Source organism: Ruegeria sp. AL1 (genome assembly GCF_056540905.1).
Genome location: NZ_JBQFXP010000006.1, coordinates 1 through 115,343 on the forward strand (window position 1 = coordinate 1; position 115,343 = coordinate 115,343).

Annotated in this window: 105 protein-coding genes, 1 tRNA gene and 2 pseudogenes (1 of these 108 running past the window's edge); 56 read left to right on the forward strand and 52 right to left on the reverse strand. The window is 57.2% G+C overall.

Features of this window, described 5'->3' with window-relative positions; all coding sequences use genetic code 11:
* A pseudogene (locus ACRZ9X_RS10785) lies at positions 1-264 on the forward strand (transposase); the annotation flags it as partial.
* Positions 265-445: 181 nt separating this feature from the next.
* Positions 446-1,831 (forward strand): aminotransferase, encoded by a 1,386-nt coding sequence (locus tag ACRZ9X_RS10790; protein WP_480518640.1) that lies wholly within the window; start codon positions 446-448, stop codon positions 1,829-1,831.
* Positions 1,832-1,863: 32 nt separating this feature from the next.
* On the opposite strand, the gene ACRZ9X_RS10795 is transcribed toward ACRZ9X_RS10790, so the two are convergent.
* A complete protein-coding gene (locus ACRZ9X_RS10795; RefSeq protein ID WP_480518642.1) occupies positions 1,864-2,007 on the reverse strand; it encodes a hypothetical protein in 144 nt (47 codons plus the stop codon).
* 59 nt (positions 2,008-2,066) lie between these two features.
* On the reverse strand, positions 2,067-2,339 hold the full coding sequence (locus tag ACRZ9X_RS10800; RefSeq protein ID WP_480518644.1) for a MarR family winged helix-turn-helix transcriptional regulator: 273 nt from the start codon (positions 2,337-2,339) through the stop codon (positions 2,067-2,069).
* Between the two features lie 569 nt (positions 2,340-2,908).
* On the opposite strand from ACRZ9X_RS10800, the gene ACRZ9X_RS10805 reads away from it, so the two are divergent.
* The 4 genes from ACRZ9X_RS10805 to ACRZ9X_RS10820 all read left to right on the forward strand — a co-directional run bounded on the left by ACRZ9X_RS10805 (position 2,909) and on the right by ACRZ9X_RS10820 (position 6,136).
* Complete coding sequence (locus ACRZ9X_RS10805) at positions 2,909-3,796, forward strand: helix-turn-helix domain-containing protein (RefSeq protein ID WP_480518646.1); 888 nt, start codon at positions 2,909-2,911, stop codon at positions 3,794-3,796.
* Positions 3,797-3,909: 113 nt separating this feature from the next.
* Positions 3,910-4,863, forward strand: coding sequence for an alpha/beta hydrolase (locus ACRZ9X_RS10810; protein WP_480518648.1), 954 nt, complete (start codon positions 3,910-3,912; stop codon positions 4,861-4,863).
* 60 nt (positions 4,864-4,923) lie between these two features.
* A complete protein-coding gene (locus ACRZ9X_RS10815) occupies positions 4,924-5,424 on the forward strand; it encodes a nuclear transport factor 2 family protein (protein ID WP_480518650.1) in 501 nt (166 codons plus the stop codon).
* A gap of 19 nt (positions 5,425-5,443) precedes the next feature.
* Entirely contained in the window at positions 5,444-6,136 is a 693-nt protein-coding gene (locus ACRZ9X_RS10820; protein WP_480518652.1) for an SDR family oxidoreductase, read from the forward strand.
* 2 nt (positions 6,137-6,138) lie between these two features.
* On the opposite strand, the gene ACRZ9X_RS10825 is transcribed toward ACRZ9X_RS10820, so the two are convergent.
* Both ACRZ9X_RS10825 and ACRZ9X_RS10830 read right to left on the reverse strand, forming a co-directional pair.
* Positions 6,139-6,708 (reverse strand): LysR substrate-binding domain-containing protein, encoded by a 570-nt coding sequence (locus ACRZ9X_RS10825; RefSeq protein WP_480519094.1) that lies wholly within the window; start codon positions 6,706-6,708, stop codon positions 6,139-6,141.
* On the reverse strand, positions 6,612-6,863 hold the full coding sequence (locus ACRZ9X_RS10830; protein WP_480519096.1) for a LysR family transcriptional regulator: 252 nt from the start codon (positions 6,861-6,863) through the stop codon (positions 6,612-6,614). The genes ACRZ9X_RS10825 and ACRZ9X_RS10830 overlap by 97 nt, the downstream gene beginning before the upstream one ends.
* Here ACRZ9X_RS10830 and ACRZ9X_RS10835 point away from each other — a divergent pair.
* Together ACRZ9X_RS10835 and ACRZ9X_RS10840 are read left to right on the forward strand one after the other, a co-directional pair.
* On the forward strand, positions 6,744-7,076 hold the full coding sequence (locus tag ACRZ9X_RS10835; protein ID WP_480518654.1) for a hypothetical protein: 333 nt from the start codon (positions 6,744-6,746) through the stop codon (positions 7,074-7,076). The two genes, ACRZ9X_RS10830 and ACRZ9X_RS10835, sit on opposite strands and share 120 nt — an antisense overlap.
* Positions 7,077-7,106: 30 nt before the next feature.
* On the forward strand, positions 7,107-7,418 hold the full coding sequence (locus tag ACRZ9X_RS10840; RefSeq protein WP_480518656.1) for an alcohol dehydrogenase catalytic domain-containing protein: 312 nt from the start codon (positions 7,107-7,109) through the stop codon (positions 7,416-7,418).
* A gap of 299 nt (positions 7,419-7,717) precedes the next feature.
* Here the strand turns inward: ACRZ9X_RS10840 and ACRZ9X_RS10845 are convergent, their stop codons facing one another.
* A complete protein-coding gene (locus ACRZ9X_RS10845) occupies positions 7,718-8,710 on the reverse strand; it encodes a porin (RefSeq protein ID WP_480518658.1) in 993 nt (330 codons plus the stop codon).
* Between the two features lie 400 nt (positions 8,711-9,110).
* Between ACRZ9X_RS10845 and ACRZ9X_RS10850 the strand changes: the two genes are divergently transcribed.
* On the forward strand, positions 9,111-9,827 hold the full coding sequence (locus ACRZ9X_RS10850) for a type 1 glutamine amidotransferase (RefSeq protein WP_480518660.1): 717 nt from the start codon (positions 9,111-9,113) through the stop codon (positions 9,825-9,827).
* A 33-nt stretch (positions 9,828-9,860) separates the two neighbouring features.
* Complete coding sequence (locus ACRZ9X_RS10855; protein ID WP_480518662.1) at positions 9,861-10,094, forward strand: hypothetical protein; 234 nt, start codon at positions 9,861-9,863, stop codon at positions 10,092-10,094.
* Between the two features lie 226 nt (positions 10,095-10,320).
* On the opposite strand, the gene ACRZ9X_RS10860 is transcribed toward ACRZ9X_RS10855, so the two are convergent.
* From ACRZ9X_RS10860 to ACRZ9X_RS10885, 6 genes are all read right to left on the reverse strand, one after another.
* On the reverse strand, positions 10,321-11,265 hold the full coding sequence (locus tag ACRZ9X_RS10860; RefSeq protein ID WP_480518664.1) for a LysR family transcriptional regulator: 945 nt from the start codon (positions 11,263-11,265) through the stop codon (positions 10,321-10,323).
* Between the two features lie 70 nt (positions 11,266-11,335).
* Positions 11,336-13,042 (reverse strand): dipeptide ABC transporter ATP-binding protein, encoded by a 1,707-nt coding sequence (locus ACRZ9X_RS10865; protein ID WP_480518665.1) that lies wholly within the window; start codon positions 13,040-13,042, stop codon positions 11,336-11,338.
* Between the two features lie 3 nt (positions 13,043-13,045).
* Positions 13,046-13,981, reverse strand: a complete 936-nt coding sequence (locus ACRZ9X_RS10870) for an ABC transporter permease (protein ID WP_480518667.1) — start codon at positions 13,979-13,981, stop codon at positions 13,046-13,048.
* 11 nt (positions 13,982-13,992) lie between these two features.
* Complete coding sequence (locus ACRZ9X_RS10875) at positions 13,993-14,958, reverse strand: ABC transporter permease (RefSeq protein WP_480518669.1); 966 nt, start codon at positions 14,956-14,958, stop codon at positions 13,993-13,995.
* A 59-nt stretch (positions 14,959-15,017) separates the two neighbouring features.
* Positions 15,018-16,610 carry an ABC transporter substrate-binding protein gene (locus tag ACRZ9X_RS10880; protein WP_480518671.1) on the reverse strand — a complete coding sequence of 531 codons (1,593 nt, stop codon included), beginning with the start codon at positions 16,608-16,610 and terminating at the stop codon, positions 15,018-15,020.
* Positions 16,611-16,630: 20 nt separating this feature from the next.
* Positions 16,631-17,446: an N-formylglutamate amidohydrolase gene (locus ACRZ9X_RS10885; protein WP_480518673.1), complete on the reverse strand. Its 816-nt coding sequence runs from the start codon at positions 17,444-17,446 to the stop codon at positions 16,631-16,633.
* Between the two features lie 759 nt (positions 17,447-18,205).
* Here ACRZ9X_RS10885 and ACRZ9X_RS10890 point away from each other — a divergent pair.
* Positions 18,206-18,352 carry a hypothetical protein gene (locus tag ACRZ9X_RS10890; RefSeq protein ID WP_480518675.1) on the forward strand — a complete coding sequence of 49 codons (147 nt, stop codon included), beginning with the start codon at positions 18,206-18,208 and terminating at the stop codon, positions 18,350-18,352.
* Between the two features lie 189 nt (positions 18,353-18,541).
* Here the strand turns inward: ACRZ9X_RS10890 and ACRZ9X_RS10895 are convergent, their stop codons facing one another.
* Both ACRZ9X_RS10895 and ACRZ9X_RS10900 read right to left on the reverse strand, forming a co-directional pair.
* On the reverse strand, positions 18,542-19,189 hold the full coding sequence (locus ACRZ9X_RS10895; protein ID WP_480518677.1) for an RraA family protein: 648 nt from the start codon (positions 19,187-19,189) through the stop codon (positions 18,542-18,544).
* Positions 19,190-19,192: 3 nt separating this feature from the next.
* A complete protein-coding gene (locus ACRZ9X_RS10900; protein ID WP_480518679.1) occupies positions 19,193-20,425 on the reverse strand; it encodes an aminotransferase-like domain-containing protein in 1,233 nt (410 codons plus the stop codon).
* Between the two features lie 132 nt (positions 20,426-20,557).
* Here ACRZ9X_RS10900 and ACRZ9X_RS10905 point away from each other — a divergent pair, with 132 nt between their 5' ends.
* Positions 20,558-21,016 carry an Lrp/AsnC family transcriptional regulator gene (locus ACRZ9X_RS10905; protein WP_480518681.1) on the forward strand — a complete coding sequence of 153 codons (459 nt, stop codon included), beginning with the start codon at positions 20,558-20,560 and terminating at the stop codon, positions 21,014-21,016.
* Positions 21,017-21,101: 85 nt separating this feature from the next.
* On the opposite strand, the gene araD is transcribed toward ACRZ9X_RS10905, so the two are convergent.
* Complete coding sequence (gene araD / locus ACRZ9X_RS10910; protein ID WP_480518683.1) at positions 21,102-22,841, reverse strand: L-arabinonate dehydratase; 1,740 nt, start codon at positions 22,839-22,841, stop codon at positions 21,102-21,104.
* A 486-nt stretch (positions 22,842-23,327) separates the two neighbouring features.
* Between araD and ACRZ9X_RS10915 the strand changes: the two genes are divergently transcribed.
* Positions 23,328-24,137: an HpcH/HpaI aldolase family protein gene (locus ACRZ9X_RS10915; protein ID WP_480518685.1), complete on the forward strand. Its 810-nt coding sequence runs from the start codon at positions 23,328-23,330 to the stop codon at positions 24,135-24,137.
* A 151-nt stretch (positions 24,138-24,288) separates the two neighbouring features.
* Complete coding sequence (locus ACRZ9X_RS10920; RefSeq protein ID WP_480519098.1) at positions 24,289-24,495, forward strand: DDE-type integrase/transposase/recombinase; 207 nt, start codon at positions 24,289-24,291, stop codon at positions 24,493-24,495.
* Between the two features lie 133 nt (positions 24,496-24,628).
* On the opposite strand, the gene ACRZ9X_RS10925 is transcribed toward ACRZ9X_RS10920, so the two are convergent.
* Positions 24,629-26,029: a DUF3179 domain-containing (seleno)protein gene (locus ACRZ9X_RS10925; RefSeq protein ID WP_480518686.1), complete on the reverse strand. Its 1,401-nt coding sequence runs from the start codon at positions 26,027-26,029 to the stop codon at positions 24,629-24,631.
* A 349-nt stretch (positions 26,030-26,378) separates the two neighbouring features.
* Positions 26,379-27,629, reverse strand: a complete 1,251-nt coding sequence (locus tag ACRZ9X_RS10930) for a GntR family transcriptional regulator (RefSeq protein ID WP_480518688.1) — start codon at positions 27,627-27,629, stop codon at positions 26,379-26,381.
* Between ACRZ9X_RS10930 and ACRZ9X_RS10935 the strand changes: the two genes are divergently transcribed.
* The 4 genes from ACRZ9X_RS10935 to ACRZ9X_RS10950 are packed head-to-tail and all read left to right on the forward strand — an operon-like array spanning position 27,516 to position 29,759.
* Complete coding sequence (locus tag ACRZ9X_RS10935; protein ID WP_480518690.1) at positions 27,516-28,100, forward strand: ABC transporter permease; 585 nt, start codon at positions 27,516-27,518, stop codon at positions 28,098-28,100. The genes ACRZ9X_RS10930 and ACRZ9X_RS10935 overlap by 114 nt on opposite strands.
* Positions 28,101-28,129: 29 nt before the next feature.
* On the forward strand, positions 28,130-28,765 hold the full coding sequence (locus tag ACRZ9X_RS10940) for a shikimate dehydrogenase family protein (protein WP_480518692.1): 636 nt from the start codon (positions 28,130-28,132) through the stop codon (positions 28,763-28,765).
* Positions 28,729-28,944: a hypothetical protein gene (locus ACRZ9X_RS10945; RefSeq protein ID WP_480518694.1), complete on the forward strand. Its 216-nt coding sequence runs from the start codon at positions 28,729-28,731 to the stop codon at positions 28,942-28,944. Before ACRZ9X_RS10940 ends, ACRZ9X_RS10945 begins: the two co-directional genes overlap by 37 nt.
* Positions 28,945-28,988: 44 nt before the next feature.
* Positions 28,989-29,759 (forward strand): SDR family NAD(P)-dependent oxidoreductase, encoded by a 771-nt coding sequence (locus tag ACRZ9X_RS10950; protein WP_480518696.1) that lies wholly within the window; start codon positions 28,989-28,991, stop codon positions 29,757-29,759.
* A gap of 33 nt (positions 29,760-29,792) precedes the next feature.
* Here the strand turns inward: ACRZ9X_RS10950 and ACRZ9X_RS10955 are convergent, their stop codons facing one another.
* From ACRZ9X_RS10955 to ACRZ9X_RS10995, 9 genes are all read right to left on the reverse strand, one after another.
* Positions 29,793-30,281, reverse strand: coding sequence for a glycine cleavage T C-terminal barrel domain-containing protein (locus ACRZ9X_RS10955; protein ID WP_480518698.1), 489 nt, complete (start codon positions 30,279-30,281; stop codon positions 29,793-29,795).
* Positions 30,282-30,310: 29 nt separating this feature from the next.
* On the reverse strand, positions 30,311-30,646 hold the full coding sequence (locus ACRZ9X_RS10960; RefSeq protein ID WP_480518700.1) for a hypothetical protein: 336 nt from the start codon (positions 30,644-30,646) through the stop codon (positions 30,311-30,313).
* Positions 30,624-30,752 (reverse strand): hypothetical protein, encoded by a 129-nt coding sequence (locus ACRZ9X_RS10965; protein ID WP_480518702.1) that lies wholly within the window; start codon positions 30,750-30,752, stop codon positions 30,624-30,626. Before ACRZ9X_RS10965 ends, ACRZ9X_RS10960 begins: the two co-directional genes overlap by 23 nt.
* Before the next feature lie 59 nt (positions 30,753-30,811).
* Positions 30,812-30,949 (reverse strand): hypothetical protein, encoded by a 138-nt coding sequence (locus tag ACRZ9X_RS10970; protein ID WP_480518704.1) that lies wholly within the window; start codon positions 30,947-30,949, stop codon positions 30,812-30,814.
* A gap of 471 nt (positions 30,950-31,420) precedes the next feature.
* Positions 31,421-33,034: an N-acyl-D-amino-acid deacylase family protein gene (locus ACRZ9X_RS10975; protein WP_480518706.1), complete on the reverse strand. Its 1,614-nt coding sequence runs from the start codon at positions 33,032-33,034 to the stop codon at positions 31,421-31,423.
* 10 nt (positions 33,035-33,044) lie between these two features.
* The gene (locus ACRZ9X_RS10980; protein ID WP_480518708.1) at positions 33,045-34,334 is read right to left on the reverse strand and encodes a TRAP transporter large permease; all 1,290 of its coding nucleotides are present in this window, start codon (positions 34,332-34,334) and stop codon (positions 33,045-33,047) included.
* Entirely contained in the window at positions 34,331-34,870 is a 540-nt protein-coding gene (locus ACRZ9X_RS10985; RefSeq protein ID WP_480518710.1) for a TRAP transporter small permease, read from the reverse strand. Before ACRZ9X_RS10985 ends, ACRZ9X_RS10980 begins: the two co-directional genes overlap by 4 nt.
* A 58-nt stretch (positions 34,871-34,928) precedes the next feature.
* On the reverse strand, positions 34,929-35,927 hold the full coding sequence (locus ACRZ9X_RS10990) for a TRAP transporter substrate-binding protein (protein ID WP_480518712.1): 999 nt from the start codon (positions 35,925-35,927) through the stop codon (positions 34,929-34,931).
* A 240-nt stretch (positions 35,928-36,167) separates the two neighbouring features.
* Positions 36,168-37,109 (reverse strand): LysR substrate-binding domain-containing protein, encoded by a 942-nt coding sequence (locus ACRZ9X_RS10995; RefSeq protein WP_480518714.1) that lies wholly within the window; start codon positions 37,107-37,109, stop codon positions 36,168-36,170.
* A gap of 97 nt (positions 37,110-37,206) precedes the next feature.
* Here ACRZ9X_RS10995 and ACRZ9X_RS11000 point away from each other — a divergent pair, with 97 nt between their 5' ends.
* Together ACRZ9X_RS11000 and ACRZ9X_RS11005 are read left to right on the forward strand one after the other, a co-directional pair.
* The gene (locus tag ACRZ9X_RS11000; RefSeq protein ID WP_480518715.1) at positions 37,207-38,835 is read left to right on the forward strand and encodes an amidohydrolase; all 1,629 of its coding nucleotides are present in this window, start codon (positions 37,207-37,209) and stop codon (positions 38,833-38,835) included.
* Positions 38,832-39,713 carry a CobW family GTP-binding protein gene (locus ACRZ9X_RS11005; protein WP_480518717.1) on the forward strand — a complete coding sequence of 294 codons (882 nt, stop codon included), beginning with the start codon at positions 38,832-38,834 and terminating at the stop codon, positions 39,711-39,713. Before ACRZ9X_RS11000 ends, ACRZ9X_RS11005 begins: the two co-directional genes overlap by 4 nt.
* Before the next feature lie 101 nt (positions 39,714-39,814).
* Here ACRZ9X_RS11005 and ACRZ9X_RS11010 read toward each other — a convergent pair.
* Positions 39,815-40,186, reverse strand: a pseudogene (locus ACRZ9X_RS11010) (MlrC C-terminal domain-containing protein); the annotation flags it as partial.
* 187 nt (positions 40,187-40,373) lie between these two features.
* Between ACRZ9X_RS11010 and ACRZ9X_RS11015 the strand changes: the two are divergent.
* From ACRZ9X_RS11015 to ACRZ9X_RS11030, 4 genes are all read left to right on the forward strand, one after another.
* The gene (locus ACRZ9X_RS11015; protein WP_480519100.1) at positions 40,374-40,709 is read left to right on the forward strand and encodes an RraA family protein; all 336 of its coding nucleotides are present in this window, start codon (positions 40,374-40,376) and stop codon (positions 40,707-40,709) included.
* 126 nt (positions 40,710-40,835) lie between these two features.
* Positions 40,836-41,045, forward strand: a complete 210-nt coding sequence (locus ACRZ9X_RS11020) for a hypothetical protein (protein WP_480518719.1) — start codon at positions 40,836-40,838, stop codon at positions 41,043-41,045.
* A gap of 262 nt (positions 41,046-41,307) precedes the next feature.
* The gene (locus ACRZ9X_RS11025; protein ID WP_480518721.1) at positions 41,308-41,727 is read left to right on the forward strand and encodes a M20/M25/M40 family metallo-hydrolase; all 420 of its coding nucleotides are present in this window, start codon (positions 41,308-41,310) and stop codon (positions 41,725-41,727) included.
* Positions 41,728-41,891: 164 nt separating this feature from the next.
* Positions 41,892-42,113, forward strand: a complete 222-nt coding sequence (locus tag ACRZ9X_RS11030) for a hypothetical protein (RefSeq protein ID WP_480518723.1) — start codon at positions 41,892-41,894, stop codon at positions 42,111-42,113.
* 255 nt (positions 42,114-42,368) lie between these two features.
* Here ACRZ9X_RS11030 and ACRZ9X_RS11035 read toward each other — a convergent pair whose 3' ends face one another.
* The 7 genes from ACRZ9X_RS11035 to ACRZ9X_RS11065 all read right to left on the reverse strand — a co-directional run bounded on the left by ACRZ9X_RS11035 (position 42,369) and on the right by ACRZ9X_RS11065 (position 50,338).
* On the reverse strand, positions 42,369-43,358 hold the full coding sequence (locus ACRZ9X_RS11035; RefSeq protein ID WP_480518725.1) for a C45 family autoproteolytic acyltransferase/hydolase: 990 nt from the start codon (positions 43,356-43,358) through the stop codon (positions 42,369-42,371).
* Positions 43,359-43,366: 8 nt separating this feature from the next.
* Complete coding sequence (locus ACRZ9X_RS11040; RefSeq protein ID WP_480518726.1) at positions 43,367-44,815, reverse strand: biotin carboxylase; 1,449 nt, start codon at positions 44,813-44,815, stop codon at positions 43,367-43,369.
* A 17-nt stretch (positions 44,816-44,832) separates the two neighbouring features.
* Positions 44,833-47,565, reverse strand: a complete 2,733-nt coding sequence (locus tag ACRZ9X_RS11045; RefSeq protein ID WP_480518728.1) for an aminotransferase class I/II-fold pyridoxal phosphate-dependent enzyme — start codon at positions 47,563-47,565, stop codon at positions 44,833-44,835.
* Positions 47,566-47,607: 42 nt separating this feature from the next.
* A complete protein-coding gene (locus tag ACRZ9X_RS11050) occupies positions 47,608-48,576 on the reverse strand; it encodes a carbon-nitrogen hydrolase family protein (protein ID WP_480518730.1) in 969 nt (322 codons plus the stop codon).
* A gap of 114 nt (positions 48,577-48,690) precedes the next feature.
* The gene (locus ACRZ9X_RS11055) at positions 48,691-49,041 is read right to left on the reverse strand and encodes a hypothetical protein (protein ID WP_480518732.1); all 351 of its coding nucleotides are present in this window, start codon (positions 49,039-49,041) and stop codon (positions 48,691-48,693) included.
* Positions 49,042-49,111: 70 nt separating this feature from the next.
* Entirely contained in the window at positions 49,112-49,633 is a 522-nt protein-coding gene (locus tag ACRZ9X_RS11060) for a VOC family protein (protein WP_480518734.1), read from the reverse strand.
* A 138-nt stretch (positions 49,634-49,771) separates the two neighbouring features.
* On the reverse strand, positions 49,772-50,338 hold the full coding sequence (locus ACRZ9X_RS11065; protein ID WP_480518736.1) for a cupin domain-containing protein: 567 nt from the start codon (positions 50,336-50,338) through the stop codon (positions 49,772-49,774).
* Positions 50,339-50,487: 149 nt separating this feature from the next.
* On the opposite strand from ACRZ9X_RS11065, the gene ACRZ9X_RS11070 reads away from it, so the two are divergent.
* From ACRZ9X_RS11070 to ACRZ9X_RS11080, 3 genes are all read left to right on the forward strand, one after another.
* Positions 50,488-51,765: a 4-aminobutyrate--2-oxoglutarate transaminase gene (locus ACRZ9X_RS11070; RefSeq protein WP_480518738.1), complete on the forward strand. Its 1,278-nt coding sequence runs from the start codon at positions 50,488-50,490 to the stop codon at positions 51,763-51,765.
* 2 nt (positions 51,766-51,767) lie between these two features.
* The gene (locus tag ACRZ9X_RS11075; protein WP_480518740.1) at positions 51,768-53,243 is read left to right on the forward strand and encodes an NAD-dependent succinate-semialdehyde dehydrogenase; all 1,476 of its coding nucleotides are present in this window, start codon (positions 51,768-51,770) and stop codon (positions 53,241-53,243) included.
* Positions 53,244-53,734: 491 nt separating this feature from the next.
* Positions 53,735-54,097: a hypothetical protein gene (locus ACRZ9X_RS11080; protein WP_480518742.1), complete on the forward strand. Its 363-nt coding sequence runs from the start codon at positions 53,735-53,737 to the stop codon at positions 54,095-54,097.
* A 380-nt stretch (positions 54,098-54,477) separates the two neighbouring features.
* Here the strand turns inward: ACRZ9X_RS11080 and ACRZ9X_RS11085 are convergent.
* Positions 54,478-54,562 (reverse strand) — tRNA-Leu (locus tag ACRZ9X_RS11085).
* A 320-nt stretch (positions 54,563-54,882) separates the two neighbouring features.
* On the opposite strand from ACRZ9X_RS11085, the gene ACRZ9X_RS11090 reads away from it, so the two are divergent.
* The 12 genes from ACRZ9X_RS11090 (at position 54,883) to ACRZ9X_RS11145 (ending at position 70,824) form a co-directional block, all read left to right on the forward strand.
* Positions 54,883-55,311, forward strand: a complete 429-nt coding sequence (locus tag ACRZ9X_RS11090; protein WP_480518744.1) for a hypothetical protein — start codon at positions 54,883-54,885, stop codon at positions 55,309-55,311.
* Between the two features lie 3 nt (positions 55,312-55,314).
* On the forward strand, positions 55,315-57,327 hold the full coding sequence (locus ACRZ9X_RS11095) for a dynamin family protein (protein ID WP_480518746.1): 2,013 nt from the start codon (positions 55,315-55,317) through the stop codon (positions 57,325-57,327).
* 8 nt (positions 57,328-57,335) lie between these two features.
* Positions 57,336-58,997 (forward strand): dynamin family protein, encoded by a 1,662-nt coding sequence (locus ACRZ9X_RS11100; RefSeq protein WP_480518748.1) that lies wholly within the window; start codon positions 57,336-57,338, stop codon positions 58,995-58,997.
* A gap of 39 nt (positions 58,998-59,036) precedes the next feature.
* Entirely contained in the window at positions 59,037-59,438 is a 402-nt protein-coding gene (locus ACRZ9X_RS11105; protein WP_480518749.1) for a hypothetical protein, read from the forward strand.
* Positions 59,439-59,461: 23 nt separating this feature from the next.
* Positions 59,462-60,298: a hypothetical protein gene (locus ACRZ9X_RS11110; protein ID WP_480518751.1), complete on the forward strand. Its 837-nt coding sequence runs from the start codon at positions 59,462-59,464 to the stop codon at positions 60,296-60,298.
* 70 nt (positions 60,299-60,368) lie between these two features.
* On the forward strand, positions 60,369-62,411 hold the full coding sequence (locus ACRZ9X_RS11115) for a dynamin family protein (protein ID WP_480518753.1): 2,043 nt from the start codon (positions 60,369-60,371) through the stop codon (positions 62,409-62,411).
* Positions 62,408-63,694: a dynamin family protein gene (locus tag ACRZ9X_RS11120; RefSeq protein ID WP_480518755.1), complete on the forward strand. Its 1,287-nt coding sequence runs from the start codon at positions 62,408-62,410 to the stop codon at positions 63,692-63,694. Before ACRZ9X_RS11115 ends, ACRZ9X_RS11120 begins: the two co-directional genes overlap by 4 nt.
* Before the next feature lie 324 nt (positions 63,695-64,018).
* Positions 64,019-66,310 (forward strand): serine/threonine-protein kinase, encoded by a 2,292-nt coding sequence (locus ACRZ9X_RS11125; RefSeq protein WP_480518757.1) that lies wholly within the window; start codon positions 64,019-64,021, stop codon positions 66,308-66,310.
* A gap of 206 nt (positions 66,311-66,516) precedes the next feature.
* Positions 66,517-67,608 carry an FHA domain-containing protein gene (locus ACRZ9X_RS11130; protein ID WP_480518759.1) on the forward strand — a complete coding sequence of 364 codons (1,092 nt, stop codon included), beginning with the start codon at positions 66,517-66,519 and terminating at the stop codon, positions 67,606-67,608.
* Positions 67,608-68,387 (forward strand): PP2C family protein-serine/threonine phosphatase, encoded by a 780-nt coding sequence (locus ACRZ9X_RS11135; protein ID WP_480518761.1) that lies wholly within the window; start codon positions 67,608-67,610, stop codon positions 68,385-68,387. Before ACRZ9X_RS11130 ends, ACRZ9X_RS11135 begins: the two co-directional genes overlap by 1 nt.
* A gap of 22 nt (positions 68,388-68,409) precedes the next feature.
* Complete coding sequence (locus ACRZ9X_RS11140; RefSeq protein WP_480518763.1) at positions 68,410-69,672, forward strand: peptidoglycan-binding protein LysM; 1,263 nt, start codon at positions 68,410-68,412, stop codon at positions 69,670-69,672.
* Between the two features lie 45 nt (positions 69,673-69,717).
* Positions 69,718-70,824 (forward strand): peptidoglycan-binding protein LysM, encoded by a 1,107-nt coding sequence (locus ACRZ9X_RS11145; protein WP_480518765.1) that lies wholly within the window; start codon positions 69,718-69,720, stop codon positions 70,822-70,824.
* A 373-nt stretch (positions 70,825-71,197) separates the two neighbouring features.
* Here ACRZ9X_RS11145 and ACRZ9X_RS11150 read toward each other — a convergent pair whose 3' ends face one another.
* Both ACRZ9X_RS11150 and ACRZ9X_RS11155 read right to left on the reverse strand, forming a co-directional pair.
* On the reverse strand, positions 71,198-73,411 hold the full coding sequence (locus tag ACRZ9X_RS11150; RefSeq protein ID WP_480518767.1) for an NADP-dependent isocitrate dehydrogenase: 2,214 nt from the start codon (positions 73,409-73,411) through the stop codon (positions 71,198-71,200).
* A gap of 189 nt (positions 73,412-73,600) precedes the next feature.
* The gene (locus ACRZ9X_RS11155) at positions 73,601-74,725 is read right to left on the reverse strand and encodes a tetratricopeptide repeat protein (protein ID WP_480518769.1); all 1,125 of its coding nucleotides are present in this window, start codon (positions 74,723-74,725) and stop codon (positions 73,601-73,603) included.
* A 249-nt stretch (positions 74,726-74,974) separates the two neighbouring features.
* Between ACRZ9X_RS11155 and ACRZ9X_RS11160 the strand changes: the two genes are divergently transcribed.
* From ACRZ9X_RS11160 to ACRZ9X_RS11170, 3 genes are all read left to right on the forward strand, one after another.
* Complete coding sequence (locus tag ACRZ9X_RS11160) at positions 74,975-77,281, forward strand: Tex family protein (RefSeq protein ID WP_480518771.1); 2,307 nt, start codon at positions 74,975-74,977, stop codon at positions 77,279-77,281.
* A 448-nt stretch (positions 77,282-77,729) separates the two neighbouring features.
* Positions 77,730-79,130 carry a selenium-binding protein SBP56-related protein gene (locus ACRZ9X_RS11165; protein WP_480518773.1) on the forward strand — a complete coding sequence of 467 codons (1,401 nt, stop codon included), beginning with the start codon at positions 77,730-77,732 and terminating at the stop codon, positions 79,128-79,130.
* 5 nt (positions 79,131-79,135) lie between these two features.
* Positions 79,136-79,813, forward strand: a complete 678-nt coding sequence (locus tag ACRZ9X_RS11170) for a hypothetical protein (protein ID WP_480518775.1) — start codon at positions 79,136-79,138, stop codon at positions 79,811-79,813.
* A gap of 73 nt (positions 79,814-79,886) precedes the next feature.
* On the opposite strand, the gene ACRZ9X_RS11175 is transcribed toward ACRZ9X_RS11170, so the two are convergent.
* Together ACRZ9X_RS11175 and ACRZ9X_RS11180 are read right to left on the reverse strand one after the other, a co-directional pair.
* Positions 79,887-80,621, reverse strand: coding sequence for a response regulator transcription factor (locus ACRZ9X_RS11175; protein ID WP_480518777.1), 735 nt, complete (start codon positions 80,619-80,621; stop codon positions 79,887-79,889).
* Positions 80,618-81,808 (reverse strand): GAF domain-containing sensor histidine kinase, encoded by a 1,191-nt coding sequence (locus ACRZ9X_RS11180; protein WP_480518779.1) that lies wholly within the window; start codon positions 81,806-81,808, stop codon positions 80,618-80,620. Before ACRZ9X_RS11180 ends, ACRZ9X_RS11175 begins: the two co-directional genes overlap by 4 nt.
* A gap of 220 nt (positions 81,809-82,028) precedes the next feature.
* On the opposite strand from ACRZ9X_RS11180, the gene ACRZ9X_RS11185 reads away from it, so the two are divergent.
* The 5 genes from ACRZ9X_RS11185 to ACRZ9X_RS11205 are packed head-to-tail and all read left to right on the forward strand — an operon-like array spanning position 82,029 to position 87,309.
* Entirely contained in the window at positions 82,029-83,042 is a 1,014-nt protein-coding gene (locus ACRZ9X_RS11185) for a substrate-binding domain-containing protein (RefSeq protein ID WP_480518781.1), read from the forward strand.
* 4 nt (positions 83,043-83,046) lie between these two features.
* Entirely contained in the window at positions 83,047-84,519 is a 1,473-nt protein-coding gene (locus ACRZ9X_RS11190) for an ATP-binding cassette domain-containing protein (protein ID WP_480518783.1), read from the forward strand.
* Positions 84,516-85,442 (forward strand): ABC transporter permease, encoded by a 927-nt coding sequence (locus ACRZ9X_RS11195; RefSeq protein WP_480518785.1) that lies wholly within the window; start codon positions 84,516-84,518, stop codon positions 85,440-85,442. The genes ACRZ9X_RS11190 and ACRZ9X_RS11195 overlap by 4 nt, the downstream gene beginning before the upstream one ends.
* Positions 85,439-86,416, forward strand: a complete 978-nt coding sequence (locus tag ACRZ9X_RS11200; RefSeq protein WP_480518787.1) for an ABC transporter permease — start codon at positions 85,439-85,441, stop codon at positions 86,414-86,416. The genes ACRZ9X_RS11195 and ACRZ9X_RS11200 overlap by 4 nt, the downstream gene beginning before the upstream one ends.
* Complete coding sequence (locus tag ACRZ9X_RS11205) at positions 86,413-87,309, forward strand: SMP-30/gluconolactonase/LRE family protein (protein ID WP_480518789.1); 897 nt, start codon at positions 86,413-86,415, stop codon at positions 87,307-87,309. The genes ACRZ9X_RS11200 and ACRZ9X_RS11205 overlap by 4 nt, the downstream gene beginning before the upstream one ends.
* Before the next feature lie 10 nt (positions 87,310-87,319).
* Here ACRZ9X_RS11205 and ACRZ9X_RS11210 read toward each other — a convergent pair whose 3' ends face one another.
* Both ACRZ9X_RS11210 and mgrA read right to left on the reverse strand, forming a co-directional pair.
* A complete protein-coding gene (locus ACRZ9X_RS11210; RefSeq protein WP_480518791.1) occupies positions 87,320-88,222 on the reverse strand; it encodes an NAD(P)-dependent oxidoreductase in 903 nt (300 codons plus the stop codon).
* A gap of 27 nt (positions 88,223-88,249) precedes the next feature.
* Positions 88,250-89,287, reverse strand: a complete 1,038-nt coding sequence (mgrA, locus tag ACRZ9X_RS11215; protein ID WP_480518793.1) for an L-glyceraldehyde 3-phosphate reductase — start codon at positions 89,285-89,287, stop codon at positions 88,250-88,252.
* A gap of 169 nt (positions 89,288-89,456) precedes the next feature.
* Between mgrA and ACRZ9X_RS11220 the strand changes: the two genes are divergently transcribed.
* Positions 89,457-90,338, forward strand: coding sequence for a GntR family transcriptional regulator (locus ACRZ9X_RS11220; RefSeq protein WP_480518795.1), 882 nt, complete (start codon positions 89,457-89,459; stop codon positions 90,336-90,338).
* On the opposite strand, the gene ACRZ9X_RS11225 is transcribed toward ACRZ9X_RS11220, so the two are convergent.
* The 11 genes from ACRZ9X_RS11225 to ACRZ9X_RS11275 form a co-directional block, all read right to left on the reverse strand.
* The gene (locus ACRZ9X_RS11225; RefSeq protein ID WP_480518797.1) at positions 90,339-91,460 is read right to left on the reverse strand and encodes an alpha-hydroxy acid oxidase; all 1,122 of its coding nucleotides are present in this window, start codon (positions 91,458-91,460) and stop codon (positions 90,339-90,341) included. It lies immediately after the preceding gene.
* Complete coding sequence (comE, locus tag ACRZ9X_RS11230; protein ID WP_480518799.1) at positions 91,460-92,014, reverse strand: sulfopyruvate decarboxylase subunit beta; 555 nt, start codon at positions 92,012-92,014, stop codon at positions 91,460-91,462. The genes ACRZ9X_RS11225 and comE overlap by 1 nt, the downstream gene beginning before the upstream one ends.
* The gene (locus tag ACRZ9X_RS11235) at positions 92,011-92,517 is read right to left on the reverse strand and encodes a sulfopyruvate decarboxylase subunit alpha (RefSeq protein ID WP_480518801.1); all 507 of its coding nucleotides are present in this window, start codon (positions 92,515-92,517) and stop codon (positions 92,011-92,013) included. The genes comE and ACRZ9X_RS11235 overlap by 4 nt, the downstream gene beginning before the upstream one ends.
* 48 nt (positions 92,518-92,565) lie before the next feature.
* On the reverse strand, positions 92,566-92,976 hold the full coding sequence (locus ACRZ9X_RS11240) for a universal stress protein (RefSeq protein ID WP_480518803.1): 411 nt from the start codon (positions 92,974-92,976) through the stop codon (positions 92,566-92,568).
* 23 nt (positions 92,977-92,999) lie between these two features.
* Positions 93,000-93,980: a zinc-dependent alcohol dehydrogenase gene (locus ACRZ9X_RS11245; protein WP_480518805.1), complete on the reverse strand. Its 981-nt coding sequence runs from the start codon at positions 93,978-93,980 to the stop codon at positions 93,000-93,002.
* On the reverse strand, positions 93,977-94,738 hold the full coding sequence (locus tag ACRZ9X_RS11250) for an SDR family NAD(P)-dependent oxidoreductase (RefSeq protein ID WP_480518807.1): 762 nt from the start codon (positions 94,736-94,738) through the stop codon (positions 93,977-93,979). Before ACRZ9X_RS11250 ends, ACRZ9X_RS11245 begins: the two co-directional genes overlap by 4 nt.
* A complete protein-coding gene (gene hisD / locus ACRZ9X_RS11255) occupies positions 94,731-96,038 on the reverse strand; it encodes a histidinol dehydrogenase (protein WP_480518809.1) in 1,308 nt (435 codons plus the stop codon). Before hisD ends, ACRZ9X_RS11250 begins: the two co-directional genes overlap by 8 nt.
* A 12-nt stretch (positions 96,039-96,050) precedes the next feature.
* Positions 96,051-97,379 carry a TRAP transporter large permease gene (locus ACRZ9X_RS11260; RefSeq protein WP_480518810.1) on the reverse strand — a complete coding sequence of 443 codons (1,329 nt, stop codon included), beginning with the start codon at positions 97,377-97,379 and terminating at the stop codon, positions 96,051-96,053.
* An 11-nt stretch (positions 97,380-97,390) separates the two neighbouring features.
* Entirely contained in the window at positions 97,391-97,903 is a 513-nt protein-coding gene (locus ACRZ9X_RS11265; protein ID WP_480518811.1) for a TRAP transporter small permease, read from the reverse strand.
* A gap of 112 nt (positions 97,904-98,015) precedes the next feature.
* The gene (locus tag ACRZ9X_RS11270; protein ID WP_480518813.1) at positions 98,016-99,161 is read right to left on the reverse strand and encodes a TRAP transporter substrate-binding protein; all 1,146 of its coding nucleotides are present in this window, start codon (positions 99,159-99,161) and stop codon (positions 98,016-98,018) included.
* 22 nt (positions 99,162-99,183) lie between these two features.
* Positions 99,184-99,369: a hypothetical protein gene (locus tag ACRZ9X_RS11275; protein ID WP_480518815.1), complete on the reverse strand. Its 186-nt coding sequence runs from the start codon at positions 99,367-99,369 to the stop codon at positions 99,184-99,186.
* Between the two features lie 135 nt (positions 99,370-99,504).
* Here ACRZ9X_RS11275 and ACRZ9X_RS11280 point away from each other — a divergent pair, with 135 nt between their 5' ends.
* The 4 genes from ACRZ9X_RS11280 (at position 99,505) to ACRZ9X_RS11295 (ending at position 106,303) form a co-directional block, all read left to right on the forward strand.
* On the forward strand, positions 99,505-100,539 hold the full coding sequence (locus ACRZ9X_RS11280) for a LacI family DNA-binding transcriptional regulator (RefSeq protein ID WP_480518817.1): 1,035 nt from the start codon (positions 99,505-99,507) through the stop codon (positions 100,537-100,539).
* Positions 100,540-100,572: 33 nt separating this feature from the next.
* A complete protein-coding gene (locus ACRZ9X_RS11285; protein WP_480518819.1) occupies positions 100,573-103,008 on the forward strand; it encodes a GcvT family protein in 2,436 nt (811 codons plus the stop codon).
* A 248-nt stretch (positions 103,009-103,256) separates the two neighbouring features.
* Positions 103,257-104,996, forward strand: coding sequence for a type I secretion system permease/ATPase (locus ACRZ9X_RS11290; RefSeq protein WP_480518821.1), 1,740 nt, complete (start codon positions 103,257-103,259; stop codon positions 104,994-104,996).
* Positions 104,996-106,303, forward strand: a complete 1,308-nt coding sequence (locus ACRZ9X_RS11295) for an HlyD family type I secretion periplasmic adaptor subunit (RefSeq protein ID WP_480518823.1) — start codon at positions 104,996-104,998, stop codon at positions 106,301-106,303. Before ACRZ9X_RS11290 ends, ACRZ9X_RS11295 begins: the two co-directional genes overlap by 1 nt.
* Before the next feature lie 12 nt (positions 106,304-106,315).
* On the opposite strand, the gene ACRZ9X_RS11300 is transcribed toward ACRZ9X_RS11295, so the two are convergent.
* Positions 106,316-108,361: a M10 family metallopeptidase C-terminal domain-containing protein gene (locus ACRZ9X_RS11300; RefSeq protein ID WP_480518825.1), complete on the reverse strand. Its 2,046-nt coding sequence runs from the start codon at positions 108,359-108,361 to the stop codon at positions 106,316-106,318.
* A 220-nt stretch (positions 108,362-108,581) separates the two neighbouring features.
* Between ACRZ9X_RS11300 and ACRZ9X_RS11305 the strand changes: the two genes are divergently transcribed.
* The 4 genes from ACRZ9X_RS11305 to ACRZ9X_RS11320 all read left to right on the forward strand — a co-directional run.
* Positions 108,582-112,418, forward strand: coding sequence for an Ig-like domain-containing protein (locus ACRZ9X_RS11305; protein ID WP_480518827.1), 3,837 nt, complete (start codon positions 108,582-108,584; stop codon positions 112,416-112,418).
* Between the two features lie 63 nt (positions 112,419-112,481).
* A complete protein-coding gene (locus ACRZ9X_RS11310) occupies positions 112,482-113,297 on the forward strand; it encodes a SapC family protein (RefSeq protein ID WP_480518829.1) in 816 nt (271 codons plus the stop codon).
* A 166-nt stretch (positions 113,298-113,463) separates the two neighbouring features.
* Positions 113,464-114,627, forward strand: coding sequence for a TolC family protein (locus ACRZ9X_RS11315; RefSeq protein ID WP_480518831.1), 1,164 nt, complete (start codon positions 113,464-113,466; stop codon positions 114,625-114,627).
* A protein-coding gene (locus tag ACRZ9X_RS11320) for a type I secretion system permease/ATPase (protein ID WP_480518832.1) crosses the window boundary here: on the forward strand, positions 114,624-115,343 show its 5' portion. The gene runs 1,413 nt beyond the window's last position; 720 of the gene's 2,133 nt are visible here — the first part of the coding sequence; the start codon lies at positions 114,624-114,626; its stop codon lies off the right edge, out of view. Before ACRZ9X_RS11315 ends, ACRZ9X_RS11320 begins: the two co-directional genes overlap by 4 nt.

The following is a 115,343-nucleotide window of genomic DNA, read 5'->3' on the forward strand; positions in this document are numbered from 1 at the left end:
TATTCCGCAGATGAGAAGATCAGGATCGTGCTGGACGGCCTAAAAGGCGAGGACAGCATTGCAGAGCTGTGCCGTCGTGAGGGCATCGCGCAGAGCCTGTATGACAGCTGGCCCAGGGAATTTCTGGAAGCCGGCAAGACACGTCTGGCAGGCGACACGGCTCGCGCGGCAACGTCCACCGAAGTGAAGGATCTGAGACGGGAAGCCCGTGATCTGAAGGAGGTGGTTGCCGAACAGGCCTTGGAATTGCGCCTGCTCAAAAAAAGCATGATCGCGCGTTCACGCCTTACACGCCTCAGGCTGTGATCAGGCAACGGTGCTGGGGGTACCAAGCAATTCGGTCTGGGCCGCGAGGGCGCGCGTCTGGGCATGGAAGAGTTCGCCGAAATCAAATACGTCTGCCGTGACTGGGCGTGATTCCACGAGGGATGAGAAAGGAAACCAAATGCTGAAGAACGACCAACTCGACCAGTGGGATCGCGAGAACTTTTTCCACCCGTCCACCCATCTGGCCTGGCACGCCCGCGGTGAAAGCCCGAACCGCGTGATTAAGACCGCGAGCGGAGTTTTTATCGAAGACCGCGACGGCAACAAATTGCTCGACGCATTCGCGGGCCTCTATTGCGTGAACGTCGGATATGGCCGTCAGGAGATTGCCGAGGCCATTGCTGAGCAAGCCAGGGAACTGGCCTATTATCACGCCTACGTGGGTCACGGCACCGAAGCCTCGATCACCCTGTCAAAAATGATCCTGGATCGCGCTCCGGCGAACATGTCCAAAGTTTATTTTGGCCTTGGCGGCTCGGACGCGAACGAAACCAACGTCAAGCTGATCTGGTATTACAACAATATCCTGGGCCGCCCCGAGAAGAAGAAGATCATCTCGCGCTGGCGCGGCTATCACGGGTCGGGTCTGGTGACTGGTTCGCTGACAGGGTTGGAACTGTTCCATAAGAAATTCGACCTGCCGGTCGAACAGGTGATCCATACCGAGGCGCCCTACTACTACCGCCGTGACAATCTGGATCAGACCGAAGATCAGTTTGTCGCCCATTGCGCCGCCGAACTGGACGCGCTGATCGAACGTGAAAGTGCCGACACTATCGCGGCGTTCATCGGTGAACCGGTGCTGGGCACCGGCGGCATCGTGCCTCCTCCAGCCGGTTACTGGGAAGCCATTCAGGCCGTGCTGAAAAAGCACGACATCTTGCTGGTGGCCGATGAGGTCGTCACAGGCTTTGGGCGGCTCGGCACCATGTTCGGCAGCGCGCATTACGGGATCGAACCCGACATCATCACCATCGCCAAGGGGCTGACCTCGGCCTATGCGCCGCTGTCTGGCTCGATAGTGTCGGATAAAGTCTGGAAGGTGCTGGAACAAGGCACGGACGACAACGGCCCGATTGGCCATGGCTGGACATATTCGGCACATCCCATTGGGGCCGCGGCAGGCGTCGCCAACCTGAGACTGATCGACGAACTGAATCTGGTCTCAAACGCCGGTGAAGTAGGAACCTATCTGAACCAGACCATGGCCGAAGCGCTAGCCGACCACGCCCATGTTGGCGACGTGCGTGGCGAGGGAATGCTTTGCGCGGTCGAGTTCGTGAAAGACAAGGACAGCCGCATCTTCTTTGACGCAGCCGACAAAATCGGCCCGCAGGTGTCGGCCAAGCTGTTGGAGCAAAGCAAGATTATCGCCCGCGCCATGCCGCAAGGCGACATCCTGGGGTTTGCGCCCCCCTTCTGCCTGACCCGTGAAGAGGCAGATCAGGTGGTTTTCGGCACCGTTCAGGCTGTCAAAGACGTTCTAGGACAAAGCCTCAGGTAAGTCTAAAAACCGGGCCGGTCATTTCGGCCCTTTTAATACTCCGGCCTGTTCGAATCGCCGGTTGTCAGGATTGCGTCGGCCTGAAAATCTTCGACGTCCAGCATCGTTGCAACTCTTTCGAGCGCGGCAACAAGCATCGCCTGCTCCCAGTCCTCCATCTGCTTGAATCGCTGCACATAAAGCCGTTGCAGCGGATCTGGGGCGTCCTTAATGGTTTGCCGCCCTCGACCCGTGATCAGGATGTTGGTCTGCCGTCGGTCAGGGATTTCTCGCGCACGACCATGCCACCCGAGACCAGCTTGTCCACAAGTACGGTGACAGTGGACTGGCTGATATGCATGCGCATTGAAATTGCCTTGGCCGTTGTTCGCCCGGCCTCGCCAATCACCTGCAATACACGAAGCTGGACCGCGGTCAGCCCGGCGGACTGCGCCAGTTCCCGGCCGGACATCTTGGTGGCGCGCAGGATTCGGCGCAGGGCGTCAAGGCTGTCGTCGGCACGATCCATGTATCTACTCCGCATTCGAATGGAGGGGGATCGTCAAAATTGCATAGATTTCTCAAGCGTTAATGGAAATCCATATGGTTCGGTTTTGCAAACCAAAAAATCATTAGAATAGATGTACTAAAAACGTTTCAGAAAAATTGAGCTTTGTCTTTTCAAGTTTCAGCTTTCCTATATTGCTTAGCTAATCAAAGGTTGTTGATGGAGCAGTACATGCAGCAATCTTTGGAGGTGTTCGAACAACCTTTTTTCGGTTTTGCGTCCCCCTTTGCCGGAAGACAGGGCACGCCGCGCAGGACATGTTGAAACTGGCGATGCCGGGGTTTGCTTAACACCTCTATTTTGGTCCGATCCTCAAGAGTTTTTGCGCCGCGTATTCCGCCGCTTGAGATTTGCAACCGGTTCTGGACGACCATTTGGCTGCCACTCTAGGTATTTTTATGTATTTCCCGCGCGAGTATAAATCTATGATGCCCTTGAGGTTATTCATCGACCACATCAAACGCCAGCACCCTGTTTGACCTTGCACGCGCAGACTTCACATATCGAGTATTGCAAGTCGGAGCCACTCATTGCCCCTAAGATACGCCGATATCTACCCGTCAGAACCGCTGCTGAACAGCGATGCGATGCCGCGCCCCTCGGCGGCGGGACTGATGTCGGTGCGGTATTTTCGGGCCGAACCTGACCGGATGCCAGAAGAGGTGTTTTCTGAACACCACGTCCTGCTGAACCTCCAGGAAAAAGGACATCGCGTGCAAAACTGGCGGGACGGCACGCTGCGGGATTTCACCTTTTGCAAAGATGAGGTCATCGTGACTCCAGCAGGCATGCGGTCGGGGTGGCGTTGGTACGGACAGTCCGACGTGATTGTGATCACCCTGCATCCGGACAAAGTCCGGCACTTTGCACAGTCCGAACTTGGCATGCTGCTGGCGCCGGAACAGTTTCACGACCAGCCGCAGTTTTCTGATCCTGACCTGTGTGCTGCAGGCGTCATCCTGCGTGATGCGCTGGCAACGGACGACATGTCCTCAGCCGTCATGTTTGAAGCCATGAGCCGGGTGTTTCTGGTCAAACTGCTACAGAAATACGGCAAACGCCGCGCGGAAGAGGTTGAACTGTCTGCGCGCTTTACCTCTCAGCACTATCAACGGGTGCTGGCCTATGTGCAGGACCGTTTGGATCAAACGATCACCGTCGATCAACTGGCGTCCGAGGCGGGCATGAGCCCTTCGCATTTTGCGCGGGTTTTCAAGGAAACGCTGGGCTCGACCCCTATGCAATATGTCATGGCTTATCGGGTCGAGCAGGCTGTGAAAATGATGGAGAACCCCGCACGCCCTTTGGGTGATATCGCTTTGGCCTGTGGGTTCTCGGACCAGGCGCATTTTACGCGCAGTTTCAAACAGGTGGTAGGGCAGACCCCGCGCGCATTTCGTGCCGCGCATGCTGTCTGAAGCAGAATCTTTCAAAAACGCGGCAGTCCGGTCCAAGTATCCGCACCGCTGACAGCGTATCTCAGGTGTCATCGGGCTTGTGCCCTTCCATACAGATTTTGGGAGATACCGCTATGAACACCCCCGCTCTGACCACCGCCGCTGCGCTGATGGCTTCCACAGCCGCAGTTGCGCAGGTTGAAACCCGCTTCGTCACCTTTGAAAACGAAGGCGCCACCCTGTCCGGCACGCTGTACCTGCCGGAAGAACGCGGAGCTGAACCGCTTCCGACCGTTGTCGTCACCGGGGCCTGGACCTCGGTTCAGGAACAGATGCCCGCAAACTATGCCCGAGAAATGGCCGAGCGCGGCTTCGCCGCCTTCACCTTTGATTTCCGCGGCTGGGGCAAATCAGGCGATCTGCCGAACAACGTGCGCTTTGTCGAAAGCCCCGAGGCCAAGACTTCGGACATCAAAGCGGCGATCAATTTCGTCGCGACCCTGCCCGAGGTGGACGCAGATCACATCAACGGTCTGGGGATCTGCGCCTCGGCCGGGTATATGGTCGATGCTGTGTCTGGCAATCCGCTGGTTCAGCGGCTGGGTCTGGTTGCACCATGGTTGCAGAACGCCGAGATTGTCGAGGCGGTTTATGGCGGCGCAGACGGCGTTGCCGGACTGATCGAGGTGTCCCACGCAGCCGAGGCCGCTGGTGGTCAGATCATTCCGGCCGCAGGCCCCGAGGGTGCCGAGGGCGTACTGATGCCCATCGGCGGATACTATTATGAGGCCGACCGAGGCGGTATCCCGGAATATGACGACAAGTGGAACAATGCGGGCTGGGAAGGCTGGCTGACCTATCACCCCGCCGACAATCCGCAGCGTTTGGATAAGCCACTGGCCATTGTGCACTCGGAAAGCGCGGCGATCCCACAGGGCGTACAGACCTTCCTTGCCGGTTTTGTAGGAGAGGCGACAGCGCAATGGGTGGAGGATGTCACGCAGTTCGACTTCTACGACAACCCCGAGGATGTCACCCGCGCGGCTGATACCGTCGCTGACCACTTCCGCGCCGGTTCCATCAACTAAGCCTTTTCTGGACGCCGAGTAACTGTTCGGCGTCCACTCTCATCTATCAGGAGCATCCTCATGCATAGAAAACTCACATCAACCCTTGCGGCTGTCTCAATGATCGGAACCGCAGCGTTTGCCGAGCAGCAGGCAAATATCTCGACCGCCATCACCGACATCGCGGCAGGCGCTGACCGCCACGACTGGACCCGCGTGCGCGGCGCGTTTTCCGATACTGTCACGACGGATTATACCAGCCTCTGGGGCGGCGACCCGGTCACGCAACCCGCCGATGAGCTTGTGGCGGGGTGGTCCGCTTTCTTGCCCGGTTTCGACGCGACGCACCATATGGTGACCAATCACACGATCACCTCGTTGTCCGATACATCCGCCACGGCACAGGCCGATTTCACAGCGACCCATCGTCTTGATGACGGCTTGTGGGTGCTGGGTGGCCGCTATGACTATGAGCTTGAGAAATCAGACAACCGCTGGGTTGTCACGTCGATGACCATGACGGCACTCTGGGAATCCGGTGACCGTGGGCTTGTGGCTTTGGCTGGGCAACGCGCTGCCTAGGCAAATTGAGGGAAGAACCATGACCCGTCAGCGCATCGCACTCGTGACCGGAGCCAATCGCGGTATCGGCAAAGAAGTTTCCCGCCAATTGGCTCAGGACCACGGGATGAAGGTTCTGATGGGTGCGCGCGATCTGGCAAAAGGGCAGGCTGCTGCGAATGAGATCGGCAATGGAGCGCAAGCCGTGCGTTTGGATGTCTCCGATCCTAGCTCAGTCGCTGTGGCGTTCGGGCAGATTGAACTAGCCTTTGGTCGCCTTGATGTTCTGGTGAACAATGCGGGCGTGGACTATGACACCGACCAACAGGTCCACCTCGCCGATATTAACCGGCTGCGCCGGGCGTTTGATACGAACCTTTTTGGTCCTTGGGAGACCACAATCGCGGCGGTGCCGCTGTTGCAACGAGGCAAGGATGCCCGGATCGTCAACGTGTCGTCCGGCGCAGGGTCGCTGACCGGCATGTCCGCCGGTACGCCGGGCTATGGCGTTTCCAAAGCAGCTTTGAACGCGTTGACCATCAAGACCGCTGCCGCGCTGAAACCTGACGGCATTCTTGTCAACGCCGTATGCCCCGGCTGGGTGGCCACGGATATGGGTGGCGGGGGACGTCCGGTTGCCGAGGGCGCCAAAGGCGTTGTCTGGGCAGCGACCTTGCCTCAGAGCGGTCCGACCGGAGGATTCTTTCGAGATGGCGTCGCAATTGACTGGTAAGTTTAGCCGGGTGTCATGAAATCGATCAGCTTCCTAACCCGCGCGGGCAAAAGGCGGCGACTGGGATAGTCAACGAACATATCCCGCGTCAATGGTGCGGCGTCCGTGACCTGCAGCCGCTGCAAGTCACTGTCTACCATATCCAATGGCAACATCGCGACACCCAGGTTGCGACGGGCGGCCTGAGCAATGACATCAAGGTCCGTTAAACTGTGCGCTATGTGTTTCGGGTGCAGCATTTCTCCGCTCTCTGGCACCCACGGCTGACCAGCTGCCAGGGCAGGCAAAGCAAGAAAGTCTGGTCTAGATATCGGCCTGTCCAACGCACGCTCCCGAATGAGGCTCCGTCCCGTACAAAAGCAATAGGGGACCGACCAGAGCCGTTTAGCGACAAGGCTGGATTCCGTCAGCGGACCGACCCGAAAGGCCAGATCAATATTGTCGCGAAAGAAGTCCAGCATGATGTTGGTGGTTGTCATCTCAAGCGCCACATCCGGGTTTTGTTCCGCGAAATCCAACAGCCGAGGGCCAATGGTCGTGCGTGCAGCCAGCGGAGGGGCCGCAATTCGGATGTTCTGGCGTCTGGTATCCTCGATAAAGCGATACCTTGCAGCGCCTCAATCGGGTCCTGACTTCGGTCCAGAAGGCGGCCCTCTTCCGTCAGGCGAACCTGGCGGGTTGTCCGCTCGAACAATTTGGTGCCCAGATGATCTTCCAGCTCGGCAATCCTTCGACTGACCCGGCTGAGTGGTATGCCCAGTCGGTCCGCATCCTAGGAAAAGCTGAGATGGTTGGCGACGACAGTAGACAGAGCAAGGTCGTTACAAATCATTATCCTATTTTTGGGATTATATCCCCCGATATCAGCCATTATCATTCGATGATGCGGCCTCTACTTTCTGCGCAACAGAAGGAGACAGCTCATGCCTTTCGCCATTGAGATCACGCAGACCGGCAAACCTGACGTTTTATGCACAACCAACCGGGCGACCCCGACCCCCGATGCCGGGGAAATCCTGGTCCGCAACAAAGCCGGGCGGTCAACTTTTTCGACACGATCATCCGCCGCAGTGAGATGCCCGAGGGGACGATGCCTGATCTGCCTCATATACCCGGAGTTGAAGGGACCGGAGTGGTCGAGGCGCTGTGTGCGGGGGTCCAAGGCCTCTCGGTCGGCGACCGCGTGACGTGGAGGTTGATTCGATGGCTTCTGTCAGGACGAGCAGTGAACGTTTCGGTGCAACGGCATCAGTTCCTGAAAGAGGAACAAATTACCGGTTAGGTCAGTCAGGAAGGCACTAACAGGTCATACTCTTTTGTGGAAATTCAGGTCGGAATCTTTCTGACGAAAGTTTTTCGAGGTGTCGGGCAAGGTCGAAGCCGAAGCGTTATTTTCTGCGATTGCGCCAAAGTTGAGCCGGCGGCGACGCTTAGGAGATCTTGCGCATGTTTTTGTGGCAGTAATTCGCCCGCTATGTCGCACGTGTTGAAGCTGGCCCAACCTTATGCGGGGAACTTTACACGTTTCCTTCCCCTGTCTTGGTTACAGAGCTGGCACGAGAACCAGCTCTGCAGGTTGATTTAGAAGTTGAACCGCACACCAAAGTCTGCGCGGATCTGACTATCAGCAGAACCTTCCTTGATGCTGCCAACACCGCCACGCAGTGTTACACCCGCACCCAGATCATAGATCGCACCGACCCCGTATTCCCGGGTATCGCCATCTGCGGTTCCGTCACCATACGAAGCGAGAATTGTGGTCGCGGCACCCAGATTATAGGCAAGCGACGCACCATAGGCCGTACCGTCTGTTTCCTCACCCAGAGAGTTGACCTCAGTGTCGTCATCCCGTGCCAGAAGCAAAGTACCCGAAAAGTTTCCAAGATCGGCCCCAAGTGTGAAAATCAACAGGCTGGGATCAATGCCGTCAGCTGGCCCGTCGGTTTCACCATAAGCAAGGGCGACGGTGACATTGTCGAAGCTGTATTCAACGCTCACGTCCCATTGGTCAGCACCACCCAACGACACATTGCCGTTGTCTGTTGTGTTCTGGTCATAGGATGCACCGATTGCGAAATTGTCGAATACATATTTGAAGAAGACAGCGTTCTCGCCTGTGCCGGTGGAGGTGTAGCCCAAGATTTCGTAGTTATCGCCGGATCTTTGATCAACAAAGCTCTCCAGACCGGGTTGGTTCCCGGACCGGTTGGGCATGTTCTCGATGGCACCACCGACGTTGCCCACGTCGACCCGCAGGCCTTCGTAGATCATCGAAAAGCGCGCGCCGTTCAGGCCTGCCTCTCCGGCTTCACCAGTACTTATGCTTTCATCGGCCTGCAGACGGACACGGGCCGAGAACTCGATCCCGCCATCGGTTTGAGCGTTACCGTCCAGGTTCAAGCGGAAGCGGGAAACAAGGATGGTGTCGGAGATATTGTCGTTGGTGGTCGAACGGTCCTCAAGGTAACCGATACCGAATCGCCCGTAGCCGCTGAATTTGATCTCGGCGGCTGCGGTCGTGACACTGGCCGCCAGCATTACGGGCGCCAGTGTATACAGCGTTTTGTTCATCATGGTCCTCTCATTCTCTCTCTGAGTTCCAGAGTTTTTTGTTCAATACGCGCTTTGACTAAGTACCGGCCTTGGGCTGTTCAGCGTTTGCGCGCAGGGTGAAGTCGGGCTCAGTCGGTCGAGGCGAAAACGTCGCTGTGCTGGTGCGAATGTCACCGCCGTTCAAGTCAGATCAGTGCCCATGCGATCTGGTTGTGTGTGGATTGATGTACAAACCTCATTTTCGAATCCGACTGACCAGCTTATGGCTTAGGTCTTCAAAGTTCGAAATCTTATTACTAATTCAGAAGTTTATATAAGTGATAGTTATGGGAAATGCTTATAGCGGGATAAGGCAAATCAATAACGTATTATGTCGCTGCAATTCATCCTAAGGGATATGAAACACGCCCCGGAGGACATCATGGATATCTGCATTCTTCACATCGGACATACCGAACCCGGCGAAAAGCCCAAGCATCTGCCATCGCCTCAGAGGTTCAGAAACGCGCTTGAGCCACATCTGCCCGAGGCGAACTGGACAGTGGTCAGCGCAGTCAAGGACAAGTTGCCCCGGCCAGGCGATTTTGACGCCTATATCATCACCGGTGGAAAATATTCAGTGTTCGAGAAGCTGGATTGGCAGGACCGATTGTTTGATTTCATTCGTGCAGTGGACGATCAGAAGATCAGAATGATCGGCATCTGCTATGGACATCAGGCCATCGCCCATGCGCTTGGCGGCGCGGTAGAGCGTAGCCCCAAGGGTTGGGGTGTCGGCTTGATGCCTGTGTCGGTGACACGCGACACGGGCTTTGCCGCCCCAGGTGACGACATCATGCTGCACGCGATGCACCAGGATCAGGTGGCCACCGCGCCAGAAGGGTCTGAGATCTTTCTGAGCAGCGATTTCTGTCCAGTCAGTGGCTTTACGATCGGTCAGCATTTTTTGGCCATTCAGCAGCACCCGGATTTCAACTCGGACATCAATCGCGATCTGATCCTGAAACGCATCGATCGCATAGGTGACGCTGCAGAACCCGCATTGGCATCATGTGACGAACGGGACGACACGCCAATCAGCGTCGGTTGGATGGCAGGTTTTCTCAGCACGCCCATAAGTTTGCGTAAGACTGCATAGTCAGAAACAGCCGACTGTCAAAAAGAGCCAGCGTTGACGCCCCGGCAAAGCACGGGCCGCCTTGAGTGTTGCCTTCCACAAAGGGGTAGAGGCCCCGACATCGCCGAGCCATTTTCCCCCAGCCCCGGAGAGCTTTCGATGGTCCAGTCCGCAGGTTTTGACGTTCGCAAGATCATCTTCGACTCTCCGGCCAAGACGATGGACGATCTGCGCCAGTGCCTAAAGCACTTGATCGCGTTCAATCTGGACAATGAACAGGAACTGTAACGGGTCGCCGGGATGATCGAGTATCCCCTGGCTGACCTCGATCCACACCCATGCCGGATCGCAGGGCTGCCCGCTGGAACTGATGGCACAGGGCATCGGAGAACTGGTGGCCGTGGCCGAAACGCTCAGCGAAGTGGTTTCAAATATGTCATAACAAAAAAGGACCGGGCGTGTGCCAAGCCCGGTCCTTGTCGTGGCGATTGGGGTCAAACCCCAAGGCCGAGGGTTAGGTGCCGAGAAGGCTCTGATCTTCAAACAGAGTATCGATAAGCTCGGCAATACCTTCGCGCAGGAATTGCTGAGTTTCGGTCCCGTCTTGCCAGTCCGCACAGGCCAGGTACGTGGGCGTTGTCATCTCAACCCCTTCGACCGTACGAATGACGATGCCGTGGGTTCGGGCGGCGATCAGACGCGCAATCAACTCACTGCTGAAAGCCACCGCTTTCATCGGCTGCACCATTTGGACTGTAAGGCTCGCAAATGGCGACTGGAACACTGGGTTCATCGAGACATTTGCCTGGCGGCAAAGCTCGTTCAGATCATGATAAGACGGATCGCTTTTGGTTGAACTGATAAAGCGGCATCCGTCGAGATCCTGAAGCGTGATCTGTTCCTTGCTGGCCAGCGGATGGTCTTCTGCCATCACCGCTACCTGTCGGAATTCATTTAGCTTTTCGTTGTTCAGCCCGGGATGGTCAATGGTCCGGCTGTGAAGCGCAAAATCGATATGACCTTGCAAAAGCGACACGAGCATTGAGCTTAGCGGGACAGAACTGACATAGAACTTCATCTCGGGATGCGTGACGGTCAGGTTGCTGAACAGAAGCGGCAGCAACTCGTTCACGATACTCATGCTGGCCGAGATACGCACCGTTGACAGCAGCCCGGTCCGCTGGTGGCTCAGCTGTGCTTGAAAGCGTTCAAGCTGCGCAAGAAGGGCTATGGAATCTTCCCTCAGAGCCTCTGCCCGATGCGTGGGATAGATCGCGCCGTTCCGCCGGACAAATAGGGGGGCACCGATTGCGTCTTCCAGCGCTTTGACAAGCTGGCTGACTGCGGGTTGCGACACGCCCAGCTGCCGCGCCGCGGCCGAAATCGATCCGGTCGAGATCACGGCCGAGAAGGCTTCGATATGTTTCAGACGACGGATTCGGCTTGGACGTGGGCTCATTGGATTACTTATAGTTCTGTGCTGTTGGGCGACGGTAACACCGCCGCCCGAGCAGGTACAATAACGGCGCTTATGACGCCAGATTGAAGCTGAAGCGGGGCATGGCCGCCAGAAGACCCTGAGTGTAGGGGTCTTCCGGTTCGACCAGAACCTTGTCGCAGGGTCCGCTTTCGACAACATGGCCCGATTTCATCACCATCACCCGGTCGCACATCTGACGCACCACGGCCAGATCGTGGCTGACGAACAGCAGGGTCAGACCAAGCTGATCCTGCAGATCCTTCATCAGGTTCAGCAGTTCTGCCTGCACGGTCACGTCGAGGGCCGAGGTCGGCTCGTCGCAGAAGATGAAATCCGGGCGGAAGGACAAGGCGCGTGCAATGCCGATCCGCTGGCGTTCACCGCCCGAGAAAGCGTGCGGCATCTTCCGGGCCGAGGCGCGGGGAAGGCCGACGAGTTCCATCAGATCACCGGCCAACTGCAACGCATCAGACGCATTCAGCGCACCATGCGCTTTGAGCGGATAGGTAATGTTCTCGCCCGCGCTCATGCGGGGGTTCAGCGACGAGTAGGGGTCCTGGAAAATACACTGCAATGACTTGCGGTGTTCCAGCTTTTCCTCGCGCGTTTTCAGGTCCGCAATGTTGCGGCCACGATAGATGATCTCGTGCCCGGGGTCGGGTGTGTGCAAGCCCAGGATCATCCTGCCAATCGTGGATTTGCCGGACCCGGATTCGCCGACAATGCCCAGGGTTTCGCCGGGATAGACATCAAAGCTGACATCCGCGACGGCCTTGAACTCGGACGCGGCCTTCAGGGCGGTCGCCTTGTTCAGGAAGGTTTTGGACAGGTTGCGAATTTTCAGCAGCGGCTCGCCTTCTTTGCCACTGTCAGTCTTGCGCCCCATCAGATAACTGATGGCCCGTTCCCGGTCGGCTGCATTTCCCAAACCGCCCGGCACGGCAAAGCGCTCGATCTTGTGGTCGATCCTTGGGATCGCCGCCATCAATTCGCGGCTGTAGTCTTGCGTTGGGCGCTGCAACACCTGTTCGGTGGGCCCGGATTCGACCAGCTTGCCGTGGCGCAGAACGTAGACGTGATCGCACATTTCAGCCACCACGCCCATGTCGTGGGTGATGAGAATGATGGCGATGTTTTCCTGCCGCGTCAGCCGGACCAACGTGTCCAGAACCGCCTTTTGCACCGTCACGTCCAGCGCCGTTGTCGGCTCATCCGCGATGATAAGGTCTGGCTTGGCGCAGATTGCGATGGCAAAGACGATCCGTTGGCACAAACCGCCCGAAAGCTGGTGCGGGTATTTGTCCAGACGTTCATCCGGCAATGGCACCTCGGCCTGTTTCAGCAGGTCAATGGCATAGTCACGCGCCGCCTTGCCGCGTTTGTCAGTGTTGGCCTCTATCGCTTCGATGATCTGCTCTCCGATGGTCAGCACCGGGTTCAGGGCCGTCATCGGGTTCTGATAGATATAGCCGACCTTATTGCCGCGCACCTTGGCGTACATATGCTCTTCCAGATGCGACACCATCGTCTCTTCGAGCATGACCGAGCCCGTGTCGATGATGGCGTTTTCATCCAGAAGCCCCAGCGTCGCCTTGCCGATTGTTGACTTGCCCGCGCCACTTTCGCCGACCACGCCAACGATCTGGCCACGGTTCACTTCCATCGAGAAATTGTCGATGGCACGGAACACTTCACCGTCGGCCATGGGGTATTCGATGGTCAGGTTCTCGACCTTGATCAGGGATTGATCGCTCATGGCTTAGTCCTTTCCGCGCAGATAGGGGTTGGAATGGTCGCGCAACCTGTCAGCCACCACGTTGATACAAAGCACCAGCGAAACAAGCACGACACCGGGGAAGATGCTGATCCACCATTTGCCCGACAGGATATAATCGTTGCCATTGGCAATCAGCAGGCCCAGCGACGGTTCGGTAATCGGTACGCCGACACCCAGGAAGGACAGCGTTGCCTCGGCCCCGATGGCGCCCGAGATCGACATGGGCAGGACCACAAGAACCGGCGAGATCGAGTTGGGGAACAGATAGCGCCACATGATCCGCCCGTCGCTGAGACCCGCCAGCCGGGCCGAGTCGATATATTCTTTCTTCAGCTCCGACAGGGCGACGCCGCGGACAAGGCGTGCTTCGGTGGCCCAGGCCCCGATGATCAGTGCGATGATCACCTTATCGATGCCGGTCCCGAACACGGCCAGCACCATCAGCGCCAGCAGGATGCCCGGAAAGCTCATCTTGAGGTCTACAAGGCGCATGATCGCGGTTTCAACCCAGCCGCCTTTCATGGCAGCCAGCAACCCCATGAAGACCCCGATGGCCGAGCCGACCAGGACGGCGACCAGAGCCACGATCATGGAAATCCGCAAGCCAAATAGTACGGCCGAGAAGATGTCCCGACCCAGCGCATCGGTGCCCAGCAGGCTGAGCGTCCCGTCCCCCAGCCGGGATCCGGGTGGTAGAAGACCGTCCAGAATATCAAGCCGCATCTGGTCGTAAGGGTCTTGTGGCGCGATCAGAGGGGCAAAGATGGCCAGCAGGATGAAGACGAATATCCCGACAAGTCCGATCAATGCCGTAGGATGCCCGCGAAAGATCTTCCAGAATTTGTCGGAAAAGGTGGGTTCTTCGGATTTGCGGTCCGCCAGGACGCCCGCATCAACAGTGGTAGAAGTGGTCGACATCAGACAGCTCCTCAGGTGTAACGGATACGCGGGTCAAGCAGTGCGTAAAGCACGTCGACAACGAAGTTGATGGTCACGAACATCAGCGTGATCAGGATCAGATAGGCGACAACCACCGGACGATCCGAATTGTGGATACTGTCCAGAAGCAGCTTGCCAATGCCAGGCCACGAGAAAACGGTCTCGGTCACTGTGGCGAAGGCGATCAGGCTGCCAAGCTGAAGGCCGGTGATCGTCACGATGGGGATCAGGATGTTGCGCACAAGGTGGCGGCGGATGATCCGGTCGCGGCTGATGCCTTTGGCCCGGGCAAAGGTCATATAGTCCTGATACATCACCTCTTGCGTGCCCGAGCGTGCCAGCCGGGTCTGCATACAGATCGTATAGATCGCCAGGTTCAGGGCGGGCAGGATCATGTGCGACAGACCGTCGAGATTGAACAAGGACCAGTCGGCGCTGAAAATCTCGGTCGTCTCGCCGCGCCCTGATGCGGGCAGCACCTGCAGCCATACCGAAAACAACATGATCAGCAAAACACCTTGCCAGAAGTTCGGAACCGAATAGCCGACGGTGGTCATGAAACTGGTCAGCTTGGTTGCAGGTTTTTTCTGGTTCAGGCCGGAATAGACACCAAGCGGAATGCCGACGACAAGGCCGATGAACATGGCCATGAATGCGACCTCAAGCGTGGCCGGAAGGCGTTCCAGGATCAGGTCCATGACGGGGCGGTTGTAGACAAACGAGGTTCCGAAATCGCCTTGCGCCACGTTGCCCAAAAAACTGAAATACTGCACCACCAGCGGGCGATCTACGCCCAGTTCCCGGGCCAGAGCGATCCGGTCTTCGTCAGTGAAATCCTCGCCCGCCAGGACGGCAATCGGATCAGACACCACATACATGCCGATAAAGACCAGAGCCGACATGATCAGGACGAGGATTGCGCTCTGTCCGGTTCGCCTCAGGATGAAATTGAGCATTTCTCGCCCCTCCCTTTCAGACCTTGAACCGGGGGCCAGAGACCCCCGGCGGTTTGTGCTTATTTGCGGCTTACGGTTGTTGCGCTGGTGCGCTCATCCTGCCGCCCCGTGACCTCCAGATCCGCGCGGTGCGCCCAGATCGTATGCTGGTAGTAGAGCGGGATGCCCGGCATATCCTCGACGACAACCTTCATCGCCTCGGCGACATGCTCGTTGGCCTTGGCCTCGTCGATTTCCACCGCCCAGGCTTTCATCGCCGCATCAAACGCGTCGCTTTGGTAGTTGGAGTAGTTTGACGCCCCAAGTCCCAGATCCTTGTCTCTCGACGCGAATGCGAATGAGATCATCTGAGCAGGTCCCTGCGGGTGGCCCCAGCCATAAAGGAACGCACCAAGCTCGCCATTCGACCGCTGACCAGCAAAGACCGACCAGGGCTGCGTTTTCAGGTTCACGGTAATACCGATCCGCGACAGATACTGCGTGACGGCCTGCGCAACGCGGGCACCGTTTGCATAGCGATCCGACGGAGCGAAGAAGTCGATGGTGAAGCCGTTGGGATAGCCCGCCTCGGCCAGCAATTCCTTGGCCTTCTCGGGGTTGTATTCCAGTTCCGGCAATTCCGGTGCACCCGTGCGGTATTTCGGTGCGAACTGGTTGGCCACGGTGGCTTCGCCGCCGAACAGACGGTCGGCAATGGCCTGACGATTGATCGCCATCGACATCGCCTTGCGCACGCGGGGGTCCGCCAGCGGGGCGCTGCCGTCTTCTGCAGTTACGCCACCGGCCCCTTCGGGGTTCACGTCCAGCACAAGGAAGATCGAGCGCCACGACGGCACAGCGGTATAGGCCAGCTCATCATTGGCTTCCAACCCGGGCAGGTCTTCGGTGGTTGGGTTTTCGATGATATCGAAATCGCCTGCCAGCAGACCGGCAAGGCGCGCGCCGGCATTGCCGATGGTGCGGATTTCCACCTCATCCCATTCCGGAGCTTCGCCCCAATAGTTGTCGTTCTTGACGAGATCGGCCTCGCCCGATTTGTCGAACCGAGAGATCTTGTAAGGCCCGGTGCCAATCGCCGCGTCACCGTTCTCGAAATCGGCGCGGGTCGGGTAAGCCGTGATACCGCAGTCGCCCTCGGCATCGTATTTGATCGGTCCCTCAGGGATATCCGCGCCCGAAGCGGGCAGGATCGACAGGAACTTCATCTTCTGGATCCAAAGCGGATAGGGCGCGCTCATCTCGAATTTCACGGTCTGGTCATCAACCGCGACCACATCGGCGATCGGGCCCATCGAACTGGTCAGCAGGTTACGCTTGCCGTCGATCAGATTCATCATCCGGCAAGCCGAATAGACCACATCCCGCGCGGTCAGCGGCTCACCATTGTGAAAGGTGACGCCGTCGCGCAGCTTGACTTCCAGAGTGGTTGGGCTGGTCCATTCCCATCCCGTCGCCAGAAGGGGGCTGTCATCCGCTGCAACCATGGCCTCGAACACATGCTCTTTGAGCGATGCGGTGGGCGTGCCCCCAAATGGGTACGGATCGATCGAACGCGGGGCGGATGCAAAGCCCATGCGCAGGGTTTCGGCGCTTGCCACACCGGGCAAGGCGAGGGTGGCGGCCAGCGCCAGTGCAGAGATGGTCTGTTTCATGGCTTTCGATTCCTGTTATCTCAGATTGCTGCTCGGGCAGGTTTTTGCCCCCGATTTTCGACGTAAGCTTTGTATTCCCGCAGGATCTCGGCGCAGTCGGCCTGAACCTTGTCAAAGTTCTTGTTCCGCTCGCGGGTGGCTTCGTTCATGTAGAGGTCGCGGCGAAGTTCAACCTGCAGGATATGTTGGCCAATTTCGGGCCATCCATACCGCACCGTGATTTCACCGCCGACAAAACGTTTGTTGATACCGACCTCGTAGCCGCGTTCGCGGAACAGGCGGGCCATCTCTTCGGTCAGATCAGGCGCGCAGGAGCCACCCGACCGGTTTCCGATATCGACCTGCGGACGTTCTTTGCCGCCGCGGGCTTCGCCATCAAAGCGGGTCATCGAATGGCAATCAACGATATAGACTTCGTCATGCTTCGCGTGCAGCCCTTCCACCAGCGACGTCATCGTCTGGTGATAGGGAATAAAGTAACGCGCCAGGCGGCCCTTGATTTCAGCCAAAGTCAGTTTGCGATCGTAGATCGGCTTGTCGTAGGCCTTGGACCAGAACAATGTGGCCCCCGCGGCGACCGAGCCGGGCAGAAACCGCCCGTACCAGTTGTCGGGGTCATCCAGCATGTTGGCATCGATGTCGTGCTGATGCCGGTTCACATCCACATAGGCGCGGGGAAAGTTCGCCTTGATCGTGGTCAGACCCAGATTGCGCCCTTCGGCAAAGATTTCGTCCATGTATTTGTCGGACGGATGATCGACATCCGCATAGGTCAGGTCGCTGCGATGACCGAAATCATCCGGGTAAACGTCGCCGGAATGTGGAAATGACAGCATCAGAGGGCTGTCGCCCTCAGTCACAGTAAGCGTCGGGTATGCTATTCCATTACTTATGATTTCAGAGTTCAGGTGCATTGGCTCGGTAAACCTCTTTTGCGAATCCGCTCGACATACAACTAAGTGGGACAAGATCGGTTCGAAATCTTATTTTTCTGCCGAAAGGATGTATAAGAGAGAGTTATAAGGGATGCTGCGCATCGCACATTCTTCTGTGCAGCCAAAATCTGGTTCGGAAGACAAGGGCAGAGCCGCTCGAATTCCGGCGACATGCATTTGGGTGCAGGGTCAACTGCCTGAATTTTTTAGCAATCCAGCTTGGGACGTGTGAGATGCTCGCGAATGAAGACGAGCACGAAATCGGTTGCTAAACGTGTTTTAGTTTGCTGTGCTGAGGCGGCAGAACTTGATGCAGCAGACCCTAACAGCTCATCATGGAGCGACAGATCGACAGCTTTGACAATGACCTGCTCGCGGATACCTCTTGCACGCTATTGAACCGGCCGTTGTTCGAGACTTCCCATCGCAGCGACACAGCCAACCAAATCGAATTTTCGCAGCAAGAACAAAGTCCTGATTCTTGAAAACTCACAAATCACGATTCGACGCGGGCGCTCGTAATCACTCGTCAAACATTTGCTTTCCGGTGTGCCAATAACACCGCGACGAATTCAAGCAGAACATCATTGGGTGTCGGGTTAACGGCTTTGTCCCTCGCGTTGTGCATTTTCGGCGGCGTAAAATGGGCGAACGGAAACTGTGTACCGCAGTCGCCGCGTTGCGCAGGACCCGATCATCATGGCCTTGAACACCGCGCAACGTGCCCGCTATTACACCTGCGTCCCGGTTCCCGGTTTTGAGTTGCGCCGGGACGTCCCGGTATCCATCACCGAGGTCGCTGGTTAGACCCTTCCGATAACAAAAGTCACCGAAGCCCCCGATGAAGCCGTCTATGGCGAGGCCTTCATCACGGCCCACACCGCCCAAATGAACGTTCTGGTGGCCGTTGCAACCTGTCAGAGAGCAAATTCCCTGGATTGTCTCCGTCGCCGCGGCGCGATCACAACTATCGCCGCTTCTGAATGGCCCTGACAGTCACAGCCCAAACACGTCCGTGGCGCGCTGGCCTGCTTTCAGACCGGCGATCCATTCAGCTTCTTGGGCTATTTTGTCTTTCGCATCTGCAAGGCAATCACGCGCTGTATCCGGAGAGACGGCAACAAGCCCGTCGCGGTCGCCCAGGATCAAGTCACCCGAAGCTATCTTGCATCCGCCGAAAGATACGGATGCGTTGACTTCTCCGGCGCTGGCGCTGGTGGGCCCCCGGGGCGTGACGCTGCGGGCGAAGACGGGAAAATCCGGCCATGAGCCCAGCATGTCAATGTCGCGTACGGCCCCGTCGACGATCACGCCTTTGCAGCCGAGGCCCCTCAGATGCCCACCCAGAATTTCGCCGATCATGGCGAATTCGGTTTCGCCATTGGCGGCGATCACCACCACGTCGCCGGGCTTCGCATGATCCAGCACATGAATGACGGCCCCGAAATCCGGCGGCGAAACCGAGACAGTCCGGGCTCGCCCCAGCAGATGAAGCGGCCCGGTTCCCAAGGTCTGCGCCCGGATCGCCGGATCGATCAGACAGGATGGCTGCAAGTCGGCGACTATACTTGCGGGCACACCCTGCCACGCCAGGATTTGGTCCTGACTTACGGGGGCATTTTCTGGATGGATGGTAATCGGCATTCTTTACCCTTTCTCGGTCAGTTGGCGCTGGACCGCTTTCGCCAATCGTTGAACGGCCTCGATCAGATTGGCCTCGTCGTTCAACGTGAAATTCAGACGGAGTCCCTGCCGGTTTTCCCCGTGGGCATCAAAAACACTGCTTGGTGAGATGCAGACTTTCTCTTCCAACGCAATCTCGAACAGGCGGTCCGTGTTGATATTTTCGTCCCGCGCGCGCGCCCAGACAAACATACCGCCCGTGGGTACGTCCCATTCAAACCACTCTGCCAGGTGGGTTTTCAGCGCTTCACAAAGGGCATCGCGGCGCCTGCGATAGATGTCGAGGACTTGCGTTTGGATTGACTCGATCAAGTCGGACTTCAGGATTTCAAGTGTGATGCGCTGTGTGATGCCGCTTGTGCACATGTCCGATCCCTGCTTGGCAAGCGTCAGAGCGGTAATCATCTCGGGCCTGGCGATCACCCAACCCACACGCAGGCCCGGGGCGATCAGTTTTGACATCGTGCCCAGGTAAACGATGTTGGACAAATTCCCGGCCCGAAGAGCCAGATCAAGCAGGTTTGGGGGCATATGGCCATCATAGCAAAGGCTGCCATAGGGGTCGTCCTCTACGAGCCATGCGCCGGTTCCATGAGATGCGCTCAGCAAGTTCTTCCGCGCTTCCAGACCCACCAACCGCCCGGTCGGGTTCGAGAAATTGGGCACGGTATAGGCGAACTTTGCACCGCTCATGGCCTGAAACGGATCAAACCCTTCATCATTCAGATCCATGTTTCGAAAGCGCGGGCGGCGGGGGCGCCAAGCATCAAGGGCTCCGAGATAGGTTGGAAACTGGCCCGCAACCAGATCCCCTTCGTCCAGCAACACTTTCCCCAGCAGATCGAGCGCTTGCATTCCGCTTGTCGTTATCAAAACGTTTGCAGCGGTCAGTTCGAAGTTCTCGGTTGAAAATCGATGCGCGACGATCGCACGCAAGTCTGGAAGACCTTCGATCGGGCCGTATCCCAGTGTCTCGGTCGGGTGGTTCTGGATAACCTTTTGGGCGAGGGCTGCGATCTGGCGACCGGGATACGTAGTCGGTTCGGGCAGACCACCTGCGATGTTGAGCAAACCGGGTATTTGGCCAGCGGCCAGAAAGGCGCGCGTTATTTCATTCGTCTCGGATGACCAACTGGCGAAGGACGCGGATTCGACAATCCGGTCACCTTCAGCGTCCAACGCGCTTTCCGACCCCATATCAAGCCTCCTGACTGCTTCAACCGCAGGATATTCGTAAACGCGCGCACAATCCCGGCGTTCTTTGCTTCCAACCCTGTCTAAATTGGTGATTAACGCTAAAAACTAATCCTAAACTAGGGAATAATGGCAATGCTCGACTCTGATGAAATCGACAAGCGAATTCTGGCTGAACTCCGGCGCGATGGACGTATTCCCATAAGCGACCTTGCCGAAATCGTTGGGTTATCGCCCACACCCTGCGCCCGCCGTGTCAGAAAGCTGGAACAGGCTGGTATCATTCGAGGCTATCGCGCAGACATTTCGCCCGAAAGTCTGGGAATGCCGATTTGCGTTCTGATCTCCGTGAAGCTGGCCAAACACAAACCAGACGGCCACGCGGTTTTTCAACAGACTGTCAAACAAAGCCCCGAGGTCTCGGAGTGTCTGATGGTCACCGGAGCGGCAGACTATATCCTTAAAGCCTGGTTTCAGGATATCGACGCCCTGCGCCTGTTCATCACGACTACAGTGCAAAACCTGCCTGAAGTTGCTGAAACCTCGACGATGTTGGTTGTAGGGGAGTCGGAAACCGGATTCGGAGCGATGTGATCCTCGCGGCACCGCGCTTTCGCTGTGACGGGTTCTTACCAACCGCGCGTCATTGTTAAACTTAGGCTGACGTACAATTGCGCCGCTAAAAGATTTCAGGTTCTGGCACAGGACTGCCGAAATCGTGCCGGAGAAAGTCGAAATCACAGCCCTTGTCCGCCTGTTCTATATGGCGTGAAAACACCCAGCCGTAACCGCGTTCATATCGTGGTTCTGGCGGAGCCCAAGCGGCGCGACGGCGGGCTAGTTCTTCGTCGGGAACTTTCAGGTTCAACGAACGGTTTGGCACATCCAGTTCTATGATGTCGCCGTCCTCGACAAGTGCAAGCGGACCGCCCACGAAAGCTTCGGGCGCGACATGCAGGATGCATGCGCCGTAGGACGTACCCGACATCCGGGCGTCCGAAAGGCGCACCATATCGCGATGGCCCTGTGCCAACAGCGCTTGAGGCATCGGGATCATCCCCCATTCGGGCATGCCGGGGCCACCTTGCGGCCCGGCGTTGCGCAAGATCAACACGTGATTTGCGGTGATCGGATAGTGCGGATCCTCTATGATCTTCTTCAGCTCGGGATAGCTGTCTGCGACTATGGCTGGGCCGGAATGGGTCATGAATTTGGGGTCCATGGCGGCCGGTTTGATGACAGCGCCGTCTGGCGCAAGGTTACCCTTCAGCACGGCCAGCGAACCTTCGTGGTAAACCGGGTTGGACAGGGGGCGGATGACGTCGGGATGATAAGTGCGCGCGCCCTCGATGTTCTTTTCCAAGCTTTGCCCGGTCGCTGTCGTGACGGACAGATCCAGCTTGTCGCCCAATTCTTGCATTAACGCGGGCAACCCGCCCGCATAGTAGAAATCTTCCATCAGGTAATCTGACCCGGAAGGGCGAATATTGGCGATCACCGGTGTCGAGCGCCCGATTTCGTCCAGGTCTTCCAAGGTTAGCGGAACGCCTGCCCGCCGCGCCATCGCAATCAGATGAATGATGGCATTGGTCGAACAGCCTGTGGCCATCGCCACCGTGACGGCGTTTCGGGTGCTCGCTCGCGTCATGATCTTGTCGGGGGTCAGATCTTCCCAGACCATCTCGACAACGCGCCGACCGCAGGCAGCGGCCATGCGTTTGTGGCTGGCATCGGGCGCCGGGATGGAAGATGCGCCGGGCAGGGTGAGCCCCCAACCGTCAGCGATGGACATCATGGTGGCCGCGGTTCCCATTGTCATACATGTGCCATAGCTGCGGGCGATGCCACCCTCGACACCCTGCCATTCATCTTTTGTGATATTCCCGGCGCGTCGCTCGTCCCAGTACTTCCAGGTGTCGGTGCCCGACCCCAGCTTCTCCCCTGCATAATTGCCGCGCAGCATGGCGCCGGCGGGCAGGAAAATGAAAGGCAGACCCATGCTGACGGCACCCATGACCAAGGCCGGAGTAGACTTGTCGCAACCGCCCATCAGAACCGCCCCATCCACAGGGTGCGAGCGCAGGGTTTCTTCTACTTCCATTGCACCGAGATTTCGGTAAAGCATAGACGTTGGTTTCAAAAACTGCTCGGCAAAATCCATGACCGGCAATTCCACCGGCATGCCTCCTGCCTGCAAAACGCCACGCTTAACCCATTCGGCACGATCGCGCAGGTGGTGGTGGCAGGGCGACAGGTCAGACCATGTGTTGACGATTGCGACAATAGGTTTGCCTTCCCAGTCTTCACCGCTCAATCCCATCTGCCGCGCACGCGAACGATGGCCCATCGAGCGCAGATCGTCCGGGGCAAACCAGCGCGCCGAACGCAGGTTTTCAGGTGTCTTGCGGGTCAAATGCATCCCTTTGTTTTGGGAAACCCTGCAGTAATAAACGCAAGGTGTCGAGTCTGGTCACTGGTCGGAATGTACCCACGACGATGTTTTTGCCTTTCGAGCATTGGGAGCGCCTTTCCGGCTTGGGCTTCGTTATCATACGTCACCCATATAGCTCGACCGTTTGTGCCAATTCATCCCCAGGTTTGATGGACGCACACTTCCCCAAACACCATGGGCTGTAGTTCAACCCCATAGAGCCAGGCCGTGTTGACGTCCTTTTCCGAGCGCATCAGGAGAACAGGTATGAATGCTGCCACCTACCCGGTAGGAGCGAATCTCGGTGCGACTTCGGGCAGGACATTGTTGATAAGCCGTTTTTTTGCGGCTTGTATGTTATGAGAACATCCCGACATCTTTGTTACCAGCGGACCTCGCCAAGTTCGTGACTGAAACGACGACGAAGCAAGATGCGCCGTGTGACACGCGCAGCGATTGATACAGGAGAGCCCGATGCAGACGACGAATATCAAAAAGAAATGGGACGCCGGACTCCCAACGGTCAACGGTTGGTGCTCAATCGGTAGCACCGTTACGGCAGAGATTATGGCGGCACAGGGTTACGACAGCCTGACAATCGACATGCAGCACGGGGCGCTCGACTATCCTGCGGTGTTGCCAATGCTTCAGACTATGCGCGCCTCGGGTGCGACGCTCTTGGTTCGGGTTCCATGGCGCGAGGCAGGTTCCATTATGAAAGCGCTGGACGCAGGTGCGATGGGTATCATCTGCCCCATGATCAACAATCGCACTGAGGCCGAAGAATTCGTCTCATACACGCGATATCCGCCGGAGGGCCAGCGCAGCTTTGGCCCGACACGGGCGTCGGTTGCAATGCCGGGCTATGGCGTTGATGCCAATCAGCATGTTCTGGCGTTCGCCATGATCGAAACTGCCGACGGTATGCGCAACCTGGAAGACATCGCGGCAACACCGGGTCTAGACGGAATTTATGTCGGCCCGGCGGATCTTACGCTGGGTACCCAACAAGGGCGTCTGCAACCCGGTCTGGATCGAGAAGAGGCCGAAATGATCGCGCTTATCCAGCAAATCGCCGAAACCTGTAGGCAACACAAGATTGCCGCCGGCATTCATTGCGGGTCCGCTGCATACGCGGCACGCGCCATAAGCTGGGGCTACAACATGACAACAGTTTCCGGCGATGCGCGCCTGTTGGCCAGTGCGGCGTCGAACACAGTGTCTGAATGGCGCAACCTCACCAAACAAGCAGGAGAAAACAACGATAACGCCAGTGTGTATTGAAAACAAATCGGATTTCCGGGCATCGGCGGCCGGTTCGCTATCTCGTTCATTAACACTCAGTCTTCGGAGGATGTAATCCCTGTCGCGGTGTCCAGGCCTCATTGCTGCAAAAGCGCAGAATATAAAGCGTCACAAATGCCGTTCGTGACGCATCAATGAAACCTATGCGACACTGAAAGGCACGTGGGTTTATCTTTGCCGAGAGGTCGACAAACACGGCAAGACCCCGAAAGTCATGTTGTCCAAGAGCCGGAAGAGAGCTGCTGCGACGAAGGTCTTCGCCAGTCTTCATGAGGCGTGCAGAGCTTCCTTGTTTGAACGTTTGCTTCGCAACGGCTGCCGGGCAGCGGGGCGATGATGTAAAAGGGGTATAGGCGCTTCAAGACTTGGGGGACTGAAAGCGCTGAGTTGGTTCGTGGACTGCGAACCCCTGAATAACACATGCCCCGGTTGAAGATGACCGCATCTCAGAAGGCTGACCAGAACACCTTTCAGTGTTGCCACAACTCTGTATCGGGATGGAATTGAGACCAGGCAAACCAAAACGCTTGGTGGCTGCCAAGGTCCGACCCGTCCTGGCCCACGGCTCTTATCCCGCCGGCGACAAGTTCCAGCTGAACGTTTTCGACAACGATCTCGTCGCCGCGTTTCAAAGCCAAAAGCGCGGCGCTTCTTTGAAACGCAACGGGTTTGCCCGAAGCCGTAACAACACCAATGATATCTTCATGAACCGGCAAACGTGGGTCGACATCGCCGATCGGAAAGATGGGGCCGTTTGCGTCTCGACCGTTGCGGAAATCCGGATCGCGACCCAGCGCATAACGCTCAAGCAACACCGTGGTATCCGGATATTCCTGTTTCCACGTGCCCCAATCCGTAGTGACCACTGTAGCTTGATCGAGCTGCAGACCTTTCTCGGACAAGGGTCCGGTAACAGCATGGCCCAAAAACGTGTCAAACACAGAGTAGGTGTTCAGGTCGTACATCACTTTGTTGGACCGGTTAAGCAACCCCGAAGTCCGCAAAATCGGACGCTCGATCCCTTCAGGCAAACCGTCGGTAAAATAGGCCTGCGCGGCCCCGCACAAAGTACAATACGGAATGCCAAGGTCACGACCACCCAGAGTGTCGTTCACCATCTCGCGGACTTCCATGATACGGCGTGGATACGCCCTATGTTCGCCGTTTATGGAAATGCCAAAAACGATGTCGTCGTCTTTCAACCAGGTTGCATCTTCAGCACTGCTGGTCTGAGGGTTGTCAGCGGCAGGGATACAATTGCACCCGTCATCGGTTTTGTCATAAGGACGGTCATCGATCAGCACCCCTCCCCAGGACACCATCCTCCAATCTACATCGCCTTCGGCAAAAATAGGTTCCCATCCAGGAACGATACTGGTGAAAATCGACCGTTTGAAGGAAAGATAGTCGGGCGGTTCCGGAATGTCCCAGGCAATAAGGTGGTCGGTGACAACACCCCAGCTGTTTTCAAGCCCGATCTCTTTACCCAACAGCGTAGCGGCGGCATTTGTCAATTCAGCGTTTAATTGCTGCGAGGGTACAAATCGCATCAAATCGCTGATGATCCACGCCAACCGAGGGTCACCGGATGATGCGACTTCGGCCAGTGCCAGCCTTTGGTTTTCACCCCATGTCGAGAGTGCAACACTGTCAACGAACGCAACCCGAAGCGCAAATTGCATTGCGGTGCTCAGCGGGTCAGTCGGAAGATCTGGTGGGTGGCCAAACTCTTCTATCACGTATTCAGGCAACTGCTTTGCCGTTTGCGCTTGCAACGGCTCCGAGTACACAACGGTCAGTTTCAGAAACGACGCCAACAACAGAAGGCACCCAAATGCACTGCTTTTGCGCATCATCAACGAAGCTTTCATATCAACTGTCTCCATAAACCTACCTATTGTCGGAGCAAGAGCGCGCCTGAACATCGTTGTTTTCGCAAAACGACCTTGCGTAGCATCCGGCGAAAGGTTGGACGATCTGCAGAAGCAAGCAAAATCACGTTTTCGCCAAGCCTTGTGAGCCGGGGCAAGCGAGTCAAAGCCTCGGCACGACCAGTGCCTTAGATATTGCGTCGCGGTCTATATGTACGAGCTTTATTTGTGGCTTGGAATTACGCAAAAAGCGGCACTTTTCAATCATCACCGCTGCGCCAACAGCAAACGGTTGATGTCGTTCAGGATCGTCGCGAGATGGAGCCACCCCCGCTGGTTCGCCTTGGTTTCAGACTGGTTTGAGATAACTTAAATCTGCATCTGCGTTATCTGCGGAAAAACGGCTCAGACGTTCCATTGTGGTTTGTTGGGATATTTCAAGATGATCGACGAGCGCAGTACAGGCCGCTTCCCGATGACCAGATAAGATCGCTTGTAAAATTATCTGATGCTCTTTGGCAAAGAGGGTCTCTGGATGGTACCGAGGGTAATAATAGCTGTTAAAAATGTGAACCAATCTGCATTTGCGCAGCATGGCCATAAGAAATTTGTTGCCGCAAAATGAAAGTACCCGATCATGAAGGTCCGCTTCCAGTTGGTGGGATGAATAGTGTTCGGTCTGCGCGCTTGCTGTAGCGACCCGTTCGAGGCGGTCTTGAACAAAGGACCTGTCGATGCGATCGAATCCTTCATTTAAGGCATACGGTTCCAAGAGTTTACGAACGGCGAATTGCTCGCCAAATGTCTCTTTGTCGAACCGGTTCAGAATCCATCTTTGCCCTTCCAACCGCACAATATTGTCTGCGATCAGGCGAAACTGAATGTCATTCAGAACGGTTCTGCTTATTTGATGCTGTTCGGTCAGGTTAGAGGGTACAATCCTGAATTCGCCGGTACTTGCAGCTGCCAGCAACTCGGATTTTATAGTGTCATAACGCTCCATCAACTTGGTGTCGCGTTTCCGCTTTTTTATGTTCGAAAGGGGATGCTTCTGGTCTGTTTCAGGTATCTCTGGCTTGGACGCAGCTTGGGGACCCGCAATAAAAAACCCGCGTTTCCCTGGCCGCACGCGAACCTGACCGAGGACACGAAGTTCATGCAACGCGTTCCGCGCGGTCTGACGGCTGACTTCAAAATGATCGGCCACGATTGACTCGGTCAGACAGGTTCCATCGGGAATTCGGCTGGTCGCAATCGCGTCAGACAATCTGCCCCTGATCTTCGTGTACATTGAACCGGAAAGCGCCTCAGCCAAACCACACTTAACTTGAAAAACCACTTTTGTATGCAAAAGGCCAAATTTAGGCTGGCATTGACCTGTCCGTCGGCTCCACCTTTGCGGCGGCGGGTATCGTCGGTGCGGCGCTGGCGACGGGGGGCAGACCGAGTCTTTTTCTCTGGGCCGCGGGGAACAAGAGGCGATCTGGTGGTTCTGGGCCTTTGCGGCGGCCGTACTTGTGGGGACAATGGCCGGGCTTTTGCAGGGCGTCACCACAACGGTGTTCAATGTGCCGGCGTTTGTCGTGATTCTTGGCGGCATGTCCCTGTTCCGGTAGTCCTGTTTGTCTGCGGAACAGCTCTGGCATGGTACGTCCTGAACTACACCCGTTATGGCCGCAGCATTTACGCTGTAGGGGCCAACCCCGAGGCTGCGCCACTGTCGGGCATCAACGTCAAATTCGTGATTGCAAGTGTCTACACGATCACCGGATACTGCGCCGGGCTGGCAGGGTTTGTTCTGTCTGCCCGCCTGAATTCCGCCGAAGCCGTGGCAGGCGTCGGCTTTGAACTTCGCGTTATCGCCTCGGTCGTCATTGGCGGCATCAGCCTGTTTGGCGGCATCGGGTCTGTTCTGGGAACCGCAGCCAGCGCGTTGCTGATCGGCGTGCTTCTCAATGGCCTAGTCATGCTGAACGTCAAACCCTTTTGGCAGCAGATCGTGATTGGCATCATCATCGTGGCCGCCGTAGCCTTCGACACCTACATCAAATCACGAAGCCGCAGCAACTGATTGCCCCGGACGGACAGGCGTAGAACATCATGAAATTCAAGACAGATCTGGTGAGCGTCATGGGTAAGCCGGTTTGGGACAATCCCAGCGAACCCATGGTGCACGCGGCGTCTGATCACCGCGGCTTGGCTTGGCGCTATCTCACGCTGGAAGTCGCTGAGGACGGTCTGGAAGCGGCGGTTCAGGGACTTCGTGCCATCGGCTTTGCCGGGTTCAACTGCACCATGCCGCAAAAAATCGCTGTGATAGATCATCCGGACGAGATCGTTCCGTCCGCCTCGTTGATCGGCGAAAACACGGACGGGCGCGGGCTGGTGCGGGCACTGGAGGGTGTTCAATCCACTAAGGGGTTGAACGTCGTCATGCTTGGGGCAGGGGGCGCGGCTAGCGCCATAGCAGTCGAACTGGTGCTGGCGGGTATCCGACATCTCACAGTAGTGAACCGCGATAGGGCACGCGGAGAAGCGCTGTTGGAGTTGCTTCAATCCGATGAGTTGCTGGCGCAAACGAATGGATTCCCGACCTCGTTGAACCCTTGGGGGGTCAAATCCGGTTACCGGGCGATTGCGACGTCTTCGTCAACGCGACCTCGATTGGCATTTACCCGAACCCCGACGCGGTTGTGCCGTTGGATTTTGACAGCTTTCCCGCATCCGCGCTGGTGATCGATGTGGTGCCCAACCCGCCCAAAAAGCCGTTGTTGAAACGCGCAAATTCCGCCGGATGCCAGACAATCGAGGGATTGGATATGCTGATCGAACAGGGGCGGTATGGTATCGAGCTTTTGACAGGTGTCAGCCCCGACAAGGCCCCTATGCGGCGCCGTCTGAAACAGGTTATCTGAAACCCACAATTAATCATTCAGCCCTCTGGAAGGATATCTACGCCATGGTCAGCCCCCAAAATCCGAATTTCGCGACCTATCCCAGCCTTGCGAATAAAACCGTCTTTGTAACCGGCGGTGCGTCTGGCATCGGCGCTGAGATCGTTTCTGCATTTGCCGCGCAGGGCTGTCAGGTGGGCTTTGTCGATATGGACGAGCAAGCCAGCAAAAACCTGGTCGATACTGTCGGCGGAGCGGTGCAATTTGAAATTTGCGACCTGCGCGACATTGATGAACTCCGCGATCGTTTTACAAAGCTGGCAGACAAAATCGGTCCGGCACAGGTTCTGGTCAACAACGCTGCCCGCGACGATCGGCACGACTGGACCGATGTTACCCCGGAGTATTGGGATGATCGGGCGAATACGAACCTGCGGCACATGTTCTTCGCCATTCAGGCGGTGGCCCCGGCCATGATCGAAGGGGGCGGAGGCTCGATCATCAATATGGGGTCCAATTCCTGGTGGGAGGCCGGAGGCGGTTTCCCCGCCTACACAACAGCCAAGGCCGCCGTTCACGGCCTGACCCGCACGATGGCACGCGACCTTGGGCAACACCGCATCCGTGTCAACACCGTCGTTCCGGGCTGGATCATGACCGAACGTCAGAAAACGCTTTGGGCAACACCGGACGCGTTGGAGAACCACCGCGCGCGTCAGTGTCTGCCTGACTTGATAGACCCGGTCTATGTGGCCCGCATGGTGGTCTTCCTTGCATCGGACGACGCAGCCATGTGTTCGGCGAACAACTATATGGTCGAAGCGGGATCGATCTGAGCGTTCTTTCGACGGATTACTCAAATCGCCTATTCACTTGGTAAGTCTGAAAGCTTCAGCGTTCACAGCTCTGCGAAGGATCTGTCTATTTGAGTATGATTTTTGGCACCGCATGAACACGTTTGTCCTTTCAGTTTTGCTGATCCGGCACCCGTGTTTATCCGTCGGCTTTTCGCCGCTCCTCTTGGCATCATAGGGCGTGCGTAAGTGGGCGTTTGCGGCATATCTCGTGCCCGCAATGTCGATCTCGAACGAATTGTTGCGGTTAAAATCCTCCGTCACACGCTCGGGTGCGTCCACCTGACACAAGGTTGCCGTCGGGCCAAGCGTGTGACCAAAAGCGGCCGAGCGGACCTCTCCAATCTCGCGGCCGTTGCATAGAACAGCCTCGCCGCCCCAAAGCTGAGCTGCGTCATCGTCCAGCACCAGTTGCACGATGCGGGTTTTCAGGTGATCGGGATCGTCTTTCGCCGCCAGCAGCGCCGCCTGGCCCATGAAGCCGTCGGGCTTATCGAAATCCATCGCAAAACTCAGCCCAGCCTTAAGCGGCGTCAGTTCGCGGCTCCAGGCGCCGAGCCTTTTTCAAGGCGCAGCACAGTCAGGTCGGGCTCATACCCACCGCGTTCGTTCAACAACCCGGTATTGGCCGTCTGCCCCACCGACACGTCCACATTCGCCGCACAGATGCGGTTCAACTGCGCGCATGCATCACGGCCCTGCACCAGCAGCTTGGCGAATGAGCTTTGGTCGAAAACCGACACGCCCTCGCGCGTGTTCTTGTGTTCGGCAGCCACCGCATCGTGCCAGTTCCGGCGGCCAAAGCTGTACTGGATTTCGGGCTTTTCGCTTTCGGTGCAAAGTAATTCACCCGTTGGCGTTCGGCTCAAAGCCACCCATGACCGGACCACCAGTTTCTTCTTTGAAATAGATATAGCCGTCAGGGACATGCAGAACGGGCAGGGCGGGATGCACGCCCTCAATCTGCTCGGTCACGACGTAATACCGTCAGCCGAGTGTAGCTGCACATTGACACCGCACATCTTGCCCAATTGTCACGCCCACTGGCCACCGCAATTCACCACGATCTCGGCATTAATTGTGCCCTGATTGGTGATAACGCCCGTGACAGTTCCGTCCTTGGTCAGAATGTCGGTGACCTTGATCTCTTCCATCACCTTCGCGCTGCTCACACGCCCCCTCTCACACATGCTTTGCATGTGTTGTCGGGCAAGGGACGTTCAGACAGGCCGTGTCGATCCATAACACCCGACACAGCTCGATTTTTGACATCGGGCGCCAATAGTTTTTTGTCGCAAGAACCTTGAGTGCGGCGTTATTCAGCATGGCTTCCGCCAACATCCGTTTCAGACGGTTGTGCCCATTCGGCGCGGCGTTCGAACCATTGGCGCTTGTGCCTCATTCCTGCGCACGCAACGTCTTCGCATCCGACACGTTCATGCCGCTAAACTTCGCCTTGTATTGTTAGAACGTGGCATCACGGATCCCGTGTTTGCGGCACAGTGCCTGAGCCTTAAGCCTGTCCCTCCATGCCACATAATCGGAGACGGGCTGACCGCCGCTTGGAGCCCGGATAGAGGGCTGGCCGGCAGCGGATGTAATCTCATTGGCGTGACCATGACCACATCACCTGGTGAGCAGGATTACGATGTTACGCTGAAATCACGCAAAACCTGACCTGAGTTGTTAGACGTTCGCCGACCGTTCCTCATCGCCATTTGTCCATTTACAAGAACATGAGCGATACCAGATGCATACTTTCTTGGGTTCCTAGCCGTTGCGTTGCTGGCGATGTTGGTCTGGTCGAACACGCAAATGTCAGCCTTTTGTCCTTTGGCCAGATACCCGCGGTTTTTTAGGCCCAGCCGCTGGGCCGGTATCGAGGTCAGCTTGGCCACACCTTGTTCGAGCGTGAGCACGGCTTTGTCGCGCACATAGAATTGCAAGAACCGAGCTGCCCAACCATAGCCCGACAAAGAGCCGATGTGGTCTTTCAGAATGCCCTCATTTGCGATTGCGACCGTGTCAGAAATAACGGCACATTCCGGTTGGTCCAGACACAGTTCCACATCCGAGTTGCGGAAGGATCTGGAGGACCACATGCAGGCCATCAAGTTCTCGCCTTCCTCCAGCAGGATATCCAGCACCGCATCATAGGGATGGCAGTTGCGCATCCGCCCGATCTCGGCAAAGTCGGTGCCAACGATGTCCTTGTTGACGGTGGCGTTCAGCAGGATGATGTCTGACCATTTCTCGGCCTTGACGATCAGCCACATGGGTTGAGGGTTGGCCTTGATCTTTTCACGGCACTCAGGATCGGCCAGCCGTTTCAGCACATCATCGACCGATCCCGCCTGTGCCCATTTCGGCAGGATCGCGGCCATCAGCGTGTGGTTCCAGTCATGCGGGATGACATCAAACGCGATGTCTACGTCGTGGCGACGCGCCAGTTCGATCATCTCAAGCGTATGATCCATCGCGTAATCCGGCGCGCCGAATTTGGGTTGGATATGGCTGATCTGCAGCTTGGCACCAGATTGGCGTGCGGTGGCGATGGCTTCGGCAAAACCCAGATCGTAATGCGTATCGCGGTTGCGCACATGGGTGGCGTAGAGGCGTTTGTACTTGGCCGCAACCTCGCACATCGGCACCAGATGCTCGGGCGCAGCAAGGCTGCCGGGGAAGTATTCCAGACCCGAGGAAAAGCCGCCCGCGCCTTCGTCCATGCACTGATCGACCAGACGCGCCATTTCGGCAACCTCCTCGGCCTCACCCGGGTGCAACTGATCGCCCAGAACCGCGCGATGCACTGTGCCGTGGCCGACAAAGGCCATCACGTTCACCCCCAGATCCGTGGCGTCCAGCACGTCCAGGTAGTCACCGAAGCCCAGCCATGTGTCATGCTTGGCCTGATCGGTGTACCAAGGCGCGACGCGGCTGATGTCACCGGGCGTGTTGACCGGCGCGCAGCTGATGCCGCATTGGCCGATCACCTCGGTTGTCACGCCCTGATGCACCTGGCTTTCCGCGCGCCCATCCGCGATCAGGGTGAAATCGGAATGGGTGTGCATGTCGATGAACCCCGGAGCCACCACCAGACCCGAGACGTCGATCTCTTGCGCAGCCTTTTGCGCCGGAAGCTCTCCGGCAGGAACCACGGCGGCGATTTGTTCACCTGTGACCGCCACGTCGCCCACATAGCCGTCCTGTCCCGTGCCATCGACGATGGTGCCGCCTTTCAAAACAAGATCGAACATGGGGCGCCTCCTATTTCGCTTCTCCGTATAGCCAGTCGGGCAGGAAGGTGGTGAGGTCGGGGAAGAATATCAGGATCACCATACCGATGACATAGGCCAGAATGAACGGTAGCACCGCGACGGATATGCGTTCTATCGAGATGCCGGATATCCGGGCCGCAACGGTGAGGTTTGCACCTAAGGGCGGCGTCAGGAACCCGATCTCGCAGGTGATGACGGTGAAGATGCCGAACATCACCGGATCAACGCCCAGAGAGCTGACCAGCGGCAGGAACACGGCGGTGAACAGGACGATTTGGGCCAGTGACTCCATGAATGTGCCGATGAAGATGTAGAACACGCCGATCAGCAACAGCACGAGGAATTTGTTCTCGGTGATCGAGGTTATGCCGTCTTGCACGGCCGTTGGCACGTCATAGAACGCGGTCAGTTGTCCGAAGGCCAGCGTGGGTGTCAGCAGGATCAGGATGCCAGTCAGCAGAGAGGTAAACCGCAGCGCCTCGATCAGCTTTTTGATCGTCAGTTCGCGGTAAATGAAGAAACCCACGAACAGCGAATAGAACACGGCCACACCTGCGGCCTCGGTTGGGGTGAAGGCCCCGCCGTAGATGCCGCCAAGGATCAGAACCGGCGCGCCGATGGACCATTTGCCGTCCCACGCCGCACGCAGGAAAGGACCCCATGAGAACCGCTCGCCGTCGCCTCCGTACCCGCGCCGACGGGCGACGATGTAAGTGGTGATCATCAGCAGGATCGTGACCATCAGTCCCGGGATCAGCCCCGCCAGAAACAGGCGCGGGATCGAGGTTTCCGAGACCAGCCCGTAGATAATCAGCAGGTTCGAAGGTGGGATAAGACTGCCCAATGCGCCCGCGCTGGCAGTAATGGCGGCGGCGAAGGGCACGTCATAGCCTTCGCGTTTCATGGCCGGAACCGTGACCGACCCAATCGCCGCCGTGGTGGCAGGGCCCGAGCCTGAGAGCGCGGCAAACAACATGCAGGCGAACACCGTCACCAATCCCATTGACCCGCGATAGGCCCCCACAAGGTTGGTCGCGATTGAGATCATGCGGGTGGCCATGCCGCCCACCTCCATCAATCGCCCAGCCAGCACGAACAGCGGAATGGTCAGCAGGGGAAAGGGCGTCAGGCTGCCATAGCCGGTCTGCGCCATCAGCGTGTAGGGGATATCAATCAGATACAGCGCCAGCGCCGTTGTCAGACCGACCGAGACAAACAGCGGCACGCCAATGACCGTCAGCAGGACAAAGGCGATGGCGAGAGCCATCAGAGCACTCATATCTGATGCTCCTGATCCTTGGTGGTCGCTTCCCATTCCTCGGCCAGCATACCCGGCAGGCCGTTTCGCCCGTCACGCCACCAGTTGACATAGGTTTGTGCCAGACGGATCAGCATCAGCGCGTAGCCGATCACCAGAATGGTTTGCGGGTAGAACTGGTTGATGCCCAGGCTGGGGCTGGTTTCAGGAAAGCGCCAGAAGACGGCCAGATAATCCCAGCTGATCCGCAGCATGAACAGGCAGAAGAAGGCCCAGAAGATGTCGGCGATGAAAATGACGATCTTGCCAAAGCCGGTTGGCAGCGCCTGCACGGCCACCATGATGCGGATGTGAAACCGCTCGCGCACACAGAGCGATGCGCCCATGTAAACCGCCCAGACCATGCACATGGCGGCGGTTTCCTCGGTCCAGTGCAAGGCAACCTGAAACACATAGCGCGCCACCACCTGCGCAAAAACCGCCACGGCGATCACCGCCAGACAGGTGCAGCAAATCAGTTCCTCGAAATGCCGTTCGAGCCACTTGAGTGCAGCCATGATTGTCCCTCGTCCGATTGCCGGGCCGAAAAAGGGCGCCTTGTGGCGCCCGGTTTGTTTATTGGGCCGCAGCCTGAATGGCGTTCACCAGCGTGATGAAATCCTCGCCGCGTTTTTCCGCGAACTCCTGCTGCACGCCTTGGGCGGCGGCAATAAAGTCTGTGCGGTCCGGATCGGTACGCGCCATGCCGCCTTCTTCGACCAGCCATGCGCGAACCTCTTCGGTCTCGCTCGCGACCTGAGCGGCAAATTCGGCACCTGCCGCTTCAGCGGCAGCCAGAATCTGAGCGCGCTGTTCGTCATTCAACTTCTTCATGAAGTTGTCCGACGCGAACAGAGGCGCGAAGGCCACGAAATGTTCGAGGATGACCAGATGCGGCTCGAACTCAAAGAACTTCATGTCGCGGATGAAGGAGGTGCCGTTGTCGCCACCATCGACCGTTCCGGTCTGCAGCGCCGTGGGAGTTTCCGACCACGCCAGCGGCACGGGGTTTGCGCCAAAGGCTTCGAATGTGGCGATCATCACCTCGTTTTTCGGCACGCGGATTTTCAAACCTTCCATGTCGGCCATCGTGTTCACCGGGCGCACCGAGTTGTAGAAATCGCGATACAGCGCCGGACCAAAGGCCAGCAGATGCACGCTGGTGTCGGCCTGCAATTGGTCTTTCATCTGCTGGCCAACGTCACCATTCAGCACCCGGTCCAAATGCTCGGCGTTCTGGAAGATGTAGGGCAGGACCGTCACATCCATCAGCGGCCAATGGGGAGAGACGTTGTTGGCGGTGATAAAGAACCCGTCCACCGTGCCCAGCTGCATGGCCTTGAACGCTTCATCTTCGCTGGAAATCTGGTTGCAGCAGCGCAGCTTGACTTCGATCGCGCCGTCCGTGTGCTCGGCCACTTTTTCCTGAAAAATCTTGCCAAACCGACCGTACAGAGACTCTTCGGGTGCGCCAAAGCCTACATTCATCGTAATATCGGCGGCCAGTGCGGTTGTTGCGCTTATCGCGAATGCCAGCACTGACGCTGTCGCGGTTTTCAAATTCAAAATTTTCATGAAGTCCTCCTTGTTGGTGCGTTCTTGTTGTCTGATCGTGCCGTGCGCTGCCCCGGTTTTATCGTGTTTCCGCAAGCCTAGTACGGGTCGGTTGAATTCTGCAAATCCCAGCGCACCGAATCCGGACAAGCACAAGGTTTTCAGGCCCTGCAGTCCCGTGAGTGGGTCAGGCAGACGCTAACCAAACCTTATTGATGCAGAAAACAATTGTTTTCTTAGGGTATTCTAACATTTTTTGGGTTATTGCGCCGCAGGCATCGCGGGTGAGGTCAACAAATGGTCAAACCCACCCCGATCCGAGATTTCCTTGCAGGTTTCCAGCACTTTGCGCACAAGGGCCGACCGTTTGCCTGCGCCCGTATATGCGACCCCATAAAACGGGGCGTCCTGATCCCCTGAGATCGGTCTTGCCACATATCCGTTCTGCCCCTTGCGATCCAGCGGACCGCAGATGTTGAGAATGGCATAGCCGAGATCTGCAGCAACCATTCCGCGCAGCACCGATGAGCTTTTGGTGGTGTGGGCGACGCGGGGCCGCAGCCCCTCTGCGGTAAAAAGTGCCTCGAAATAGTCCGGAGCGCCGGGCAGGTCCAAAAGGATCATCGGTAAGTCGGCCAGATCGGACAGCGTGACCTGCGCCTTTTGGGCAAGATGCGAAACATCCGGGATCATCGCTATGGGTGCAGCCTTGAACATCGGCAAAAAGGGTTGGGCTTTGGGCGCTGCACGGCGATATGTCAGGGCCAGATCGACAACGCCGCTATTGAGCATCTCGGCAATGCTGAGCATATCGCCCTCTTTGATCTCGACGCGGATATTCGGGAAGTCGTGCGAGATGCGTTTCAGGATCGGTGGCAATACGTAAGGTGCCGTGGGGGCGTAACAACCCAGCCGCAAAGTTCCTGCCGGATCGCCCGTCAGGGTCAAAAGATCGGATTCGAAGATGCGCGCTTGTTCCAGAAACACCCGGATGCGCGCGCCGATTTCGATGCCCTTATCGGTCGGGACGATACCCTTGGCGGGCATACGCCGGAGCAGTTCGGTCTGGGTGGTGCTTTCGATCATATCAATGGCGGCGGTGATCGAAGACTGCGAAATATTCATCTCGACCGATGCACGGGCGATTGATCCGGTACGCAAAGCCGCGTCGAAATACTGAAGCTGTTTGAGGGTAAAGCGCACGGCCTATCCTGTATTTTTTGTATGATACTCTGATACTAATTCTATTTTTCCAAGCCACCAAGCTTGGATAGCTGTTTGGAAACGGCAGGAGAGGCATATGGGCGAAACGCTCCTTTTTCATGCGAAATCGGTCGTGACGATGGACCGCAACCTTCCCCATGCGACCCATGTCGCGGTACGGGACGGGCGCGTTTTGGCTGTTGGAGGCTCCGATTGCGCGGAACCGTGGGGCGGGGCTGACGCTCATATCGATCTGACCGACGCTGTAGTGATGCCCGGATTTGTTGAAGGCCACGCGCATATGATGGCCGGTGCGATGTGGGACTATGCTTATTGTGGTTACCACGACAGGATCGACCCGCAAGGGCACCTGCACCAGGGCATGACCGACATTGAGCAGGTGATCGAACGTCTGAGGGCATTCGAGGCGAGTCTGCCGCCGGATGCGCCATTGGTGGGGTGGGGCTTTGATCCGATCTTTCTGACGACTGAGCGCTTGAGCCGGCATCATCTGGATCAGGTCAGCACAGACCGACCTATCGCGATCCTGTTCTCGAATTTTCATCTGCTCTGTGCGAACAGCGCGGCTTTGGCCCTGGCCGGATACAGCGCGGAGACAAATGTTGAGGGCGTGATCAAGGGCGCGGACGGGCAGCCAACCGGCGAGCTGCAGGAGATGGCCGCCATGTTCCCGATCATGCGGCGCACGGGCATCGATTTTCGCGCGCTGACGCAAACGGATGCAGCCATTCGATCCTATGGAGAGGTGTGCAAACGCGCGGGTGTAACCACCGTTACGGATCTGTTTGCCACCCTCACGGAAGACGACGTCACCCGCCTGATTGCCGCGACCAATAGCGCCTCGTTTCCTGCCCGTCTGGTCCCTGCGTTGGGTGCAATGGGGGGCGCTCCGGTTGATATCGCGGATCAGGCGATTGCGATGCGCAAACGCTCGACTGACAAGTTGCGCTTGGGTGCGGTCAAGCTGATGACCGATGGTTCGATACAAGGCTGGACAGCGCGCGTGCGTGCGCCCGGTTACATCGGCGGCCAGCCAAACGGATTGTGGAACACCGCCCCCGACCAGATCTTCCAGCTTTGCGAAGAGATGCAAAAGCGCGGGTTGCAAATGCATATCCATGTGAACGGGGACGAGGCCGCGGAGGTGACGCTTGACGCCTTGGAAGCCACCGCGCGCAAATACCCATGGCCCGGCGCGCGCCATGTGCTGCAACACTGTCAGATGATGGATGAGGCCATGTTTCGCCGTGCTGCCGAACTGGGTGTCGCGTGCAACATCTTCGCCAACCATATCTGGTATTTCGGCGATCAGCATGCCGCGTTGACCATTGGTCCGGATCGGGCCCGCGCGATGGACGCCGTGCGGGACTGTCTGGATGCAGGGGTTGTCACCGCAATTCACTCTGACGCGCCGGTCACGCCGATGGGTCCTCTGTTCACCGCATGGTGCGCTGTCAACCGTCAGACCATGAGCGGAGAAACTTTGGGTCCGACACAGCGCGTCACCGTTGAAGAAGCGCTTTATGCAATCACGCTAGGGGCCGCGCAAACCTTGAAAATGGATAACGAGATCGGCTCGATTCAAACGGGAAAACGCGCAGATTTTGCAATCCTGAAGGATGATCCTTTGGCTGTACATCCGAGCGAGTTGAAAGATATCCAGGTTCTGGGCACTGTTCTGGGCGGCGAGGTTCATCGCCTATGAACCTTTTGCCTCTGACAGTGATCGGCGGATATCTTGGCGCTGGGAAAACGACCCTGATAAACCGGATTCTGGGATCGAACCATGGGTTGCGTATTCTGGTTTTGGTGAACGACTTTGGCGCCATCAACATTGACGCCAAATTGCTGGTCTCGGCCACGGAAGACACATTGGAGCTGTCCAATGGTTGCGTGTGCTGCACCATGGGCGCGGACCTGTTCCTTGCCGTCGGCGATGTTTTGGATCGGTGCCCCCGACCAGACCACATGATTATCGAAGCCAGCGGCATTGCTGATCCTGCCCGTATCGCAAACGTCGCTCATGCTGAGCCCGATCTGATACATGCTGGAATCGTCACGGTTGTGGATGGCCTTCAATTCAAAGCTCTGAGCCGCGATCCGCTGATCGCGACACAGTACAAACATCAGATCGCCTGCGCTCAGATGATTGCTGTTAGCAAATCGCCGTTAAGCGCTGACCTTCGCACCGAATTGTCGGTTTTGAAACCTGATGCGCAAGTTATGGCAAGCGACCAAATTGGGATCGAGCAGCTTCTGCTGACAGGACAAGACCTTGCAGACGAAACCGAAATCACGCATCCGGCCTATGTAAAATGGTCATTCAGTGGGCCTAAGTCCTTTGAGCAAGCGGAACTGTTACACGTACTGAACTGTCGACCGGAATCGCTTTATCGTTTGAAAGGCCACGTTCGCGGCAAGCATGGTGCCGGGTTCCTGATTCAAACCGTCGGGTCAGAACTGGCGGTTAGTGAGATTTCCCAACCGGTGCAAACCGAACTCATCGGTATAGGTCTCGCGGCACGTTTGACGCCCGGAATTTGCGATTCCTGGTGGGCCGGGGTGTCAGAGCGGGCGGGATAGTCGATCGCTCGTCACATACGATGTTGACAAGATTTGCTCTAGGGCGCTTCCAAGAACGGGCTGTTTTTTCTGTGTGAAGTGTCCGTGGAGAAAAGAGTTCATCAATTTTGCAGGGCAAGCGAAACTCGGATGCAAAAGATCAACCCTGCCAATCTTTTCCTCTCACCAGTGACAAAACCGATTGATTGCGCCGACCACTCGACACTCGGATCAATCGGATGGATCGGGCGTGGGGTCTTTTTGAAGTCTATTCTGGACAACTCGGGTGAGGTCAGGCCCGGGCCGTCGATTTCGACACCACGGTCCGGCGTGAAAAACTCGTCGAATCCGGCCCTGAAATGGCCGCGGGACCTGACGACGATGGTGTTGAAGTCAGCAATGTTGAGCCCAAGGCGTTCCACGAATGCCGGTTCACATAGCTGGCGGCGGATGCTTGCCACGATGATGAGCACATCTTTGCACTTCAGAAGGGCACATTGGCCAAGGTCCTACTGTCCGACCGGATATAGCCCACGTCTGCAACTGATGGGGCCATCAGCCAGTTTCGCGACTTCGACCTCTGCCTCATGACGTCCAGACTGCGTGTCAATCTCGGACCGATTGAATCTGGCTCGGAAAATTGCGCCTTCACCGAGCTCCGCAGTTTCATGAGCGGGTGCCATTGTCGATGGCCCGATTTGTGATCCCGACGAAATCCGCAAACACGATTTTCCGGTGTGGTCCTATGGCGTTTCACCCACCACCACACGCCGGACCGGACCCTCTGGCAGCCTCAACCTGCCAGTGAGCTACGGTGGTGTAGTGGTCCATGCAGGCGATCTGATCATGGCGAACGATAGCGCAATAATCTGCGTACCCCGCGCCGAAACCGCAGACCTCGTCAAAACGGCGGTAGCGAAAGTAAACACAAGTACCCAACGTCGAGCGAACATGAAGTCCGGAGTCACGTTGGGCATTTTGTCCGGAGCTGATGATCTGTCGCGCAATACGCCGTAACCGTGGAGACCGCGCAATGACCGAGCTTGCGGCATCCACTAGTTTGAATGCATGCGCTGCCTTCGCGGCTGGTAAGCCCTTTCTGATCCCGGTCGGTCCGACCGAACCGCTCGGTTGTTTACAACTATGGGAGACTACCGACTGGAAGATGCGCTGGCAAAACATCTGGCTGAGCAAACAGGTTGCGTTACCGTGCCAGCGCTGCCCTTTGGTCATACTACCCATTTTCAGAATACGACTGCGGGAATCGCCTTGTCCGCCGAGGCATTTGCGGCGGTGTTTCAGAAATCGTGGATGGCCTCATTCGTTATGGCGTCAGAAGCATCTTCGAGCTGAACGGACATGGCGGCAACTCCGCTATCAACGCCAATTAGCTTCGGCTGACGCGCCAAGCACGGCCTCTGGATCATCTTCCGACGTCCGATTTCGCTCACAATCCTGATCCTGACGGGGGTCACGATCATCATGCGGGTCAGAAAAGCCCGGATGAACAAGGCGCTTGCAGCCATTCAGGACGATTGATCTCAGGTACATTCTCCGCCCTCTGCTTTTGAGCGCGGGCAAAGGGCGGAGCTTTTTCAAAGCTTGGGGTTTTATTATGCCTCCTCCTGCCGAAATTCCGGCTTTTGCCAATGAGATGACCAGCTGGCGTCGGCGTCTCCATGCCAACCCCGAACTTGCGTACAAGGAGTTCGAAACCTCGGACTTCGTCGCCCGGCGCCTGACGGAATGGGGCAGCCCGTTCGAACGTCTGACCGAGACCGGCATTGTCGCAACTCTGCGCGCCGGCGATGGCAACCGCGCGGTAGCCTTGCGGGCCGACATGGACGCGCTGCCAAAGGAAGGCCAGGGAGAGACGCCATCGGCCTCGACGGTACCCGGCGTCATGCATGGCTGCGGCCATGACGGAGATACCGCTACGCCGCTGGGTGCGATTAAATACCTGTCTCAGACACGTCGGTTTTCAATCAAGGTAACGGGCAAGGGCGGGCACGCCGCGTCCGCGCCACGCCGTTGACCGCTGCTTGCGGGGACGCAGGTTGCCTTGTCGCTCCGGACGATCCACTCACGTCGCATTGATCCGTTGGAAAGTGACGTGATTTCGGTCACACAGTTTCACGCAGGCACACCGACTGATTTCGGTTTGCACGCCGTCATCACCGTTGTTGCGAGGACAATGTGATGATGAAACGTCCACCGGCGAAGGGTGGCGAGGATTTCGCTTTTCTGGCGCAAGCACGTCGGGGTTGCTTTACCTGTATCGGCACCAACAAACCTGGAGAGACGGTCGTGCCACTGCACAACCCACGCTTTGATTTCAACTATAGAGTCCTGCCGGTAGGCGCGGCCCACTTTGCCACTGTCGTGGAGGAAGTTCTGGCCCCCATTAACATGCCCAACTGAAACAAGAATAGTTCGGGACCGCTTCGCGTATCGGTGCGTCTTTTATCAATGGTCAGCGCGGTGCCTGTCGACCCAGTCTTAACACCGTCGAATTGAAGCTGGGTCTGCTGGACAAAGGATTTCGCCAACCCGAGAATCCCACGGAATTCTCTGTCCAAGAGCGCATACCTGAGTGCTGACTGTGTTCGAACCGCATTCCAACCCCGAGAGACCTTCAGTCCAAGTGCCGATGAAACGCAAAAATCAGATTTCGTGCTAAACACTTTGCGGAGTGGCGTCCGGAAGCAGAATGACTCTTTCACTTTCAGTGAACTCACCCAGCGACAGCTCCCATGATGACCCGGGCCAAAACAGTTGCAGCTGCTTTTTGGCGGGCCGGTAGACGGCTGTGTAAAGCGTGCCGAAGCCGGACTTGAATGCGGTGGAATAAAGCGGCGGGCGCAAGAAGGCATCAATGAACCGTTTTTCGCTTTCGGGATGCTGGTTCAGGCGGTTCAGCAGGAAACGTTCGCGTTCAACGGTCGCGGTGAAACGTGCATGTTTGGACCATTCCACATGGCCCTGATGGTTCGTCGCCACCGGCACGTCCGAGATTTGCGGGTGGCGGTCGGGGGCAAGATATACCGTGCTGTGGTTATATTTGGCGTCCAGAACGGTGACGTTGTAGCTCATGTGGCAGGGGATGCGGCAGAGCGCATCGACCGCCTCTGCTGTGGTCTCGCAGGTCTGCAGCACATAGCGCAGGATCAGTGGCACGCCGAACCCGTCTCCGACCTCGCGCCGCCCGCCGAAGGTCAGGGACACCGTCAGACCGGCATCATTTATCCCGTCGAGTAGGCCCAGAATGCCGTCGCTCATCCCGATCACACCGCGCCCGTCCCAGCGGGTTTTCAGCATCGCTGCATCGAAGGTTTTCGGGTGATAATCATAATTGCGCACCAGAAACGGCGTCTTGCCGCGCCAGATCGCCTGGCTGCAGCCCGACAGGTATTTCGGCGGGCAATAGAAGCTGAGGAACCGCGCCTGACTGTCGCTGCCGCCGACCAGTTCGACCACCTCGTCATACAGCGGCACAATCTCGGGCATGTGCCGTTCAAGCGCCCGCAGGCATTCGCGATAGGTGGGGCGGGCCGAATACCCCTCCTGCGCCCACCATTTGCGGTAGGCGGGCCAGTATTCGGCAAACAGCCCGGCCAGCTTGGGGCCGGGCTGTTCCTCGTCGATTGAGCGAAAAACAAGCGCCATGGGGCTTTCTACATGATTTTGAAGGCGGGGTCTTCCATCGGTTGTGCCGCAGGCAGCGGCTCTGCTGCGTAGGCCGAGGTGATCCCGTGTATCCATTTCTTCGAGGTTTCAGTCAGCTTGAACCCCTTGGTCATCGACCGCCCGCGCGTCACCAGAATGCCCAGATCCGCCCCTTCATAGCGGTAATCGCCGACATTCGAGATGCGCAGGAAGAACGCCTCATTCTCGCCAACCGCGCGGCGGTGATAGTCGAAGCGGTCGAACACGACGCGACCATCTTCCAGCATCTTGTAGATGCCCGATTGCGGCGCCTGCGTGATGCGGTCGACGCTGTCATCGGTATGCTTGATCACCATCTGCGACCAGCTGTCGATCATGTCCGGGTCGGCCCATCGTGCGTTGAGTTCCTCAACATCCAACTCGAACGGTTTCTTCGTGAATTCCAGCAGGTGGAACAGGAACAATGGCGCGTCCGCATGGGCAAAGGCCGCGTGGTTGGTCATCGAACTGGCCCCGGTGATACGCGGGTTCAGTTCACCCAGCCAGATCTCTCCGGTTTTCTTGTCGATCAGGAAGTCGAGCTCGAAATAGCCGCGATAGCCGGATTTGCGCAACTCTTCACCGAATTGGAACGTCAATTGACGCGCTTGTTCGCGGGCCTTGGGCGGGAAGGCGGTCGAAAAGATTTCGTTCCCGCACCAGCCACCGCGATAGGGGGTGAGTTCCTTGAAGCCCACAAGCTCGGTCATCAGCGGGCCCACAATGGTGCCCTCGGAGGTTGCACAAGCCTCGATCGCCGCGCCGCGACAGTCGATCCGCTTCATGATCTTGATCTCACCTTCGCCGATGATCTCGTCTTTGTGCTTGTTGAAGTCAGCCTCGGACTTGATGAAGAAGGTGGTGTGGCCGCTGTCTCCAAAGGCCGATTGCAACACCAGATCGTGCCCCAGCCCGGCCTTGTCACAGATTTTCTGCAAGTGATCATAGCTTTTGACCACGCTCAGGGTGTTGGGCACCGACGGCACGCCGGCCTTGTTGCCGATGCGAACGGTTTCGATCTTGTTGTCGCATTTCGTGCGCAGCTTGGCCTTGGGGAACCACAGCTGACCGCCCAGTTCCTTGACCAGCTTCTCGGTCGTTTCATCAAACATCAGGAACACAAACTTGGGCTTGCCGCCGCGCCGCTTGATCAGGTCGATGACCTCTTTGTGCTGCAGCAAATAGTTGTTGATGTCTTCGATCGACTGAAATTCGTCATGCGGCATCTCGGAAGGGACAAACACGTTTGGATGCCGCCCGTCAAAGCAATCCATGTAGCAGATATAGGTGAAGTTTTTCACCCATTCATCCAGCCCCAACAGGTTGAAATTGGTCGCCGACACGAAATAGATCGGGTCCTTGTTGGTGTGGAAATACCGGCGGATTTCCGAGATGTTCTTCAGCACCTTCTTTGGCATATGGTCCTCCCAGTCCCTTATGTTTTCTTGACTGATTTCAAAGCGTCTTCGGTAAAAATGCGCAGGCCCAGGTCGGCGCGGAAACCGTGGATTTCCGACACGTCCAGCTCTTGCATGAATTTGAGAATTTCGGGGCTGATCACCTGCCCCGGCACCAGAATGGGAAAGCCCGGCGGATATGGGATCACGAATGTGGCCGAGACCATTTCCTCGCCCGCCTCCAGCCGATCCAGCATGTCCTTGTCGGGTTCCACGTAATCGCAATTATCCTCGTCATAAGACAGGAAGAACGCGGTGCGGATGTCCCCGGCTTCGGTGCCGTCAACACAGCGGAACGCGTCGTGGAAGCGGCTGAAATCAGGCAGCGGTGGGACGTGTTCACTCAGGTTTTTGACGCGTTTTTCGAAGGCGCGCTTTTCCATCTTGGACGCGTCGTCCATCAGATCGTCCAGTTCCTTGGCGATCTCGACCAGAACCTCGATCAGATAGGCGACCGAGCTGCGCGTGGTGCCGATATTGGTCATGAACAGCACGGTATTGCGCGAGGTCTTGTTGATCTGGATGCCGTATTTATCCATCAGGATCTTGGTCTTGAACGTATCCCCGTCCCAGCCCGTCGCGCCCACATGCAGGGTGATGCGGGTGGCATCCAGAACGAATTCGTCCTTGGCCCAGCAATCCCAGACGTCTGCCCAGCCCTGATCCGGGTCGAAATAGCTGGTCATGCCGCTTTCGCGGTACTCCTCGGGGATCATGTCGCCCGCGGTGACCAGCCGGAAGTATTTCCTGAGCAATGGATGGGTCGTCACCGCCCGACGGATCGCCATGGCGCTTTCGACTTGTCGCTGGACGAACTCATAGCCTTCGATCTCGACCTGCCTGCGGCCCACATCCAGAGACGCAATGATCTGGTAATTGGGCGAGGTGGAGGTGTGGGTCATGTAGGCCTCGTGAAAGGCCTCTTCCACCGCGCCTTTGAATTGCTGGTCGTTGACGTGGATCATCGAGCCCTGCCGCAGCGCGGTCAGCGTCTTGTGTGTCGATTGCGTGGCATAGACCCGCACCCGCGCGTCCGGCGGCGCGATCAGGCGGGTGTTCAGCAATGTCTCATCATCCGCGCCTTCCAACTCGGCCTGCTGGGCGGCGTAAGCTTCGGCGTGCTCAGCGGTACGGAATTGTTCACGCAACAGGTTGGCGGAACGCATGGCGGTGCGCACCCGGGTGTTGGGGGCGAAACGGGCATAGCCGAACCAGGCCTCATCCCACAGAAACACAAGGTCTTTCTTGATCGCCAGACATTCCTGCATCACGCGTTGGACGTTGTAGACGATACCGTCAAAGGTGCAGTTGGTCAGCAGTACCATACGCACCTGATCCAGCTTGCCTTCGGCCTTCAGGGCCAGCAGCTTGTGCTTGATCTCGCGGATCGGCACCGCGCCGTACATCGAGTAATCATGCAGCGGATAGCTGTCCATATAGACCACGCTCGCCCCGGCCAGCACCATGCCGTAATGGTGCGACTTGTGGCAGTCACGGTCGACCAGCACGATGTCACCGGGGCGTACCAGCGCCTGCACCACGATCTTGTTGCAGGTCGAGGTGCCGTTGGTGGCAAAGAATGTCTGCCTCGAACCGAAGGCGCGTGCGGCGGCCTCTTGCGCCTCTTTGATCGGGCCGCGCGGTTCCAACAGTGAATCCAGCCCGCCAGACGTGGCCGAAGTTTCGGCCATGAAGATGTTCGAGCCGTAGAACGCCCCCATATCCTGAATCCAGTGACTGCGGCTGATCGATTTACCGCGGCTGATCGGCATGGCGTGGAATACGCCGGTGGGCTGTTTGGAATATTCCTTGAGTGCGGTAAAGAATGGCGTCTTGTAGCGCCGCTGCACACCCCGCAGGATATTCAGGTGCAGTTCCAGAAAGTCTTCCTGATTGTAGAACACCCTCCGACACAGGCCCAGATCAAGCCCGGCGATATCCTCGGCCGATCGATCCGTGATCAGGTAAGCATCAAGTTCCGGGCGCAACATGCCGATCCGGCGGCAGGTCTCGGGGCCGTATTCGGACGGCGACAGCGCATCCAGATCAGCGCCTTCGCCATAAAGGCTGATATAGCGCCCCAACACGTTGGTTTCATTCTTGGATTTCAGACTGAGGCCCGGGCGAACAATGACGGCCTGAACGTTCTGGTTGAACAGAACCCCGATCAGCGCGTCTTCGACGCTGGGCACCACGACCGTCTCATAGATGAACGGGTCTTCGCTGCGGCGCATCCGTTGCAGGCTGGATTGCAGGAACCGTTCCTGATGCTCGTTGACATTGTCGACGATCATCACCTCGAAATACGGTCGCCCCAGCGCGCGGGCTTCATGGCTTTGCGCCGCCTCATCCTCGAATTCATCGCCTTCGGTTTCATCCGCGATCAAAGGGATCGAGCGGCGGCGATAGGCCCCCGAGGTCAGTGCCCGCGAGACCCGCCGCACAGCGGTCGAGAAATCAGCGAAGTTACCATGATCCAGCAAACGGCGCAGATAGTCGAAAGCCGATCCGCCGGGAAAGGCAAAATACATCTCGATCGGCGCAAGCGCCTGCAGCAAATTCCGGGCGCGGTCGCGGTCTTTATCGCGACCGCCCTGATCCAGCGACTCGGCCGTTTCTCGCAGCGCGCTCCATCGGTCTGCCCTCAGTTGTGAGGCGCTGTAGTAATCCGAGATGGAATGGAGCTTTTCGCCATCGGAAATGCCGTGCATGAAGATTTTCCTTTCTGCCGATACCAAAAAGCTGCACCGGTATCAGTCTGTGCCTGAACGCCCTTTGTAGAGATACAGATTGTCGGGCTTTGACGCGGCGGCTTCGGTGTATCCCAGCGCCGTTCTGGGGTCGGACGCGGCGACGCCCGCAATGTCGCCTTTTTGCGGAATGCGCAGCGGGCCCAGCGTACGCAAATAAGCATCCGCCCCACTGGTCCGGTCGTAAACCGGGAAATCCGCCTCGCGGTCGCGGAAGCTTTTGAGGACCTGACCCAGACCTTTCATCCCGACTTCACGCTGGCGGCGGACCTGATCAAGGTCAATCTCGATGGGGAAGATATCCTCTTGCCCGGCCGACTGGTGCAGCACGGTGGCCGACGGATCGACCACCACCGAACGGCCCACGCCACCGGCAGCCAGCCCGTTTACGTCGAATACGTAACACTGGAACTGCGCGGCGGTGGCCTTGGCAATCGACAACTCGGCCTCGCGGTCGGTCGTGCCGGTCAGAACCGGGTGCAGCAGAACCTCGACCCCTTGGCTGGTCAGGTGGCGTGTGGTTTCGGGGAACCAGATGTCATAGCAGATCGACAGACCGAACCGACCCACATCCGGCACGTCAAAGATGCAGAATTCCGTTCCGGACGCGATGCTCTGCTCATACGGCTTGAACGGGAACATCTTCGAGTATTTCGAGACGATCTCACCATCGGGATTGATCACCACCGAGGTGTTGAAAATCCGCCCGTCTTCGTGCTTTTCGAACATCGAGCCGGGGATCAGCCAGATACCATAGCGCCGCGCGGCATCCTGAAAGCGCGACAGGTCGTCGTTGGGGAAGGGCTGGGCAAACCGGTCGAGCGGGCCGTAAGGGGCCAGTTCGCTGAACAGCGCCATCTGGGTCCAGGGGAACCGCGCCATCATAACATCGATCCGATGCAGCATCGCCTCAACATTCGACTGCAGCGCGCCGACATGCATCTGGATTCCGGTTATCGCAAAGGGGGTCATTTTTCGTTTCTTCTCTTTTTTCTTGCCGATTGCGACTGCCGTGGTGGTCCGGCGTTCTTCATCGGAACATAAAACCGCGTATTAGTGCAAGCCCGCTGTCAGCGGGCAGTTGATTTATCCGGCCTCGTCCTCGGCAAGCTCTTCGCCGGGCGTTTCGACAAAGTCGATATCGTTACGCACCCAGAAGAATCGGAAGCCGCAACTGCGCAGCCATTTCTCCAATCGGTCCAGGCTGGACCATTCCCGCCGCAGCCCACGCGTGGATTCCACCAGCGCCCATTGGCCATCGACCAGAAAATAGACTGTCCAGGTGTTGGGGTGCGCCGACTGGTTGGCAAAACCACCGCTGACCACCTCGCGCGCGGTGCGCACGGCGACCGGGTAGTCACCAATCCGGTTTTCGGCGGCGAGGATGGCCAGATCGTTCTGGCGGATCGTGAAAGTGGGAAGGGGTGCATCGTTCATGATTAGCCTGTTAAAGAACACACCCACTCCGGTACCTCACGATCCGTCCGTTGTCCAACCTCGTCCGGCCTCAAGCAGCCTCGGTTTCTTCGACGGGCTCTGCGGTTTCGACGACGGCTTCGGCATCCTGATCCTGAATCGCGCGGAACAGCGCTTTGCGGCGCTCGCTGATGTCTTCGGATTTCAGGTTCTCGGTGCGCGTCGCCAGCGTCCAGATGTGGCCGAACGGATCGGCCACGGTCGCGCAACGTTCACCCCAGTAGGTGTCGTTTGCGTCAGCAATCAGGGTTGCGCCATTTTCCAGAGCGGTCGCCAGCGCTGTATCCGCATCTTCAACATACATGTGATGGCCAACGGGGATGACGGTGCCGGGAACGGTGGGGACATGCGCGCCCCAGCCAGCGGTGACGAACAGCATCGAGTTGCCGATCTTGATGGCGGCAAAGCCGGGGGCCTCTTCCGCGTCATAGGCCTGAATCTTGGCGTCAAAGGCTTTTTCGTAAAAGGCCAGCGCCGCAGGAACATCGGCAACGGCAAGCGATGCGGTGCAGGTGCGATAACCGCGCGGCAGGGTGGCAGGCTTCTTTTTCATAACTCAAATCTCCGAATTGGGCGGGGGTCGCCCGATGAGACATGCGGGAAAACTCCCGCACTATGTACCATACTGTGGATCAACTCGGCGGATATTGCAACACTATGATGCATAGTGCTGAGATTTGTGTGCTGAAGGTCAGAATGTCGGGGGTGTGCAGGCGCTGACGATCCGGCATTTCTCCGGGCCCACCTGCCGGAACCGGTGCGGCGTGCGGCTGTCAAAGTAATAGGCATCGCCCGGACCCAGCACCTTGCGCTGATCGCCCACCGTGACCTCGACGCGGCCCGAAATCACGATACCGCCCTCTTCGGCCTCGTGCCCATACATGACTCGGCCCGTATCCGCGCCCAGATCATAAGTCTCCTGCAGAATCATCATCGAACGACCGTAGAGATTCGAGCCCACCTGCCGAAGCGACAGACCGCCCTTGCCGATCTCGGTCAGCTCTTCGGCGGCGTAGAACACGGTCTGTTCGCTTTCGATTTCGAAGGAAAAGAAATCGGACATACTGATCGGAATGCCCTGCAAAATCCTCCGCAACGCCCCGACCGAGGGGTTCATCTTGCCCGACTCGATCAGCGAAATGGTCGAGTTCGGTACATCCGATTTCTTAGCCAGCGCCCGCTGCGACAGGCCCGCGCGTTCGCGCAGGGTCCGCAGGCGTAATCCAAGGGTCAGATCATCCTGATTGGCGTTCTTCATGTTCACTATCCGCATCACTTGAGGGGTGCCGGGACCGTAAATCAAGGGCTTATGATTCACAAGAAACAGGCTTTCGCCTGAGGCTGTGGGCATTACAGTCGCGCGGTCAGATTTGCGGGCACGCGCCCGATAACCCGAAAGGACGCAAGATGCTGAATGCTCAGATTGCTGAACGCCGCAACACCTCGATCGCGCAGGGCGTGGGAATGCAGACGCAGGTCTATGTGGACCGCGCCGCGAACTCCGAGGTGTGGGATGTCGAGGGCAAGCGCTATATTGATTTCGCCGCAGGCATCGCCGTTGTGAATACCGGGCATTGCCACCCCAAGGTGATGGAAGCGGTGCAAAAACAAGCCGCGAACTTCACCCATACCTGCCATCAGGTGCTGCCTTATGAAAACTACATCCGTCTGGCCGAGCGCCTGAACGAGAAGGTGCCGGGCGATTTCACCAAGAAGACCGTCTTTGTGACCACCGGTGCCGAAGCGGTCGAAAACGCAGTCAAGATCGCCCGCGCCGCAACTGGCCGCCCTGCCGTGATCGCCTTTGGCGGTGGTTTCCATGGCCGGACGTTTATGGGCATGTCCCTGACCGGCAAGGTGCAGCCCTATAAGGCTGGCTTTGGCGCAATGATGCCCGACACCTATCACGTGCCCTTCCCGGTCGAATTGCACGGCACCTCGACCGAAGATTCGCTGGGCGCGCTGACCAAGCTGTTCAAGGCCGATCTGGACCCGGGCCGTGTGGCCGCGATCATCATCGAGCCGGTTCAGGGCGAAGGCGGCTTCTACCCCGCGCCAGCTGAGTTGATGCGCGGCCTGCGCGCGCTGTGTGACGAACATGGCATCGTGCTGATTGCGGACGAAGTGCAGACGGGTTTCGCCCGCACCGGCAATCTGTTTGCGATGGACGCCTATGACGTGGCCGCCGACATCACCACCATGGCCAAAGGTCTGGCAGGCGGTCTGCCTCTGGCGGCTGTCACCGGCCGGGTCGATCTGATGGATGCTGCACAACCCGGCGGTCTGGGCGGCACCTATGGCGGTAACCCGCTGGGCATCGCCGCCGCTCATGCGGTGCTGGACGTGATCGAAGAAGAAGACCTGTGCGCCCGCGCCAACGAGATGGGCTCGCGCCTGAAACAGCGTCTGGAATCGATCCGCGCCCGCACGCCTGAAATCGTCGACATTCGCGGCCCCGGCTTCATGATCGCCGCCGAGTTCAACACCACCGACGGCAGCGCTCCGAACCCCGACATGGCCAACGCCGTGCGCGCCGAGGCGCTCAAGCGCGGATTGATCCTGCTGACCTGCGGCGTATATGGGAACGTAATCCGTTTCCTCGCGCCGCTGACGGTGCAGGACGAAATCTTCGCCGAGGCGATGGATATCCTCGAAGCCTCGATCGACGCTGTCAAAGGAGCCTGAACATGCTGGATACCAAAGTGACCAAGCTGGAGCTGAAAGATCCCAGCCTTCTGGAAACCCGCGCCTATATCAACGGCGAATGGGTCGAGGGCGAGGCGACGTTTCCCGTGTACAACCCCGCGACTGGCGATCTGATCGCCAACGTGACCGATGTCAGCATCGAGGGCACCGCGCAGACCATCGACGCGGCTTACGCGGCCAAGAAAGAATGGGCCGCGCAAACCGGTAAGGAGCGCGCCGCAATCCTGCGCAAATGGTTCGATCTGATGGTGGAAAACGCCGATGATCTGGCCACCATCCTGACCGCCGAAATGGGCAAGCCCTGGGCCGAAGCGCGCGGCGAAATCCTCTATGGTGCGTCCTTCATCGAATGGTTCTCGGAAGAGGCCAAGCGTGTCTACGGCGACGTTATCCCCGGCCACCAGCGGGACAAGCGCATCGTGGTGCTGAAACAGCCCGTTGGCGTGGTGGGCTCGATCACCCCGTGGAATTTCCCCAACGCCATGATCGCCCGCAAGGTTGGCCCTGCACTGGCCGTGGGCTGTACCTTTGTGGCCCGTCCCGCAACGTTGACACCTCTGTCGGCACTGGCCATGGCCGTACTGGGCGAACGCGCTGGCATCCCGGCGGGCGTGTTCAACGTCATCCCCGGCACCGACAGCTCGCGCGTGGGCAATGAGCTCTGCACCAATGACAAGGTCGCCAAGATCACCTTTACCGGCTCGACCCGCGTGGGTCAGATCCTGATGCGTCAGGCCTCAGGCACGATCAAGAAGATGTCGCTGGAGTTGGGTGGCAACGCGCCCTTCATCGTCTTCGACGACGCCGATGTGGATGCCGCCGTGGACGGCGCAATGATCGCCAAGTTCCGCAACAACGGCCAGACCTGCGTCTGCGCCAATCGCATCTATGTGCAGGCGGGCGTCTACGACGAATTCGCAGCCAAGCTGGCCGAGAAGACCAAGGCCCTAAACGTGGGCAACGGTTTCGGCGATGGTGTCACCACCGGCCCGTTGATCAACGACGCAGCTGTTGCCAAGGTCGAGGAACACATCTCGGACGCGGTCTCCAAAGGCGCGACTGTGACTTTGGGCGGCAAACGCTCGGGCCTCGGCGGTACGTTCTTTGAACCCACCGTTCTGACCGGCGTCACATCTGAAATGGTCGTGGCCAAGGACGAAACCTTCGGACCTGTTGCGCCCCTGTTCAAGTTCGAGGATGAGGATGACGTGATCGCCATGGCCAATGACAGCGAGTTCGGTCTGGCCTCATACTTCTACAGCCGCGATCTGGCGCGCGTCTGGCGCGTGGCCGAAGGGTTGGAATCGGGCATGGTGGGTATCAACACCGGGCTCATTTCGACCGAGGTTGCACCCTTTGGCGGTGTCAAACAGTCTGGCCTGGGTCGCGAAGGGTCGAAATACGGCACCGAGGACTTCCTTGAGATCAAGTATCTCTGCATGGGCGAGATTTCCTGACCCTAGGGCTCATTTAGCATTGTTGAACAAGTTGAGGTTCGCCAAAACGGCAAGGGGGCGTCAACAACAGTTCAGCAATGCAGCCATCCAGACTTGCCTGACGTGAAGGTGCCAGCCGAATTGCAATTGCGGCATACGACCGGTTTAGTATGTCGCCTTTTGCGTTTGGCCGGTCTGGATGATTTGGGACATACTTGTCTGCGGCGTGCTGTGCGGGTCTACCGGATAATCCGGATACCAAAAAGCTCAGCCACGAATATTGGGCGACCCGCGACGGCAAGCGCAATGCACCTGCCCGAACCACTTGGAATAAATTGATCATTCACTATTAAGGCACTGCGGCCTATCGAGGGTGTCCGTCGTCACAGTTTTCCGGAATCCTGAGGTAATTTCATAGCGAAGGCTCTGGTTCAATTTCTGTTTGAGTTTAGGCGACAACGATAAGTGTCGCTTCCGTCGCAAGCGCCGCGCGTGATGCACTGCAGGACACTTTGTCAAAAGCCAATGAGCGCGTCGCCATTCTTTCGATTCTATGCAAGCTGGCCGTCGATCTTGAGTGGATAGATCGGAACCTCGTTGTCGATCTCGCTAATCTCAAGGGCAGCGAATACGAAGCGTGGCCGGACAGGGCGTTAGAGGCATATGAGGCCTATCGCGCGAAGCACGACGCGACAACGGCCCGTACTGCGTGTGAGCTCGGGGTAGGGACCGGTCAACGCATTGGTGATTGCTCCAAAGTGATTTGGAATGACTTCGACGGCGAGTTCATGCGCGTTGTGCAGGACAAGGCCGGCCAGAAGATCTGGATCTACTGCCCGAAGCGATTGCAGTCATATCTCGCGCCTCTTCCCTAGAATGGCAAACATATCCTGTCTAAGAAACTGACGCAGCCGATCGGCAAGCGGGGCGTTCAAGAAACCGTCGAGGAGGTTCGCAATGCCATTGGCGTCATGCACGGAGACAATCGCCGTGTTCCACACGGATGGCGCTAGACAGCAGCCCGGTTGTTGGCTGAAGCAGGCTGCACGGACACCGAAATTCAGGCCGTCACCGGCCGCAAGACGTTGGCGATGGTTCAAAAGTACCAAGCGCAGGCTAACCAAAAGGCAAATTCAAGGTGCGCACAACGGTGGAGGGACCGTTGAAACGAAACAGAACGTGAAAGTGTGAAGCTCTCAAGATCAACCAAAGAGGTGGATCGAGCAAGATGCAAGATATGTTCATGAAAACAGAATGGTGCGGGTGGAGGGACTTGAACCCCCACGCCTTGCGGCGCCAGAACCTAAATCTGGTGCGTCTACCAATTTCGCCACACCCGCATCCCGATGCCAAAACATCGCAATGAGGCGGTGCATAGCAAAGCTTGTGAGGGAGTGCGAGAGGAAAAGTCTTGCGCCATGCGAGATTGTCAAAAGCTATCTTGGCGCCGAGAGATTGTTGGCTGGAAATCTATGGTGATACAACCTTGGGCAGAGTAGAGGACCACATTTGCGCCACATTTCAAACGCCAAAAGATCTTATTCGCGTCAAAATAACACCGTGGTGATCGTAGTTGATGGGACGCAGGAGTTAATGAGTCTTTTTGCCTGACGGCATCTTACGAGTTTCTGCTCAACTCCAGAAATAAGGGTCCCATATCGTGACCAGACAGATTCATACCGCTGCTGCCGAGCAAGACGCTGTTTCGCTTGCCCGGGAAAGCTTCATCGGCGAGCTGAAGTCGCTGAACCGGCAATATCCCGGCACGGGATTTGGCATCGCTCTTAAAACCCATTCGGGTGAGCGTTATTTGATGGCAAATGCAAGGATGCCGTTGCCCGCGCATAAATCCGAAGACTTTCCGACGGGTCGTCGTGTTGCCTGTCTTGAGAACGGCGATCAGTTCCGCTCGATCGAGGTGTTGGCCGATGCTCATGCTTTCGATTCGATCTCACCACGTGCCGAGGCCGAGATTCTCGGTGACGCGCTGGATCTGATTGCGCGGATCGACACGATGGCTGGTCTGTCTAACGGCGGAATGCCGGATCTTACTCGGACCCATATCGCCGCAACAGGTACCGGAGGGTAATAAATGGCGCGCAACGACCATCTTCTGTCCGTTGGAAATGAAGCTCTGTCCCCGATGACAGAGACCATGACCGCGCTGACAACGCAGATCGACCAATTGACAGAAGTGGCGGATGCGCGCTCTTCCGCCCGTCTTGCAACGCTCAAGACGCGTATGGAAAATTTCACCGCCAGTGTCACGTTTGTGGGGCAGGTGAAGGCTGGGAAATCCTCGATCGTCAACATCCTGGCCGGGCGTCCGAATCTGCTGCCTTCGGATGTGAACCCGTGGACATCGGTGGTGACCACGCTGAACATCAATACACGAACGCCGGGCGACACACGCTCAAAGTTCACGTTCTTCGAACAGGAAGAATGGGACAATCTGATGGTCGGCGGCGGTCGTCTGGGCGAGTTGGCGAACCGCGCCGGTGCTGATGATGAAATGGATGATATCCGGCGACAGGTCGGTGAGATGAAAGCCAAATCGGAAGAGCGCCTTGGCAAGCACTTCGATTTGATCCTAGGTCAAAGCCACCAATACGACTATTTTGATGAGGAACTGATACAGCGCTACGTGTGTCTGGGGGATGAGGATGACCCCGATATCAATCCGAAAACTGGTCGTTTTGCCGATGTGACCAAGGCGGCAGAACTGTTCATGGACATTCCGCAATATCCGATCTCGCTGAAACTTTGCGACACGCCGGGTGTGAACGACACGTTCATGGTGCGCGAGCAGATTACGCTGCGCAGCCTGCGTGGATCTGAAGTTTGCATTGTTGTGTTAGCAGCCAGTCAGGCGCTGACCACAATGGATATGGCGCTGATGCGCATCATCGCGCAGTTCGAGAACCGGCAGATCATCCTGTTCGTCAACCGGATCGACGAACTGTCAGACCCAGTCAATCAAGTGCCGGAAATCAGGGATCGCATTCAGGATACGCTGAAGCAAAACGGAATCGACACCAGCACGAGCGTTGTATTTGGCAGCGCGCTTTGGGCCGAGGCGGCACTGACCGGAAACCCGGACGTATTGACCGAAGACTCCCGCGAGGCGCTGAACACATTCTATCTGGCGGCAGGGTTTGGCGATCAGGCCGCGTCGCTGGACAAGATTTGGGCTCTGTCAGGTCTGCCGGACCTGCTGCTGGCCATGAATGAACGTATCGCAGAAGGTGCGGGGACACGGCTGTTGGATCGTGTACGTCACCGTGCGCGCAACATCGCCAGCCAGATCCGCGCCGGTGCTGTCGCAAAAACATTGTCCGGAGGCGAAGGCATTGTTCGCGATCTGGACGGCACCAGCCCTGAAGAGGCGATTTCGACCGTGTCAGCGGAATACGAAAAGAAGGTCGCAGAACTTACCACAAAATTGAGGGACAAAGTCTTGGAGCGTCTGGCTTCGGCCGAGACAAACTTTGTGAAACGCGCGACGGATTCGCTGATTTCTCATCTTGAGAAAAGCGGTGAACAAGGGACGTGGCAATACGATCCTGCTGGCTTAAGGACGTTGCAAAAAGCGGCCTATTTCAGCTTTGCCCGCGCCATGCGCAAAGAAGCTGGGCAGCTCTACGCAACAGCAGCCACCGATGTCGAAGCACTGTATCATCAGCTGTTGGGCAATCATCTGGGCGAATTCAGCATTGAAGCGCCGATTGTACCACGTGTTCCGCCTCCGCTTGGGATTGGACGGACGATTGCCCTGGATCTGCAAAGCACATGGTGGCGCAGATGGTGGCAGCGTCGTAAGGGTTTTGAAGCTTTCGCCGCCGATTACACCCGACTGATCGCATCCGAGGCGAACTCGATCACGAAGGATATCGAGGAAAACCAGATCGCGGCCGTGTTGGAAAATGTCCGGTCGACGCTTGCGGATTTCATGCAGGAGCAAAAGGAAACGCTGCTTAGCATCTCGCAATCCGGCGATCAAAGCGGACAGCAAAGCGCTGCATTGACGGCCGGACTGCAACCGCAGAAGTCGCGCGATGACATATTGGGCGACATCCTCAAAGATCTCAGCAACGAAGCAGCATAAGAAGAGTTATGGTAAAAGAATCACAAACCCGCTTCGTCTCTCCCAAGGCCTGGAACCGCATCGAGCAGTGGTCCCGACGCAAACCCGTTTTTGCGCTTATGGGGGAATTCAGTGCCGGAAAATCCACTCTGATGAACTTTTTGCTGCGTAAGCAGGCTTTGCCGACGCAGGTGACGGCGACGCAGTTGCCGCCGATCTGGTTCAGTTGGGGCAACAAATCCGCCTATATCAAGCGTCACGACGGCAGTACGCAAGATATCACGCTAGATCAGTTGGAACAGGTTGGCGTCAATGATGCGCAGTTTGTGCGTATATTCCTGGAGGCCGATATTCTTGAAGCGGTCGATCTGATCGACACGCCCGGAATTTCCGATCCCAAGATTTCGACGGACGTTTGGCGACGTGCGGTTGGTCAGGCAAATGGTGTTTTATGGTGCACCCACGCGACGCAAGCCTGGCGCGAAACTGAGCGCGCCACATGGGTTGCGTTGCCCGAACGGCTGCAACACAAGTCTTTGTTGTTGATCACGCGTGCGGATGCGCTGGGTCAAAAGGATCGCCAGAAAGTGCTGCGCCGCGTCAATCGTGAAGCTGGGCATCTGTTTAACCGAACCATTCTGTTCTCGGCCCGCGATGCAATCATGGCACGTGACAAAACCGGCGATGCCGAGCTTTGGGCGCGCAGCGGTGGCGGCAAGATGGTGGACAGCTTCCTTGAAATCACCGAACAGATCATGGATGGCCGTGCCGATCAGCTTGCCCGGTATCAGATCGATAAATCCATGTCTGATGAACCGGCCTCGGCTATCGCACGACCGGTTTCGGATGGCCTGGAACCAGGAGCAGAACCGATTGAGCCGGTGTCGCAGGTTACGAATGACGACGTTGTAACGAGCTTCCCGGTTCGGCCCGCACGGGTTGAGCGTCGCGTCGAAGACACAGAACGCCCTCGCATCGATGCGGAAGAAGCCGAGCGTCTGCGCGCCGAAATGGTGCCGGACGTTCCGCCCCAGAAGGATGACCTGCGTGCCCTGTTTGCTGACGAGGGCACAGAGTTGCTGGATCTGGATGCCCTGGCTGATCCGATAAACGACGTCGATGAGTTCGACTTCATGGACGATGACTACGACCACGAAAACCCGGATCTGACGCTGGTTGCTTCGGATGAAGCGGAAATGCCGGAAGCTGCTGACATGGAAGCGGAAGCCGAAGCTGCGGCCGAAGAACCTGAGGCAGAGGAGGCGATAGAAGCGTCCCCAGCTTCCGGAATCGAAGTCTCGGTCTCGTCGATCACGGCACTATTGACTGAACAGAATGAGAAGTCTGGCGAAGACTATGAACCTGAACCGGAATCCAGTGCTTTGGCCCCGGTGCGTGTCGTGTCGATTGTGGATGACACAAAAGACACCAAGGTCGAACAGGTCGAAGAGCCAGCAAGTGAAGTGCAAGACACCTCGGAACAACCGCTGAGCGCGACCGCTATGTGGAACGAGTTTTCTGCGCGGGAACCTCTGCCGGAAGATGCCAAGGGATTGCAAAGCGCCTTCGCTGCTTTCCTGAGCGAATATGATGAAATCGCACGGGAATACCATGCGCGGACAGAGAAAGGAGATGCACCGGTGATCCCGACAAACGGCAATCAAGGCAGAGCGGAATGGCATGTTCTTTAGGGTTTTGCCCGAGTGCCTGCCTGAAACGCGGGGCGTCTGATGTCCATTGAAGGTGCTTTGGCCGCTGCCATCGAAACCATACCCGACTGCCTTGCAGCCGGGTATGTTGACATGGAGACCGGCATGTTGCTGGGATCGAACGCGCCCAATTCAACAGATGGCGATGCGCTGGAAAGCCTGTCGCTGGCTGTGGCCAACTTGTTTCAGGGGCGAGGCGTGCAAGCCTTTGAGAAAATGCTGAAAGAGTCTGAGACAGAGAATGTCGAGCATCCGGGATTTGGGGAAATCGCGGTGTTTTCGAATGATCGTTTGCACATCTTCCTGCGCACGCAGGATTATCCCGATCATGTGGTCTGCTACATCTGCCGGGAAAACGCAAATATCGGGTTAACACTTACAAAAGCACATCTTAGCCTCAGGCGCGTTGCGGCCGAGGTTTAGACGGGGCCAGAGGGGGTCACGCTATGATGGACGGTGAAATACTTGAGTTGCTCGGGGATATCGGGCGAACATCCGTGGCTCGGATGTCGCCGTCGGTTTATCTGTCGGGCGATAGCGCAGAGCTAAGGCGTCAGGAGGTGCTGGGGACCATTCGCGGCACCATCCTCCCACGCAGGTTGGACTTTACCGCGGCTGATGGCTCGGTTCTGGCTATTGAGGTCAACAGCTCTCGGATCACGGATGTGTTTCGCTGTGTCTCGGGATCCATTCCAGATTTTGAGACCGAGGCTCGCAAAGATCTCACCGAAAAGCTGGCGCATTTGATGACGGATATAGCTGCGGCGCCTGGGCCGCTCGAACTGGTCTCAAAACGCCCGGACGCGATCTTGGAGGCGGATGATGTCGGCATCACCTATTCCGAGGTTGAAGCGGCCTGTGCAAAGATCGAATTCCCGAAAGAACCACAAATTTCCGTCGTCCCCACCGCAACACCTGAACCGGACACTCAAGGATTGGCCGCACAATTCTATGAGGCGTCGGCGAAACACGCGCGCGGGCGGGTTCTTGCAGGGTCGCACGATGCGACTGATATGCGGTTGGATGGCGTATGCGATGCAGATCAACCTTTGCATCCAAAGGCGAAGGACTTGTCGGAGCTCCTACGTGATCTGGACGGTTGGCAATCGGACGGGGATGGCACTTTGACCCCTCCACAGTTGATCGTGATGCGTCCATCAGGCGGTCAGGGTACCGGTTTGGCCGTTTTGCGCGATGGGGAACAAACCGCGATTGCACTGCATGACACCAGAAAACTTGGGGCTGTGGTCAACATCTGGAAATCTCTGCGCGCCGCCGAATGACCGCGATCCCGCCCAATCTAGTCCTTTTTATTAAACCAGTCTAAAAATACGAGTTACCAGGGTAAAGCTTATGAGTGAATTTAACCGCCGCGAGCTAATTCGCATCGCCGAAGACATGAACGGGTCCAGCAATGATGAGACCCGCCACTTTATTTCGCGCATTGTCGACGATCTGTCCAATCTCAAACCTTCGATCGCTTTTGTCGGTCAGATTAAAGCCGGAAAGTCGCGCCTGATTAATGGTTTTACCGGTCAGGCCGAGTATTTGCCGTCGGATGTGAATCCCTGGACGACCGTAATCACAGATATGCATTTCGGTCATCCTTCGGGTCGGACGAACGGGGCCGAGTTTCACTTCTTTGATAACCGCCAATGGCAGGCGTTGATCGCCGAAGGCGAAGAGCTGCGCAACATGTTCCCGGATGAAGAGGACAGCTATAAGCGCGAGATGATCGAAGAGCAGGTCGAGGCGATGAAGACTCGCGCGAAACTGCGTCTGGGCGAAAGCTACAAGCATTTGCTGGGTCAGCATCACGATCTGGATGAGCTGAACTCGGACGATCTGGCGCGCTATGTCTGTGCTGGTGATGATCCGACGGAAGAAGGCACTTATGATCCGGGATCGGATCGCGGACTTTACAGCGACATTACACGCAAAGCCGAAGTTTATTTTGAACTCGGCCATTTCCCTTATCCGGTCACAGTCACCGATACACCTGGCGTCAACGATCCGCTTTTGATCCGCGAAGAGATTTCGCGGCAATACCTCAAGGAATCCGATTTCTTTGTGGTGGTACTGTCGGCTCATCAGGCTTTGTCCCGCGCAGATTTGAAACTGTTCCGCCTGATGCAGGCGCTGGAACTTGGGCAGATCGTTGTGTTCATCAACCGGGTAGATGAATTGGGCGGTGGCCCGGAAGATGCATCAAAAGTGCGCGCCGACGTTGTGGATGGTTTGTCGCAGGCGCTTGGAAACTCGGAGATCGACGTTTTGATGGGCAGCGCTCAATGGGCGCACTACGCGTTGACGGGCGACGACACCGGGGTCGATCATGACCAGGTGCTGTCCTGGTTGCGTGCGCATCCGGAGCAGATGAAGCAATATCTGGAAGGTGTCGAAGAGATTAAACAGGGCACAGGCCCGATCAGCCGCGAAGGTGTTCTGCGGTTTGCGGCGATGATTGCGTCGGGTTTGCCGGATTTGCGGCGTCATGTGACACGCGCCCTCACCGAGGGTCCGCGCAACGAACAATTGCGCATGGCTTGGCAACACCTGAGCAGCTTTGCCAATGGAGAATTGGAACGCAGCGCTGCCCGGTTGCGTGCGCTGGAAGCCGAGCAAGGTCCCGGAGTTGATGAGGCCGACGACAGCAACAAGACTCTGGCTGATTTGCGAGCAATGATCGCCGAGAAGACCGAAACCATTGTCAAAGACATGGATGATGTTCTGGCCAATCTGCGCGGTGTGATGGACGATACCGTGGCCGAGGCGGTCTCGATCGTTGTGCGCGGTCCGAATGGGCAGTCTCCTCTGCTGGCCAAGGATGGTGAAACCGAGTTGAATTTTACCCCATTGCGAGAACGGATGCGCGAGTTGGTGCAGGGCGCGACGCAGGTCGTGCGCCAACGCATGCTCAGCGAATTGTACGCGATTGACATGCAATGCAACTCGGCCCTGCGTGCCCTGCCCGGGTGGCAGGAACCTGCGGACAACCGGATGAACACCAGCGCTGTGCGTTGGTTCCGCCCGGACACAAGCGCCCTGACCCGCGGCATCACGGTGGAGCTGCGGGTCAACTGGCTGTCGCGGCTGATTTCCCGGCGCAGCGTGCTGAACCGGGCCGAACGGATGATCGTGCAGGAGTTCGAGATGATCGGTGATGATCTGGTAGATACCGCGCATAGCCATCTGTCTGAGCGGATGAAAACGGTCCTCGATCATTACTTGGCGTTGCTGGCCGGACATTTGGAGCAGCGCAGTAACCCCGATGGTGCAAATGCGCGCGCCGAAGCGCAACTTGCGGTTGACCAGGCGCGCCGTATTGTAGATGAACTTGACACGGTTCGCGGGGCGTCGCCTGCGGACATTCGACAGGCAGAGGCTGCAGAATGATAGAATTCCCCGGAACCGAACAGGAAGTGCGCCAGCTGGAGCGCTTTTTGAACGTGACCGAGAAAGCACCCGCTTCGGCAGAGCTGGAGCAGTTGCGCGCCCGCGCGCTGGCCCATGCCGAAAGGTTGTCGAATGCGGTGTCGATTGGTTTCGCCGGAGAATTCGGGGCGGGCAAATCCAGTCTTGCCAACATGTTGGCCGGGGCCGATGTTTTGCCCACAGGTCCGCAGCACCTGAAATTGCCGCTTGTCATCGTGGCTTATGCTGACGCGCCCGAGACAACCGTGGGCTGGTGGGGAAAAGATCCGAAAACCTATTCCGGCATCGTGCTTGAAAAAGCAGCAGAAGACGAACCCGATTTCATTTCTGTCGGTTTGAACACCCCTGCCCTGCAAGAGATTTCGCTGTTCGATTTGCCAGGGTCAGGCGCTTTGGATGAGAGCTACAAACAAACTCTGGACCTTCTGGAATATGTTGACTGCGCCATCTGGTGCACCAATGGCACCAATGCCTGGCGAGAAACCGAACGCCATCTGTGGTCTCAGGTTCCGCAAAAGCTGCGTGACAACAGCCTTTTGGCGGTAACTCACGCTGACCTGCCTCCAGTGCGGGATTCGCTGGACCGGGTTGTGTCTCGTTTGGTCAAATCCACTGAAAACCTGTTTCAGGCGGTTGTTCCCATTGGAACACCGGTTGCCGTGCGTGCCATGGCACAAGAGCCCGAGCCGGATTTCGACCTGTGGGAAACCTGCGGTGGACAAAATCTGGCCGAACACGTGCTGACGCTGGCAGCCAACTACCGTAGCAAAGATCTGGATGCGGCGCGGGCGGATTTAACAGATCACTTTCTGCCCTACCTCTCTGATCTGGACGACCAGGACGCACAGGAAGAACCGAAGGATGGTGTCTCTCTGCACGCAACTTTGGAAACCGCCCTGCCCGCCTTGGACAACCCCATTCTCGAGGATTGGCTTGCAGCGATTGCCAGCATCTACGATGATCTGCGCGAAAACACTGATATGGAGCCTGCCGCATTCCTGCAAAGCTGTCAGGAGATCGTCGAGGATTTTGCCGAACGTCTGGAAAGCGGCTCCGAGATTGATCCCGAAGCAGACTGGATACCGGGCGAGTTTGAAAAGGCCACGGACCTGCTGTTGCTGCTTCAGTTTGAAAGCGGCGATGCGCCTTTGAAGGACGCGATCAGCATTCTGACGCAGTTGAGCGACAGTCTGGCATGGGCTGGCAGCACGGTCGCAACCGCCCCTCCCCGCACCGGAACCTGACGATTCCCGCCTGAATTGAGTCATTTCGATCCGATTCGGGTGGCTTAGAATCGGGTCGTCATTGTTTCCAAATCAGGAACCAATTGAGATTTTAGCTAGGATAAGGGTGGATTTTCTTGCCCTCGAATTACAACATATTGTTGGAGTCAGGTCTATACGCACAAAATGTGCGATTATCGAGAAATTGATCCATAGTGAAGCCATGCGGCGGCCCCAATAAAGTCAAATTTGAACCGTCTAACGTTCATTAAGTGTCCTGCGGTTGTGTTTGGTTGTGAGTGCTCGGGCGGAATGCCTGGTTATCCATACCGCAGATTGTGCAAAATGGGCGGGAAGAAAATGGGTCACAGCCACGCTGTAGGTGCAGCGCAAGACGAACCTCAGGTCGACGGGCTTCAACCAGGTGCCAAGTTGCTGCGGGGGCAGTATGAAATCCTCCGTTATCTCAGCAACGGCGGTTTTGGTATCACGTATCTGGCGCGCGACAGCCTTGAACGCGATGTTGTCATCAAGGAATGCTATCCGGGCGCCTTGTGTCAAAGGAACGGCGATCTGGTCGAACCGGCCAATCCGGATCATCAGGAAGATTTGCGCGCCATCATCGATCTTTTCATTCAGGAAGCCCGCAACCATGCGCGGCTGGTCCATCCCAATATCGTCGACGTGCATCAGGTGTTCGAGGACAACAACACCGCCTATATCGCAATGGATCTGATCCGTGGATGCGATCTGTTGGATTATGTAGAGAACCCCAAAAACGACGCAGGTCCGGATTTTATCGTTCAGGTCACCGAAAAGATGCTGTCCGCCGTGTCGTTCATTCATCAAAGCGGCATGTTGCATCGCGATATCTCGCCCGACAACATTCTGATCGATGAAAACAACGATCCGGTGCTGATAGATTTTGGGGCCGCGCGCGAACAGGCGGCGCAACAGTCGGCAGCACTGCTGACCCTACGCGTGATCAAGGATGGCTATTCCCCACACGAATTCTATGTGCGAGGGGCGGATCAGGGGCCCAGCAGTGACCTGTACGTGCTGGCGGCTACGCTGTATCACGCCATCAGCGGCGAACGCCCGATTGATGGTCAAACCCGCCTGAACGCATTCAACAGCGGCAAGCCTGACCCTTATCGTGGTTTGACCGGGCGCTATCAGGGATATCCCAAAGGATTCCTGGAGGCGATCGACAGAGCAATGGAGGTCCATGCGACGGACCGCCTTCAGTCCGCGCTGGACTGGCTACGCATGTTCCGTGGCCCTGGTGTGAAGTTCGAAACATTCGCCTACCGTCCGATTTCAGTGATTGCTGGAATGGATCGCAAGGATGAGGAAGCCGAGAAAGAGCGGATCAAGGCCGAAAGTGAGAACGCCGAGGCAGTTGTGACTGCGCTATTGGCCGGGAATGCGGATCTGGTTCTGGGCAACGAAGAAAAGCCGGACGACAAACTGGCCGAATTTGCCCCCAAGGAAAACGAGCCGGTGGCCGTTGACACTGTTGTCAAAAGCGGATCCGGAGGCAGCGGTAGGATGATCGCGGGGGTTGCCCTCGTGCTGGCCGCGGTTGCCGCCGGTGGTTTCTTTGTTATGACGAACGAGACATCAGCGACCGATGTCACTCCGGCGCAAGCGCCAGCAGAATCTGAGGAGACCGCAGCCGCTGCTGATGAACCAGCCGCATTGATTGAAGATCCAAAACCGGCCGAAGAGCCGACGGAAGATACCACTCCGGTACAAGCAGAAGTGGAACCGGTCGAGCAGACCATCAATGCAGAAACAGAGCCAGAATTGGTCGCGCCTGCATTGGAACCTGAAACTCAGGCGGCTCAGGATCAACCTATCGAGCAGGTGATCGAGTCAGACACAGCGCCAGTTGAGGTCGCGGTTGCGGATCAAGCCTCACCCGCTGAAACGGTTGCAATCGACGCCGTTTCAGAAGACGCACCAATTGCTTCCACAGAATTTGCAGCAGAACCAGAAACCTCTCCAGCCCCTGTTGAACCTGTAAATCTGGTCGAAAACCAGATGGCTTATGGTCACTGGGACGTGGACATCCCGTTCACATTGTCCAAACGCCGTGTTTCAACTGGCAGCGTCTATACGATCACGGCGGTCGATCCGGGCACCGATCTGTCAATGATCGGCGACTGGGTACAGCGTGGAGCGACGATCTTTACGCTCAATGGTGAACCGGTGCGCGCAGATATTGAATTTGTGGCTCAGGCGATGGAGAAGTTCTCGGTCGATCCAGACGGATACATCCGCGCGGCAGTCCGGTATCGCGCACGCGGCGAAACACGCGCACAAAACGGGCTGTTGGCCTTGCCCGCGCACCGGATGTTCGGCCTGCAAAACGGAATAACTTTCGAAGTGCGCAACGCAGGTGAGGACGGATGGCAGACCGTCGTGTCCTCAGTTCCGCAGGGCAGCGCAGGTGATCTGCGTCCGGGTGATGTGGTGCTGAGCGAGACGCAGACAGGCCTGTCAATCGATGCCCCGGAAAGCCTGGACGGCGTCCTTACCCAGCTTGTTACCGAAAATTTGCCCAACGCAGAGATGTCTGTCCTGCGCGATGGCACTGAAACGGCTGCAGTGATGCAGCTTGCACAGGAGTAATTCGACCGGTTCTTGATGTGAAATTCGCCAGCGTGTGTGTGCTGAGGGTGACGGCCAACATCGTCACCCCGACGGGAACCGGACCGTCGCGATAGGTAAAAGTTTCCCTGTTTCCTTTCATCAGTCTCTTCGGACCCTTGGGCCGAAGGCCAGTTGCAGCCCCACGGGACAGGTCCCGTGCCAGAATTCAAGAAGGTGTCGACACCATGTTCAAATATAAAAGCCCTCTCAGCCGGCTTCTCGAAGGTGCCGGCAAGGCTAACGCGGAAGAGACGATTGAAGCCCCTGAAGAGCAGGAAGAAAAGGCGGAACCGATTGCGGATTTCAATGCCCTGCGCGCGGCTCTGGGTGGTGGCAATATGGCGCCGCAAAGCTATGAGGAAACAGACGATCTGCTTCCCGAAGAAGATATGCCGGAATTCGCGGACGAGACGATCGAAACCGATATCTCCGAGGCCGAAGTCCCTGAACCGGAAGCTCCGGAGGACAGCCCCGTCGTGACCCTTCGTCTGGAGACGGATGACATGTTGTCGACCGAAGACGATATGCTGGCCGCAGTTGCCGAAGCGTCCATCGCTGAGGACGAGGCGGTGGTTGAAATCGTTCCCGAACCGGCAATGGCCTCCGAACCCGAGGAAGTCGCCGAAGTGGAAGTGACTGAACCGGAACCCGAAATCGTCGAGGTTATGCCGGAACCCGCGCCTGAACCCGAGATGGAGGCCCCCGCTCCGGTACCAGAGCCAGAGGTCGAAGCCGTTGTCCCGGCTCCGCAGCCTGAACCGGTTGCCACGATGGTCGAATCGGAAGCGCCCCTCGCGGCCCCTGCCCCAAGCGCCGAGCGGCGTGGGCGTGTCAAAACCACGTTCCTGGGATTTGAACGGGGCGACACACATGTGCAAGAGTTGATCGAAACCTCAGATCCTGTCGCAAAACCAACCTCGACCGAACAGACATATCCGGTGGGTTGGCTGGTTGTGACCAACGGTCCGGGCCGCGGCACCAGCATTACCGTGACCGAAGGTCTGATGCAGATCGGTCGTAACGACGATCAGGCCATCCAGCTTGATTTTGGCGACACCGGTATTTCCCGCAGCAATCACGCAGTGATCGCCTATGACCCTGAAGACCGCAAATGCTATCTGGGTCATGGTGGTAAAGCCAACCTTGTGCGTCTGAATGGCAAGCCCGTTCTCAGCACCGTTGCACTGTCCAGCGGCGATCTGATCCGCATCAGCGAAACCTCAATCCGGTTCACGGCGTTCTGTGATGACGGCTTTGACTGGCGGGATGCTGATTGATGCTGGCAACCCCTGCATATGACATTGCGCTGGTCCTGGATCAGGGTCGGCGCGACACGCAGGAGGACGCCGTCGCCGCACGGGTCTTCGACACGGCCGATCTGGGCTATGTCGTTGTCGCAGACGGAATGGGTGGACATGATGCGGGTGAAGCTGCGTCTGCCCTCGTGATCTCAAGCTGGCGCGAGATTTTTGATGATCTTCTTTATGGTCAGGATGTGGAAGAAGGCGCTCTGCTCGACGCTCTGCCCATTTCGGCCATGCAGGCGAACGCCGCTGTAGCACGGTATAGCGAGGCACAGGGTATTCAGCTGGGGTCAACCTTGCTGGGCGTACTCGTGCTTGATCACCAGCTGTACTGGATATCCATCGGGGACAGCCCGCTATATCTGTTGCGCGACGGTCGCCTGCGCCAGATCAACGAAGATCACTCCATGGCACCGGTGATCGACCAGCAGGTGGCTGACGGTCAATTGACCCAAGAGCAGGCACAAGCCCACCCGGATCGCAACCAGCTGACCTCGGTCATCATGGGGGCGGCGATTCCCAAAGTGGATTGCCCCGAAGACCCTTTGCTACTGGTTGCATCTGACATCCTGATTTTGGGAAGCGATGGCTTGCAGACCCTTAGCAACCCCGAGATCGAAGCTCTTGCGAATACCCTGTCACAGTCTCCGGCCCGCGATATTGCCGACGCGCTGTTGCAGGCAGTTCTGAGCAAGGGCGATCCCGATCAGGACAACATTTCAATCGCCGTGATCAAACCGGCAAGACCCTAAACAAGGCAGAGAAACAGGACAAATGAGAAACCATCTGATCATATCCAGCCTGGCTCTTGCAGCCGCAACCGGGGCGGCCTCGGCTCAGGAGGCATGCTCGACTTATGAAATCAAACGTGGCGACAGCCTGCGGGAGCTGGCCATTGCAGCTTACGCAACCGAGGATTTCCGGCCTCTGTTTGACGCGAACCGGGACGTAATCGGTTCAAACCCGAATATTATTCGGGTCGGCGATATCCTGACCTTCCCATGCCGCGAAGACCTCGGGCTGGAGGCGTTGGTGCCGGACACGGAGGCGGGCCGCATTGCTGCTGAAATGGCCGAAGAACTGGTAAAAGCAGCTGAGGAACGGGCAGCAAAGGCCGTTGCCGAGGCCGAAGCGCAGGTTGCTGCGGCAAAGGCCGAGGCAAAAAAAACTAGCGAAGAGGCTGTGATTGCCGCCAAAGCAGCCGCCAAGGAAGAAATCGAAGCGGCCCGGATTGAAGCGGCTGCTCTGATCCGGAATGCCGGAGGCGAGGACAGCACCCAAGTTCGTGACCGTCAGCTTTTGATGATCACCGGCGGCAACTATGCGCCATTCACGGACGAAGCGCTTCCGAACCGTGGTCTTTACACAAACCTCGTGGAAACCGCGATGCTGCGCGCCGCGCCCGAGCAAGGTTACAAGATTCAGTTCGTCAATGATTGGTCCTCACATCTGGACCTGTTGATGCCAACACTGGCCTTTGACGCGACCTTCCCCTGGTCCCGTCCAAACTGTGACGACGCGGCAGCCCTGTCCGAAAGTGATCGCGGGCGCTGTGAAACCTACAACTTTTCAAATCCCTTCTATGAGGTTGTAGACACTTTTTTTGCCCGCGAAGGTTCGGGGTATGAGCTGACTTTGACCTATTCAGATTTTGCGGGTGCAACGATCTGTCGTCCCGAGGGCTGGTCCTTGTCGCATATGGATGCGGTTGGCCTTTATGAACCCGCCATTGAGCTGGTGCGTCCCGTGTCACCGGACGACTGCTTTCACGCGTTGATGGATGGGACCGCTGACATCATCGCGATCGAGGCCCATGTCGCCGTCGAAGCCATCGGGCGGCTGGGTTACGAACACCGTATTATCGAAAACCCCAACCTGGCGGCGATCAAGTCGCTTAACGTCATGACCCACAAAGATAATCCGGATGGGGAAGCGATCCTTGAGACGCTCAACCAGGGTCTGGCGATCATGCAGCAATCTGGCGAGTGGCGTGACATCGTGTCGACCGCCCTGCGCTATCAAATGGAAAATGGCTAAGGCCCAGAAAAGGCCTGATAAAATAAAAGTCTGGAGGAAGTGGACATGTTGGATCAGAAACTGAAAAGAGCAGTACTGTCGGCCACCGCCGTCACCACCCTGAGCGCGGGTGCCGCAGCCGCGCAGGAAGCCTGTTCAAACTACACGGTCACCGATGGTGACACGATGGCGACCATTGCCATCGCGGCTTATGGAACTTCGAACTACCAGCCCATCTTTAACGCGAACCGGAACATCATCTCGAACCCCGGTGCGCTTGAGCCGGGATTGGTTCTGGCCCTGCCCTGTGAAGACGGCAGCCTGCCCAATGGTCAAAGCGCGCAGGAACTGATCGCAGCCGAAGAGCAGCGCGCAGCAAGCATCAAGCGTTCAAATGTGTATGCGCCCCCAATCAAGATGGTGGCTGGCAACGGCTGGGAGCCGTTTACCACCGAGTCGCTGGGCGGCGGCGGCATCATGACCCGTCTGGCCACGACCAGCCTGCAGCGTGCCGGAAACAGCCGTGATTATTCGGTCAGCTTTGTCGACGACTGGAGCTCGCACCTGGATACACTATTGCCGTTGGGCGCGTTCGATATCTCAATCGCGTGGACCGTCCCGGACTGCACCAACCGCTCGTACGAATGGTCGGCAGAAACCGAAGCCCGCTGCACACAGTTTGTCGCGTCAGTTCCGGTTTATGACGTCGTTGGCGGCTTCTACACACTGCCCGAAAGCGACTATGCAAATGCGACAACCTTTGAAGATCTGGAAGGCTCAACCATCTGCCGTATGCACGGTTGGAGCATGGTCGTTCTGGAGGAAGTCGGTCTGAACCGCACCAATACCACCGTTGTACAACCCAACACCGCACGGGAATGTCTGGACGCCGTTCTGACCGGTACCGTGGACGTTGCCGCATTCGAAGTTGAACTGTTCGCGTCTACGATGAATGACATGGGACTGACCTCGTCTGACATCGTCGAAAACCCTTATGTTTCGACCTTGTCGTCTATGAGCTTCCTTGCCCATCGCACCAACCCGTTCGCGCGGGAGTATATTGCGATGATGAACAAAGGTCTCAACGAGATGCGCGAATCTGGCGAATGGTATGCGATCATCTCGGATACTCTGCGCGAACAGAACCAGAAACTGAATGCAGCGTCAAACTGATCCCTCGGTTTACGCTTTTACTTGGGCCGGTCTTAGGATCGGCCCATTTTTTATTTGGAAACGAATCGATTTCTTCGCGCTGATTGTTTGCAGTCAAATGTGGATAGCCGTTAGTGTTGTATGGGCTAAACGTCTTTCAGGTCTGCTCTTTGCGCGAAAAAAGATGCGCACTACGGGAAACCCCCAATACCCAGCCGGGCCCCAATCAATACTATCAATCTCAACTACACCGGTGAGGCGAAAGCCCCATCACTCACTCAGAAAGGGGCTGGCTATGGGGGTCGGCCCTTTTCTAATTTGGGAAAAGGAAAACCGGCCCTTTCAGGCCGGTTTTTTGCAATCACAGGGGCCGCACAACCCCTGAATTTGACACTTAACCGATAATGGCATTCAGCGTGGAGCTGGGGCGCATGATGGCGGCAGCCTTTGCCGGATCGGTGTGGTAGTAGCCGCCCAGGTCGGCCGGGGCACCTTGGGCTGCTGCCAGTTCATTCAGGATCTGGCCCTCTTGCTCGACCAGTTCTTTTGCCAATGGGCCGAACTCTGCCGCCAAATCGGCATCGTCGGATTGCGCGGCCAGGGCTTCGGCCCAGTAGCGCGCAAACCAGTAGTGGCTGTCGCGGTTATCCGGCTGACCGACCTTCCGGCTGGGCGATTTATTGTTGTCCAGAATGCCCTGTGTCGCGGCCTCAGCGGCTGCGCCCAGAACACCCGCCTTGGCGTTGCCCTTGCTGTCGGCCAGGAAGTTCAGGGATTCACCCAGCGCACAGAACTCACCCATCGAGTCCCAGCGCAGGTGGTTTTCCTCGACCAGCTGCTGCACGTGTTTCGGGGCTGATCCGCCCGCGCCCGTCTCAAATAAACCGCCGCCATTCATCAGTTTGACGATCGACAGCATCTTGGCCGAGGTGCCCAGTTCCAGGATCGGGAACAGGTCGGTCAGATAGTCCCGCAGCACGTTGCCGGTGATCGCAATCGAATCCTTGCCCGCCGTGATGGTCTCAAGCGACTGGCGGGTCGCCTCGCGCGGGGCCATGATCAGGAACTTGTCTGCCACGCCAGCCGCCTCAAGCGCCGGTTTGACGTATTTGATCAGCTCGGCGTCATGGGCGCGGTTTGCGTCCAGCCAGAAGATCGCCTCGGAGCCCGTCAGGCGCTGACGGTCCATGGCCAGCTGAATCCAGTTCTCGATGGGGGCCTTCTTGACGGTGCAGGACCGCCAGATATCGCCCTGCTCGACCTCATGGGAATGCAACGTCTCGCCATTGGCCAGAACGATGCGGATGGTGCCATCGGCCGGGGCCTGGAAGGTGGTCGGGTGCGAGCCATATTCCTCGGCCTTCTGTGCCATCAGGCCGACATTGGCCACGGCTCCGGCAGTCGCCGGGTTCAGCGCGCCATTGGCTTTGAAGAACTTGATGGATTCATCATAAACGGGCGCATAGCAGCGGTCGGGGATCACGCAGTTCGTGTCACCCTTGGCACCGGCCTCATCCCAGCCCTTGCCACCCGCGCGGATCACCGCAGGCATCGAAGCGTCGATGATCACGTCCGACGGGACGTGCAGGTTGGTGATGCCCTTGTCGCTGTCGACCATATACATGGACGGGCGATCCGCCTTAATCGCTTCGATCGCGGCCATGATTTCGGCATTGCCCTGAACCCGTTCCAGCAGATCGCCCAGACCCGAGTTCGGGTTCACACCCAGCGCATCCAGTTCCGCGCCGAATTTCTCGAACACGGGGGTCAGCCACGCCTTGACCGCATAGCCAAAGATGATCGGGTCGCTGACCTTCATCATCGTGGCTTTCATGTGCAGCGAGAACATGGTGCCGTCTGCCTTGGTGTCTTCGATGGCCTCGGCCAGAAACGCCGACAACGCCTTGACCGACATGAAGGTCGCATCGGCCACGGTGCCTTCTTCCAGCGGCCAGCCGTCTTTCAGGACGGTCACGCCGCCATCTTTGCCCACGAATTCGATCTTCGCATCACCGGCCTGCGCGGCGGTAATGGTGGCTGACTTTTCGTTGGCATAGAAATCATTGCCCGGCATCGACGACACTTTGGTCTTGCTGTCCGAAGCCCACGCACCCATCGAATGCGGGTTCTTCTGAGCGTAGTTCTTTACAGCTCGGGCCGCGCGGCGGTCACTGTTGCCTTCGCGCAGAACCGGATTCACAGCCGAGCCCTTGATCGCGTCATAGCGCGCACGGATCGCCTTTTCTTCATCGGTCGAGGGTTCCTCGGGGTAGTTCGGGATATCATAGCCCTGCGACTGCAATTCCTCGATGGCCGCCACCAGCTGCGGGACCGAGGCCGAAATGTTCGGCAGCTTGATGACATTGGCGTCCGGCGTCTTCACCAGCTCACCCAAGGCAGCCAGATCGTCGGTGATTCGCTGCGCCTCGGTCAGGTTCTCGGGGAAGGTCGCGATGATGCGCCCGGCCAGCGAGATATCCTTGGTGCCAACGCTGACACCCGCGGCGGATGCGAACTTGCGGATGATGGGCAGGAACGACGCGCTGGCTAGCTCAGGCGCTTCGTCTACAATGGTATACAATACGTCGAAGTTCGAATTTTCTGCCATATTCCCTTACCTTTTTTTAAAGCCTTTCGGGGCGTGCGATCCAAGAGTATGTGCCAATGCTGAAGACCGGCACCGAGCCGTTACGAGGCAACGACGCCTCACGGGTGACTCTGATGTGACAGGGCCCGCTTATAGCAGGATTGGTTTGGGATCAATCAGGTTTGGGGGCGCAAATTGACACGGGGCGGCTCAGAGCTTGGGTTGATCAGGAAAGACGAGGTGGCTCAGGCCGACTTCGGCCTGTTTCTTGGCGACGTAATCTGCAATCAGGGCATCCATCGCCTCCGGCACGCCATCAGACGCGTCTTTGGAAATCGGAAACCCCTCCTGTTCGAACCCGTGCAACACGACTTTTAGACCGTTCTCCCCAGTCGCGTCCAGAAATGACTTTATCTCAGCTGTCGCAAGCTGGGTCTTTCCAATGCCGGCGTAAAGAACAGCGCGCGCAATCCACTCCGTGTTCTGCCCAACCAAGAGGAAACTCGGGACCGTTAGCCTTAGTCTTTCAAAGAAGCTCTGGTTTTGGTTTTCCAACGCCACGTATTTTTCGACACTTGCAATCCCGTCGGCATCGTATCCCAACCGAAAATTTGTAACGGCAAGAAACAAAAGGGCTTCCGACGACTTTGGGAAAAGCTCAACTGCCATCTTTGCCGTCGATAGCGCGATGTCCATGTCGCCGGAATACTTAAGCTCATAACCAAGGCGATAGGTATAGACCCACTCTTTGTCGGGCCATGTCAATGCAGCCTGATCCAGTAGGTTTTCTACGTTGTTAAATTCACTCTGGCCAAGACGCAGATTAATGAGGTCCTTCATCGCGCTCTGATGGTCAGGCGCAATCTCAAGAACCCTTTCGTAGTTGCGCGCTGCTGAGTCTATTTCTCCGCGCGCGCGATGCAGCTTGGCCTTGCTGTATAGGGCATAGGTATCGTTTTCGTTGATCTGCAACGCCCGTTCGAAATCGGCATCTGACGCCTGCCGATCCCCAAGCGCATTGTGCGCGTAGGCTCGCCATACCAGCATTCGCGGGTGGTCCGGCGAAAGTGACAGCGCGTGGTTGGCATCCGACAGGGCCTTGTCATAGGTATTAGCTCGGCAAAACGCCTCAGCTCGTTTGGAATAATACAGAAACTGGTATTCGGGCCGGGAATCTTGCGTTTCGATCAGTGCGGTACAGGCCGCGATGGATTGGGACGGGGCCCCATGCCCCCGTATGCACGTTCCAAGTAATTCGTCCGATTTCAACGGCTCGGTATACCACAGCAAAGCAGCGGCGCAGATCGTGGTCAAAGCGGCAAGACGGACCTTCATTCAAACTCCTTAGTCAATCGATACTCAACTTTAGGTAGCGGTGATCTGGGCATATTTTCAGTTAGCCATCTTCGCTCGTAACCAAACGGCGCAAAACACTGACCTCTGGAGGCAAAGTGCTGAAACATTGAGGTGAAAGTTAGACAAACTCGTCTGTTCTTGCAGTTCTGAGTTTTTTTCGAACGCGCTCTTCCCCCGGACCTGCAGTGCGTCTAGAACGGCTGTCCAACCGCTGTAACGGAGGCCCCCTTGGACCGTATCGCCCGCACCATCGCCACGGAAATCAACGCGCGCCCGGAACAGGTGGGGGCGGCTGTCAAGCTGCTGGACGACGGCGCGACGGTCCCGTTTGTTGCGCGCTATCGCAAAGAAGCCACGGGCGGTCTGGATGACAGCCAGCTTAGGGTTCTGGCGGATCGGTTGATCTATTTGCGCGAGTTGGAGGCGCGGCGCGAGAGTATTGTGAATTCGATCCGGGAACAGGGCAAGCTGACCGATGAGCTGACTAGACGGCTTGTGCAAGCCGAGACCAAGGCGCAGTTGGAAGATATCTATCTGCCCTATAAGCCCAAGCGCCGAACCAAAGCCATGATTGCCCGGGAAAACGGGCTGGAGCCTCTAGCTGATGCGATACGCGCAGATCGCACGGTCGACCCCGAGACTTTGGCTGAACAATTCCTCAGCGATGCTGTTCCCACTGTCAAAGATGCCCTGAACGGGGCCCGGGACATTGTGACGGAACAGTTGACAGAAACCGCTGAACTGCTGGGGCAATTGCGCAGTTTCATGCATCAAAACGCGATGCTGACGTCGAAGGTTATTGATGGCAAGGAAAAGGACGGCGCGAAATTTAGTGACTATTTTGACCATGCCGAGATGTGGTCGAAAGTGCCCTCACACCGCGCGCTGGCGATGTTGCGGGCGTCGAAAGAAGGGGTTGTGACGCTGGATATCGCGCCAGATCTCGAGCACGGGGCTGCGCGGGCCGAAGCCATTGTTGCCGCTTTTCTGAACACACGCACGGATGCGCCGGGTGATGTATGGCTGCGCAAGGTCGCTGGCTGGACCTGGCGGGTGAAATTGTCGCTCACGATGATGGTCGAGTTGATGGCGGATCTGCGCAGCCGTGCACAGGACGACGCCATTCAGGTCTTTGCGCGCAACCTTAAGGACCTGCTTTTTGCAGCCCCTGCCGGTGCGCGGCCCACATTGGGCTTGGACCCGGGCATACGCACAGGTGTCAAAGCAGCCGTGGTCGATGCGACGGGCAAGGTGCTGGCGACGGATACGCTTTATCCGTTTCAGCCAAAGAATGATGTGCGCGGTGCTCAGGCGACAATCCTGAAACTGATTTCCGAGCACAACATCGAGCTTATCGCCATCGGCAATGGCACAGCCAGCCGCGAGACCGAACGGCTGGTCGGGGACACGGTGGCGATGTTGCCGAATAAGGCCAAAGCGCCAACGAAAGTGGTTGTGTCCGAAGCCGGTGCTTCGGTCTATTCCGCCTCCGAGCTGGCCGCGCGGGAGTTTCCCGATCTCGATGTCTCGTTGCGTGGTGCGGTTTCAATCGCGCGGCGGTTGCAGGACCCAATGGCCGAGCTGGTCAAGATCGAACCCAAAAGCATTGGCGTTGGTCAATATCAGCACGACGTGGATCAACATCGTCTGACGCAGGCACTTGAGGCCGTGATCGAAGATGTGGTGAATGCGGTTGGGGTGGACCTGAATATGGCCTCGGCCCCTTTGTTGTCGCACATCTCGGGCCTTGGCCCCGGGTTGGCCGAGGCGATCGTGGCGCATCGCGATATGAACGGCGCGTTCTCATCGCGAAAGGATTTGCTGAAGGTCTCGCGGCTTGGACCGCGCGCGTTCGAGCAATGCGCCGGGTTCCTGCGTATTCGCGACGGGGCTGAACCGTTGGACGCGTCTTCTGTTCATCCCGAAGCCTATGGTGTCGCGCGGCGCGTTGTGGCTGCCTGTGGGCGCGACATTCGGCAGATCATGGGGCATGACGGCGCTTTGAAAGGTGTCCGCGCCGAGCAGTTTGTAGATGACACATTTGGCTTGCCGACCATTCGCGATATTTTTGCCGAGTTGGAGAAACCGGGCCGGGACCCGCGCCCCGGTTTTGTCACGGCAACCTTTGCTGATGGGGTCGAGGACATTTCCGATCTGAAACCGGGTATGGTTCTGGAAGGCACAGTGACAAATGTCGCGGCCTTCGGCGCGTTTGTTGATGTCGGTGTGCATCAGGATGGGCTTGTGCATGTCAGCCAGCTGGCCGACCGGTTCGTCAAAGACCCTCATGATGTGGTTACAACCGGTCAGGTCGTCAAAGTGCGTGTGGTCGAGGTTGATACAGCGCGCAAACGCATTGGTTTGTCCATGCGCAGGGATGGTGGTCATCCTGCCCGGCAGAACAAATCATCCAAAAAGCAAACAGTTTCAACCGAGAAGCAAAACGGCCACAAACCTGCGGCCAAAAAAGGTCGTGAAGTATCCCAGAACAACGCGATGAGTGATGCACTAAAGAACGCGTTCGGCCAGAAATAACTTACGCTCAAACGTCCTCGGAAGCCAAAGGAAACGCAGCGCGGCGCGCGGTCGTGTTAAAACATCTGCTATGACAATCATGTTTGCGACACGTGAGTTTGCTTGCTAGCCTTGAGACTTGGGTTGAAAAAGAACTTGATCCAAAAGCGCTTTTCTTCATCCTGTGATCAAGGATGTCGCAAAAGCGATACCTGATCAAAGCCCATGCTGCATGGCCGGGGAAATCCCGGATGGTAGATCCACAATCTGATCGTGGGCGCCAATGCAGACAGCGGGCACCTGAGGCTCGGCGCGCTGTCAAGTTGGCGATGCGCAGTCAGGCAAAACCGCATCCGCAGTTGGCCGCCGGACCTGGCGGCCCCAATAGCGCTGTGAGTGTGCGATCCGAACGTCCTGAACGGGTGTTTTGGGCCGTGTCCAACCCTCGAAGGTACTTGGGAGAAATGCAATGAACTTACGACCAGATCCGACGTTTCACGCGTCGCCAAAACTGGCCATGCAGGCCCCGGTCGAGAATTTTGCTTTTACCGTGATGCTGGGCAAGGATGCCAGCCAGCATGACGGTATTGCCGTGATCGACTTGCGGGACGGCTCTGATACATATGGCCAGATCGTGCATACGGTGATGACACCAAGCACTGGGGACGAGTTTCATCACTTTGGCTGGAACGCCTGTTCCTCGTCACTGTCACCTTTGTCCGGTCACGCTTTCCTCGAGCGGCGTTATCTGATTGTACCGGGTATCCGTTCAAGCCGCATCTACATATTCGATGTGAAGGAACCGCTGAACGCCAAGATACACAAGATTATCGAACCAGAGGAAGTGTTTGCAAAAACCGGCTATTCGCGCCCCCATACCATCCATTGCGGCCCCGAAGGCATCTATGTCTCGACCCTTGGTGGGGGTGGGCCGGACGGAACGGATGGTCCTCCGGGGATATTCATCATGGATTGCGAAAGTTTCGAGATCATCGGTCGGTACGAAATGGATCGGGGCAAGCAGGACAAGCACTACGATTTCTGGTGGAACCTACCGCAAGACTATATGGTCAGTTCGGAATGGGGTCTGCCACCGCAATTCGAGAACGGCCTGGTGCCCGAGGACTTGCTCAGCAACAAATACGGTCACGCGATCCATTTCTGGGACCTGCGGGCCCGCAAGAATATCCAGACGATTGACCTTGGCGAGAACCATCAGATGGCGCTGGAAATCAGGCCGGCCCATGACCCGACCAAATCCTACGGTTTTTGCGGCGTAGTGGTTGATACCACCAACCTGCAAGGCGCGATCTTCACCTGGTGGCGCGGTGATGACGGGACATGGCAGGCAAAAAAAACCATCACCATCGACCCCCGCCCCGAGGATCCCGACAACCTTCCCGATTTGCTGAAAGGTTTCAGCGCCGTGCCGCCTCTGGTCACCGATATCGACCTGAGCCTGGATGACAAATATCTGTATGTCGCCTGTTGGGGCCTTGGTGAGATGCACCAATATGACGTGTCGGACCCCTTCAATCCGGTTTTGACCGGCAAAGTGGAGCTTGGCGGCATCGCGCGGGAAACCAAACACCCCAATGGCAAAGGCTTTGTCTTCGGTCCGCAGATGGTGGAAATCAGCCGCGATGGAAAGCGTGTTTACTGGACCAACTCGCTGTATTCCACTTGGGACAATCAGTTCTACCCGCACCATGAAGGCGGTCAGATGGTCATGGCCAATGTCGGGGACGATGGCGGTTTTGCGTTGGATCATGATTTTTACGTCGATTTCCCCGAAGGGACCCGTGCCCACCAGATCCGTCTTGAGGGAGGCGACTGTTCAACGGACAGCTTCTGCTATCCCTCGGTCTGACGCACATGGAAGACCTGTCATTGACGGCCCTGTGGTGGGCCGTCATTTTTTCGGGGTTCTATCATGGCATCAACCCGGGAATGGGGTGGCCGCTCGCCGTGTCTTCTGCATTGATGGAGCGCAGGCCGTCCGCCATGGCCAAAGCTCTGGCGATGCTTGCGCTGGGTCATTTTCTGGCGATGATCGGGATTTTGCTGCCCTTTTCGCTGATGATCATTCTGGTCGAACGCGAAGCCGAGATCAGAATTGGGGCCGGTGTGATCGTGGTTGCGATGGGCGTCTATCTTCTGATCAACCGCAAACATCCAAAGATACTATCCCGGATCCACCCGGCCCGCCTGGTGCTGTGGTCGTTTCTGGCAGCGATGGCGCATGGGGCCGGGTTGATGCTGGTTCCCATATATTTGGGCATCTGCGGCCTGCTGGAACCCGGGAGCGTTGCCGACACCGGGCATGCTGCGGTGCAGGTTCTTATGGGCAATGATGTCCTGACCGCGCTTTCAGTCGCTATTGTCCACACGCTGGCGATGACCGCCGCCGGAGTGATAATTGCGGTAGCCGTGTACTATTGGTTAGGACTTACCTTCATCTCGAAAAGCTGGTTCAACCTTGATGTTGTCTGGGCGATTAGCCTGATCCTTGTTGGCGGTTTTGGCATCTATTCGGCTGCCTTCGGACATTGAGGCCCGACCAATTAATACTCAGAAAGGTTTGAATCGCCGCGCCGACAGAGTCTCATTTCGCGGGAAACTATGATCAGCGCAGGTCGACGGTGGCCCGCAGAACCCACTCGGCCAGGTCTTTTTCCGCGGCAGCGATGGACTCATTGTTCAATATTTGCGTGGTCATCGCCTTGGTGACGGCCCGAACGCGCTTGTTGATCGTGACGTCACCGATATCGAGAGACAAATCACTGACATCCAGCTTTTCGTAAATGGACAACAAGCGGTTTTGTATTGTGCGCAAGGCCAGTTTGCGTCGTGTGGCAATCGCCTTGTCGGGCAGCCCAAGGGCCAGATCGGTCAGGATGGCAAGCTCGACCTCTGTCAGGGCCTCGCCCGAGCGGCTTTGATCCCGCTGGATCTGGTGAATCTCGCGATCGACCATGATCTGCGCTTCGAGCAAGACCGCGCGCAGCGCCAGATGCATACGCGACGGGCTGGCGGTCTTGAGGACGTATCCGTAAGCGGCTTCTTTCGGGACGATCCGGGCAATGCCTCGCAGGTATGCCTCGTCCGAATAGTTGGACCAGAACAGAATACGGGTGTCGGGCCGTTCCGACCATATCGTGCGGGCAGCTTCGATCCCGTTACGTTCTTTCATGCGCAGGTCCATCACGATGGCTTCGACCCGGCTTTGACGCGCTTTGACTTCTCCGTCCCGCCCGTTAGTGGCGAGGGTGATTTCAGTCGCTTCGGGCAGCGCCTCGCTGACCAGCTCTTTTAGGTAGCTGGCATGCATCGTGTCATCTTCGACCAGAAGAACCTTCATGCCATCACCTCTTTGCGTGGACATTCGGAAGCAGGAAGGCGCACGCTGATTTCGGTGCCTTGTGCATAGTGAATTTCGAAATGCGCAGCGATCAGCCGGGCGCGGGTCCGCATATTTGTCAGACCGCCCGACGCTTTGGTCGATTGAATGGCGGCGGCGCTGGCTCCGTCATCCCTGATCCGAAGATGCAGCCCATCGCGGCACTCAATCTCGACGCGAATGTTTTGTGCGTGCGCATGCCGGACCGCGTTGTTGATCGCCTCCTGGGCGATGCGAAACATGGCAATGCGCTTGGTTTGCGGGAGGTCGTCGATCATGCCGTCCGACAGGTCGCGCACATCTATGTCAATGTTCTGATCGGCGCCCACGGCACGTTCAAGATGTGTCCGGACCGCATGTTGAAAGCCGAACAGCTCCAACAGTGAGGGGATCGACGTGTCAATGATCTCTCGCAATCCCTGAATACAGCTTTGCATGCTTTCACGCAGCGCCTCGATATCCTTGCGGGACTTGCAGCGTTCCAGTTCGCGGCCGATCCGGGTCATGTCGGCAAGAGTTTGGTCATGCAGATCCATCCCGATGCGCTGTCGCTCCAACTCCAGCGCGTCCGTCAGGCTGAGTGCACCCAGCCGCAATCCTTCCTCGCGTGCCTGCACCTCGGCCCGCATGATCGCTTCGCGCTTGGCCTGCTCGTTGGCCCGAAGCGCATAGAAATAAGGGGCAAGAATGTCTGCAATATTGCGGACCTGTTCCACGGCGTGTTCATCGTAAAAGTCGCGTTTTTGCGATGAACAGTTCAGCGCGCCGATGGTGCGGCCCAGCACTTTCATCGCAACATTCACACGGCTGCGCATCTGATGTTTGATGATGGGTTCGCAATCGGCCCCGTCAAAGACATACCGCGGATCTTCCAACGCGTTCCCGGTCAACAGACTGTCGCAACGGCCCAACAGAATATCCCTGACGGGCGAGACCTCGACAGGAGCGCGGGTGCGACTCCAGCTGGTGCGAAGGCCCACTTCGTAGCTTGTGTTCCACTGCCCCTCTTCGTCGATCAGACAGACATCAAGATGGTCGATCTGCAATATCCGGTCGATTTCGGATTTGACCGAGCGCAGCGCGGATTTGATATCCAGATTGCCCGCCAGATGATTGGAAATCCGCAAGTAATAGGCAAGATCGGCCATTTGTGTCTTCTCCTGACCGGTCCGCGACGACCGGCGAGACTGAGTATAGGACTGATGCCCGGCCCTGTCATGCGGATCGCCGCAGTAGATTTGCGGGAACCCGCATGCTTTGCGCGCATCCTACTCTTACGCTTTTGGGTGTTGCGCGGAATCCTTGCGGCGTCGGCTCTGCAGAGCGGGCAAAAGATGTGCGGCAGTTCAGCCGCTCAGGGAGGAAAGTATGAAACTCAAGGCTATCATGCTCGGCGCGGCGGCCGGGATCACTGTGCTTGCTGCAACTGGCGCCGGGGCGGATACGTCCGACAAACGCATTGCATTGTCGAATAACTATGCCGGCAACTCGTGGCGTCAGGCGATGCTGGAAAGCTGGCAAAAAGTTGGTGAGGCGGCAGTCGCCGACGGAACCGTTGCCGCAGCTGACGCGTTCACCACCTCGGAAAACCAGGCGACCGAACAGGCCGCTCAAATTCAGAACATGATCCTTCAAGGCTATGATGCAATTGTCATCAACGCAGCCTCGCCCACCGCCATCAACGGTGCAGTCAAGGCGGCCTGTGACGCAGGCATCACCGTCGTGTCGTTCGATGGTATCGTGCAGGAACCGTGCGCCTGGCGTATCGCTGTAGACTTTCAGCAGATGGGCCGCGAGCAGGTGAAATATCTGGCCGAACGCTATCCTGACGGCGGCAACCTGCTGGAAATCCGCGGTCTGGCGGGCGTCTTTGTGGACGACGAGATCAGCGCTGGTATCCATGATGAGGTCAAGAACTCCAACTTTGAAATCGTGGGGTCGGTCCACGGCGACTGGGCACAGGACGTGGCACAAAAAGCCGTTGCCGGTATTCTGCCCAGCCTGCCCGAGATCGTCGGCGTCGTGACCCAGGGCGGTGACGGCTATGGTGCGGCTCAGGCGATTGGTGCGACCGACCGGGACATGCCGACAATTGTCATGGGCAACCGTCAGGACGAACTGCAGTGGTGGTCCGAACAAAAGGCGGAAAACGGGTATGAGACGACCTCGCTTTCAATTGCGCCGGGCGTCAGCACGCTGGCCTTCTGGGTCGCACAGCAGGTGCTGGACGGCAATGAGGTGCCAAAAGATCTGACTGTCCCGTTCCTGACGATCACTCAGGGCGATCTTGAGGACTCGCTGCAGACCACGCCCAAAGGTTCGGTCGCCAATGTCGAATATACATTGGACGAGGCCAAAAACGTGATCGCGTCAGCCAAGTGATCTGATGAAAGACACTCAATCGATACCCGGCGCATCTGATGCGCCGGTTGTCACGCTGAACGCGGCCCACATGTCCTTTGGGCCGGTTCATGCGCTGCGCGCGGCCTCTATGGCAATTGGGTCGGGCGAATGTGTGGGATTGGTGGGCCATAACGGCGCTGGGAAATCGACCCTCGCCAATGTCATCAATGGACGCCTGAGCCCGACTCAGGGTTCTGTTGCCTACCGCACGAGCGACGCAAATCAGACAAACAGTCAGAATGCGCAATCTTCGGGCATACGAAGTGTGTTCCAGGAATTGTCACTATGTCCGAACCTAACAGTCCTGGAAAACCTGCGCATTCCGTTTCGGTCCATGCCGCGTAAGAACTGGCGGCGGGTGGCGCAACAAAAGATGCAGAATGCTATGGATCTGGTTTTTCCGGGTCATGGAATCCGTCCCCACGCCACGGTTGGCGACCTGACTATTGCGGAACGTCAGATGGTCGAGATCGCTATCGCATTTGCCGACCGTGACAACGAACCCCGCCTTGTCATTCTGGATGAACCCACATCTTCGCTGGATGCCGCAATTGCGCAGCAGCTTTTGGATTACATCAAACGCTTTTGCGCGGCTGGTGGAGCCGTTCTGTTCATCTCGCACATGATGGGAGAGATTTTCGAGGTCTCCACCCGTATTGTCATTATGAAGGACGGGCAGATCGTGGATGACCAGCCCGCCGAAGCCTTCACACGTTCAAGCATCGTCGACGCGATGGGTCATGTGGCCCCTGATGATGAGGCGGATAGCACAACAAAAGCGCAACGCGAGCTAGGGCCGGAAGTGGTCCGGGCCGCCAATGGGCTGAATGCGCGACAAGGCGAAGTCGTCGGTTTGGCCGGTCTGGCCGGTCATGGTCAGGCCGAGGCTTTGGCCCAGATATTTTTCGACCACGCATCGGTTTGGAAATCCTCGGCCAAGCCCGAGGTGGTGTTTGTGGCAGGCGACCGTGCCCGCGACGGCGTCATGCCGCTGTGGTCGATCCTGCGCAACCTGTCTCTGTCCACCCTGCCCGAGTTCAGCACCCGCGTGATGGTGGACCGAAATCGGGAAAGCGGTCTGGTCCAAAGCTGGAAAGAGCGCATTGGAATTCGCACCGACAACCTGCTTAACCCGATCCTGTCCTTGTCCGGTGGAAACCAACAGAAGGTTCTGTTCGCCCGCGCATTGGCATCCAGTGCGCCACTTGTCGTCATGGATGACCCGATGCGGGGTGTCGATGTCGGAACAAAGAAAGAAGTCTATCAGATGATCCAGGACGAAGCCGCCAAGGGGCGCAGCTTCTTGTGGTATTCCACCGAAACCGATGAAATCCTCGAATGCGACCGCGTGTTTGTTTTTCGCGCGGGCGAAATTGCTGCCGAACTTGTGGGCACGGAGATATCCGAGGAAAACATCCTGAAGGCCTCGTTCGAGATGCAGGAGACCGCGCTTTGACCAGTGATCGACTGCGCCTGCTTTTACCTGTCCTGTCGCTGGCTGTGTTGTTGGGGGCGGTATTTTATCTGCAGCCCCGGGCCATGAGCTATTTTGGCCTGAACCTGTTGTTTAACCTGGCTATTCCGGTCGCTTTGGCCACGATTGCCCAGATGATGATTATCATGGTTAACGACATTGACCTGTCGATTGGGACCTTTGTCAGTTTCTGCGCCTGTGTGACCGCCACCTTTGTGCATGACACGCCATTTCTTGGGTATGCCATTCTGGCCGCCTCCATCCTTGCCTATGCGGCGCTGGGGGCTTTGATCCAGCTGCGCGGCCTGCCTGCCATTGTAGTGACTCTGGGCATGTCCTTTGTCTGGGGTGGTTTGGCGGTACTGATTCTGCCTTCACCGGGTGGCGCGTCGCCGGAATGGCTGAAATCACTGATGAGCCTCAAAACTCCATTGGTACCTATCGCTGTTATTGCGCCTTTGGTCATTGCGGTCGTGGTGCACATGTTGATCAAGCGGTCATGGGTCGGTGTAATTCTGCAGGGCGTTGGCGGTAATGAACGCGCGATGGAGCGTGCGGGCTGGTCGGTCATTAAACTGCGCGCCTCGGCCTATGGGCTGGCAGGGTTGTTCGGAGTTCTTGCCGGGATGTCTCTGGTCGGGCTGACAACGGCTGCAGACGCGAATATCGCGCTGCGCTACACGCTTCTGTCCATCGCTGGCGTCATCCTGGGTGGTGGTGAATTTGTCGGCGGGCGAATATCGCCCTTTGGGGCAGTCGTCGGCGCACTGACTTTGACACTGGCCGCCAGCTTCTTGTCGTTCCTGCGCTTGTCGCCGGATTGGCAGATCGGCGCGCAAGGGGCGATCCTGATCCTTGTTCTTGCCGTCCGGCTTATCTTTGTCCGCAAGGGGGCCACAACATGACCGGGAACACCTCTGCGACCGAAGGTCAGCTGAATCCTGTGCGTCTTTTGTTGGGCAAGCCTTGGATCTGGGCTTTTCTGGCGGCTGCGGTGACATTTGGGGCCACCAGCCTTATCGCCGGGTCCGGCGCCGGGTCATTGTTCTATGCTGCGCTGACTTTCGCGTCATTCTCGGCCATTGTCGGGATTGGTCAGATGCTGGTGATCACGCTGGGGCCGGGGAACGTGGATTTGTCCATTCCAGCTTCCATGACGCTGGCCGCCACGTTGTCGCTGAAATTCATGGACAGCGAAACGGCATTGATATTGCCGGGCTTGCTGGTGGCGATCGGCGTGGGTGTCGGGTGCGGATTGGTTAACTTCGCACTGATCCTCTTGCTGCGCATTCCTCCGATCATCGCCACGCTTTCGGCATCATTTCTGTATCAGTCCCTTGCGATCTGGTCGAACCGAGGGCTTCGGATCAAACCGCCTGAACCTTTGGCCGATTTCGCAACCGGCGGTGCACTGGGCATTCCCAATGTCGCGGTTGTGGGGATCGTGCTGGCGGTCGGCGCATGGCTTCTGCTGGAGCGAGCGATTGCCGGGCGCTGGATCTCTGCCATTGGCCAGAACTTGCGTGCTGCCCGGCTGAGTGGCGTTCCGGTGAACGCAGTGAGGTTTGGCGTCTATGTGAATTCGGCCGTCTGCGCGGCACTGGCGGGTTTTCTACTGGCCAGTTTTTCCGGCGGAGCCAACCTGAACATGGGTACGGAATACATGCTGATGTCGATTGCGGTTGTGGTGATCGGAGGCTCGTCGATCGGAGGGGGCAATTCGAACGTACCGGGGATATGGGGCGCGGCCTTGTTCATGTTCCTGATCGTTTCGATGCTGAACTCTTACGGTCTGGGCGCAGGCATCCGCCTGATCCTGACCGGCCTGATCATCGTCGCTGTCGTCGCACTGGCCAGTCGCAAAGGATATGACATATGAAACCTTATGACATCATTCGTCCCGAGTTTCGCGACCTGATCCATACAAATGTCGGGCTTTCACGGATTTCGAAAGGCCACATCTGGACCGAGGGCCCCGTGTGGTTTCCAGCGCATGCGCTTCTCATGTTCTCGGACATTCCGAACGCGCGAATATATCGCTGGACCGAGGATGGTGGTGTCAGCGTGTACCGGCAACATTCCGAATACGCCAATGGCAATACGCGCGATCCGAATGGGCGGTTGCTGACCTGTCACCATGGCAGCCGGTCGTTGGTGCGCACTGAACATGACGGCAGCCGGACAGTCATTGCTGACAGCCATGATGGCAGGCGGTTGAATTCACCAAACGACGTTGTTGTACGCTCGGACGGATCAATCTGGTTCTCGGACCCGACCTATGGAATTCTATCAGACCTTGAAGGTTATAAGGCAACACCCGAACAAGATGGTAGTTTTGTCTACCGTGTTGACCCTGACGACTTGGCGATACAGGTGGTCGCCAAGGATTTCACCCAACCCAATGGGCTTGCATTTTCCAAAGACGAGACCCGCCTCTATATTGCTGAGTCCGGCAGTAGCCATGACCCCTCGGTCCCGTCCATCTTGCGCGTGTATGACGTCTCATCAGATGGAACTTTGGCGGGCGGGCAAGAGTTTGCAGAGATCGACAACGGGTTGCCCGACGGATTGAGGGTTGATCGACATGACAATATCTGGTGCTCGGCGGCGGATGGCGTTCATGTGTTTTCACCTAGCGGAGAGCTTTTGGGCAAAATCCGGACGCCCGAGACCGTTTCGAACCTGACATTTGGCGGTGCTCGCGGCAATGTATTGTTCATCACCGCGTCGACATCCGTCTATTCCATCTTCGTAAACTCAGCCGGGGCCTGAAACGCCGGGATTAACGTTCCTCGTCGGTCAACCCATTCACCTGGGCCACGAAATCCGCAAGCATCGGGACATAGCGATCTCCCTGCCCTGCAGCATCCATGGCCGCAAAGATGTTCTTGATGTCTGCCTGCATGGGTGCAACCGCCCCCACGCTGTTGGCGAGATTGGCCAGATACCGCATGTCCTTGTGCGCGTTGGTAATGGTGAACCTGTGGGCGTTCTCATCCTTCTCAAGCGTCCATTTCATGAAGGTCTCATAGAACCCGTTGGACAGACGGCCGGGGCGGATGATCGAATCCACTTGCTCGACGCTCAGCCCGGACTTGCGCGCAATCGCCAGCGCCTCGGAATACATCGCCGCGTAACCCATGGCGAGGAAGTTGTTGATCAGCTTGACCTTATGCCCCAGCCCGACGTCACCCAGATGCACGACCAGACCAGCCCAACAGTCTATCACCGGCTTGATCCGCTCAAAAGTCCCGGGCGCGGCACCGACCATCGCGTCCAGCGTTCCGGCTTCGGCCTCTTTCGGGGTACGTGCCAGTGGTGCGTCGGCCAGATCCATTCCGGCCTGACGCAACTCTTCGACCAACTGTTGCGTCGAGACAGGATCAGAGGTCGAACAATCGACGACAATGAGCCCTTTCTTCCCCGATGCCAGGATGCCCTGCGGTCCGCGTATCAACTCCTCGACCTGCGGGCTTCCGGAAACGCATAGGTGGATAATGTCACACTGCTGCGCCATCTCCGACGCCGTTCCCACCTCGGTCGCGCCCCGTCGCAACAGATCGTCTACGGGCTGGCGGTTTCTGTGGGCCATGACGACCAGAGGATACCCTTTTTCCACGATATTCTTGGCCATGCCATGGCCCATCAAACCAACGCCAATGAAGCCTATAACGGGTTTAGACATGAGAATTCCTTTCTGACATCGGGCTACTTAGGACTCAGACGATTGCGTCCAGAGATTTACGTCACCATTGGCCGAATAGAGATCAATCTCGGCCAGTTCTTGTTCGGTGAACTGTGTATTGCCAAGTGCGCCAACGCAATCGGTGATCTGCTCTGGTCTTGAGGCGCCGATCAACGCGCTGGTAATTCCTCCGTCCCTCAGAACCCAGGCAATCGCCATCTGTGCCAGCGTTTGCCCGCGCCGTTGTGCAATCGAATTCAGGTTTTTCAGGTTCGCGATTGTTTCTTCGGACAGCAGATTGGGATTCAGTGATTTTTCCCCACGTGCTCGGCTGTCGCCGGGGATGCCGTTCAGATATTTGCTGGTCAACATGCCCTGAGCCAGCGGTGTAAAGGCAATCGATCCAATGCCCAGCTCGGCCAGCGTGTCTTTCAGGCCATCCGTTTCAACCCATCGATTGATGATATTATAGCTGGGCTGGTGGATAATGCAGGGCGTGCCCAACTCTTTCAGGATCGCCGCCGCCTCGCGCGTGCGCTGCGAGTTGTAGGAAGAGATGCCCACATACAGCGCTTTGCCCGAACGGACGATCTGATCCAATGCGCCCATGGTCTCTTCCAAGGGCGTGTTGGGATCGTGCCGGTGCGAATAGAAGATGTCGACATAATCCAATCCCATACGTTTGAGGCTTTGATCACAGGATGCAATCAGGTACTTCCGGCTGCCCCACTCGCCATAAGGCCCGGGCCACATTTCGTACCCGGCCTTGGACGAGATAACCAATTCGTCGCGATGGGCCGCAAAGTCTGTTTTCAGAATCTGACCAAAAGCCTCTTCGGCGCTGCCCGGCGGGGGACCATAATTATTGGCCAGATCGAAATGCGTGATCCCAAGGTCAAACGCCGTACGGCACAGGTCTTGTTTCAGGCTGTGGGGTTTGTCATCCCCGAAGTTGTGCCAAAGACCCAGCGAAATCGCGGGCAGTTTCAACCCGCTGTTTCCGCAGGAATTATAGGTCATGTTCTGATACCGCGCCGCATTGGGCACGTAGCGGGAATGGGTCATTAGAACTGTCCTGTCTAATAGCTTGGTATGTCCAGCTGAGCACTTTTGTCGGTTCAGCCTCAGCAGACGATCAAAGAAGTGGTCGCCAGATATTATGGGACCGAGACGCTGTTCTCAAATGTCTTTAACTGGGTTAAAACCACGTTATTGAACAGTCAGGACCGCTTGGATGCCGCGCCCGGATCGCGTTTTCAAAAACACATATAACACAATGCTGGACAGGCTGGTGGCCGAGGCTTCGATCGAAAACAAATCGATGCTGGCTCGCGAACTTGGCGTCAGCCGAACCACCGTTCGATCCATACTGACCCGGTTGGAGGCGCAAGACATTGTGGCTCTCAAAGGTCAGTCCTACGAAAAGCTGCGCCAGCCGTCACAGTCAGATTATTTCCCGGGATCTGAGACGATGGAGGTGCGCGATGCGCTGGAGGTCGCTTTCATGCGTAAGATCAGGGATCAGGAACTGTCCCCCGGATCATATCTCAGCGAAGGGCAACTGGCCCGTCAACTGGATGTGTCGGTACAGACTGTTCGGGAATTTTTGATCAGCCTCAGCCGGTTCGGATTTGTGCGTAAGGATCACCAGCGTCGATGGGTTCTTGAGGGGGTCAGCAAAACCTATGCGCTGGAGCTTCACGAAGTTCGCGAACTGTTCGAAAGCCGCGCGATTGAGAAAGTGTGCTGTATTCCCGAAGGAGATCCGTTTTGGGGCGGGTTGCTACGTCTGCAGCAGGAACATCGGGAGCTTTCGACGTATGCAGATTTCTCAGGGGTGGACTTTCCCTCTCTGGATGCGAAATTTCACCGGTTTCTCAATGAAAAGGCGGGAAACGGGTTGATTGTCGGGTTTCAGGACGCCATCGCAATGATCTTCAATTACCACTACCTTTGGCCATTGGAGGATCAGACAGATCACCATCACAAGGCGATAACGGATCATCTGGTCATTATCGACAACATCCTGAAACGGGACAAACGAAAGGCCCGCGCTGCAATGCACCGACACCTGTCCGCAACCCGACGCAGATTTATGAACGCCATGTGCGAATGATCAGAGCTCTGGCTGGCGGGTAACGCACTTGAGTTCTTCAATGGATGTGACACCCATCTGGGCCATCGCGATTTCGATCTCATCACTGAGAACCGACCAAAGCTGTTCAAGACCACGCTCGCCTTCCGCGGCTATCGCAAACTGCAGAATACGACCGAAAAAGGCGAAATCCGCGCCGGCCATCAACACTTTGACGATGTCTTCGCCCGACCTCAGGCCGCTGTCAAAAAACAGGGGGAAATCAGGACCAACAGCCTCGCGGATTTCCGGCAACATCAGATATGGGGCCGGGGCGCTGTCCAGTTGCCGAGAGCCGTGACTTGAGACCTGAATGGCATCAACTCCGGCCTGTTTCAGGGCGATTGCGTCTTCGGCATCCAGAACGCCTTTGACCACCAAATGGCCAGGCCATTGATCCCGCAACCGGGCCAGCGTGTCCCACGTGGCTTTGGCGCGGCTTTCAGTTCGGTCAAATTCATAACCGTCCTTCTGGAAATTCGCCATTTGCGGTTTGCCATTTAATAAAGTCGAAACCGACCAGCGCGGATGCAGGGCGAAATCCAGAAACTGACGGGGGCCCATACGAAAAGGCATACGGAATCCGTGGCGCAACTCTCGCGGTCGCCGCCCGACCTCGGGCACATCAACGGTCATGACAAGCGTATCGTAGCCGGCGGCTTTCGCGCGATCGACCAGTTTGAACGTCCCGGACCCGTCGCCGCTGAAATACAGCTGAAACCAGGCATTGCCTTGTGCGACCTCAATGATCTTTTCCATCGATGTGGACGCGACCGTCGAGACGCCCAACGGAATACCATATCGCGCGGCAAGTCTTGCCAGCATGAGGTCGGCGCCGGGCGCAGACAGATTGCACATTCCCATGGGTGCGATCCCAAACGGACGCTGCGCAGGTTTGCCAAGAACGGCGCTTGCCAAGGACCTTTGACTGACATCGCGCAGAATGCGCGGACGCAGGCATGTCGCATCCAGTGCGGCACGGTTTCGAGCGGCTCCGATCTCTGCCCCCGCAGCCCCGTCGATATAGTCAAACACCATCCATGGCAGACGCCGCCGGGCCAGGCGGCGGGCGTCTTCGGCGCTGTGGATGGCGCTGGCTGGCATTAAGCCTTAACGGCCTTCATGAAACGGTCGCGTATCACCACCGGATCCATTGTGATCGGCGGCATCTTGGCATTTCCGCTTTCACATTTGCTGACGATGATTGTCATCTGCTTGGCGTCCAGCGCGTCTTGCAAAACCCGTCCGGTCTCTTCGGCCCGACACTCGATCACACGCTCACAACCCGCGGCTTCGGCCATTTTGGTCAGAGAGGTCTTTTGCCCGGCATAGGTGGGCTGATCGCCGGTCGAGCCATAGGAGCCATTGTCCACGATCAGCAGGATGTAGTTGTCGGCCACGTTGTTGGCGATGGTCGGCAGAGTACCCAGATTGGTCAGCACCGAGCCGTCCCCATCGATTACGATCACCGGTTTGGGCTGCGACAGCGCCAACCCCAGACCGATGCTTGAGGCCAGCCCCATCGTGCCCAGCATGTAGAAATTGCTGGGTTGGTCGTCGATCGCGTGTAGTTCCTGACTGGGAATGCCGATATTGCAGACAACCAACTGGTCACGCAGGATCGGGGCGATTTCTTTCAGAATCTCGGAACGGATCATTGGTCGCCATAGCCTCCCCAGAAATTGGCGTCGGTCAGGATGGCGACCGGCTTGTTGCACATGAAGGTGTATTTCAGGATCGCGTCCAGTTCCTCGACATCCTGCTGGTGATGGAAGTGGTAGGTGGGGATGTTCAACTGTGCCAACAGCGCTTTGGTATGTACGGCCATTTCCACCTGACACGCGATAGGTTCACGCAGTTCACCGCGATAGGAAATCAGCATTGGCAGCGGCATCCGGTAATATTGGATCAAAGTGGCCAGCGTATTGATCGTCACGCCAATCGCTGTGTTCTGCATAATGATTGCGGGGCGCTTTCCCCCCATCCATGCCCCGGCGCACAGGCCCATGCCTTCATCTTCCTTGTTGGATGGGATATGAAAAACACCGTCGCGCGCATCGATTTCTGCGATAACACCCGCCAATTGCTTGCACGGAACGGTGGTCACAAACGAGACATCGTTTGCAACCAGATCGTCAGTGATCTTCTTGTCTATGTTCATTTCCGGTCTGAAAGTCCTGTCTGAGGCGCAAAGGGCGCGATTTACGGGTTAAGGCCTGCGGTGCACATGCACGGCGCAATGCGCGTGACGTACAACCCGGGATGCAGTTGATCCCAGAAAATAGTCGCTGAGGCCCGGCTTATGCGAACCGATGACAATGCAGTCGAAATCCTGCTCGTTGGCAAAATCGATGATCGTGCGCGCGGTGTGGCCTTTCACGATTTCCGCTTTGACCCCACCGATGCCAGATAGTTTTTCATTCAGCAAAGCCGTGGCGGCACGAAATCCTTCGGACACCAGGTCCTTGTCGAGATAGGCATTCACCGACCCTTGCGGCATTTCATAAACATGCAAGGCCACAATCTCGGCTCCGTCCCCGGAAAGTGCCCGGGCCACTTTCAGTGTGTGTTGCGATATGCCGTGGTCCAGAGCCATTGGGACAAGAATCTTCTGATACATGGTCATCTCCATTTTGGGCGGGCTTATTCCCAGGGCTTCAGGATAATCTTGGGCGCGGCCACTTCGCCAGCACGGATTGCACGGAACGCTTCCGCCCCTTCAGACAAAGGGCGTTGCTGTATCCAGTCCAGTGGTCCCAGCCTGCCTTCGAATATGGCCTGTGCGGTGTCGCGGAAATCCTGCGCAGTGTAGGTGTATGTGCCGATAAACGTGATCTCTTGCAGGGTCATGCGTCGTACATCCAGCCCGCCGGTATCTTCCCCCAGTCCGATATGTACAATGACACCGCCGGGTTCAGCGCTGGCTGATGCAGTGACTCGGGTGGCGGCAAATCCGACGGCATCAACCACCAACGGGTAGGTTTCATGGGACGTTTCCAAAGCGCGGCAGCCGCATTGCGTGTTCAGATAGTTCCGTCGTGCAGAATTCGGCTCGGTGATCGTTACCTCCCTGACGCCCATCGCCTTCAGAGCCAAGGCAGCAGCCAAGCCAATAGCACCGCCGCCTATAATCAGGGCATTGGACCGAGCCTCAGGGTGCAGCGCCGTCAGCCCAAGACGTGCGGCATGCCAGCTGACAGCCAAGGGTTCGGCCAAAGCGGCTTTGGACAACGGGACATGATCCGGCACTTCGACCAGATTGCTGTAGGGCATGGAAACGTATTGGGCAAAAGCCCCTTCCCGCGGTGGCATTGAAATTATCTGCCTATGCGCACACAGGTTTTCGCGGCCCGTCCGGCATGCATCGCAAGTTCCACAAGCCACCAGTGGGTTGATCGTCACCCGTGTTCCGTCCTTTGGCCCACCTTGGATGATCCCGGCGGCCTCATGCCCAAGGATCAAGGGGGCGGGTCGCCGCGCGTCGTGCCCGAGATAAGCGTGCATGTCTGATCCGCAAATGCCCACAGCCTCAATCCGTATCAGATGCTCGCCTTCGGCTGGGTTTGCGTCCGGCACATTCTGAAAGGACAATTGTTCGACACCCTCATACACAAGTGCTTTCATTTCGCTGTAAACCCTCCGTCCACCATCAGGACCTGACCAGTTACATAATCCGATGCTTTCGAACACAAAAACAGGATTGGACCGTCGATATCCTCCATCCGCCCATTGCGTTGCAGGCAAGTCTGAGCGGCGTTGCGCTGCGCCCGTTCAGGATCATCAAACACCGATTGCGTGAGTTCGGTGGGAAAGAAACCGGGCCCGATCGCATTGGCTGTAATGCCGAACGGCGACCAGGCCTCGGCCATGGCCCGGGTCAGTTGGCCGATCCCGGCCTTTGACGCGCCATAAGCGATGCCAGCGGGAAAGGCTCTGGTCGTCTGCAAGGAAGCAAAGTTCACAATGCGCCCCCACCCACGTTCCTTCATCGCCGGGACCATTGCCTGACTCAGGAAAAACGGCGCGCTGAGATTCAGGGCAAGCGTTGCGTCCCACCCGTCCGAAGTCACTTCATCGGCGGGTTGGCGGGTGTTAATTCCGGCGGCGTGAACCACGATGTCCGGCGGGCCGAACCTGTTTGAAATGGCCGCCGTCAGTGCGCCAATCGCTGAGCGTTCAGCCACATCCCCGACCACGGAGGCGCAATTCTGTCCAATCTCTTCGCACAACGTATCCAGCGCCTCGGCCCGCCTTGCGACACCGACAACCTGCGCACCAGCACCTGCCAGCACTTTGGCCGCCTGCCGTCCCAGGCCCGAACTGGCCCCGGTGACACATGCAACGCGACCTTCCAGGTCGAAAAGCGCGCGTGGATCAGCCATCTGCAGTCAGGTCGAACTGTTCATCCGGAAAATACTTAGCCAGCCGAACATCTGCTGCACGGGCGTGCCCTTCCATCCCCTCAAGCCGGGAAATTCGGGCCGTTGCGACGGCAATGGATTTTGATCCCTCGCGCGTGGCGCGCTGCCAGGTAACGATTTTCATATATTTGTGGACACTCAGACCACCGGTATAGCTGGCTGCGCCTGATGTGGGCAGAACATGGTTCGTACCCGTTGCCTTATCCCCATATGAAACGGTTGTTTCCTCGCCCAGAAACAGGGATCCGTAACAGGTCAAGCGATTCAGCCACCAGTCGAGGTCTTCGGCCTGCACCGTCAAATGTTCCGGCGCGTATTCGTCCGAGCATTTCGCCATCTCTTCGCGATCCGAACAAATAATAACCTCGGCATAATCACGCCATGCAGCTGCGGCGTTTTCCCGGTTCAACTCAGGTAAATCAGCAATAAGAGTTGGAACCAACGCCATGACCTTTTCTGCCAAACCCCGGTCATCCGTCACCAGCCAGACGGGTGAGTTGTATCCATGTTCGGCCTGGCTGACCAAATCCGTGGCAACTACGTGCGCGTCTGATGTTCCGTCCGCCAGAATCAGGCTGTCAGTCGGTCCGGCGATCATGTCGATCCCGACTTTACCATAAAGAATTCGCTTGGCTTCAGCCACGAACTGATTACCCGGTCCTACAAGGATATTGGCGCGGGGGAGTCCGAACAGACCGTATGTCATGGCCGCGACACCCTGCACACCGCCCATCGCCAGAATGCTGTCGGCGCCGCAGATATGCGCGGCATAAACGATTGCAGGCGCGACGCCTTCGCCGGGTCGCGGCGGAGAACAGGCGGTTATATGTCGACATCCGGCCACTTTGGCGGTGGTCACAGTCATGATTGCGCTGGCAATATGGCTATACCGTCCTCCGGGCACATAGCACCCTGCCGCATCCACGGGGATCGCCTTTTGGCCCGCGACGAATCCGGGAACGATCTCCATCTCGACGTCAGACACCGTCGCCTTTTGTGTTTCGGCAAACCGGCGCACATTGTCGTGTGCGAACCGAATATCGGCCTTGAGTTTTTCCGGAACCCGTGCGCAGGCAGCCTCGATTTCGTCCGCAGCCATCAGCACGTTGCCTTCGTAGCGATCGAACTTGACCGCGTATTCCAGCGCCTTGGCATCGCCGCCCGCCTCGATATCGGCAAGGATCGTCTTGACCGTGTCATGAACCTCGGACGCATGAGATTGCGGGGTAAGCGTTGCCTTTTTCAGGTATTCACGAGGCATCGTTGGCAGGTCCTATCGGTAGATTTCGGGAAGCAGCGTGGTTGACACAGCTGGGACGTATGCGATCAGAATGACCACAATCAACATTGTCAAAACAAAAGGTACGGCGCGCGCCGCGATTTTGAGGATGGACTCGCCGGTAATGCCTGAGACCACAAAAAGATTCAGGCCCAGCGGAGGCGTGATAAAGCCGACACCCAAAGCGGTGATCATCATGATGCAGAACTGGATCTCGTTCATGCCTATATTGTCGGCGAGAGGTTTCAGGATGGGGGCCAAAATAACGATATTCGGCGTCGTTTCCATGACGCATCCGGCAGCGATCAGGATGCCGATCATCAGCAGGATCAGCAAATAGGGATCGTCCGTCAGCGAGGTGACGGCGGTCACGAAACCTTGCGGTACACCCATGATCGCCAACGCCTCGGCCAGCGGGGCGGAAAAGGCGATGATCGGCAGGATCACCCCGTTTACCTTGGCCGAACTCACCAGCATCGAGGGGAAATCGGCCAGCGTCAGTGTGCGCAGGATGAAGCCCATGATGATGGTGACAACCACGGCGGTCGCGCCGGCCTCGGTGGGCGTCAGGCGGCCCGAGAAGATGCCGTAGAAGATGATGCCGGGCACGATGAACGCATACCAGCCTGATTTCAGCGCTTTGCCCAGATTGGCCAGCCATTCGCCCATCGTCATCATGCCGCCGCCCTCATAGGCATAAAGGCGATTCATGATGATGTTGGTGACCAGGATTGAGACCAGAATGGCCAGACCGGGGATCAGCGCTGCCAGAAACAGGGTCGAGGCAGATATCCCCAGCACCAGACCGATGATGATATAGGCAATCGAGGGCGGGATCAGGATGCCAGTACAGGCCCCGGCGGCCACCAGCGCACAGGCATAGGGGCGGGGATAGCCGCTTTCGACCAGACGATTGATGGTCATCCGACCCACCGCTGCAGCCCCCGCCGCGTCCGAGCCCGAGATGGCCGCGAACATGCCGCAGACCAGAACGGTGGCCGAACCAAAGCCGCCCTTGGCAAAACAGGTCAACGCCTCGGCCACGTCCAGAAACTTGCGCGACAGGCCGGTGCGGACCAGCACGTCTCCGGTCAGGATGAACAGCGGCACGGCGGTCAGGGCAAAGGCGTCGATACCAGTGAACAGGCTTTCGCCCACAAGGCTCAGCGGCAGATCGCCCGACATGACCAGCATCACAATCGCGGCGGTGCCGATGGCGGCCCAGACGGGCACGGCCAGTGCGATCAGACCAACGAACAGGATCACGGGCAGGAAAAAGTCCCAGCCCAGCTCGACAGTTTGATTGAGGGAATTCCACAGCATCCGGTCTCTCCTCAGTCAAACAGCTTGTCGCCTTCGAAGACGGGTTTACCGTCTCGCAGGCATTTCAGATCGCGCATGAGCGATTGGATCAGCCGCCAGATCATCAACGCAAAACCGGTGGGAACGGCCATCAGAAACCAGACCTTCGACACGCGCAGCCCGTCCGTGACCGAGCCGAACTTGGCCGAGACATGCACGGCCTCATAGGACCAGTACAAAGCGATCACCGCGACCACGAACATCACCAGATCGCCGAAGATATACAGCAACGCCTTGGGGCGCGGCCCGAGGTAATGCATGATGACGTCAATGCGGATATGGGCGCGTTCCTTGACCGCTGCCGCCGCCCCGATCCAGGCGAGATAGATAAAGGAATAGCGCACGATCTCTTCGCCCCAGATCGACGAGAATGCAAAGATCTCGCGCCGCAGAACCTCGATGGCCATGGTGATGACCAGCATCACGTAGAACACCAGAAGCAGCCAGCGCTCGGCGTTGCGGTCTATGTTTTGAAGAAACGTCATCCTGTCCCTCGGCAAAAGAGCAGCCGGGCCAAAGCCTTCTTGTGCGGGCCCGCCTCAGGCCCGGCTGCTAAGGAAGATCGCGGGCGCAATTGCAGCGCCCGCCGTCTATTTGTTATGCGTCGTGGACGTAATACTTGCCCTGCGTGCCTGCGGCTTCGACCAGCTTTTCGAAGTTGTCCATCGATCCGGCCAGTTCGGTCTTGAACGGATCCCAGTCTGCGTTCTGGTATCCGCCGGCGCTTTCCCATTCGGCCAACTGATCAGAATTGAGCGAATGGAATTGCACGCCTGCCTTGTTGAGTTCGGCCATGGCATAGGCGCGGGCCGAGGGCACTTTGGACAGGTTCTGATGCGCGGTCATTTCCGACCCCCACATGATGCCGTCCTGAACGTCAGCGGGCATTGAGTTGAACCATTCCAGATTACAGGAATAGACCTGACTGTCCGGCACCGCCTGCGTGAAGGTCACGTGGCTGAGGATGTCCTTGAAACCAAAGACGAACAGCGCGCCCACGGACGGATCCAGCGCATCTGCAACGCCCTGCTTGATGGCCGAGGGGGTCTCACCCCAGGCGACGGGTGTCGGGTTCGCGCCAACCATCCGGTAGTATTGCTGCAGCATCTTCGACCCGGGCACGCGGAACTTGATGCCGCTCATGTCGCCCGGCGTTAAGACCGCGTCGCCGCCCTGACGCACCGCAACCACGCGCGGATCGATAACCACATAGAACAACGCCTTGAACCCGGCGGCCTCGACCTTGGGGTGAACTTCGTTTTTCCAGGTGTCCGAATTCACAAGGTTGGTGAATTTCTGGTTCGAGCCGCAGAGATAGGGCATGTTGATCAGATCAACGGTCGATGCGAACGGCGCAAAGTTCGACAGCGAATGCTGTGCGGCCTGAATGGTGCCGCCTTGCACTTTCTGGACCAGCGAACCACCTGCGCCCAGCTGACCACCCGGTGCAAGCTTGACATAAACCTTGCCGTTCGTGGCGTTCTGAATGTTTTCCTTCAGGTCCAGCTGCATGATCGGATAGCTGCGCGATGCGCCAAGAACATAGGCGGTCGCGATTGTCATCACGTGATCGGCGGCCTGTTCACGCTCGCGCTCTTCCTTGGCAGTTTGAGCGGCGGCCTCGGATGACCACAACACCCCCCCTGCCCCGGCGACCAATGCCGCGGTAAACGCACCGCTGGCGCTGAGTTTCAGAAAGTTGCGGCGCTCTGCTGACGCAAGTTCATTTCTATCGTTGTTCATCAATTGCCCTCCCAAGCAAAGTTCAGCTCTCGCGTTCTGCGTTGCGATCAGCCTCCTTTTTCAGAATTGCGACAACGAACAGAATCGACGCCGCGAACAGAACCAACATCTCGCCGACATCCCCAAGAAATGCGCTGTTTGCGAAAGCGCCCATGGCAACGTTCGCAAAATAGATGGCAAATACAAAGATGGATGCAGCAAGGAACATTTTTCGGACTCCCGGTAGAATCGGCCCTGATCTTCTTTGTAAGCGCTTACATCGTAAATGCAAGCGCTTACATTATTACTTCACATCACTCCCGAACGCCCTTACAATTGAGAAAAACGATAATCAGATTCAAGAATGTCAAATCTCCGATCAGCCCCGACTCTGAACGACGTCGCCCGTATGGCAGATGTTTCCACTGCCACGGTTTCCCGATGTCTGAACGATCCAGAGCGCGTGGTTGAGGCCACACGCAAACGCGTGTTGGAGGCCGTGGACAAGCTGGGATATACACCAAATTTCGCAGCTCGCGTCATGGCAGCAAAACGCTCTTTCACGATTGGCGCAATAATTCCAACGATGGAAAATGCAATCTTTGCAAGAGGATTGCAGGCGTTCCAGGAAGAGCTCTACCTGCATGGATATACCTTGTTGGTATCGTCCTCGGCTTACAAACCCACGATCGAGGAGGAGCAGATACGCAAGCTTGTGGCGCGTGGGGCCGACGGTCTATTGCTGATCGGGCATGATCGTGACGATGATTTGTATGCTTATCTGGACCGTCAAAAAGTCCCGGTTGTTGTAGCCTGGTCGTTCCAACCGGGTGAACCTGTGCCTTCCATCGGATTTGACAACAGAAAAGCGATGCAGGCGCTGGCGGAGCGGGTGATCCGGCTGGGGCATACCAGGATTGGTGTCATTTCGGGGATCACCAAGGGGAATGATCGGGCACGCCTTAGGATCGAGGGTATCAGGGACGCCGCGCGCTTGAATGGTTTGCCGTCCAATGCCTTGGCAATCCTGGAAATGCCTTATGAAATCGAGGCCGGAGCCGAAGCATTCAGGCGTTTGATGACGGCGAAGACCCCACCGACAGCGGTGATGTGCGGCAATGACGTTTTGGCCGCCGGGGCCGTGCGGCAGGCGGACGAGATGGGCATCCGCGTGCCTCAGGACGCCTCCGTTACCGGGTTTGACGACATTGAACTGGCGCGCATCGTGCGACCCGGACTGACTACCGTGCATGTGCCGCATCGCGAAATGGGGCGTAAGGCTGCGCAAGCTCTGGTCAACAGGATCGAGCAGCAAAAACCTGCCAAGTCTGTTCAGTTAAAGACAAATATTGTGTCGCGCGACTCTCTTGCCCGTGCAAAACTGACCAAGGTCAGTTGAATACGCCGCACGAATGTCGAGAGGGGCACGGAAATGAAATCACGCACCAAGGTTGCCGTCATCGGAGGCGGCATCGCCGGATGTTCTACGCTTTACCATCTGACACAGGAAGGATGGTCGGATGTCGTGTTAATCGAGCGGGATGAACTGACTTCGGGCACAACTTGGCATTCAGCTGCACAGGTGACGAATTTCGGCATGAACCAGACCATGGTTGGGCTGAAATCTCACTCAATCAAGCTGTACAAGAAGTTGCGGGACGATCCCGAATATCCGGTCGGATACCATCACGGGGATGGCGGCATTCGTCTGGCCAACACCCAAGAGCAAATGCAGGGATATCGGCATTTTGCCTCGATGGCCCGAGGCATGGGCGTAGAATTCGAGGTCATTGATGCCGCGGAATGCGCCCGCCGTCATCCGCTGATTTCAACCGAGAACCTCGTCGGGGGACTTTGGGACGGCGAAGATGGCGATATCGATCCGGCGCAGCTGTGTCAGGCGCTGGCTTATCATGCGCGCAAGGCAGGGGCAGAGGTTTATCGGCACACTGCGGTCACCGGTCTGACACAGCACAAGGATGACACGTGGACCATTGAGACGGACAAAGGCACGATAGATGCGGATTTTGTCGTCAATGCCTGCGGATATCGGGTAAACGAAGTCGGAGCGATGATGGGCGTGCATCATCCCGTTGCGTCCATGGAACATCAGTATTTTGTAACCGAAGATATCCAGGCCATTATTGATGCCGCGCACAGAATGCCCCTGTTGCGCTGCCCTATTTCCGATTTCTATTCCCGACAGGAAAAAAACGGGCTTTTGGTCGGGTTTTACGAGCAGGACTGCAAAACATGGGGAATGGAGGGGATCAGCCCCGATTTTTCGAACGATCTGTGCCCGGACGACCTCGACCGCGTCATGGGTGTTTTGGAGGGTGCGTTTCAACGCATGCCCGCGTTGACAGAGGTCGGGATCAAACGGGTTGTGAACGGACCGATTACATACACGATCGACGGTGCGCCGTTGGTCGGACCGATTCCTGGCAAACGAAATGCCTTTTGCATTATTGGTCTGCGCGCGGGCATCGGCGAAGGGGGTGGTCATGGCTGGCTGTTGGCACAGCAGATCGTTCATGGCGAAGCATGTTATGACACCTGGTGCCTGGACCCGCGCAGATTCACCGGACATGCCAATGTAGAGCTGACAGCGCTGAAGGCCATCGAAGACTATCAGAACGAGTTTCGCTTTCACTTTCCTCACGAGCACAGACCCGCCGGACGACCGGCCAAGACCACACCTCTTACCCCGGTGCTTGCGGCAGAAGGTGCCGAATTCACCGTTGTAAATGGATGGGAACGTGTCGATTACATCAAGCCTGCCCCGGATTTTCATCCCTCCCTGACATTTGATTTTGATGAAACATTTGAGGTTGTGGGGGCCGAAGTGCGCAATGTTCAGGAAAACGTCGGTTTGTGCGAGGTAAACGGGTTCAACCGTTTCGAAATAACCGGCAGCGATCGGCATACCTTTCTGGACCGCGTGTTTTGCGGGGCTGTCAACCGCCGCGACGGTCGCGTGGGGCTGGGATACCTGCTTAATGAACAAGGCATGGTCAAAGGCGAGGCAACAATTGCCAATCTGCCGGCATCTGATCGGGGACCAGCCCGGGTTTGGTACGGCTCGGCTGCGGCAGCCGAAAGCCATGATATGGACTGGCTGCACCACCATCTTTCTCCGTCCGAAGATGTGCAGATCCGAAGTCTGACCAATGATCAGACGATTCTCGTTCTGGCCGGACCCCGTTCGCGGCAGGTTTTGTCAGCATGTTCCCGTGCAGATTGGTCCAGCGCGGCCTTTCCATGGCTATCGGTGCGGTCATGCTTCATCGGTCAGGCACCCGCCACGGTCATGAGTGTCAGTTTTTCTGGCGAATTGGCTTATGAGATCCACGTTCCCAACGCATCGCTCTATGCTACCTATCTGGCTCTGCGCGCCGCAGGCGAATCGTTTGGCATGCGTTTATTTGGAGCGCGGGCAGTGGAATCGATGCGCATGGAGAAAGGATTTCTGCATTGGAAATCCGATCTGCTTACAGAGTATGACCCTTTTGAAACCGGGTTGGAGCGGTTTGTCAAAACAGAAAAAGGGCCATTCGTCGGACGCGATGCGCTGATTGCGCGCCAAAAGGAAGGGGCACGCAAACGCTTGATCACATTGAATGTTTCCGCGACACATGCCCCAACCCATGCCGGAGCTTCAGTTATGGTCGGTAACAGCGTTGTGGGGACAGTCACCTCGGGCGCGTGGGGGTACAGGGTAGAGAAGAACCTGGCCTATGCATTTGTTCAGCCAGAATTTGCTAGCGAGGGGTCGGTTTTGTCAGTGGATATGTGCGGCGAGAGAGTTGAGGCTCAGGTCATCGCGCCTTCACCCTATGACCCTGGTTTTGAGTTGCTTCGGGCCTGATCAGCCAGATTCCCAACAGGCCATCTAGGTCTTGAACGTCTAACGTGGCGTCAAAAGGTGCGCGTTGGCACCTTCTTGCTGACACAAGGATGCTGAGAACCCGAAACAGGCCAAATCGCGCTTAACGATTCTGACACGCCCGTTGTTCAGGGTGATGCGCAAAGATATAGTGCAAAAAAACCTGCCTTCCGGGGATGAAGGCTGGATAATGATGGGTGCTTCCTGGAAGCGATTGAGGACAAAACCGCGTGAGCAATATCAACCGACCACCGGTGTCGCCGCAGCATGAGCTGCAGAAGGTGCGCAAGCAGGGCAACAGATTTCTGGCGCTGGCGTTTCTGTTCAGCATATTTGTAAACCTGCTGATGCTGACAGGCCCGCTGTTCATGCTTCAGGTTTATGATCGGGTCTTGTCCTCACGCTCGGTCGAAACCCTGTCAGCCCTGTTTTTGCTGGTCGCGCTGCTATATGCACTGATGGCTATGCTGGATTATGCGCGCGGGCGGATCGTTGCGCGGTTCGGGGCACAATTTCAGTCATCGCTGGATGAACGTGTTTTTGAGGGCACGATGCGCCGAGCTTTGATCCCGCAAATTCGATCCGCCCCCGCAACGGCCTTGCGCGATCTGGAGTCCATTCGGACATTGTGCTCTTCGCCGGTTTTGTTGGCGGTAATGGATATTCCATGGACACCGGTGTTTCTGGCCGCGATTTTTCTGTTCCACCCCTTGCTGGGATGGTTATCCGTTGCAGGCGGTGCGATTCTGATCGTCATAGCCGTAGTGAACCAATCCCTGACGCGTCAGAAAGTTGCGGAGGCGCAGCGTGCGACTGCGCGCGCAAACGGATTTTCGGAACATGCCCGTCAAGCGGCCGAGGTCGTGCGCTCGCAAGGGATGCAGGCGGATGTGTCAAAACGCTGGCTGAAACAGCGATCCGAGGCGCTGTCTCAGACCATTGCGGCCAATGATTGGACGGGCAGTTTCTCGTCGCTGACCAAGTCACTGCGGCTGTTCCTGCAATCCGCGATGCTGGCGCTAGGCGCATGGTTGGTGCTGCGCAACGAAATGACTCCCGGCGCCATGATTGCCGGTTCTATTTTGTTGGGTCGCGCCCTGGCTCCGGTGGAAATGGCAGTTGGGCAATGGGCCTTGATCGAACGTGCGCGCACCTCGTGGATCAGCCTGAACAAGTTCCTGGACGAAACGCCGCCCGAGGTGAAACGCACCAAGCTTCCGACACCCAAGGCAGAACTGATCGCCAAAGGACTGACGGTGGTCCCCCCAGGCGCGGACTCTCCCACCCTAAGCAACGCAGCGCTCCAGTTGCAACCAGGCAAAGCCCTGGGCGTTATTGGGAAAAGCGGCTCCGGTAAGACGACGCTGGCCAAAGCCCTGCTGGGTCTCTGGCCGCCAGCGGCAGGCGAAATCCGATTGGGCGGTGCCACGCTTGACCAATACGACCCGGACGATTTGGGAAGTCACATAGGATACCTGCCCCAACAGGTGACTTTGTTTAATGGCACGGTTGCCGAGAATATTGCGCGTATGTCCGAGACACCTGATGCCGATGCCGTCGTTGCCGCCGCCAAAATGGCGAATGCCCACGACCTGATTTTGGGACTGGAGAAGGGCTATGACACGTTTTTGGAAGGCAATGACAGCCAGTTGTCCGGTGGTCAAAAGCAAAGGATTGCGCTGGCACGCGCACTATACGGCGACCCGGTTCTGCTGATCCTCGATGAACCGAATTCGGCCCTGGACGCCGATGGGACAATGGCGCTGAACACGGCGGTTCGAACCCTTAAACTGGCGGGAAAATCCGCGATCATTATGACCCACAGACCGCAGGCGATTTCCGAATGTGACGATCTGGCTGTTGTAGAAAAGGGTCAAATCGTTAAATCAGGCCCGCGGGATGAAGTGCTGAACACGATGGTGCAGAATGCAAATCTGATCAAACGGCACCTGAACAAGGTGGGCGAGTGATGGCCGGTAAATTTGAAAAACCCGTTTGGAGCATAACATTCCCGGCGACGGTTGGTCTGTCGGCTTTGGTCGTGCTTGTTCTGGGACTGGGTGTCTGGAGCATTGTGACCGAACTTTCGGGTGCGATCATCTCGCCCGGCGTTGTCGAAGTGCAGAGCAATCGTCAGGTCGTCGAACACCCCGACGGTGGCGTGGTCGGTGAGATTTTCGTCAGAGACGGGGACGTGATCACGCAGGGCGAATTGCTGCTCAGGCTGGATGACACGTTCTTGGCCTCGGAAAAAACGATCGTCGAAGCGCAATTGTTCGAGTTGCTGGCCCGAAAAACCCGGCTTGAGGCAGAGCGGGACGGGGCCGATGCGTCAGAGTTGTCGGCCCGGTTGAACGAACTGCAGAATGCTGAGCTTATCGATGCAGAGCTATTGGCCGGCCAACAACGCCTGTTCGGGGCACGGCTGGAAACGCTGACTCAACAGATCGAGCAGTTGGGCAGGCAAAAGGTACAGATTGAGAATGAAATCGATGGCACCAACGCTCAACTGATATCTTTACGTACTCAGGTAGAGCTGATCCAAGACGAGTTGAAGGACCAGCAGGACCTGTTGCAAAGGGGGTTGACTCAGGCCAGTCGGGTTTCCGCCCTACTGCGCGAAGAGGCAAATTTAACGGGTGAAATTGGACGTCTGGAATCTGCCGTTGCTCGGTTGGCCGGTGAAATCGCATCCACCGAGATACAGATTGTTGAATTGAAGGCCACACGCCGGGAAGAAGCGATTACCGAGCTGAGAGAGGTTGAAGCCCGCGTGGCGGAGCTTTCCGAGCGTCGGCTGTCCCTGAAAGAAAGATTGTCACGTTTGGACATTCGCTCTCCGGTCACCGGATCGGTCTATGACAGTCAGGTCTTTGCCATTCAGTCGGTTGTTCAGCCGGGCGAGCCCATGATGTATATTGTGCCGCAGGATACACCACTGCTTGTCGCTGCACGTGTGGACGCGGTGCATGTGGATCAATTGCATCAAGGGCAAGAGGTCGCGCTGCGGTTCACCGCGTTCAATCAACGCGAAACACCCGAGCTTGAGGGCCGCGTCATGAACGTGTCGGCCGACACCTTCACCGATGAGGCAACGGGTTTCACCTTCTATCGCGCCGAAGTGGTTCCTGACGAAGGTCAGATCGAGAGATTGAACGGCCAGGCCCTATTGCCCGGTATGCCGGTTGAAACCATGATCAAGACCGACAAGCGCACTCCGTTGTCTTATCTGATCAAACCGCTTTCGGATTATTTCTATCGTGCGTTTCGTGAATAGGGTTGTCCTGGTTCAAACCGCCTCCAGATTTCCCAACAGAATGGATGTCATATCAGCGGTAAATACATCATCGACAACCGTAACTGGCGCGCCAGTCTGGTAGTTCACCGCAGATCTGGATATCCCCGAAAGGTCCGTATTGGCATCCAGAAAGACCCACTCCGCCTCATTGGGCGTGGGGAGGCCAACGGCCACCTGAAGCACCGCAAGCGCATCCAACGCAGTGACGGTTCCGTCTCGGGTTATGTCCGCCGCAATCCAGTTCTCCGGGGCTGCGGGTCCCCATGTCGGGTCAAGACCAACTGCCATGCGAAGGACCTGCAAAGCGTCGAGTGCGGTGATTTCGTTGCTTGCTGTCGAATAAGATTTGAGAACATCCAGTTGGCCGGCAAATGTGCCATCGGGAAGACCCAGATCGAACTGTCCCAAAGCGTTGGCTTGGGCGGCAATCATATTGCCGCCAACAGGGGTGAACTGAACCTCGGCTCCGCGCAGGCTGTCATTTGGTGCCCGCGAGTCAATCGTGACATGCCCCAGCACTCCTGGGGCGGCGTTATTGTCCGGCCCGCTGTTCAGGGTTGTGGGAATGTGGTCTGCGCCCGTGAATCCGGACCCGAAGACGTCAGTGCTGGTCAAGGGTCCGCCGGATGCCGATACAAGCTCAATATCCTCTCCCTGATACTGGATTTGTGCGCCCTGGGATGTTGAGGTAAAGCTCAACTGCGCCGGAGATCGAAGGAAGGCATAGTTGGTCAGGTCCAACTGGTCCTGACCTGCCTGAAAGTCCGTGATCGTGGTCCGTCCACTGTCTTGCCGGATGACAAAGATGTCCGCCCCTGCCCCGCCGGTCATAGTTGTGGAGCTGGTGCCTGTGATCAGAATATCATCCCCGCCCCCGCCGATCAGTGTCGAATCCAGGAGCCCTCCGCTGAGCAGATCATCTCCGGCGCTTCCCGATACAAGTCCATAGCCTTCGGTTACTATGCCCAAATTCGCAACCGATACGCTCAGTTGCGTCAGCCCAGCATCCTCTTGCGATGCCACGAAAATCTGCAACTCTTCGCCGATATGAGCCACAGTCAGGCTTTCAACGTTTTGCAAGCCGCTTGCCAGAGTGTCGGCGATACTGTCCCGGTGGATCAATTGCCCGTCAGGGGTCAACGAAAACAAGGTGATCCCGTCATCCCCGCCTCCGGCCAGCACAAATACATGTCCGTTGACTTTGACAACTGACAAGTCTTGTACCGAGGCGAACCGAGTGTGCAACGTATCAAGCGCATGATCGGTTGGAATGAGCTGCCCGGTGGCATCGAGCCTCATAACACTCAGAGAATTGGATACGGAGCCAGCCACCACGACCCAGGATTGCCCATAGGCCTGCGTGACCTCGATGGAGGTCGGTGCGTTGATACCCAGCATCTGAATGGTATTCTGGTCATTGATCTGACCCAACGCGCCTGTGCTCTGGTTTACTGAATAGGCGCGAATGGTGCTGTTGGCCGAGTCGGAGACAACCACAAAACTTTGGCTACCGACTTGCAGTGACTTCAGGCTGTCTGCGTGCCCGGCCAAAACATCTGCGGGTGTCAACGAGCTGTCGCTGTTAATCCAATAAGATCCAATCTGACCAGTCGCTTGATGTGCCAGTGTCAGCAGGCCGGTCCCTCCAACCGAAAGCTGGACGGCGCCGGTTATGCTTCCGCCTGATGTAAGGCTGTCTGTTTCCTGCAACGCACCCAGCGTACCGTCCGGGTTCAGATCATATCCGATCAGCCCTGTCGCCGTGCTGACATCGAGGATCAGCTTATCCTGGCCAGCGAGCGTAACTGGCATGCCGATGCGTCCAACATACGGAGCAATCGAAACGTCGAAATACTGCTGATCTTCTATTTGCGGTGCCGCACCATCGACGAGCCGCCACGACACGATCCCGCCGCCTTTTCCGGTGACGCTGTAAAGATAGGTGTCGCCGTTAAACGTTTTTAAAGCCGTATCGCCGATACCTGAATCGAGCGCTGCGGTCCCCGTTGCGACCACTCTTTCGACCTGAAGCATCATGTGTCATCACCCCACGCCAACCTTGGCACCCAGAGGCAGATGATCAGATGTTCCGCCCGAAACCCGAGCGGAAATGTGGTGAAAACAGGGAGTTCAGTTTCAGATTAACTCAATTTTTCTGGTTCGAACCTATGAAGCACCAGTTGGCAAAACAAACAAAGTTCCTCTTACGGAGTGATCTGCTGCCTGGCTTTGTAGGGTTATCCGACGCGAGGGCACGATGACCAAAGAAACCGTTTCAAATAACGTTACACCAAAGGATGCCACCAAGGCGCGCCGGGTCAAAAAATGGATAGACGCCAAGCTAAAGCGCGCTTCGGGCCGTGGTGTGCTGGGCGGTCTGGGGTCGACTTTTTTGGCCCTGCCTGCATTGGCTCAAGCGACCGACGCTGAGCTGGCCGAATTTCAGTTTGCAGAAGCCATTCCCGGTGTCCAGTCAGCAAAGGTTCTTCCGAATGGCGATGTGCAATTGGTTATGACCGATGGCAGAACGCTGCGAGTTGCGGCGGAAAATGTTCAGATACTGGACAACGGGACAGTGATGATCGCGGAAGCCTCGGCGTTGGAAATCGCCGAGCTGAGCGCCGTGGCCGAAGCGGGTGCCGCCACAGCCGCGGCCAGCGGCATTAGCGGCGTCGGGCTGGCCTTGGGCGGGCTTGGCCTCGCTGGCGCGGCCGCTGCCGGAGGTGGCGGCGGAGGCGGCGGCAGCGACAACGATGACGATGAGAAAACGGAAAGCGCGCCCACTGCGCCGCGCCCTCCAAGTCTGAATCTTGCGGATCTGCAAGCTGGCGCTCTGAGCAATACCAGCACAAACACCACGGCACCCGACGGTGCCGCTACGCTCGACGTGACAATCGGGTCGGTAACAAAAACCGTAACGCCTGCGCCAGATGGCAGTTGGAATGTGTCTCTGACACAGGTCGAGGCAGCGGGGCTGCCGCAAGGCACGGAGTCTGTTATTGTCAAAAGCTATGACTCAGGCGGGCTCGAGCTCGCGTCGTCGGTGAAAGAGTTCTTTGTCGATACGATTCCGCCGGATATCGCTGTAACGACCTTTTCAGCGGGCGCTGTTATTAACGCTATCGAGCAAGGTACCGATTTGCGGGTATCGGGCACGACTTCTGCCGAAAGCGGGCAGACCGTTTCGGTCTCTGTTGACGGGCAGACCTATACTGGCATCGCTTTGAACGGAGCTTGGTCTGTAGATGTTCCCGCCTCGGATCTCGCAACTCTTTCGGACGGTTCGGTAATCGCGGTGACCGCAGATGTTTCGGACCGGGCTGGAAATCCGGCGGCTCAGGCTACGGCCAGCTTCCAGACTGACTTTGACGCGCCGTTGCTGACGCTGGACCCGGTCGCAGGAGGTTCGATTGACCTTGTGGATACCACCGGCGATCTGGTTGTTACAGGGACAACGACCGCCGAAGACGGTCAGGTCGTGTCGCTTTGGTTCGGGGGCCAGACATACACGGGCGCGGCATCTGGCGGTGCTTGGTCCGTTACGATCCCAAATGCTGATCTGTCGGGGCTATCCACAGGGTCGCCTGCTGCTTTCAGTGTCTCCGTCAGCGATGCGGCAGGTAATCCTGCCAATAATGTCAACGTCTCCGTTCCTGTCGATCTGACGGGCCCTTCTGTCGCGATCGCGCCTCTCAGCGTGGGCGCAGTGTTAAACGCTGCCGAAGCAGGGTCAGACCTGAGTGTCACGGGCACCACGGGCAATGTATCGGACGGCCAAATTGTAACGCTGTCCCTGGATGGAAAAACTTACACAGGTGCGGTGTCAGGAGGCAATTGGTCCATTTCGATCCCGGCAGTTGATCTTGCCGGTCTGACGGACGGAGGCAGTTTCGCTTTGACTGCGGATGTCACGGACTCCGACGGGCTTGCCGCACCCCAAAGCAGTATAAACTTCTCCAAAGACGCGTCGGCCCCCAGCCTGAGTATCGATGGTTTCTCGACGGGCAGCATAATGAATGCGCTGGAACAAGCCGGAGATTTCACAATCACAGGCTCGACTTCGGCGGAAGACGGTCAAACGGTGACAGTATCCATGAATGGTCAGGTGTATTCCACTTCTGCCGTTGGCGGATCATGGAATGTGACCGTCCCGGCATCGGCACTCAGCGCGCTTTCAGATGGCGCAAACATTTCCGTTCTGGCTGATGTTACCGATGCGGCGGGCAATCCGGCGGTCCAAGCCTCGGGCAGTTTTACCACGGATTTCACAGCGCCGAGTTTGACGATTTCATCTTTGTCAGACGGGGCGGTCATGAACGCCTCAGAGCAGGCCACAGATCTTGTGATCGCAGGATCATCCGACGGCTCAGATGGAACAGTGGTGTCCGTCCAGATCGAAAGGCCGGATGGCACGATTGATGTTTCCGGCACCACAACAGTGTCAGGGGGAAGCTGGTCTTATACCGCGACGGCGTCGGCGCTGAGTGCATTAGCGGATGGAGAAACCTACAGCGTTGTCGCCGCAGTTTCTGATACGGCAGGAAACAACACCAGTTCCACAGCAGGTTTTCAGACTGACTTTACACCTCCAACTGTTGCTTTGAACCCTTTGTCGATCGGTTCCGTCCTTGATATTGTCGAAAGAGGCGTTGATCTGAGCGTGTCTGGCGCGACGACGGCCGAGGATGGTCAATCCGTGACCGTCAGTTTGAATGGGCTGAACTATTCGACCGTAGTTTCAAGCGGCACGTGGTCAGCGACCATCCCTACCTCCGATTTGGCCGCCTTGGCTGATGCCACCCAATTTACGATCTCAGCGTCGGTCGAGGATGACGCGGGCAACATGTCATCGAACGCAACGACGACTTTTACCACGGATTTCACTCCGATTCTGCAAATAAGCCCAATCGGAATGAACAGTTCGGTCGATCTGCAAAATGCTCAAAGCAGTGGAATAACGGTTTCGGGCAGTTCCAGTGGCCTATCATCCGGTCAGGTTGTCGATATTCTTTTGAATGGCTCTTCGGTCGGGAGCGCAAATGTCGGTTCGGATGGTGGCTGGAGCCTTCTTGTTCCAAACACTGCTTTCGCAAGCTCTGCCCCCGGAGATGCACTGGACTTTACCGTTCAGGCAACGGTTTCCGGCGGGCCCGATCCCGCACCCGCTGGCGAACAGGTTTTTGCCCACACCCAAGCCGCCTATGTCATTGTCGAGGCTGGACGCAGCGGATCAACGATCACTTTTGAGGTTTACGCCGATTCCGGGCGCGATATCTCCAGCGGACTAGCGTTTGATGCCGAATTGGGTTTTGACCCTTCCATCGTCACTTTTGACAGCGGATCCGAGGTTGAAAACTCTGATTTTGATCTGTTCCTCACCAACCAAACGGGTCCCGACACGATCAAGTTCGGCGGCGCAGCGACCAGTTATGGCGACTTGTCTCAACCGGTCGTGACCTTTTCCATGACCATCCAAACACCTGGTCAGCCAATTACCTTGTCGATCAAGACGGCCGATGGTGGGCCAAGCAAATTTCATCTGGGTACAACCGGCGCAGACACCCTGACTGGCAGCAACGTTGACGATGTTCTGCGCGGTGGTGGTGGCGATGATGCTATTGATGTCTCGGGCGCAGGGCGGGATGTCGTGGTTATCGAAGCGGACGCAGCCGCCAATGGTTTCGACACAATAACCGGGTTTAACTTGGGACAGGCAGCGAATTTTTCAGACGCCCTTGTTTTTGAAGGGCTCAATACCAGCGCGCTAAGGGGCCATGGCACCGACATCGAGGTTTTGTCTTCGGGCGGCACACTGGGCACTGATACGGGGTTTGTCGCGTTGAGCTCTGTACTGTCGGATCTTGGTGACAACGCAATTGCGACCGCAGCTGGTGCCCTGACAGGGGCGCAGTCCGGCGACGAACTGTATCTTTTAGCTACAGACGGCGCTGACAGTGTGTTGGTTAAGGTCGATTACTCGGCACCAAATGTAGCCTCGGTTCAGAAAATGGCGCGATTCGATGGTCTGTCTGACCTCAACGATCTGAGGGCTGACAACATTCTGATCAGCGATCCGACAGGCGCAACAGCCTGATCTCCCAATACCATTGCGCGTTGCGGCCCGTTCCGCACGCCCATTTGTAACAAGGTTTATCAGATGGCACAGAAGGGCCTATTCCCTGTCAGTCGCGACCGCCACGAACACAAGTTTTGGCATCCATTCACTTCGTACGACTTTGCACGACATGTTACACGGTGCACTGTTGTTGCAACCGAGGTCCAGCAAACAGCAGCAGCTTTTCCGATTGTTTTCCAAGATGCCGAAGGCATCCAACCAGTCGCTGTATTCAGTCTGTTTACAGAACAAGAAAATCCGTTTGTCGGGACCGATGGCAGCTGGCGGGCAGGTTACGTCCCATCCGAGTTCAGGTGTTTTCCGTTCTGCTACGTTCCATCGCCGGAAGTTAAAAGGGAGCCATACGGACACTTTTCGTTACTGGTAAACGAGGCATCCGGGTTGGTCAGTGACGGCCCTGGAGGTTTTCGTTTTTTTGACGAAACAGGTCGATTGGATCAAAAACTACGGGAAGTTTGTGCATTTATCAGAGCACGATCGGCTGCGCTGGCGCAAACAAGAGAACTTTGCGAGGTCATGGCTGATATGGATCTGCTTGAGCCAATGGCGTCAGACGATCCTTGGCCTGCCATCCCGAGCTCGTTTCAAGTGAAAAAGGCGCGCCTCCAAACCCTCCGCACGAGTCAATTGACAACATTGGCCGCCAATGGCGCATTGCGCTTGATCCATGCACATCAAGTCTCGTGCGCGCATTTTGCCTGGCTTTATCAGCTACAAACAGGCGGAGCAAAAGTTGCGAAGAGACATAAGAAAAAGTTGAGCAGTTTCCTGACCGCTATGGCGGAAGACGTGGACGCAACCGTTCAGCCAAGTGGGGCTCTTCATGCGTGCTTGTAAACCCTTTAAGCTATTCGTTGCTTTGCTGATGTCAGGCCTTGGCCTAATCGCCTGTACCAAGACACCAGACTTGCTTCCTGTCGAGGTCTCGTTTGAAAGTGGGACGTTGGGGTCAAGGGCCATTCAACCCTCAAATGCTCTGACCCGCAGCAATTTTGGAAAGCGCGTGCAAGCAGCCGTTCGGAATAACCCGGCGCTGGCCCAATCGAAAACACAAATGCAAATCGCGCAGGCGGATCAAGACGTGGCGAGAGGGGCGTTCCTGCCACAGGTTTCTCTCGGGTTAAATACCCGAAGCGAACCGGCGCGCACGAACTTTGGCGAAGTGTCGCCCTATCTGCGCGTATCTCAGCTGGTGTATGATGGTGGCGTTGCCTCTGGCGATCTGGCAGCGGCGCGCGCGCGCGTTTTCGAAAGCCGCGGCAGTCAACTACAGTCTGTTTCGGCGACGACCATGGCCGCTGTCGAGGCGTACAAGGTGGTTCTGGATCAAAGGGCTCTGTTGGAAGTGGCCCGGCGCAACGTGGCTGAACATGTTGAATTGCAAACCCAGATTTTCGACCGTGTGGCCAGCGGGGCCGGGTCGAACGCAGATGCGCTGACTGCCCGGTCAAGGACGGCGGATGCCAGAACACGGCTCGCGGATGCCCAAGCGCGCCTGGATCGGTCTGAGGCCCGTTATCAGGAGGTTTTTGGACTACGACCTGACGCATTGTCAGCGGTGATCGCCGCGCCGGCATTGCAACGCAGCGATATGCAGATCGTTTTGGATAGCCCGCAAGTCAGACGGGCCGACGCCGCCTTGGTCGCGGCCCGCGCCGAATATGCGGCGGCCCAAGCGCGCAGAAAGCCCGAGGTTCGCGCATCCGCTTTTGCGGTTCAGGAGGATTTCGACGACTCAGATTTTGGGGTCGATTTGGTCGTGAACTACGAATTGGACAGCACGGGACAACGCCGAGCATCCATCGCTGCTGCCAGTGCCCGGGTCCAGCAAGCAACAGGAGACCGGGACGCGCTGGTTCGGGAAATTCGACGAGAACTTGGTTTTATTCGATCCGACCAGAAGGCGGGTGCAGACCGCCTGCAACAAGCGCGTCTGGCGGTTCAGGCTAACGCCGAAAGCGTTTCTGCCGCGCGTGCTCAGTTTTTGATCGGACGTCGGAGCCTCATCGAAATCCTTGACGCTCAGCGCGACTATGTAAACGCGCAGGAGGTTCTAATTCTGGCTGAGCAAGAATTCTTTTTGACCAATTACGCAGCCCTTGCACTAACCGGGGATATCCTGGACCTGTTCGACCTCTCTCTGAACACATGGGAGGGTTCGCGATGATGGATGCCGCCTTGCCACTGACCGCGTTGGAAAGGTGTTTGCTGAATGTTGCCGAGACTTTGGGGCGGCAGATGAGTTTGGCCGACATTTACGACGCACAATCAGGGGACGCCAACAATTTGACAATACCGGATGTTGTCATGGTTGCCCGTCGCAAGAACATGCTGGCCGCATTTGGCGCACGTAAGTTAAAGACCTTTGACGCAACGCTTACCCCGGCAATCCTACTTCTCGACGGTGATCGGGCCGTTGTATACCATGGGCGTTCCCCCAAGGGCCATGTGCGGATCTTCGACCCGTCGCTTGGCGACGGGATCGGAGAAGTGCCGGAAAGCAAGTTGGAAAAGGAATACGCCGGACATGCAATTCTCTTTCGACGAGAGGTGTGCGCGAATGTAGATCCGACAGCGTCTGATATCGGTGGCCATTGGCTGTGGTCAGCACTTGCCGCAAACCGGTGGTCATATGTCCAGATTGTCTTAGCTGCCGCGTTGGCTAACCTGCTGGGATTGTCCACTTCAGTCTTTATCATGATCGTGTATGATCGCGTCCTTCCAAACGAGGCGACCGAGTCCCTTGCTGCGTTGACTATCGGCGTGGGCTTGGCTCTGATCTTTGATTTTGTACTGAAGCTTCTCAGGGCGGGGTTCATCGATCGGGCCGGTCGCAATGCAGATCTATTCGTCGGTCGTCGCGTCTTTGATCAGCTCTTGAAT

What these genes read in the sequence shown, in the direction of transcription:
- ACRZ9X_RS10955 (WP_480518698.1), bottom strand. Translation starts at nt 30,281, where the DNA reads ATGGATTTCGATAAGCCCGACGGCTTCATGGGCCAGGCGGCGCTGCTG.
- ACRZ9X_RS11095 (WP_480518746.1), top strand. Translation starts at nt 55,315, where the DNA reads ATGGCGCGCAACGACCATCTTCTGTCCGTTGGAAATGAAGCTCTGTCC.
- ACRZ9X_RS10865 (WP_480518665.1), bottom strand. Translation starts at nt 13,042, where the DNA reads ATGAGCGATCAATCCCTGATCAAGGTCGAGAACCTGACCATCGAATAC.
- ACRZ9X_RS11240 (WP_480518803.1), bottom strand. Translation starts at nt 92,976, where the DNA reads ATGTATCAGAAGATTCTTGTCCCAATGGCTCTGGACCACGGCATATCG.
- ACRZ9X_RS11170 (WP_480518775.1), top strand. Translation starts at nt 79,136, where the DNA reads ATGGAAGACCTGTCATTGACGGCCCTGTGGTGGGCCGTCATTTTTTCG.
- ACRZ9X_RS11135 (WP_480518761.1), top strand. Translation starts at nt 67,608, where the DNA reads ATGCTGGCAACCCCTGCATATGACATTGCGCTGGTCCTGGATCAGGGT.
- ACRZ9X_RS11165 (WP_480518773.1), top strand. Translation starts at nt 77,730, where the DNA reads ATGAACTTACGACCAGATCCGACGTTTCACGCGTCGCCAAAACTGGCC.
- ACRZ9X_RS11265 (WP_480518811.1), bottom strand. Translation starts at nt 97,903, where the DNA reads ATGACGTTTCTTCAAAACATAGACCGCAACGCCGAGCGCTGGCTGCTT.
- ACRZ9X_RS11235 (WP_480518801.1), bottom strand. Translation starts at nt 92,517, where the DNA reads ATGAACATAGACAAGAAGATCACTGACGATCTGGTTGCAAACGATGTC.
- ACRZ9X_RS10985 (WP_480518710.1), bottom strand. Translation starts at nt 34,870, where the DNA reads ATGGCTGCACTCAAGTGGCTCGAACGGCATTTCGAGGAACTGATTTGC.
- ACRZ9X_RS10875 (WP_480518669.1), bottom strand. Translation starts at nt 14,958, where the DNA reads ATGCTCAATTTCATCCTGAGGCGAACCGGACAGAGCGCAATCCTCGTC.
- ACRZ9X_RS10800 (WP_480518644.1), bottom strand. Translation starts at nt 2,339, where the DNA reads ATGGATCGTGCCGACGACAGCCTTGACGCCCTGCGCCGAATCCTGCGC.
- ACRZ9X_RS11005 (WP_480518717.1), top strand. Translation starts at nt 38,832, where the DNA reads ATGAACCTTTTGCCTCTGACAGTGATCGGCGGATATCTTGGCGCTGGG.
- hisD (WP_480518809.1), bottom strand. Translation starts at nt 96,038, where the DNA reads ATGCCTCGTGAATACCTGAAAAAGGCAACGCTTACCCCGCAATCTCAT.
- ACRZ9X_RS11205 (WP_480518789.1), top strand. Translation starts at nt 86,413, where the DNA reads ATGAAACCTTATGACATCATTCGTCCCGAGTTTCGCGACCTGATCCAT.
- ACRZ9X_RS11175 (WP_480518777.1), bottom strand. Translation starts at nt 80,621, where the DNA reads ATGAAGGTTCTTCTGGTCGAAGATGACACGATGCATGCCAGCTACCTA.
- ACRZ9X_RS11120 (WP_480518755.1), top strand. Translation starts at nt 62,408, where the DNA reads ATGATAGAATTCCCCGGAACCGAACAGGAAGTGCGCCAGCTGGAGCGC.
- ACRZ9X_RS11250 (WP_480518807.1), bottom strand. Translation starts at nt 94,738, where the DNA reads ATGGCTGATCCACGCGCGCTTTTCGACCTGGAAGGTCGCGTTGCATGT.
- ACRZ9X_RS11125 (WP_480518757.1), top strand. Translation starts at nt 64,019, where the DNA reads ATGGGCGGGAAGAAAATGGGTCACAGCCACGCTGTAGGTGCAGCGCAA.
- ACRZ9X_RS11210 (WP_480518791.1), bottom strand. Translation starts at nt 88,222, where the DNA reads ATGTCTAAACCCGTTATAGGCTTCATTGGCGTTGGTTTGATGGGCCAT.
- ACRZ9X_RS11140 (WP_480518763.1), top strand. Translation starts at nt 68,410, where the DNA reads ATGAGAAACCATCTGATCATATCCAGCCTGGCTCTTGCAGCCGCAACC.
- ACRZ9X_RS11030 (WP_480518723.1), top strand. Translation starts at nt 41,892, where the DNA reads ATGATGAAACGTCCACCGGCGAAGGGTGGCGAGGATTTCGCTTTTCTG.
- ACRZ9X_RS11150 (WP_480518767.1), bottom strand. Translation starts at nt 73,411, where the DNA reads ATGGCAGAAAATTCGAACTTCGACGTATTGTATACCATTGTAGACGAA.
- ACRZ9X_RS10860 (WP_480518664.1), bottom strand. Translation starts at nt 11,265, where the DNA reads ATGAGCCCACGTCCAAGCCGAATCCGTCGTCTGAAACATATCGAAGCC.
- ACRZ9X_RS10940 (WP_480518692.1), top strand. Translation starts at nt 28,130, where the DNA reads ATGAAATTCAAGACAGATCTGGTGAGCGTCATGGGTAAGCCGGTTTGG.
- araD (WP_480518683.1), bottom strand. Translation starts at nt 22,841, where the DNA reads ATGCATTTGACCCGCAAGACACCTGAAAACCTGCGTTCGGCGCGCTGG.
- ACRZ9X_RS10900 (WP_480518679.1), bottom strand. Translation starts at nt 20,425, where the DNA reads ATGGGGTCGGAAAGCGCGTTGGACGCTGAAGGTGACCGGATTGTCGAA.
- ACRZ9X_RS11180 (WP_480518779.1), bottom strand. Translation starts at nt 81,808, where the DNA reads ATGGCCGATCTTGCCTATTACTTGCGGATTTCCAATCATCTGGCGGGC.
- ACRZ9X_RS11310 (WP_480518829.1), top strand. Translation starts at nt 112,482, where the DNA reads ATGGCACAGAAGGGCCTATTCCCTGTCAGTCGCGACCGCCACGAACAC.
- ACRZ9X_RS10895 (WP_480518677.1), bottom strand. Translation starts at nt 19,189, where the DNA reads ATGCCGATTACCATCCATCCAGAAAATGCCCCCGTAAGTCAGGACCAA.
- ACRZ9X_RS11130 (WP_480518759.1), top strand. Translation starts at nt 66,517, where the DNA reads ATGTTCAAATATAAAAGCCCTCTCAGCCGGCTTCTCGAAGGTGCCGGC.
- ACRZ9X_RS11115 (WP_480518753.1), top strand. Translation starts at nt 60,369, where the DNA reads ATGAGTGAATTTAACCGCCGCGAGCTAATTCGCATCGCCGAAGACATG.
- ACRZ9X_RS10790 (WP_480518640.1), top strand. Translation starts at nt 446, where the DNA reads ATGCTGAAGAACGACCAACTCGACCAGTGGGATCGCGAGAACTTTTTC.
- ACRZ9X_RS11100 (WP_480518748.1), top strand. Translation starts at nt 57,336, where the DNA reads ATGGTAAAAGAATCACAAACCCGCTTCGTCTCTCCCAAGGCCTGGAAC.
- ACRZ9X_RS10905 (WP_480518681.1), top strand. Translation starts at nt 20,558, where the DNA reads ATGCTCGACTCTGATGAAATCGACAAGCGAATTCTGGCTGAACTCCGG.
- ACRZ9X_RS10980 (WP_480518708.1), bottom strand. Translation starts at nt 34,334, where the DNA reads ATGAGTGCTCTGATGGCTCTCGCCATCGCCTTTGTCCTGCTGACGGTC.
- ACRZ9X_RS11270 (WP_480518813.1), bottom strand. Translation starts at nt 99,161, where the DNA reads ATGAACAACGATAGAAATGAACTTGCGTCAGCAGAGCGCCGCAACTTT.
- ACRZ9X_RS11305 (WP_480518827.1), top strand. Translation starts at nt 108,582, where the DNA reads ATGACCAAAGAAACCGTTTCAAATAACGTTACACCAAAGGATGCCACC.
- comE (WP_480518799.1), bottom strand. Translation starts at nt 92,014, where the DNA reads ATGATCCGTTCCGAGATTCTGAAAGAAATCGCCCCGATCCTGCGTGAC.
- ACRZ9X_RS11060 (WP_480518734.1), bottom strand. Translation starts at nt 49,633, where the DNA reads ATGAAAAAGAAGCCTGCCACCCTGCCGCGCGGTTATCGCACCTGCACC.
- ACRZ9X_RS11025 (WP_480518721.1), top strand. Translation starts at nt 41,308, where the DNA reads ATGCCTCCTCCTGCCGAAATTCCGGCTTTTGCCAATGAGATGACCAGC.
- ACRZ9X_RS11300 (WP_480518825.1), bottom strand. Translation starts at nt 108,361, where the DNA reads ATGATGCTTCAGGTCGAAAGAGTGGTCGCAACGGGGACCGCAGCGCTC.
- ACRZ9X_RS11260 (WP_480518810.1), bottom strand. Translation starts at nt 97,379, where the DNA reads ATGCTGTGGAATTCCCTCAATCAAACTGTCGAGCTGGGCTGGGACTTT.
- ACRZ9X_RS11145 (WP_480518765.1), top strand. Translation starts at nt 69,718, where the DNA reads ATGTTGGATCAGAAACTGAAAAGAGCAGTACTGTCGGCCACCGCCGTC.
- ACRZ9X_RS11225 (WP_480518797.1), bottom strand. Translation starts at nt 91,460, where the DNA reads ATGCCAGCCAGCGCCATCCACAGCGCCGAAGACGCCCGCCGCCTGGCC.
- ACRZ9X_RS11155 (WP_480518769.1), bottom strand. Translation starts at nt 74,725, where the DNA reads ATGAAGGTCCGTCTTGCCGCTTTGACCACGATCTGCGCCGCTGCTTTG.
- ACRZ9X_RS10850 (WP_480518660.1), top strand. Translation starts at nt 9,111, where the DNA reads ATGGATATCTGCATTCTTCACATCGGACATACCGAACCCGGCGAAAAG.
- ACRZ9X_RS11190 (WP_480518783.1), top strand. Translation starts at nt 83,047, where the DNA reads ATGAAAGACACTCAATCGATACCCGGCGCATCTGATGCGCCGGTTGTC.
- ACRZ9X_RS11105 (WP_480518749.1), top strand. Translation starts at nt 59,037, where the DNA reads ATGTCCATTGAAGGTGCTTTGGCCGCTGCCATCGAAACCATACCCGAC.
- ACRZ9X_RS11070 (WP_480518738.1), top strand. Translation starts at nt 50,488, where the DNA reads ATGCTGAATGCTCAGATTGCTGAACGCCGCAACACCTCGATCGCGCAG.
- ACRZ9X_RS10845 (WP_480518658.1), bottom strand. Translation starts at nt 8,710, where the DNA reads ATGATGAACAAAACGCTGTATACACTGGCGCCCGTAATGCTGGCGGCC.
- ACRZ9X_RS10885 (WP_480518673.1), bottom strand. Translation starts at nt 17,446, where the DNA reads ATGCTGTCATTTCCACATTCCGGCGACGTTTACCCGGATGATTTCGGT.
- ACRZ9X_RS10880 (WP_480518671.1), bottom strand. Translation starts at nt 16,610, where the DNA reads ATGAAACAGACCATCTCTGCACTGGCGCTGGCCGCCACCCTCGCCTTG.
- ACRZ9X_RS10975 (WP_480518706.1), bottom strand. Translation starts at nt 33,034, where the DNA reads ATGTTCGATCTTGTTTTGAAAGGCGGCACCATCGTCGATGGCACGGGA.
- ACRZ9X_RS10815 (WP_480518650.1), top strand. Translation starts at nt 4,924, where the DNA reads ATGCATAGAAAACTCACATCAACCCTTGCGGCTGTCTCAATGATCGGA.
- ACRZ9X_RS11280 (WP_480518817.1), top strand. Translation starts at nt 99,505, where the DNA reads ATGTCAAATCTCCGATCAGCCCCGACTCTGAACGACGTCGCCCGTATG.
- ACRZ9X_RS11075 (WP_480518740.1), top strand. Translation starts at nt 51,768, where the DNA reads ATGCTGGATACCAAAGTGACCAAGCTGGAGCTGAAAGATCCCAGCCTT.
- ACRZ9X_RS10915 (WP_480518685.1), top strand. Translation starts at nt 23,328, where the DNA reads ATGCAGACGACGAATATCAAAAAGAAATGGGACGCCGGACTCCCAACG.
- ACRZ9X_RS11020 (WP_480518719.1), top strand. Translation starts at nt 40,836, where the DNA reads ATGGGAGACTACCGACTGGAAGATGCGCTGGCAAAACATCTGGCTGAG.
- ACRZ9X_RS11110 (WP_480518751.1), top strand. Translation starts at nt 59,462, where the DNA reads ATGATGGACGGTGAAATACTTGAGTTGCTCGGGGATATCGGGCGAACA.
- ACRZ9X_RS11185 (WP_480518781.1), top strand. Translation starts at nt 82,029, where the DNA reads ATGAAACTCAAGGCTATCATGCTCGGCGCGGCGGCCGGGATCACTGTG.
- ACRZ9X_RS10950 (WP_480518696.1), top strand. Translation starts at nt 28,989, where the DNA reads ATGGTCAGCCCCCAAAATCCGAATTTCGCGACCTATCCCAGCCTTGCG.
- ACRZ9X_RS10930 (WP_480518688.1), bottom strand. Translation starts at nt 27,629, where the DNA reads ATGCCGCCAAGAATCACGACAAACGCCGGCACATTGAACACCGTTGTG.
- ACRZ9X_RS11200 (WP_480518787.1), top strand. Translation starts at nt 85,439, where the DNA reads ATGACCGGGAACACCTCTGCGACCGAAGGTCAGCTGAATCCTGTGCGT.
- ACRZ9X_RS11040 (WP_480518726.1), bottom strand. Translation starts at nt 44,815, where the DNA reads ATGCCAAAGAAGGTGCTGAAGAACATCTCGGAAATCCGCCGGTATTTC.
- ACRZ9X_RS11275 (WP_480518815.1), bottom strand. Translation starts at nt 99,369, where the DNA reads ATGTTCCTTGCTGCATCCATCTTTGTATTTGCCATCTATTTTGCGAAC.
- ACRZ9X_RS11050 (WP_480518730.1), bottom strand. Translation starts at nt 48,576, where the DNA reads ATGACCCCCTTTGCGATAACCGGAATCCAGATGCATGTCGGCGCGCTG.
- ACRZ9X_RS11000 (WP_480518715.1), top strand. Translation starts at nt 37,207, where the DNA reads ATGGGCGAAACGCTCCTTTTTCATGCGAAATCGGTCGTGACGATGGAC.
- ACRZ9X_RS11220 (WP_480518795.1), top strand. Translation starts at nt 89,457, where the DNA reads ATGCCGCGCCCGGATCGCGTTTTCAAAAACACATATAACACAATGCTG.
- ACRZ9X_RS11295 (WP_480518823.1), top strand. Translation starts at nt 104,996, where the DNA reads ATGGCCGGTAAATTTGAAAAACCCGTTTGGAGCATAACATTCCCGGCG.
- ACRZ9X_RS10810 (WP_480518648.1), top strand. Translation starts at nt 3,910, where the DNA reads ATGAACACCCCCGCTCTGACCACCGCCGCTGCGCTGATGGCTTCCACA.
- ACRZ9X_RS11245 (WP_480518805.1), bottom strand. Translation starts at nt 93,980, where the DNA reads ATGAAAGCACTTGTGTATGAGGGTGTCGAACAATTGTCCTTTCAGAAT.
- ACRZ9X_RS10925 (WP_480518686.1), bottom strand. Translation starts at nt 26,029, where the DNA reads ATGAAAGCTTCGTTGATGATGCGCAAAAGCAGTGCATTTGGGTGCCTT.
- ACRZ9X_RS11285 (WP_480518819.1), top strand. Translation starts at nt 100,573, where the DNA reads ATGAAATCACGCACCAAGGTTGCCGTCATCGGAGGCGGCATCGCCGGA.
- ACRZ9X_RS11055 (WP_480518732.1), bottom strand. Translation starts at nt 49,041, where the DNA reads ATGAACGATGCACCCCTTCCCACTTTCACGATCCGCCAGAACGATCTG.
- ACRZ9X_RS10990 (WP_480518712.1), bottom strand. Translation starts at nt 35,927, where the DNA reads ATGAAAATTTTGAATTTGAAAACCGCGACAGCGTCAGTGCTGGCATTC.
- ACRZ9X_RS10870 (WP_480518667.1), bottom strand. Translation starts at nt 13,981, where the DNA reads ATGTCGACCACTTCTACCACTGTTGATGCGGGCGTCCTGGCGGACCGC.
- mgrA (WP_480518793.1), bottom strand. Translation starts at nt 89,287, where the DNA reads ATGACCCATTCCCGCTACGTGCCCAATGCGGCGCGGTATCAGAACATG.
- ACRZ9X_RS10840 (WP_480518656.1), top strand. Translation starts at nt 7,107, where the DNA reads ATGCACAACCAACCGGGCGACCCCGACCCCCGATGCCGGGGAAATCCT.
- ACRZ9X_RS10820 (WP_480518652.1), top strand. Translation starts at nt 5,444, where the DNA reads ATGACCCGTCAGCGCATCGCACTCGTGACCGGAGCCAATCGCGGTATC.
- ACRZ9X_RS11065 (WP_480518736.1), bottom strand. Translation starts at nt 50,338, where the DNA reads ATGAAGAACGCCAATCAGGATGATCTGACCCTTGGATTACGCCTGCGG.
- ACRZ9X_RS11035 (WP_480518725.1), bottom strand. Translation starts at nt 43,358, where the DNA reads ATGGCGCTTGTTTTTCGCTCAATCGACGAGGAACAGCCCGGCCCCAAG.
- ACRZ9X_RS11045 (WP_480518728.1), bottom strand. Translation starts at nt 47,565, where the DNA reads ATGCACGGCATTTCCGATGGCGAAAAGCTCCATTCCATCTCGGATTAC.